The following is an 84,086-nucleotide window of genomic DNA, read 5'->3' as shown; positions in this document are numbered from 1 at the left end:
ACCGGGGATGTCATCACCATCGAAGGCTCGAAGAATGCCGGGGAGTATGCCCGGATCGATACGATTACCGTGACCGATGCGTCGCTCCCGCCACCTCCTCCACCACCTCCACCACCGCCTCCGCCACCGCCGCCACCTCCCCCTGCGGGTGAGATCGCGGTTGGCGACACTGAAGCGGAAGCCCTGACCCTGGGCGGCGACTATCAGATCGAGGACAATGTCAACGCTTCTGGCGGGCAGACCATCAAGTCGACCGGTACCGGCACCGCGGCCGGTGCCTTCACAGGGCCAGATGGCTCCTACGAACTGGCGGTCAATTACTTCAACGAGAATGACGGGGCTTCCGCATACACCGTCTATGTAAACGGCATCGAAGTCGAGACATGGACCGGCACTGGCGGCTCCAGCGGATGGGTCATCGATACACATGCCTTCGAACTCGATCTGAGCACCGGGGATGTCATCACCATCGAAGGCTCGAAGAATGCCGGGGAGTATGCCCGGATCGATACGATTACCGTGACCGACCTGCCGCCGCCGCCTCCGCCGCCTCCGCCTTCAGATATCGGCATTGGCCGCACGGAAGCGGAAGAGCTTCTGACTGAAGGGTTTATCATCGAAGTGCGGTCCACAGCGTCCAATGATATGGTCATCCGGGCCGAAGAAGGCTCGACCTCCAGTGTCGCAGAAGGCCAATTTACCGGCGCTGATGGCGACTATCTGGTCCGCCTGTCCCATCTTGATGAGAGCGACGGCGTCTCCGCCTATCAGATCAAAGTGAATGGCCTAGTCGTGACGAGTTGGTCGGCGGACGCAGACAATGACGTATTCAACATTCATGAAGCGTCTGTCTCGCTCGTAACGGGTGATCAGATTTCGGTGGAAGCAGTTTACGATTCTGCCGAAAAGGCCCGGATCGACTGGATCGAGATCATCGAAGACGACCAGATCAATCCGATATCCCATACCTTAAACCCAGAAGATTTCGACTATATCGCCTTCACTGGGCAGTCGAACGCGGAACGTTATTTCTACCGTCACGCGGATGATGAAAGTCCGGGCGATATCGGTTCGGTCGTGTTTGAGGACGCGATTGAAGCCTATCTCAGCGGAGACACAACACTTATCAATGCCGCCAGGGGCGGCAGTGGATCCAATCCACTCTCCGACGCCAACAGCTATTGGTGGAATCTGGACACAGATTCTCCGGGTCCGGCCTTGCGGAACGCTATTTCCAAAATCGATGCAGCCATGGATGTTGGCGAAGATCTGGATGCGATTGTCTGGGCCCAAGGCGAAGATGATGCTCGCGTGATCGATGGCACCAACAATGCTTCCATTGTTGATGCTCTGATTGAGGCAACCACCAGCGTATTCGAATATCTGTGGGACCGTTACGGCGCCGACATCCCCGTCTTTATCCAGGAGTTGGGAGACTTCCCCGAGCTTGGCCCTTGGTTGGACGGCCCAGAAGGCGCCTTGTCGGCCATCCGCGATGCGCAAGCCTATATCGCCTCATTGTATGACAATGTGTATGTGGGAGCGACCACCACAGACGTATCCGAACATATGGATGACGGAATCCACTTCAATGTGGAAGGATTTGGGCTCATCGCCGAAGAACTCGCTGAGACCGTTACAAACGTATTGACGGCAGAAGTTCTGGCGTAAATCGTGCACACATATATTCGTCTGCCACAGTCGAGAGCACGATATGAGAATACTCATTGCGAGTGCACACCCGTATATCCCGCAGATCGCGGGTGGGGCCCAGTCGAGTACGCATGAACTCGTCCTTGAGCTAAGAGCCCGCGGGCACGATGCTCGTGTCTTCTCTGGCCTGACCGGCGATGGGTGGCTCGGCCTGCGACATCGCACCATGCTGAAGCTGAAGCCCGGCACCGTCGTCAGCGACGATGTTTGCGGATACACGACCTATCGAGCCTGGCATCCGGTCAACTCGACGTCGGAAGTCGTGGATGCCTTCAACCCCGACGTGGTCATTCTTCAATCCGGTTTTCCGGCGAGACTGGCCAAGGGATTCAAGGCTCGGACCGTACCGCTCGTCTTCTATCTCCGGAATGTAGAATTCGAAGATCTCGGCGGCGATCTGGCGGAATTTTCAGATTGCCAGTTTATCGCCAATTCCGAATTCACCGCCCGGAAATTCGCGGATGCGTTCGGCGTGCAATCCGAAATCATCTATCCGCTTATCCGGCCCGAAATGTACCAGACGGACACCCGGCGGGAATCGGTCCTGTTCGTGAACCCCCACAAGCACAAAGGCCTGGATATCGCCCTGAATTGCGCGCGCGCCTGCCCCGAAATACCTTTCACCTTTCAGATGACATGGACCCTGTCCAATGAAGAACTCGAAGAGTTGAACACCGCGCTGTCGACGCTTCCCAATGTCCGGGTTCAGGCGCGGACGCAGGACATGAAACAGGTCTATGCCGAAGCCAAAATCGTTCTTGCACCGAGCCGATGGGAAGAAGCTTTCGGACGCATATCAGCCGAAGCCCACATCAATGGTATTCCGGTCGTTGCGTCGGCACAGGGTGGATTGCCTGAATCCGTTGGTCCTGGCGGCATCCTGATCGATTTGTCGGAACCTGAGGAAACGTGGTCTGACGCGCTCAAGAAGTTGTGGACCGACAAGGCCCATTACGAGGAATTGGTACAGGCGGCCCGAGATTATGCGGCGCGCCCTGCCCTGCAACGCGCTCATCAACTCGATACGCTGGAAACCGTGCTCGAACGCGCGACGGCACCAATCTGCCAATAAGAGGCACTTCCGCACAGGATTTCTCATGAATCTACTATTTGTTACAGCTCATCCGCATACCCCACAAATCGCCGGCGGGTCGCAGTCCAGCACACATGAACTGTCACTGGAGATCATCCAGCGCGGGCACAATGTGTCAGTCCTCTCCGGTCTTTATCACAAGGACCGGCTCGGCTATCTCGTGCGGACCGTGCTCAAGCTCACTCCCATGAAATACACCCGCGACAAGCTGCCCGGCTATCCGGTGTACCGGAAATGGTTTGTCTGGGAAGATGGCAATGCGGTGCTGAAACAAGCAAATCCGGATGTCGTCATTGTGACGGCTGGACAGCCCTTCAAGACAGCCAAGCACTTCGCCCAATTTGGAATTCCGCTCGTGGTCTATGTCCGCGATGTAGAGTTTCACAAATATGAAGCCAGCCCCGCCGATCTTCCGGCATCGACCATCTATGTTGCAAATTCTCAGTTTACGGCCAATGCCTACAAGGAAAAGTACGGGATCGATGCGGTACCGATCCCGCCCATGTTCATGGCTGAACGCTATACATGCGATCATGCCCCGGAAGTCGTGTCCTTTATCAATCCCCACCCTAAAAAGGGGCGCGACATCGCATTCCAGATTGCAGAGCGTTGCCCGGACATCCCCTTTGAATTCATCGAGGGATGGCCCCTGCCTGATGATGTCAGACAACAGAATATTGACTGGGCAAGAAAGTGTGGGAACGTGACACTCAAGCCTCGCACAAACGATATGCGCAAGGTGTATTCACGCACCAAGGCATTGCTCATTCCGAGCCAATGGCAGGAAGCTTGGGGTCGCATCGCCTCAGAAGCCCACTTCTCCGGCATCCCGTGCGTCGCCACAAAGATTGGGGGATTGTCGGAATCGGTCGGCGAGGGCGGCATCCTGATCAGTCCTGACGCCCCTATCGAGGAATGGGTCGCGGCGGTCCGGAAGCTCTGGGACGATCAGGATTTCTATGCCGCCATGCAAAATCGGACGCGCGCCTATTCGAAACGGGATATTCTGAATAAGGACCATCAGATCGACACGCTGCTGGATGCATGCGACCGCGCCCAAGCCGCATTTTCCGCCAGAACTGCATCGACCGAACTCGCCAGCTGATCAGCCGCCTTCAAGCCTAGTTATCTGCAGGCCATGGCCTCATGTTTCAGAAAGTGACTGCGCGATCTTGCGTCGCCCAAGTACCCGCAAGACAAGATTGCGCCCAGCTTTCATGAACGGATAGATTACGCGGGCGCGCCTCGGACTGCGGAAGACCCAACCGTTCAGCTTGTTGAACGTGGTTACCGGACTGCTGATCATCGACAGAATGTGGACGCAGTCATCCCCATAATACCATTCGTCGCTGATCCTGGCTGCCATGCCCTGATCCATATCAAACTTACCGCGCGCGAAACCGGCGATTTCATCAGAAGACCGAGCGTCAATCAGCCGGATCGCCCCCACGGATTCACGAATCCGCAGCATCTTAACATACTGGCTGCAGAACGGGCATTCCCCATCATAGACGATTACGTTTTCAGTCATCTTGACAGCCGTTACTTCACCGGAATGATGTCGGTTTTGGTGCTGACCAAGACATCCCGCTTGAACGCGCCATCCTGCCAATTGAGACAGACTGTTTCAACATTGTAGCGATATCCAGCGATGTCTTCCATATTCAGCGCCTCAAAACCCTTGTATCTTACCGGCATGGAATAATGATGGTGAGGATATAGGTGGTAGGACGGCGTCTTGCCCGATTTATTTTTCTTTTCCAGCATCATCTGGTGGTAAGAACTGACGAAGTTCGAAGCTGCCTCGCCATCATAATCAACAACCGAAACGTCGTTTTCATAAGGCGAGTGATAAGAACATGTCTTCGTGGCAGACATGATCTCATAATTGGCGATCTCATCCGACTGGACCCCAATCCCGATCTGCCCCCATTGTGACGTTGGCACATGGCGTGACGGGGCGCGGTGCTCACGATATCCAAAATTGCGAGTATACATAAGGTAAGAGGATTGCCGGAAGAAGCTGTTCGGCACGCGATACTCTTCGCCCGTCTCGGTGATGGCCGTGAAATAGGAATCCCTCAACTCACGGCTGTCATACCAGCCCAGACGCGCATTATAGAAAACGGTGTGTCCCATGATCGTGACCAGGACGCCAGCGATCATGGCTTCCTTAGGCAGGCGGTCCATCTTCATGGCGACGAAAGCCGAGGCAAGGAGACTGTTCAACAGGATCCACGGAACAAACAATGCGCCGGTCAGGAAGAAAATCGCGATGTGCATCATGTCGAAGAAGAGAGTAAACGCCAGCATCGCTCGAACGCGCAAGAATGCCAGAAAGCACAGGCACTGGGCCGCCAGTGTGATAACATTGAGATAGGGCTCAACGGCGCGAAGTATGCCATAGGCAAAACCGAACAATCCTGGCGCATACGCACCCGGCGCCGCACCCACATTATAACCAGCCAGCATCAGTGAACTCGTGGGATTATCGGTCACCCACGCAAACGCCCCGCCATCAAGATGAATTTTCGCCATGCCGGACATGAAATAATTACCGAGATGAGCTCCGACCGCCATGCAGAGAATGATCAGCGGCAAAGCTTCAATGCCCTGCTGGACCCCAGCGTGAAAGCGCTCCGGAATCTTCTGTTCCCGCTTCAGGATTTCTATTGCCTTGGCAAACAGACCGAGCGCCACGACGGCGCCCGCCGTGAAGACGAGCACTTCCACCAGGGGGGCATAATCATTGCGGCCCAGTTCGCGTGCTCCTGACATGACCCGGGTGAGGTCCTTGTGAATCAACAAGTATAGTGGCGGCAGCAAAGCGAAAGAGGGACGGAAGATTGCAGCGACCGTGGCGGCTAACACGATGAACGGAACAATTGTTATGAAATGCCCAATGCCATTCTGGACATTGTCGTTCACGCTGGAAAATTCTCCGCCCAACCACAGGCTGTAAAAGCCCAGGAAGACGGCGAGTCCCTTGATGATGATGCGAAGGTATTGCGGAACATCATCATATTTGATGATGCCCGCCAGAGTGCAGGCCACCGCTATTGAAAGATATATGAGGAGTGCTCGCTCGGGGTGCCAGGCAGACGAATAGTCAGCAATGAAATTGAAGATTGGCACCAGCAACAAGCTGGCAAATATGATTAGACCGATCGTCCCGAATTTGAAGATCGGGGATAGATTGTCATTGTCGGATAGGTTGGATCTATGCCCAAGTGTTGCCCACCGTAGCCCTGCCATTTTATTATCACCCCACTAGATTTCCGGTGTGTGTTCCTCCACCTGGAAACAAAAATATACATTGTGTCTGCTTAACATGCCGGGAAGTTTATCGGAATGGAAAAGCGACCCTCTCAAACTCTTTTTTATTCTAAACGACGACCCACACCTTCGGGGAAATAAGTAATAGTCCGTATTCACTTCAAATATCTTCGAAATCACGGTACGGGCCCAAGTACGCCTATCAGAATCTACCTGATGCCTTCTTCATGAACGCGTATCCCCGGTCACCCACTATCGATCGAACAAAATTCTTCATTGACTGCTTGTTCGACAAGGGAGTCTTCTGAAGGACGATGCGTCGCGGCAGACCCTTGATAGATTGCTGGATCGTACGCAGGTCGCCGGTTGCAGGCAGATGCATCTGCTGTGTCTCGATGCACAAGGCCGGCTTGCCGGAGAGGCGCGCGATTTCCACCGCCTGATCATGCTCGCTCTCGATGAACATCAGGCTATTCTTGCTTCGATATACTTCTGCCTTGAACGAGCCGTGAGCCTTTGCCTTCTGTCGTGCTTCCTTGTCGGGCAGGTCGAGCATATTGAGCGACTCGTATTGGACACCCCATTTTTCCAGCCACGCTTCAGTTTCCGAACGATACTTCTCCAACCGGCTGGTCACGAGATGACCGAGCGGTTTGGTAGGCCGGTTCAGCGGCGTAGCATTGAGAACAAATTCCCGGTATAGCGCGCCGTCATCATTCTGCTCCGCGGTCGGGTCGAGACACAGGACACCATCAATGTCGATACAGCATTCCTGGAGCAGACCATGATGAAACAAATTCCACTGGAAGATGCGCGGCTGCGGCACGGCGTCCAGCACGATGTCGACATCAGGATGTGAGGCCTTGGGGCCAAAAACGGCGCAATATGTCAGGTTATACCCCTCAAGTTCCGCATCAAGCCGTGCCTTTACGGCGCGTATGGAATTGCCATGAAATACGCTGTCATCGATGACGAGAACATTCTTCATGTCGGCGAAGGTCTTGTTGATAGCGGCACCCCGGCGGGTACGTCCTGAAGCCATGACCCGGCCTTCGAGTAATCCTTCGACGTCGGTGATAGGAAGGTTCAGCAGCAGGCCGAGGAAATTGGCGGGGATCAAGCCGCTTCGCGGCACACCGACGATCAGGTCGATATCATCCGGCAGCCGGCCCAGACCGAGCGTAATGGCATCATACATATCTGCGAGAGATCGATAATTCATTCCTGCATTCCCTTTCGCACCGCCCGAGCCTGCCGTTTGGACACGATTCCAGTCCAGACCATTTCAAGCAGGTCGCGCGCCACCGAAACCTTCTCTTTAAACATGGTAAGGACAGCAAGGTATATGCCATAAGAGAGCACCAGAAGCAGGCAGATTTCCAAAAATCCGATCTGCTGAAATGACTGTCCCGCATAATAGAGTGCGGCGCCTGCGATGCCGAGCGCCACGAGGTGCGGCGTCAAAAGGCGCACAAGGTCGCCAAACCGGACCATCCCGTTTCGGGACGCCATGAACCAGACATAGGGTGTCTTAAAGACGAGATCCCCAATTGCATACGCTGCCGCAACGCCGACGGCGCCCTTGGGCAGGCCCACGACAAAGGATGTGATCGAGATCGCTGCGGTCACGGCGCCGACCATCAAATAGTGCTTGCCCCGACCTTGGCTGACGAAGAGCCATCCCATTGTCGAAGTCATGACCTGCACAAGGCCCGCGATGCCAAGCCACATAAAGACCGGTGCTGCTGGCACCCATTCCTTCCCGAGCAGAACGAGGAAGATTTCGTCTGCGAAGAGGATACCGACCAGAACACCCGGCTGGGCGGCGACAAGGATAATGGTCACGGCGACGAAATAGGCGCGCCTGTAACGCTCCGGCTGGTTCACGTTACGAGACAGGAACGGCACCATGACCCGGGACAGCGGATAAGTGATTTTCTGAAGCGGGAAGAGCAGCAATTTATAGGCACGATCATATAGACCGAGCTCAACAGCATCATGAAACCGCGCGATCAGGATGTTGTCGGCATTCCTTGACGCAAAGTTCAGCAGGTCGAACCCGGCAATACTCGTACCAAACCCGATCATTTCCTTCATGCCATCCGCACGGCCCAGTCTTGTAGGCTTGAATTTGCTCGCCATCCAACTGGCAATCGTGGACACGGCTGCGGTGATGATCGTCCCATAAAAGAGAGACCAGTAGCTACGAGTTATATAGGCCATCCCTACCGCAACGATGAAGCCTGCAAGAAGTGACACGACTTCAATCATTGCAATAGTTTTGAAGGCGAGCTTTCGAGCCAACAGCGCGGCCGGTTGGGATTGCAGCCCCCATACGACAATTGTCGCAGCATATGCGACCGCAAGGGCTTGGACCTCTGGCTCTCCATAGAAGTCTGCCAGAAGGGGTGCACAAGCGGCCATAATCGCGGCCAGCAGTGTGCTCATCAACACACTGAGCCAGAACAGATTGCTGACAACCTGTTGCGAAATCTGCTCACGCTGTACAGTAGCCTGGTTCAGACCAAGTTCCTTGACCATCGCCGCAAAGGCCACGGCCGGCGCCACCATGGCGACGAGGCCAAAGTCAGCTGGCAGCAGCAGGCGCGCAAGAATAATCCCCTGCGCAAAACCGAGCACGACCCGGAATCCCTGCGCCACACCCGTAATGGCAGCTCCCCCAGCCAGACCAGCCGCAGTCGTATTGATATTGTTGAGGTCATCATCCTCGGGGGGCGTGTCGTTTGTGGACATGTTTCGAAATGAACGCTTTCCTGGAGAGTTCTGGAGCTGTTGCAGTGTGACACAGTGCGGGACAGATGAAGGGTAAACGGTACGGGGAGGTCCCTGCCCGATCTCTATCTAGAAATCGATAATTCCACCGGTTGATTTTGGTTAGATAGCGCCACGACGTATGCCAGCTTGTTGTGCATCAATAGTGTCTCCAGTGCGCCAATTCATTGCTTTCGCTCACAACACGGTGTCCCTGCCACGGGTCATCCGTGTTCCGGAAGACGCGCGCGTGTAAAAATGCTAGATATTGAACCTGACTATTTTGGGACGATCCCTTCTAGCATGCGAATTGCAAATATAGCGCCAGATGAATATGGAATACGGGCGCAATCAGGTCTCTCTGCAGACCTGCTCTACATCGTCGCATGAAGGGGGATCCAAGGTGGGGTCATGCTGAAAAATCTGGCACAGCCGGAAACGGTCAATTTGCAGCATTTCGACTATGTCGTGGTCGGCTCCGGTTTTGGTTCGGGTTTCTTCCTGTCGAAATTGTTGGAGACGACGAGCGGCCGAATTCTTGTCATCGAGCGTGGCGACTACAATGCTCACGCTTGGCAGGTCAGCGAAAATCGCAACAGCCCGATCGACCGGTCCACCACCTATCATTCCGACAGTGACAAGCCCTGGAACTTCACCATCGGGTTTGGCGGCGGAACCAATTGCTGGTTCGCGCAATCGCCCCGATTTCTTCCGAATGATTTCCAACTGAAATCGAAATATGGTGTTGGTCAGGACTGGCCCCTCAGCTACGAAGAACTCGAACCCTATTATTGCGACGCAGAAACTATAATGTCGGTTTCCGGCGATCCGGACATGAACACTGTCGCTCCCCGTTCAAAACCTTTCCCACAGCCACCTCATCACCCCTCGACACCAGATCAGACAATGAAGACGGCGCGGCCCGACACACATTTCATCATACCAACCGCTCGGGCACGAATAGCCACAGAAGGCCGCGGTCCCTGCTGCGCCTCCCTGCGCTGCATGATCTGCCCGGCCGATGCGAAGTTCACCGCTCAGAACGGTCTGATGAACGTCTATGATGATGCGCGCGTAACGGTTGTCCTGAACAGCCGGGTTACGGCGTTTGACTCAACCAGCAATACGGTAAAAAGCGCCAGTTTCGACACGGCTGGAAAGACCTACTCGGTAACCGGTGATGTGTTCGTGCTCGGAGCGAATGCGATCCATAGCCCTGCTATCATGCAGGCGTCCGGCATGGCCGATGGCCTGACGGGCGTCGGCTTGAACGAGACATATGGCGCAGACCTGGAAATCCTGCTGAATGGCATGGAGAATTTCAACGGATCTACAATCACGACCGGTCTGGATTACAGTTTCGCAGATGGTGACTTCCGCTCCGATCGCGGCGCCGCGCTAATCTATTTCGAGAACCGTTGGAAATTTGGCCTCAGAACCGAACGCTCGAAATGGCGGCAGACATTGCCCATTTCCATCGTCGTGGAAGAATTGCTGGAAGACGGCAATCGCGTCGAACTGGGTGAAGATGGCGAACCCCTTGTCCACTTCATGGGCGCAACGGAATATGCGAAGAAAGGCTTGCAGGCCGCCATTGACGGTCTCGACGACATTCTGACACCGCTTCCCGTCGAAGAGATCGTATTCCATCGCATCCGGCGGACCGAATCCCACCTGCAGAGCACGATGCGCATGGGCACGGATCCAGCGAGTTCGGTCGTGGATGGAGATCTGATCCACCACAAATATCGCAATCTCCTGGTAGTCGGTTCCTCGGTGTTTCCGACCTGCGGAACCGGTAATCCCAGCCTGACCGTTGCCGCCCTCAGCCTGCGGGCAGCAGACCGACTGAATGCGAAGGTGACGCTATGAACCGGCACGGACTTACACTCTCACGCCGCACCATGATGCTAGGTGGACTTGGTATCGCGGCGGCGGCAGGTGTCGGCACGATCTTGCTGACCACTGATCAAGGTCATATTCGGCGCACGCTGAGGCGCCTTGTGGGCTCGTTCACGATGGACAAGGCCGAATTTGCGAACTTCGTGCGCGACTTCCGGGAAGCCGAAGCGGCGCCGTCCTTCCTCAAGGGCGCAACACTGCGGGGATTTGAACTGATTGGTCTCGGCGCGAACCTTGCTGACAGCGGCATCCCAAAACTCTCCAGCCATCAGATTGAATTTGAACGCGCCCTACTCACAGCCTTTATCGTGCGGACGGACTACACATTGCTCGATAATCCGGCATCGGAGTCGACCACATATTTGGGCTCGATGACGGCTTGTTTCAATCCGTATGCCGAGTTTATCTAGGCCTCGCAACTGCGCGGGACGGCGAAAGCAGGGCCTCGACAACACATTGAAAAGATTTGCGTTATGACATCCCAACCGATCGTTCCAAATCCTTCCACGCCCGAACAAGTGACGTTTTCGGACAGTCTAGCCAGCCTGAGAGGCACAGCAGCGTCCTTCGTTGTGATTTACCACGCCTTTTTGCTTTTCAAAGTGGCCGGCCTGGATACACCTCAACGACATGAGCTGAATTTTTCAGATCCTTTTCATATGTTGGTTCACGGCCTGATCGGATTTTTCAATGGTCCCGCCGCGGTAGTTCTGTTCTTCGTTCTGAGTGGAACGGTGCTCACACTGTCGCTGCGTCGCTCCAAGGGCAAAGGAATACTGCATCTGGCTGGATACTATGTCCGGCGCCTGTTTCGGCTCTACCCCCTGCTGATCGCGGTCACTCTTTTCGCCGCGGCCATGCACTGGTTCTTTTTTACTGACACCCCAACGGCGGCAGCTACGAGTTGGATGAACGGCTATTTCAACCACGATCCTGGCCTGCCGGAAACCGTTCTCAACGCAGTAGGCTATTCGAATAGCCTCAACTCACCGGCCTGGACCATCCGAACAGAGATCATAGCCTCCTTCCTGATGCCCCTGTTCGTGGTGCTGACGCGTCGGCCTGCACTCATCGTCGCTACGCTCGCAGTACTGCTTGCACTGATGTATGCGCCGCTGCACATCGGCCATGTGAACGTCTACCTGATCGCATTCTTTCTCGGCGCCCTGATCCCGGCTTATGGCCGCTCTGTCGCCAATCTGTATTTCCGGTTCCCGAAATGGTTTCGATACCTTCTCATTGCATGTGCCCTGTTCGCTGGTATGTTTGTCCAGAGAATATTCCGTCCCTGGATTCATGTTGACCCGTCATCGGTGCTCGTCGTGTCCCTCGCAGCAAGCTTCCTCGTGACCATCACATATTACGGTCGTAATGAAGGCTGGCTCGCCTCTAAGTGGCTTGTCTTTCTCGGGGACATTTCCTACGGACTGTACCTTCTGCACTTCATAATCCTGTTCGCATTCGCCGATCTGATCGGGCCGTTTCTGGGGGCCAATGCATCCCCCATCTCCGCCTTGGCCATGATGACGCTTATCGCTGCGCTGACCCTTGCGGTGACCATTCCGCTGGCAACGCTGAGTTATCACTATCTTGAGCGTCCGCTACAGGATCTCGGCCGAAAGTACTCCAAGCAGATACAATCTGCTGGAAAGCCTGCCGACCGGCCAGTTTCGTCAACGCAGACGGTTGCCAAAACGTTATGAAACGCGCCTATTCTTCCTTGAAGGAGACGGCCATGAAGTCTGCCAGCGGCTTGGTCAGATAGGACAGCGCGGTGCGCTGGCCGGTCTGGATCATGGCATTGGCCTGCATGCCCGGTGTCAGTTCTGTGCCCACACGCGCCATTTCTGGTTCGCTCAATTCGACCACGGCGCGGTAATAAGGTGCGATTCCATCCTGTTCGACGAGGACGTCGGCTGACACTGTTTTGAGCGTTCCTTTGACTTCGGGCGTACGGGACGCATTGAGTGACGGGAAGCGGATACGGACGGAATCCCCCGTATGCACACGGTCAATCTCGCTAGGCGAAATCCGGACGATCATTACCAATTCCTCGTCACCAGGTACAATAGACAACAAGGGTGCGCCGGCCCCTATCACGCCGTTGATCGCATGGACATTTACGCCGAATACCTGTCCGGCATAGGGTGCGACAATCTCTGTCCGGGACAATTGGTCAGCAGCGTACTGGCGACGTTCCATGATGTCCTCAATGCCCAATTGAGTCTCTTTCAGCTGAGTCAGAACCGACTCGCGATTGTCAGTTTCCAGCCGGGATATCTGCAGGCGACCTTCGGCCATGGCAGTACGAATCTGCGCAATCTCGGCCTTGTGGGAAGCCTGCTGACCGGTGAGGCGCTCCTTCTCTCGTTTGAGAGCAAGCATTCGGCTCTTGGGTGCATGTCCTTTCTCGAACAGCGCCTCCAGTCCGGAAAGTTCGTCTTCCAGGATCAGTATTTGCTGGGCATTCGACTCCATCAGATCCTTGAGGCCTTCAACACGCTCCCCTTGCTGGTCAATCTTGTAAGAGAGCAACTGGACGTCTGTCTCGCGGGCTTGGGTCCGCGTATCGAGAATTGCTTGCTGAGTTGTCATCGCACGCAGGATACGACGCTCCCCGTCCTTGAGAGTTTGGAGGAATTTCAGCGAAGGCGTCAGGTCAACAATTGCACGTCCGTCCCGTTCAGCCAGCAGTCTGGCCTCTTCTCCGGCGAGCGTGAATAATTGTGCTTCAAGACTGGCAAGAGTCGCCGCAACGCCGGACGTATCCAGCCGTATCAAGGGCTGACCGACTTCGACCACATCACCGTCCTCGACAAGGATTTCCTTCACGATGCCGCCTTCGAGATGCTGGACCGTCTTGTTGGCGCCGGACACCTGCACCGAACCGGGCGCCAGTACAGCGCTTTCGAGTGGAACCACAGCTGACCAGATGAACAGGCCACCAAACAGAACGCCAACGACCACAAGCCCTTGCAGCATCAGGCGTCGCAAGCCGAGATCGATCAGCGCCAGGCGATCACGATCTTCAAAGACAATCGGGCCGCTGGTCATGACGTCTTGCCCTTCTCGATCAGCTGGATACTCGCCGCTGACCGCTTTTGCGTCCGGAGGACCTTAGACAGGATTTCATCTCGGGGCCCGAGTGCCTGCACCTTGCCTTCATGCATCAGGACAATCTTGTCGACATGCCGAAGCGTGGTTGGGCGATGACCGACGATCACGACAGCAACCTGTTCCTCCTTGAGCAGTTTAAGTGTGTCATTCAACGCCTCATCGCCTTCATGGTCGAGATTTGCATTGGGCTCGTCCAAGATCACCAGCTTTGGATCAGAAAACAGCGCGCGGGCAAGCCCGATACGTTGGCGTTGACCGGCCGACAGGCGTTCGCCGCCTATGCCCAGTTCAGTATTGTAGCCATCGGCGAAAGACTGAATCATGTCGTGCGCATTCGCCCGCCTGGCGGCAGCGACAATCTTCTCGGAATTTGCATTTGGTTGAAGGCGCGCAATGTTGTCACTGATAGTGCCGGGCAACAGATCGACCGCTTGCGGCAGATAGCCGAGTTGTCGTCCCAGCTGATCCGGCTGGTATTCCTTGATTTCCGCCCCATCGAGTCGAACTGCGCCCAAAGCGTAGGGCCAGACCCCGGTAAGCACACGCGCCAATGTCGTTTTCCCCGATCCGCTGGCACCAATTACGCCGACAATTTCCCCTGGATCGACCGAGAACGAAATGGCCTGCAGGAAAGGCTTTTGCTGACCAGGCAAGGCTGCGAAAACATTTTCGACAGATAGCTTGCCAGTGATTGCAGGCAGCGTCATCGGCGCCGCTTTGTATTCAATATCGTCCGTCAGGGAAACGAGACGTTTGCGCGCCGCTCTTGCCCGGATAATCGAGCGCCACTGGGAGACTATTTGTTCCACCGGCGTGATCGCGCGTGCCCCGATAATGGAACCGGCGATGATAACGCCAGGCGTCGCAACGCCGCCAATGGCGAGTACGGCGCCAGCGCCAAGAAGGGCTGACTGTAAGAACATGCGGAAGGCCCGCGTGGTAGCTGCCGCCGTGTTAATTGTGTCGGATGCCTGAATGGCCGATGCGTCAGCTTCGGTGGTTGCCGTGACCCAGCGGTCCCGCACAACTTTTTGCATACCGAGCGCATGGACGGACTCAGAACTCCGCCAAGCATTCTGAGCAAAAACAGCGCCTGAATTGCTCACTTCGCCGGACGTAAGTAGCGCTGCCTCGCTCGCCTTCTGAGTATAGATGGCCAAGACGAAAATTACTGCTGATCCAAGCAAAGCCAACACGCCGAGCGTCCAGTGCATCAGGAACAGGATTAAGAAATAGAGTGGTGCCAACGGCAGATCGAATGCTGCCTTGACGGTGGGACCGGCGATGAACTGCCGTAATTCTGCCAGGTCCTTCATTGCCCGACCATCCTTTGCGGCAGAATCCCGAAGGGACCGGCGGTGGATGGCATCGAACACAAGAGGCGCCATTTCGCGCTCGATCCGCGCAGCCACATGCACCAACATGGATGACCGGATGGCATCGATCAGGGCATATCCGAAAAATAGTACTGCGATCAGCACGGTCAGGGCGATCAATGTCTGCAAGGACCCGCTAACCAGAACGCGGTCGTAAACCTGAAGCATGTAAAGCGGTCCGGCCAACATTAGCAGGTTGAGGGCAACGCTGAACCCACCGACCATGAAAATGGCCTTACGGGATTTTCGCGCCGTCTCGATCAGCGTCTCTTCGCGACCCGTCTGGTTTGGCCTTTGATGGGGCACCTGTTCACCTCTTCCACACGCCGTATCACGCGGCCTACCTGTCGCAGGCGGACGCTCGCCGCTCTCACAGATATTCCTGTGCCCTTTGGACCTCTCGTATACGTAGGCTCTCGGGAACGTCCTTTACCATACATGATATTTGGTTGAATCTCTATTTACCAAGCCTTTGAAAACAATGGCTTCTCGCAGATAGTGCGGAATTTTCAGGCCTTGGATCGCCGGCGATTGGCGCGCTCGCCCAGTTGTCTGGCCAGATTTCCAATGACATGGAGTGTGGCGGTAGGTGAAACCATCATTGCGCCAAAGGCCTTTACCGGGTTTTTCTCCCGCACGGCTTCGATCATTTTCCACCATGCCAATTCGCGTTCCGAATATTTCAGATGACCGAGGATGGCACGCCTATCCATATGGGTCAGTCCCGGATATTTCAGCATCTCACGGTTGATCCGGACAAGGCGTTGATGGTCTCTACCCGATTGTGAGTGAGAAGCCGACCCTTTTCGGCGCACGAGGTAGTAACCTTTCGCATCAACCAGATCGGCTTTCGCGCCGGACATCAGCAAGCGTGTATAAAGCTCGAAGTCTTCACCGAACCTCAATTCATCCCGGTAAGGCCGCGAAGTATCTCCCAAGCAACGCCGATGGATCAATGGCTTGATGAATCCAAGTTCGGAGCGCTCGATTTTCGTGGCATATGACTGGTTGACGAACAGTTCCGTTGTCAGCCTGACATCGCCTTCCGGCTTGTCGGGCCATAGGACGCGTTCGACCTCTTCTGGCGTATCCTCTGAACTCATCAGAAGATTGTCAGCCACCCAGTCGAGATCCTTCGTGCGAGCTTCCGTCAGAAGATCGGAGATCCGGGACGACGTCATGAAGTCGTCGCTATCGAGCGGTGTAAACCAGGCCGCGTTCGTCTGCTGGACGGCGCAATTGCGGGCTGCCGATGGGCCAGCGTTCTGTGCCTGCCGGATCACCTTCAGATTTGGAAGGGTGGCCGCCATATTTTCTGCGATATCCGGTCCATTGTCAGTCGAGCAATCATCCACAACGATCACTTCCACAGATGTGGAGTCCGGCACCTTCTGTTCGACAGCACTGCGAATGGCGCGCGCGATATTTGGGGCGTCATTATAAAGAGGAATGAGAATTGCGACCTTGTTTTCATCGAACATGTTTCTTGTCTCCAAAACTCAAGACTGAATAATAATCAGAGATCGGATCAGTCGTCATGGCATATTCCGGAGATTGGCAATCGCCAGCTTCCGATCTCCTCTGAACAGCAGGATCAAAGATCGAGTGCCTCGTTTTGCCATTGAAGGAGACGCCATCACAAGACCCCCAACATACAACACAACTCCCAGACCAATGATCGCCACGACCTTGGCAGGGTCGGACCAGTTTAAGGGAAGATGGTCAGAAGCCCACCAAATACCGGCGCCCATGGCGAGCGAGGCAACCAGAACCGAAGAGCCCGCGAGGATCTGGCGTGTGATCGGAAATCTCACGGCCTGATAAACCGCCCAGCTGCTGAGTAGCCAACCCAGGAATTTCTGGAAGGCCAAGGCAATCATGACCGCTTCCAGACTGATCCGGGAGGCAAAGGGCAACATCAGAACAAGCACGAGCAAGGCAAATACGCTTACTTTCAGCAGGAGTCCGGGCTTTCCGACCCCCCGGAGCACTCCGCCATTGAAAGCGGAGGATGGCAAGCGAATGCCCATCAGCATGGATATCTGAATAGCGATAATCGCATCATTCCATTGTGTCCCCAACACGACTGGAACAATCACAGGCGCTGCCGCTGCTGCCCCGATGAATGCCGGATAGGCTATGAAACCCGCGAGCCAGATCGCGGTAGACATTGTTTTATACAGGGTGGGAAGATCATTCTGGGTCTTCGAGGCGACAGGGAATGCCACTGCACCGAATGGAGATACCAAGGCCTGCATGGCCTGGTTCTGGATCCTGATCGCAAGGTTGAACATGCCGAGCGCAGCCGGCCCAAGGTACAGCCCCACGAAAAGACGCGGTATACTGATATCCCCGGCAGCAACCAGTCTGAGTCCGATCGATGCCAGCTTGAAGCGAAGAAGAGATCGGAACTCGTATATATTCGTACGGAAGGAGGGCCACCAATTGGCAAAATACAGGAAAGCCAGCATCCTCACAAAACGACGGGACATTTCCATCGCGACCAGCGCCCACGCATTCTGGAAGATAACCGCACTGCTAACTCCGACAATAGCGCCAACCACGTAACCAATCACGTCAACAATGGTGATCTCACGAAACCGCATATGCCGTTGCAGCAGCGCGGCTGGCACTGCGCTCAGTGCGCCCATGAACAGCACCACCGACATGGCGCGGAGATAGTCACTCAGTGACGGAACATCGAAAAGCGTCGCAATGTAGGGCGCGCCCAGTTGGATGAGACCAAAAAACAGGGTGGCGAAGACGAGGGAGGACAGGAAGACCGAGTTGGAGTGCTCTGCTTTCAGGTCCGTTCGTTGAATCAGCACTTCGTTCAAGCTGTCGCTTGAAAAAACTTCAGGAATGACCAGAACAACCAATAGGAAACCATAGACGCCAAAATCCTCGGGTGTGAGCAAGCGCGCAACTACGATAAGTGAAATCAGGCCACTCAGTAGCCCCAGCCATTTGCTAAACGCCACCCAAATCGCAGCCTTACCGGCAGATTTCATGAGGCCCGGCGATCGGCCCGAAGGAGTTTGATCAGAAGTAATGGCAGATGTTCCCATCCAAGCTTAACGCACTCATAGGCTAGGGTCCGGCTTTCTCCCTTGCAAGGATGGTGCCCTCACGCTGCAAATTCTGCCAATTGCGCTGTGAAGCACCCGCTGTGGAAAAGTCGGGATTTTCTCGTGGCAGATCCAGAACTACCTTAACAGATTCATCTCCCTGGACACATGTTCTCTGGCGCTCGCTGTCTCTGCTCCGGAATATGCTCGCAGTCGGGGCGGTCGGACTCTGCGGAAACGCCGGAACACTGTCCCAAATCAACCACATTGATGCCGGATTCGCCCTCGAAACTGGGTGAATAATTACGGGAGAAATCACCTGTCCGTTTAAGCAGGCTTTAACAGTTGGACGCCACAAACAGAATATGCGCGAAGCAAATTCGTCTCTGGCAAGGAATCCATCGATGATGCATCTGGCTACAGAGCCTACTACAGTCCGGACTTACGAAAGTGACGGCAATGCCGACATCGAGAATTTCGGCAAATGGCCTGTCTGGCTGCGCATTGTGCTGATTGTCGGACTGAGCGCATCCCTGTGGACCGGTATTATCCTGTTCATCACAGCCCTGCTCTGATCAACACTGTCTCTTTCGGGTAGCCACGCTGATCAGGCTTAGGCATATCCTGCATTCGAATTCACATATACCGGCGCCTTGCCAATATAAGTTCTCCGAATGGGCGATAGGGTTGCCAGTGCGCCGAGATAGAGCAGGTTGAGCGGCGTGTTGAAGCTTGCCCAGGCCATTGACTCCGTGAACGTTGAAATGAACACGATCGCGCCAAATATCAGCAGGGCCGACATTTCTAGGGAAGACTCCTGAAAGAACTGGCGGAACAAGCGATAACCGCACCAGGCCCATAGCAGAAAATAGAGGCCAAGCCCGATATAGCCGAGGTGTACGCGCACTTCGAGATAGGCGTTATGGAAGGTCAATTTCGTTCCGTAGGGTTTGAAGTCCATTTCATTGATGGACTGTGCAGCACCGTTAGCGGGGTTCCAGAACCCCTCCAGCCCCAACCCGATGATAGGGTTTTCCTCGGCAGCAAGTCGGCCGGCTGACCAGATATGCGTCCGGCCGGTAAAGGTGGTGTCCTTGCCGAGCGCCCCCAGAAAGTCTGTCAGATATGTCTGGTTGGTCTGATTAAGCACGATCATGGCAACAAGCAGGATCACACTTGCGCCCAGAATGAAGATGATGGACCTCAGGTGGCGCACCTTGCTGACGGATACCCAAACGAATTTGACTGCGAACAGGCCGGCAATACCGACCGCCGCAAAGACCAGGGCCGTCGCCGAGGGCGCCCGCAACATGAAAATCAAGGCGATGGGGAAGATCAAGGCGGCCAACACGCGGGTCCACGGCCAGGACTTCTCGTTCAGCAGGATCATCAAGCTGAGCAACGCCACAAACAACATCTGCTGTGCGAAATAGTTCTTCTGCGGATATGGCCCACCATACGGCATCGTATCGTAGAACGGCACACAGACAATGATGGCCATTACGCCCGCGAAGAACATGCATCTGAGGATTGTCGAAATATCATATCTTGTAATGATGATGACTGCGACCAGAGGAGTCAGCAAATAGAGCGCGCCGCTCCTCACCGCGGCCCCCATATAAGGCGACCAGAGGACGGATATCAGACCAAAAACCGGAAGCAGGAAAAGTGGCCACGCCTTTAATACGATTGGAATGACCTGCTCCTTATGAAGAGCGAAGAGCCAGAGGAACCACAGAACCAGCAAGTAACGCAGCGGCGTCTCAAGCGGCAACGGTACGAAGGAATTCAGGAACCAGAGGGAAATTAGCGCCTGCTCCCAATAGGGAATCTTCCTCGGCTCTTCATAGACCTTTGCCATGACGAGAGAGGAATCGCGATCCGTTGGAATGCGGCTTACTATGTTCATGCCGCAACCTCTTGGCGAAGGCTGCTGGAGATCACGTTTCGCATGAATCCTGCTGGCTGCACGAAGAGGTCTTCCGGCAAGCTGGCAAGGCGCGCGGAAAATGCGGCCACGTCGCGCCGATCCTTCAAAATGCGCCCTATCAGGTCTGGAAGCGATTGCTCCAGAGGTTCAGCAATCACGAAACCGCAGTTGTTTCGCTCAATCCACGCGGCGGTTTCGGTACCAGCAGGCGCAATTGAGGGGGTCACGTAATAGCCGCCCTCATAAATGCGGTTCGGCAACAGCCATACCGAATTATAGCCTGCTTCCATGAAGTCGCCTGCCCAGACCAGATCCAATGACGCATAAATGTCTGCCAGGTCCTCAGGTGACCGGAATTTTCCGAAGAAGGTCATATTGGGACGCCGGTCGATTTCCGGTTCGAAAATGGGAATCTCTGTGCGGGCGGGAATGCCGTGCAGGCGAATTTCCAACGAGCCCGGGAATGCGTCAGCGAGCGCACATAACAGGTTCAGGGAGCGTTGGCACCGCAGCATACCGACCCAGCCCAAGACGAGCTTGCGATCCGCAGGTGCATCTGCCGAATCGGCAGCGTTAGGCCGCGGCCCAAAACCACTGTCCGCACTCAAACGGTTCTCCACCACATAGGCCGTAAAATCGCCTTGGTAGTGTCGCTCGAAATGGTTCTTAAGGAAACCCGGCGAGCTGACGACGAGGGCCCTGGTGCGTTTGAGCAGAGAGCGCTCAAGGCCGCGGAAAATCCGGCCCACAACATCGCCGCGCGTCAGCAGGCGATGCACATCGAGGCTCTCATAGATAACCGGCGTCTTCAGGCTGGTATAACGCTTTGCCAGAAAGGCACACGCCAGCATATCGAGATTCCGCGCATAGATGACATCAGCTTGCTGCAGTAAGTCTCTTTGCGCGGCTGCCTTCCGCGCGCCTGCGAAAATCTGCTTGATCCGCTGGATGAAGGCACCGTCCCGGGTCATGCCGAGATCCACATTTTTCCATTCCGGCGAAACATCGCGACGATGCATCATGAAGCCCACCACATTCATGCCATCGCCGGTGAACGATTTCACCCGCCGGCGCACGGCGGCATCTGCCGCATCGTGTCCGAAGAAAGCAATCGTCGTCATCGCTGGGTCCAATCCGCGGTGGGCAGAAGGGTCATCCCTGACCATTCCGGCTCACGCCTCAGTTAGCGTCAATCTTTTCAGGAGACTCGGTGCTGTGCTCAGCCAGGCTCGGGGGCGTCTGGATCGCCGTCGGGCGGATTTCACCCTTCTTCGGCTTGTTCGAATCCCGGCGCATGAAGCCGAACAGAGAAGGCTTCGTCTCCATCTGGTAATATTTGCGGTAGGCATCATACCCGGCGCCTGGGTCGCTGTAATGACGCCGGCGATTCAAGTTCACCATATTGAGCGTCACCCCCAGCAGATCTGCCTTGAACGAGCGCAAAAGGGCCAACGACTGCCGGGCGGCCGAACGAGTTGTATGACGCCAGCGTACCACAAGGATTGCCTTGTCGGTTTTGCCCGCCACCACGCGCGCCTCTGCCATCAGCAGCAGCGGGCCAGTATCGATCAGGATCAGGTCATACATGGATCGCAGGCGGACAAGGAGATCGTCGAACGCGCGCGTGCCGAATACGTCGTGCGGCGTATGGCCCGTCAGCGACAATGGCAGGATATCCAGCATGCTCTTCGGATCCTTGGAGATCGCGTCGGAGAGCTGACCCGCGCCAAACAGATATTCGATGAAGCCGATTTCCGGTTTCAGCCCGGCCGCATCTGTCAGCTGGCGTCGACGGAAGTCACCATCAATGACCAGCGTGCGTGCGCCGGACATGGCCGACATGCGGCCGAGGGCCAGGGTCAGACTGGTCTTGCCTTCATCTGGCAAGGACGAGGTGATCGCCACCGTCTTGGTTTCGCTGTCGAGATCGGAGAAGGCAATCGCAGCGCGAAGGTAGCGGATACTCTCGGCAAATGCCGACAAAGGATTTTCGATAAGGTAATCTGCGGGATTGGTCTGCGAGAAGCCAAGCGCATTCGTGGTTCGGATCAACGGAACCGTTCCGATCGCGTTCTGGGCAAGCTTCTTCTCGATATCTTCCGAAGATGAAATCTTCATATCGAACATTTCAGCCATGATGGCGAGCGCACCACCCAACAGGCCGCCAAGCACTGCCCCAATAAGCAGGTTCAGCATTGTCCGAGGTGAACTGGGGTATTTTGGAACGGAGGCTTTCGAGAGAATAACGGCGTCGGGCTGGACAAGGCCATCCTGTTCGCGGGTTTCCTTCGACCGGGAGATGAACTCCTCATACAAGACGCGACTGGTTTCAGCGTCACGCTCAAGCTCGCGCAAGCGAACCATGGCAAGACTGTTGCCACGCAGCTTAGAATTCGAATTGCTGATCTGGGACTGGAGCCGGCCCACTTGATCCTGACGAACACGTACCTCGTTCTCCAGATTGGTGGCAATGCGATTCATCTCGTTTTCGATCTGGCGCTCGATGTCTGCCTGCTCTGCCCGCGCGCCGATCAGTTCGGGGTGCTGAGGGCCCAGGCGGGTCTCGAGATCACCAACGCGACCACGAATGGTGGAGAGCTGCTGCTTCAGGTTGGTGATAAGCGGGGATTCAAGAACTTCCGAAATCCCCTCGACCCCGGAGCCGCTGTTGATCTGGCGACGCATGCTGTCATAGCGCGAGCGCACCCGGTTCAATTCGACTTCAGCCTGCGTTTTCTGCGTGGTCAGATAGGCAATATTCTGCTCGGTGAGCGTGTTGCCCATGGCGGTTTCCATGTCATTGTCAGCAATGAACTTGGCAACGCGGTTTTCTTTCTCTTCGACTTCCTCGCGCAAGGCAAAGACCCGATCCGACAGCCATTCCGTGGCCCGCCGCGTTGCATCCAGCTTGGTTTCCAGCTGTTGCACGCGGTATTGGTCTGCGATCGCATTGGCAAGACGGGCTGCCGTCTCAGGAGACGTGCTCGTAACCTCGACATTAATCAAATAGGTCGTGCCAACCCGCGAGACGCCCACGCGTCCCATCAGCGTCCCGACGACGCTATCCAGGATCGCGCTATCGCGCTCATCGACACTCATACCCTCAAACGGATCGACTTGGCGTGTATCCATGCCGAGCAGCGACTTCACTTGGTTCTTCATCTTGCCGAGAGCGCTGGGTTTGCGTTCCCGAAGGGTCCAGTTGAATTCCGGATCCTCCGTGAGCTTCTGCTTGACCGCAACCTTCGTCAGGAGCGATTTCGACTTCATGATCATCACTTCGGTGTCGATCACCGCCGTGCTGACCGCGAGACCGCTGAGAACGCTGCCCAGATCAATCACGTTTTGCTGCTCGGTGTCCAATTGGACAACCGAACTCGATTGGTAGAGAGGCGTCTGGTTGAATGTCGAATAGGCCACCAACGTGAAGACTGCCAGAAAGCTCAGCGCAATCAGCCAGAAACGGCGATATACTGCCCCCAGCAGAGATTTCAGATCTGTCGGCATGTTGTTATCTTCGGTCTCCGCTTCGGCGGGAACCTGGGACGGGAGTTCAAAACTGAATGTCTTGGTCAAGATAATATACCGCTGGTTGGGGTTGGCAGCTTGAAGACGACCGGCATGAAGACCGGTCGCCTACGATCAGGTTACGGATAGATACGGATGGAGACGCCCAGAAGATTGGCTGAGAAGCTCTCATCACCGACGAATGCCTCACCACTCCGGTCACGATCCACGCGACGGGCAAATGCATTCAGGTGAACCCGCTTGTTCATCTTGTAGGTACCGATCACACCGAATTCGGTGATGTCATCATCCCGGTCGGTTTCGTCATACTCATAGCTGGTGAGTTCGCCGTACCCTGACAGGATGATATTCCGGTAGAGTTCATGATCCACGCGGGCGCCCAGAGTTGTCTCGATAGAACTTGCACTGGTCCGGATACCGCTATCTACCGTCCGGCGAGCGCCCTTGAAACTGACTGTGGTCAGGCGGGTCGGGAACCATTCGACATTGGCGTCCAGCGCCAGACCATCGGTGTCCTCATAGAAATCGTCATCCTTCTCTTCGGAAAGAATACCAACAGCCACATCGCCGCGGATCAGCGAGTTCAACTCGAAGTCGACACCACCGTAGACAGTGTAGGAATCCGAATCCCGGGACCGCTCCACTCCGTCGACGAGGAGCGTGTTGTCGTATTCGCGCTGTTGGATCACGCCTTGGCCGAAGACGGCCACGTTCGGCGAGATGGCATAGCTGAGGCGCGAATTGAACAATGTATCGGACCGATCACGGAAATCCTGATCGATTGGTGCGCCTGCAAGGGACACTGCGTCATCATAATCGACTTCCGCGAAAGTTGCAGAGTTCGTCCAGCGAATACGGTCATTGGTATAATTCGCGCTCAGTTCGACGCCGGCACGTGTGAACTCAATCGGTTCGCCCAATCCGGATGTGTTGGATGGGTCGGACCGCTGATCGGTGGACTGCTGGTAGAACACCGATCCGCCAAGGGCGACTTCGCGTGTGACGTCCAGACGGCCCCGCAGTTGTGTGCTGACCTCATTGGCCGACTGGTCGCTGAAATCCTGATATTCATCACGGCTGACCGAGACGGAGGCAGCAACTTCGTGAACGCTCCAATTCGTACGCGCGGCAACGTCTGCGCCGATCCGGGCGATGACATCGGATTCCTCATCCTCACTCGTACCCAGTGCGTTGCTGGTATAGCCAAGACCAGCAAACAGGCTGGAATTTACCGTGAATGCCCCAAGCCGAATGGGCTCCGGATCATATTCAGGCTGCTGGCGGTCCGTGACCGCTTCGTACTTGTCCCGGCTGTAGTAATCACTCGACTGAGCGTAGGCAGCTCCAGACATCGCCGTGATCAGAGCGCCCGTCGCGACTCCAGCAAGGCTCACCCGCTTAGTATACAACATTTCCACCTCTTCCCTGGATTATGTAATCCGGCTGCTCGAACCGGCATGTTTACCAAAGGTCCCAAAGCAAGACCCATACCACTTTTCTAACAAAGAGTGAGGGCTTCATAGGGGAATACGATGTCAGTCAAGTAATCAAAGTCGGGCAAATTGGAGCGAATTGACGGGCAATTTTGCCCGCAGCTCCGTATTGACGTGCGCATACCCAAAATATTCTCCCAATATATCAAGACACAAGAAGAGGCCCGAAACGCTGCAAGTGCGTCTCGGGCCTCGAAGCCGGGCTAAATCCGGCGAATATTAATTATTAAATAGCCCTGGGCGTCAGTATTCAGACTGCCCAGTTACTGGACTCCGGAGCCTATTCCGCTGCTGCCGGAAGATCCATCTCCGTCAAGGCGGTGTACCGCTTCAGGTGATGATCAACATTGCCGAACTCGGAATCGATCATGGTCAGGCGCTTGAAATAATGTCCGACAGCCAGTTCGTCCGTCATGCCCATGCCGCCATGGATCTGGATAGCTTCCTGGCCGACAAAGCGGCCCGCCTGGCCGATACGCACCTTGGCAGCCGAAGCGGCCTTCTTGCGCGTAACCTCGTCCTCGTCGATCTTCAGCGTTGCCATGTAGGTCATGGAGATCGACTGCTCATGCTCCATGAACATGTCGACCATACGGTGCTGCAGCACTTGGAACTTGCCGATCGGCACACCGAACTGCTTGCGCTGGCGCGAATATTCCACGGTCATTGCATGCGCCACCTTCATGGCACCGCAGGCTTCTGCGCAGATGGCGGCAATGGCTTCGTCGGTTACCGTTTCGATCAGCGGCAAACCATTGTCGACTTCGCCAATTACGGATTCCGCACCAACCGACACGTTCTCGAAATACACCTCCGATGCGCGACGGCCGTCGACCGTCGGATAATCGCGGGTGCTGACACCCTGTGTATCCTTGGCGACAACGAAGACCGAGACGCCCTTGCTGTCACGGCGGTCACCCGATGTGCGAGCCGTCACGATAAAATGGGTCGCCCATGGCGCGCCAATGACAACAGCCTTGTGTCCGTTCAGGACAAAGCCGGCGCCGTCTTTCTTGGCTGTGGTCTCGAGGTCAGCCAGATTGTACCGGCCGCGCGGCTCTGCATACGCAAAGGCGAAGATCGTCTCACCCGACATGACGCCGCTGAGATACTCTTCCTTCTGCGCGTCATTGCCGCGCTTCAGGAACCCGCCACCGCACACCACGCTTGGCACGTAAGGCTCAACGACGAGCCCTTTTCCGAACTCTTCCATCACGACCATTGCGTCAATCGGACCACCGCCGAGCCCGCCATCCTCTTCGCTGAACGGCGCCATCAGCAGGCCCAGTTCTGCGAATTGGGCCCACATTTCAGGGCGCCAGCCGGATTCGGACTCAATCACCTTGCGGCGCGTGTCGAAATCATACTGTTCCCGGATCAGCCTGGAGAGGCTGTCGCGGATCATGCCCTGCTCTTCAGTAAAATTGAAGTCCATCTTCTATCCTCCCTGCCTCGTGTGCCTTAAAGGCCGAGGATCATCTTTGAAATAATGTTGCGCTGGATCTCGTTGGACCCACCGTAAATCGATGTCTTGCGCATGTTGAAATACGTTTCAGCCGCGAAGTTCGCATGGTCAGGACCAACGCCAAAGCCTTCATTGCCGGCATTCTCCATGCCGTAGCCATAAGGCGCGCCATAGTTTCCGACGGCTTCAAGTGTGAGCTCGGTCAGGCGCTGCTGGATTTCCGTGCCCTTCACCTTGAGGATCGAGCTTTCAGGCCCCGGCCCCTTGCCAGCGGCTTCGGACGCCAATGTGCGGAGTTCCGTGAACTCGAGCGCGGTCAGGTCGATTTCCAACTGGCTGATCTTGCGCGCAAAGTCCTGGCTCTCGATGAGCGGCTTGCCGTCCACAAGTTCTTCCGACGCGATCGTGCGCAGGCGCTCAACGCCCCGCTTGGAGCGGGCCACGCCAGCAATGCCGGAGCGTTCGTGCGCAAGCAGGAACTTCGCGTAGGTCCAGCCCTCGTTTTCCTTGCCGACGAGGTTTTCGACCGGAACGCGCACGTCCGTCAGCCATGTCTCGTTCACTTCATGCGTGCCATCGATCAGCTTGATCGGCTTAACTTCGATACCTGGTGTCTTCATGTCGACCAGGATGAAGCTGATACCTTCTTGTGGTTTCTTCGCGTTCGGATCCGTGCGGCAGAGGAAGAAGCCCCAATCGGCATGCTGCGCCAGCGTGGTCCAGGTTTTCTGGCCATTGATCACATAATGATCGCCGTCGCGTACAGCCGTCGTCTTCACGCTGGCCAGGTCGGAACCGGCGCCAGGCTCGGAATAGCCCTGACACCACCAGACTTCGCCGGACTGAATACCGGGCAGATGCCGTTGTTTCTGCTCTTCACTGCCGAAGGTGTAGATAACCGGAGCAACCATTGCCACGCCGAACGGCAGCGGCATCAGCGCATCAACGCGAGCATTCTCTTCGGACCAGATGTAGCGCTGGGTGGAAGTCCAGCCAGTGCCGCCATATTTCTCGGGCCATGCCGGTGTGGACCATCCCTTTTTACCAAGCACTTTGTGCCAGGCGAGGAATTGTTCGCGCGTGAGATCCTCACGCGTTCCGATACCTTCCAGTTCCTTGGGATAGTTTTCGCGAATGAATTCGCGAACCTCATTGCGGAAGGCAATTTCTTCCGGCGAAAAATCGAGATTCATGACGGCTCCTCACTGTGCGCTTGATGCGCATCGTACTTATCCCCTCTAATTCCGCCATTTTTGGCTAAAGGCAAGGTGACGTGCGCGTAAACGTCAGGTTCTCGTCGCGTCAGGTCGCCTTTCCCTCTGCAGGCTCAGCAATGAAAGGGGCACACGCGGTCTTGAGTAAGCCAATTGCCGTAGCGGAACCCAGACCTCCACCCGTCTGGAACTCCAATTGGAGGAGCGGCTGAAGACCCAAGCGTTCGACGGCAGCTTCATGCGCTGGCCGCCGCGTTACATGCGAGGCGATGCAATGGCTGATAGCTTTCGGGTCGACCGAATGCACGACCGCGGCGGCAATTGTCGTAGCAAATCCGTCCAGAACAACCGGAATGCCCTGATGGCGCGCTGCGATGATCGCACCGACGCATGCGGCCAGTTCGCGCCCGCCGAGAAACCTGAGGACTTGCAACGGATCGGACAAATGTCCGCGATGCAGCGTCAAGGCACGTGAGACGACATCTACCCGCCGCTCAACGAGGTCAGCCGTGGACTGATTGTCGGGCCGGACCCAATAATCCGGCGCGCCGCCATACAAGGCGCAGGCAATCGCGGCGGCGGCCGTACCGACCCCTGCCCCGGACACCGCCAGCGCGAGCAAGTCCGGCTTTTCCTCCGTCGCCTCGAACCCATAGGCGATTGTCGCCGCACATTCGCGCTCAGTCATTGCGGGACCTTCCGCTATGCTGGGCGTAGGCTGGTCGATGGCAAGATCAAACACCCGAATTGCCGCGCCAGCCTGTGTGGCGATGGCCGATAACGGGGCCTTGCCTTCGCGCAAGGCATCCACATGTGCACGCGTATCCTGCGGACTGGAGAGCGACACCCCTTCCGACTGGAGCCCGTGGGAACTCGCAAATACCGCCAGGACGGGGTTCTCGATGCGCGGCGGAAAGCGATGTTGCCAATTGGCCAGCCATTCTGCCGCCTCACCCAGACGCCCAAAATCGCCCTCACGGCCCATTTCGAGCAATGCGGCCCGCACTTTCTGGCCGGGCGCCGGGTCGAGATCGACGGAACCCCGGATCAGGGAACGTGCGTCTTCCAGTGGAGACATTTCGTGGGCCGGCTCACTCAAGGCAGATTGCTCCTATCCATTTGAAATCGATTTCATCTTATAGCAGAGAATGCGTGTTCTCTGCGACAAGGTTTTGTTACCCTGTTCATGAGACATGTTTGCGAACACTGTAGTGCTGACTAACCTATATTGATGACCACTCAAGCCATAAAATCCCCTTGCATCAAAGTGTGCGCTGTAGACGCCTCTACAGGCCTGTGTCTTGGATGCGGACGTTCGCTTAAGGAAATCGGCGGGTGGATGAAGCTGGGGCCGGAAGGTCGGGACAAGGTCATAGCCGAACTTCCGGAACGTATCGCCCGGCTTGAATTGCTCGGCAAGCGCTAGGAAAATGCCATGTCCGTAGAACGAACCCTTGTATCTGGACTTGGTGCAGCCATCCTGATTTCTGCGACCGTTATCTTTTTTCTTGTGCCTCGGCTGGAACAGCACCAAGCGGAACTGGCCGCAATGCAGCCCGATCCCGCACCCGCGCCGGTCAAAAAGCGTACCTCCGTAAATTATGCCGATGCCGCCGTCATCGACCGTGAGGCCGACGGCCATTACTGGACGCGCGCCGAAGTCCAGGGCACGGCCGTGAAGTTCATGGTCGATACCGGCGCCAGTACGGTTGCCCTGACCTATCGCGACGCACAGCGGATTGGACTCAAGCCAGAGTCGCTGGACTATCGCTGGGAAATCCGCACCGCAGGCGGCATCACCTATGGCGCCGCCGTGACACTGGACAATATCCGGATCGGTCAGGTCGAAGTCGAGCAAGTCAGCGCCATGATCCTGAAGGACGGGTTGGAGCAATCCCTACTAGGCATGACCTATCTGGGCGAACTCTACTCCTATGAGTTCAAGCAGAGCCAGCTGATCATACGCCGGTAATCTTCTCGCCGTTCAGCCCCTTGCCGACGCCCACTTCCCACGCGAACCGCTCAGTGTCGCCGGCCCAGCGGGCATAGGCTACACGCCCATCGAGCCCGGCCGCATCCATCAGGTCACGGTACCAGTAATCTGCCCCGGCATTCAGTCTCTGCGGGTGAACGCCCCAGAGCAGGCAGGCCGTGCGAAGGCGCTGGTCATCGAGTGATCCGTACAGGATCGGGGCTGTGCCGCGCACACGGGCGAACCGCGCAAGCCGGTCAAACGCACCCGTGCGCAAGGCCAGCGCTGTGGCGCCTTCGGCTTCGGCCATGCCTTGGGCGGTCTCGGCCACGACATCAATCGCCGTTTGCGCGGGCGTATCTCCGGAAAATTGCTCCAGCGACCGGCGATAGTCTTCAGCGCCTTCGGTCGCCCGGATGATACGAGACATGATCGATACGGTCGTGGCCGGGTGGCGGCCGACAGCGGTTTCGCCTGACAACATGACCGCATCCGCTCCCTGATAGATAGCTGTGGCCACGTCAGAGGCTTCGGCGCGCGTCGGCGCCGCGTTTTCGATCATTGATTCCAGCATCTGAGTAGCCACGATAACCGGCCGTCCAAGTGCGCGCGCGCACCGGACAATCCGGCGCTGGATCACGGGAACATCTTCAGGCGCGTATTCGACGCCGAGATCCCCCCGCGCCACCATCACAGCGTCGGCTGCGGCAACGATAGGTTCCAGATTCGCAATCGCCGCAGGCTTTTCGAGTTTGGCAATCAGCGGTGCGCGCCCGGCAATGATCCCCTTCACTTCTTCGATATCCTCGACCGTCTGCACGAAAGAGAGCGCGACCAGATCGACTCCGATCTCAAGCGCATAGTCCAGATCGGCGCGATCCTTTTCAGTAAGGGCCCGCACTGGCAGCGCCTTGCCGCGAACCGTGAAGCCCTTCTTGTCTGTCAGCTTGCCCGGCACGTCGGCGCGCACCCTCGGACTATCACCCGCCTGGGTCACCGTGAACATCAGCTTGCCGTCATCAACGAGGATGACATCCCCTACTTCCAGAATTTCGACAATCTCTGCGTGGGGGACGGGAATCGTGTCTTCCGCTTCAGTCGTCTCCGCCGCAACGACGGCATATTCCTTTTGGTAGCGCAGCCGCAACTCGCCGCCGAACAGTGAGCCCACGCGAACCTTGGGCCCTTGCAAGTCTCCCAACGTGGCCAGCGGGCGGCCTGTTTCTTTTTCGGCTGCGCGCACGGCGTCCAACGCATCCTTGTGCGCGCTGTGCTCGCCGTGGCTGAAGTTCAGGCGGAAAACGTCGACTCCTGCATAGGCCAGCGCGAGCACTTCTTTCGGCGAGCGGCTGCCCGGGCCGAGTGTTGCGACAATTTTCGCGTTCTCACCAATTAGTCGATTTCCAGTCATTCCGCCCTCCCTATGACAAGGTTGACATACCCCTATACGAGTCCCGCGGACTATTCCAGCCGAGCAATGCCCGCACCTACCCGATACACGGAAATTTCACGCGCTTGCATCCAATCGGCCGAGTCGGCGCATCCTTTCATGAAAGAGGAGTGTTACGAGATGAAATTTCCCTTCCTGGCCCTGCTTCTGGTGGTGGCCTGTGCAAGTGCTCAAACGGCTCAATCTGAAAAGTCGGAAGACCCGATTCAAATCATGGTGCTCGGCACCCATCATTTCGACAACCCCGGCCTCGACGTGGTGAACATGGAGGCAGATGACGTGTTGGCGACGACGCGTCAGCGCGAATTGGAGGATTTGGCCAGGCGGCTCCTGGAATTTCACCCGACCGCGATCGCAATCGAGAAGCTACGCTATACCGAGAGCGGGCGCGATTCCGCGTTTGCCGACTTCACGCCTGACGACTTGTCCAAAGATCGCAACGAGATTGTCCAGATCGGCTACCGCGTCGCGGACCTTGCGGGAACCGACCGAGTCTATGCGGTGGACGAGCATAAGGGCGAGATTGAGTACTTTCCCTTCGAGCGCGTCCAGGCCTTTGCCGCGCGGACCGGACAAGAAGACATACTTACCAGCATGATTGAGGACATACAGGCTGAGGCGGCAGACATGATGCGCGACCAGGCCACGACGTCCATTCCGGATCTGCTCGCGCGTCAGAATGATCCCGGCACTATCCAGCAGATGCATTCAGATTTCTATTATGGCCTGCTAAGCCTGTCGGATGCGGACGACCATGCGGGCGCAGCGCTCAACTATGGCTGGTTCGCGCGCAATGCCGAAATCTTCGCCAACGTCATTGAGGTTGCGGAGCCAGGCGACCGGATCATCATTGTCTATGGCTCAGGCCACAATTACTGGCTACGCCACTTCGCGTCGGAAACACCCGGCTTTCAACTTGTCGAACCCGTTCCGTATCTAACGGACTAGCTGACCGCAAACGGGTCATAGTTGAGGATTGGCGCGAGCCAGCGTTCGGCCTTGCGGGTATCCCATCCCTTGCGCCGGGCATAGTCCTCGACCTGATCCTTCTCGATCCGTCCGACCGCGAAATAAACGCTGTCAGGATGGGCGAAGTAGAGACCGGAGACACTGGCCGCCGGGGTCATCGCAAAGCTGCTGGTGAGTGACACACCGATCCGCTCCTCCGGCTCAAGAAGACGAAACAGGGTTTCCTTTTCCGTATGCTCCGGCTGGCTTGGATAGCCCGGTGCGGGGCGGATCCCCTGATACTTTTCCTTGATCAGTTCAGCATTGGAGAGATCCTCGTCTGGCGCATAGGCCCAGAGCTCCTTGCGGACACGCTCATGCATGTATTCGGCCATGGCCTCAGCAAACCGGTCGGCCAGCGCCTTAACCATGATCGAGGAATAATCGTCACCCTTCTTGGCGAACGTTTGGGCGATCTCCTCAGCCTGCGGACCAGACGTCACACAGAAGCCGCCGACCCAGTCGTCGCCTTCCGGAGCGACAAAATCAGACATGGCGAAGTTGGCGCGGGAATTGTCCTTGACCATTTGCTGGCGCAGCGTGTGGAACACGTCACCATTGTCGAGACGAATATCATCGCCATCAGAATTAGCCCGCCAGAAGCCCACCACCGCTTTCGGCTTCAGCCACGCTTCGCCGATCAGTTGTTGCAGCATGCCTTGCGTATCATTCCACAGGCCGGTGGCCGCCTCGCCCACAATCTTGTCCTCAAGGATTTTGGGATACTGTCCTGCGAGGTCCCAAGCCGAAAAATAGGGAGTCCAGTCTATGTAGCGTGCGAGCGTAGCAAGGTCGAAATCCTCGAATGTCCGGACACCCTCAAATGTTGGTTGTGGCGGCGTGTAATTTGTCCAATCCAGTTTAAGCCGCGCGTCCCGCGCCTGGGCGATGGGCAGACGCGGCTTGGGAGGACCGCCGGCACGGGCTTCGCGCATCCGCTCATAGCGCGCCTTGGTTTGCGTGACGAAGCTAGGCTTGTCATCTTCACTGAGCAATGTGCTGACCACGCCGACCGCGCGGCTGGCATCCGACACGTGCACGACTGGCGCAGTCCGGATTACCGGATCGATCTTTACTGCCGTGTGGGCCGGGCTGGTCGTGGCGCCGCCAATCAGCAGCGGCTGTTTCATGCCGCGCCGTTCCATTTCCGATGCCACATAGACCATCTCGTCCAGACTAGGCGTGATCAGGCCTGAGAGCCCGATAATATCAACGCCTTCCTTTTCGGCCGTATCAAGAATGGTTTCTGCAGCCACCATGACACCAAGATCGAGGATCTCATAACCGTTGCAGGCGAGCACCACGCCCACAATATTCTTGCCAATGTCATGAACATCGCCCTTCACAGTCGCCATCAAAACCTTACCGTTCGAGACGTCCACCGTGCCGAGGCGCTGTTTTTCCTCTTCCATGTAAGGTTCGAGCCATGCCACGGCCTGCTTCATGACACGCGCAGATTTCACCACTTGCGGCAAGAACATCTTGCCAGATCCGAACAGGTCGCCGACGACATTCATGCCGTCCATCAACGGACCTTCGATGACGTGTAGCGGGCGCTCGAGCGACTGGCGCGCTTCCTCGGTGTCTGCATCAATGTATTCGGTGATGCCGTGCACGAGCGCGTATTCAAGGCGCTTCGCGACGGGTGCTTCGCGCCAGGACAGATCCTTCTCGGTCGTTTTAACCTTCTGACCCTTGAAGCCTTCGGCAATCTCGATCAATCGTTCGGTGCCATCTTCGCGACGGTTCAGGATGACGTCTTCGACCCGCTCACGCAGATCTGGCTTGATATCGTCATAGATGTCGAGCTGTCCGGCATTCACGATCCCCATATCCATTCCGGCTGGAATGGCATGATAGAGGAAGACCGAATGCATGGCCCGGCGGACGGGCTCATTGCCCCGGAAGCTGAAAGAGACATTCGAAAGACCGCCGGATATGTGGCAGCCCGGGCACGTCTCGCGGATTACACGCGTCGCCTCAATAAAGTCCACGGCGTAATTATTGTGTTCCTCAATGCCGGTGGCGACGGCGAACACGTTCGGGTCGAAGATGATGTCTTCTGCCGGGAACCCGACGTCTTCCGTCAGGATGCGGAAGGCGCGCTGACAGATCTCGACCTTGCGCTCCTTGGTGTCGGCCTGGCCAACCTCATCAAACGCCATCACCACAACGGCCGCGCCATAAGCAAGGCAGGCCCGCGCTTGCTTGCGAAATGTCTCTTCGCCTTCCTTCATGGAAATGGAATTGACGATGGCCTTGCCCTGAACGCATTTCAGGCCAGCCACGATCACCTCCCATTTGGAGGAATCGATCATGACCGGGACACGGGCAATGTCCGGCTCGGCTGCAATCAGGTTCAGAAAGGTCCGCATGGCTTCCGCGCCATCCAGCATGCCTTCGTCCATGTTGACGTCGATGACCTGCGCACCATTTTCGACCTGCTGGCGCGCGACCTCAACGGCATCTGCATAGCGGCCTTCGGTGATCATTTTCCGGAAACGTGCGGATCCGGTCACATTGGTCCGCTCACCAACGTTCACAAAGGATTGGGAAGCTGAAACTGTCATTTTCTCGTTTTCCCGGCCTCAAGCGGCCAGTTGCCATCGGCCACAGGCGGATATCCGTCTGCAGGCCGGTTGTACCAATATATCCAGGCGGTTTCGCCCGACTCGGCCCCGGTGTCATCCATCAGGGGAATTTGCTTGCGGAGGTATAGGCTGGTTGCCGGGTCCTCCGTTACGTCCTCGAAGGCGTCCATTGCCGGCATGATAGTCGTGTCGGTGAGTTTCCAGCGGACACCATGGCAAAGTTGGTTACCCTCGACGACCCCGGGGAAGCCCCCAAGGTCGACCATGCGCGCACGGAACCGGCAAGGGGCGCCAAAAGTACCCGCGCTGTCCAGCGGCAGATCTGCCGGTTGCCCGGCCGCGCCCTGTTTCAACAAGCCGTAAAAGATGAAGAGATCACCGACCTCGACGGACTTGCCTGTCACGAAGTCACCTCGAACGGCTCGAGCCCGGACAGACGCATCGTATGCTTGTTTGGCGCAGGATTGCGGGGCTTCACGCCCTCAACCGCTTTTGCGATGGCCGCGATATGCTCCGGCGTCGTGCCACAGCATCCACCGAGAATATTGACGAGGCCATCTCTTGCCCAGCTACCGACAAAGTTGGAGGTCTCATCCGGTTGCTCGTCATACTGACCCATCTCATTCGGCAGGCCCGCATTCGGATAGGCTGCTACCAGCGTGTCAGCCACACGCGACAGAGCCGCAATATGGGGCCGCATCAGGTCTGCGCCGAGCGCGCAATTGAACCCGATCGCAAATGGCTTCGCGTGCCGGACAGAATTCCAGAACGCCTCGACCGTCTGGCCAGACAATGTCCGCCCAGACCGGTCGGTAATTGTACCGGAAATCCAGATTGGCAGCTTGTCCATGCCCTCTTCTTCGAGATCCATGATCGCCTTGATCGCGGCCTTGCAATTCAGCGTGTCCGTGATTGTCTCGATCAGGTAGAGATCGACCCCGCCCTCATTCAGCGCACGGATTTGCTGGCGATAGGCTTCATAGACCTCATCGAAGGTCACAGAGCGCGCGCCCGGATCGTTCACGTCCGATGACATGGACAACATCTTGTTGAGGGGTCCGATGGAGCCAGCCAGAAACCGCGGCTTGTCCGGTGTCTTTGCCGTCCACGCGTCTGCTGCGGCCCGGCCAAGCTTTGCACCTTCAAGGTTGATGTCCCAGACCGATTGCGGGTCCAGCTTATAATCATCCTGCGCGATGACTGTCGCACTGAACGTATTCGTCTCGGAAATATCGGCACCCGCGCCATAATAGGCATCGTGGAGGGCGGTCACGATATCCGGGCGTGTCAGGCAGAGAATGTCATTATTGCCTTTCATCTGCCCTGGATATTCAGCCTCTCTGAATCGGTCTCCGCGATAGTCGGCTTCCTCCAGCCCCCTACGCTGGATCATTACACCCCAAGAGCCGTCCAAGATGAGAATCCGATCTTTCGCGGCCGCCTTCAGGGCTGCGATGCGTTGTTGTCTGGTCATCTATAGCTCCATTGATCCATCGTCCCGCAAGGGCGAGAACGGGTTATGCGCCACCTCCCAGAGGTGATCGTCAGGGTCAGAAAAATATCCAGAATACCCGCCCCAAAACACTTTTTCAGCCGGCTTCACGAGTTTCGCTCCCGCAGCAACCGCCCTGTCTAACGCATCATCGACTTCCTCTGCGCTTGGTTGATTCCACGCGAGCGTAACGGCCCGAAATCCGTCACCGTCTTCCGGCACGCCGACATCCTGCGCCAATGATGCACGCCCAAAAAGTCCGAGGGCCAGTCCCCCCATATCAAAGAACACCACGGATTCCTGGGAGGCCTTCGCACGCTTGAGACCCATACGCTCATAGAACGCGGCAGACTCCTGTACGTCTGCCACGCCGAGGGTCACCAATGTCACATGGATAGGACGGGAACTCATCGCTCAGGCTGCCTCTGCCGGATTGGGTTTCAGGCCGAGTAGGCGACATGTGGACAATGCCAGTCCTGCGCGATTGAGAGTGTAGAAGTGAAAATTGGAAACGCCTTGTTCGGACAATTTTCGACAGAGGTCGGCTGCGACATTGGCAGTCACCAATTCGCGCGTTTCCTGATCGTCATCAAGGCCATTGTAAAGCTCATGCAACCAGTCTGGCAGAGACGCACCACACAGGCTTGAAATACGCTTCAATCCCTTGAAGTTCGGTTGCAGCATGATGCCCGGCACGATTGGCATGGTCACGCCTCCTGCCCGCGCCTTATCGAGAAAGTTCAAATAGATTTCCGGCTCGAAGAAGAATTGCGTGATCGCCCGGTCGGCGCCTGCATCCTGCTTGGCTTTAAGAAATGCGATCTCGGCGTCCCAGCCCCGGCTTTCCGGATGAAGCTCCGGATAGCAGGACACGGAAATCTCGAAACATCTGCCAAGGTCCGGACGATGCTCGCGAATGCCTTCGATCAGATCAATGGAATCGCGGAAACCGCCTGGGTGCTGTTCAAACACTTCCCCCATGCCGGTCGGAGGATCGCCTCGCAGCGCCACGATATGCTTCACGCCCGCCTGCCAGTAATCCTCGGCAACCGACAACACCTCGTCCTTGGTCGCGCCAACACAGGTCAAATGCCCGGCCGGTCGCAGGTGCGTTTGCTGGGCGATACGCCTGACCGTGTCATGGGTTCTTTCCCGGGTCGAGCCCCCGGCGCCGTAGGTAACAGATACGAAGTTTGGCGTCATCGGTTCGAGACGTTCGACCGTCTCCCATAGCCGGGCGGCCATCACCTCGGATTTTGGTGGGAAAAATTCAAAAGAGACAGACGGTGCACCGGCCTGACGGGGGGATGAGAGCGGGCTCATGCGACATTCTCCAGGGGTTTGGCGGGCTTGACCGCCTTCCAGATATTTACGGTGAGGCCATCCTGAGCGCCTTCGGGCGGGGCGAAGGATCTTGGCGCCAAAAGGTCCAGTCCAACGTCGGACGCCCAGGCTTTCATGGCGTCGTGCGACATGCCCAACCGGTGATGACCGTGCTCGGCGCGCAGAAATTCCAAATTGTGCGGCGCGAAATCCACGATGAGGAGCTGGCCGCCTGGCTTCAGAACACGGCTCGCCTCGGCGATCGCCCGGTTCGGAGCATCCATGTAATGAAGGACCTGATGGATAATCACGACATCAGCGCAATCATTGTCGAACGGCACCGCCGTGACATTGCCCTGCCGGACGCGCGCGCCTTGCACGCCTTGCTGCTCAAGATTCGACCGGGCAACCGTCAGCATGTGGTGACTCAGGTCGATTCCCTCGGCCTCAGCCGCCATCGGCGCAAACAGACTCAACATGCGTCCCGTCCCGGTACCGAAATCGAGCACACGGTCAAATGGGCCCGTTCCGGCCAATTCCAAAAGCGCGCTTTCGATCAGATCATTGGGATAATGCAGGGACCGCAGCCGGTCCCAAGTGTCGGCAATATTAGAAAAATAGGCCTCAGCGGATTCGGCCCGCGCCGCACTTACTTCATCCAGGCGCTCAGCATCACGAGCAAAATCCGGCTCAGTGTTGTCTATTTGGGCGAACAGCGAGTCGAGGAACGCTTTATAGGGCTTAGCTGTCGACGCGCGATAAAAGACAAAAGAGCCCTCAGGCAAGCGCTCGACCAAGCCCGCCGAGGTCAGCGCCTTGAGATGGTGTGACAGGCGTGGCTGAGATTGTTCCAAAACCTGAACCAGTTCTCCGACTGACAAATCCCGCTGACGCAACAGGGCCAGCACTCTCAGGCGCGTAGGCTCTCCCGCCGCGCGGAGGCCTTCGATCATGGATGAAAGCTGCAAGGTCATTTAATGATATAAACATCAATTTATATGTTTTTGCAACACAGCTTTACAGAAATATCACCTATGTATGTTTGGGGTAAGATTGAGAGTTGAAGCACTTTCGCTTAACCACCATCTACCGGTCTCCACAACGGGGTTATCAACACATGACACAGCGAATCTTTGCTGCGGTTCTCGCCATGGGGCTAGGAGCCTGTGCATCCACACAGAACGCCGAACCGGGCACGATTCATGACCCCTATGAAGGCTTCAATCGACAGATGTTCGCGTTCAATACGGGCGTGGACAAATATGCCTTAGGACCTGCTGCAAACGTCTATGAGACAGTCACCCCTGAATTCGGACGTGATCGCGTGGGAGATTTTCTTCATAATCTCAAGTCTCCTGTCATTTTCGTGAACGACGTGTTGCAAGGTGAGGGCGACCGCGCTGGCGACACATTCGCTCGCTTCCTCGTCAACACGACAGTCGGCGTCGCTGGCCTGTGGGATGTGGCCGGATACAATGGCATGGAGAAACACGCTGAAGATTTCGGCCAGACCCTCGCCGTTTGGGGTGTGGACAGCGGCCCATTTCTCGTTCTGCCCCTTGTGGGACCTACCACGCCGCGTGACCTGTTCGGAGCCGGCATCGACCGCGCGCTGGATCCGCTAACCTGGACCGAATTCGACAACAATCCGGACCTCGACGATCATATTGCGATCAGCCGCAGCGTTCTGGGAGGACTGAATGCCCGGGTCGCGCTTGATGATGAAATCAAACAGCTGAACGCACAGCCCGAACCATATATTGCCTTGCGCCGGATTTATTCATCCCAGCGTCAGGCCGAAATCCGTAATGGTCGCATAAATGAGGAAGAGGCGTACGACGATCTCCCTGATTTTGACGAATTTGAAGAATAGGTCCGGGGGCGTGACCACCAACAGGAGCGAAAATGTGAAACGCCAATACCGACATTTAGCAATTGCCGGTGCCGCAATGCTGATGATTGCCCCAAGCACCTTCGCAGACGTGAAGACAGAAGCCTATGTTCAGGAAAACGCCAGCGAAGTGCTGGCATCCCTGAATGATCCTTCCTTGGACGCAGAAGAGCGTACCGAAAAATTCAATACTTATATGGACGAGTTCACCGACATGACGGCGGTGTCGAACTTTGCCATCGGCAAATATGCCCGCCGGTTTACGGAAGACGAGCTTGCCCGGTACCGAAAGGTGTTCCGGGAATATGCCCTTGCCGTTTATGAAAACGAACTCGACGCATATCGCGGCGAAGCGGTTATAGTGAAGGATTCGGTCGACCGGTCGGCCACCGATTCCATCGTGAATACGGTCATCAAGCGCCAGGATGGCAAGGACATGGATGTCCGCTGGCGTGTCCTGACCCGCGACGGCAAATACCAGGTTGTGGACGTCGCGCTCAATTTGGATGGAAATCTGATCTGGCTCGCAATTGAGCAACGCGCACAATTTCTGGCCCTGCTTGATCGCTCTAACGGGTCAGCCGAAGCGCTGATCGACAAGATCGAAAGCATGAAGCGGAATCTGGAAGCGGAAAAGCGCTCCTAGGCCGCCCCATATGAAACCAAGCCCTCGTCCATGGAATGGTCGAGGGCTTTTTTTTAAACGAGCCTCACACACTCCAGCCGCAAAACGTTTTTCCGGTAAGTTCGCGGAACCGGACGGCATCCGATTTCAGTTTCTTCGCAAGGACCGAGCGAAGCCTGTCATCGAACTCCGGAACGGGGACTGCCTTGTCGGCCTTAACGGCAGACCGCATGGAATCGATCAGAACCCGAGGGCTACGGGCACGGACATACCGGCCGATAGAAGTATCCCGCATCTGCCCCCACCATCTGGGCATTTTGCGCAGATCTTCCCCGGTATTCGCGATCGGTAAACTGCCAAGGCTGTCGATGGCCGAAGGGGAAAGCCCAATATGCTGACCAATCCTTTCCATTACCGCATATGGCTGATTGAGCAGAATATCGAAATCGACAATCAGAATATCGTCCTTGGACCAATATTCATAATACGGCTCGAGTTGGTAGGCATACTTGCTGACCATAAGGATGTGCTCGCCCTCACTCGTGTCGAATACTTCCGATGGCGCCGGTAATGACCCGGAATGCATATAAGTGTGCTTGTACTGAGATTCCGCGCGCGCGACGGGGTCCCTGGCGATGAATATCAGCTTGGCATGGGGGGCATTTTCGAAGGTTCGCGCCGCTGCACACGGAAACACGTCCCGCTTGGTGTAATTCGGGCAGAAATCGATCCAAGGCAACGTTGAATTGCGAAACTGTCTGCGATACCAGTTCGTCCCGCGCGAATAGTTTGATTGGCTCAGATAGAAATCGGTTTCCTTGCATTCGGGAACAGCTACCAGCACGCTTTTCAGGAAAGCACGATATAGCGCTGTCGTCCCTGCCCGCATCGCACCGATGACAATTGCATCAGGCGAGGACTTCTCCTGAGATATCTGCGAACACGTCATAATCGATCGTCCCCAAAAACGATACGTACTCGTCTTTTATAAAAGCCAAGCAGGCGTCTTAGCCCTCCTTAAAAGGTTAAAAAGTTTATCGATCCTGCCAAAAGCAAATTCAAGTAAGTTGTTTACGAACATTAACAATATTCACGTTTGTCCCATATTTTGTTCAGAAATGTGCTCGATAATCGAGCGACCATCGAGACGAAATGGCCATCGCCGCTGCGAATAGCGCGCTTTGGGAACTCCCTTCCGGGTCATGGGTTAAATATCCAGATGCCCGTCTCTCCGCATTCCCTGTTTAATTTCGCCGCCGTGACATTCCGGGCGGCGATTCTGACGTTTGTTGCGAGCACATATGTGGCCTCCGCCATGCCCCAAAGTCGTGAAGCGTCACCCTCGGCGCCCTCAGACCTGATCGCAGTCACTCCTCCTACGATGTCAGGTGACGAAAGGATCGAGGACCGTATCCAGAATATTTTTGCAGAAGTGGATGAGCTGAAGAACATCAGCGCAAGTGTCCGGAACGGCGTGGTCACGCTGGAGGGATCAACCACAAATGCCGCAACAGCTGATCGTGCCGAGCAGATCGCGCTGCGTATTGAGGGAGTGGTCACCATCCAGAACCGGATCGAGCAGGCAGTCGGCGTAGGAGACAATGTCAGCCCCATACTGGAGACCACTTCCACGCGGGTAAATCAAATCGTTCGTTCAATACCCTTGCTGGCTGTTGCCTTGACGGTCTTTCTGATCATTTCATTCCTTGGGCACCTGCTGGCTACATGGAAGGGTTTCTGGCGGCGGATCATGCCTAACTCCTTTCTGTCAGACCTTGTCGCCGGGGCCAGTCGTATCATCGCGGTGGTGATCGGGCTGATCGTGGCGATGAATGTGATGGGAGCAACCACGCTGCTGGGCACCGTGCTGGGAGGCGCGGGCGTGATCGGTCTGGCCCTTGGTTTTGCCGTTCGGGACACGCTGGAAAACTACATTTCCTCGATCATGCTGAGCATTCGTCAGCCTTTTCGGGCAAACGAACATGTCGTGATCGATGAGCATGAAGGCATCGTGGTGCGACTGACGTCACGGTCCACTGTCCTGATGACGCTCAATGGCAATCATTTGCGCATTCCGAATTCGACGGTCTTCAAGGCCGTCATCCTGAATTATACACGCAATCCGGAACGCCGTTTTGAATTTGACCTGGGCGTCGACGCAAATGACGATCCCGTCGCCGCCATGCAGCTCGGCCTGGATACGTTGAAATCCTTACCCTACGTACTCGAACAGCCCGATCCGGAATCCTACATTCAGACCGTGGGAGATTCGAATATCGTCCTGCGCTTCATGGGATGGGTGGACCAGCGAGACTCTAATTTCGGCAAGGCTCGCGGACTTGCAATCAGCGCCACCAAGGACGTGCTGGAGCAGGAAGGCTTTACCTTGCCGGAACCGATCTACCGCCTGCGGTTCGATACAGGAACCGCACAGCCAGCTGCGACCGGTACAGGCAAGGCAGAAATGGTCCCATCGCGTCCGAAGGAAACGGCAGAACCGCGGGATGCAGCAGATGTGAAACCGGACAGCCATCTCAACCAGATCGTCGCCGAGGAACGCGCTGCGACCGGAGAAGAAGACCTTCTCGACGAAAAACGGCCCGTCGAATAACGGGCCGCCTCTCAAAATTCGCTAGCGCGCGAACTTCTTGAATTTCAGTCGTTTCGGATTGACGGCATCTTCGCCGAGACGGCGCTTCTTGTCTTCGAGGTAGGACGAGAAATCCCCCTCGAACCATTCGACGTGCGAATTCCCTTCGAAGGCGAGAATATGGGTGGCCATGCGGTCAAGGAACCAGCGATCGTGCGAGATGATCACCGCGCACCCCGGAAAATTGTCGAGGCCTTCTTCCAGCGCCTGAAGGGTTTCGACGTCGAGGTCGTTGGTCGGTTCATCGAGCAGCAACAGGTTATGGCTGCCCTTCAACATCTTGGCGAGATGGACGCGATTGCGCTCACCGCCTGACAATAGGCCAACCTTTTTCTGCTGATCGGTGCCTTTGAAGTTGAAGGCACCAACATAGGCGCGCGACATGACCTCCACGCCACCAAGATCGATGACATCCGTCCCGCCCGAAATTTCCTCCCAGACATTCTTGTCGGAATCCAGCTTGTCGCGGCTCTGGTCGACATAGCCGATCTTGACCGTATCGCCGACGCGCAGGGTACCTTCATCCGGTTTTTCCTGCTCCAGGATCATCTTGAACAGGGTCGATTTACCCGCACCGTTCGGACCGATGACGCCGACAATGCCGCCGGGCGGCAGTTTGAAGTCGAGGTCTTCGATCAGAAGGTTGTCGCCGAAAGCTTTGCGTAAGTGCTCTGCCTCCAGGACGACGCCGCCGAGGCGGGGCCCAGGGGGGATGCGTATCTGCGCGGTCATGACCTTTTCCCGCTCTGCCTGCGAGGCCATTTCCTCATAGGCATTGATACGTGCCTTGGATTTCGCCTGACGTGCCTTCTGGCCGGAACGGACCCATTCCAATTCCTTCGCAAGCGTGCGTTTGCGCCCGGTTTCTTCGCGCGCCTCCTGCTCCATCCGTTTGGCCTTCTGTTCGACCCAGCCGGAGTAGTTGCCCTGGAAAGGCACGCCGCGGCCACGGTCGAGTTCGAGAATCCAACTGGTGATGTCATCCAGAAAGTAACGGTCGTGAGTGACGAGAATGACGCACCCGGGAAAATTGATCAGATAATTTTGCAGCCAGGCGACGGTCTCGGCGTCGAGATGGTTGGTCGGTTCATCCATCAGGATCATGTCTGGCTTTGACAGAAGCAGCTGGCAAATTGCGACACGGCGAACTTCACCGCCTGACAACGCGGAGACATCGGCATCATTGTCCGGACAGCCGAGCGCGGTCAGGGCCATATCGATCTTGGAATCAATGTCCCAAGCGTCTGCCGCATCAATCTGCTCCTGCAGCGCAGTCATCTGCTCCATGAGTTCGTCGGAATAGTCTTCGCCCAGCTTTTCCGAGATCGCGTTGAACTGGTCCAGCATCTGCTTCTCAGGGCATTTGGTGGCCACATTTTCAAAAACGGTCAGCGCGGGGTCGAGCTTCGGCTCCTGAGGAAGATAGCCGACTTTCACACCGTCGGCGGCCCAGGCCTCGCCTTGAAAATCCTTGTCTTCGCCAGCCATGATCCGAAGCAGGGTCGACTTACCTGAACCGTTGACGCCGACGACACCAATTTTGGCATCTGGCAGGAAATTCAGGTGGATATTCTCGAACACCTTCTTCCCACCGGGATAGGCCTTGGTCAGGCCTTGCATTTGGAAAACGATTTGGGGACCGGCCATGGCGGGTATTCCTGTATAAACGGGTATGAGACGCGTTGTACTTGCGCGCGCGCCGGGGAAAATCAAGCGGGCAAGCGCAATCAACCGACTGAAGATCGGTCAGGCGACCGGTGGTCAGCCTTCGATCCGCTTGCGCTCATCTTCCGTCAGGACGCTGGCAAGACGCTCGAGTTCCGTCTCGGCACTGCGATTGCCCATGTCCTGAGCACGGCTGAACCAGCGCCAGGCTTCCACGAAATCAGGCTGGTCCTGACCGTGCCCCCCGGCATGGGCGATCCCGAGATTGAACGCGCAACGATTGTCGCCCAGTTCGGCACCCTTGTCCCACCAGGATTGCGCGGTCTCGAATTCCCTCGGTCCCCCTGCCCCGGTCATCATCATGACCCCAAGATAGGTCATTGCGTTGACCTCGCCGAGATGTGCAGCCTGTTCAAAGAGCCGCCGGGCATCGATTTCGTTCTTTTCACCGCCCAGTGCGCGCAATTTCATGAACCCCAGATTGAACATGGCGGGCGCAAGACCGGCCTCGGCTGCTTGGGCATAATAAGCTCTTGCGGCAGTGAAATCCTGATGGACCCCCCGACCATGATGAAGCATCGCACCGAAATTGTTGGCAGCTGCAGCATGTCCGGAATCCGCAGCCCGACGCATCAGCGCCGCAGATTTCATCAAGCTCTCTCCACCCTCGCTATCCAGTAGCAAGGCGACCGCTTGTTCGAACAGAACATCCCCTTCCGCCATGACCGCACGATATGCATAAACCGCTGTCTGCATAGCGTCTTTTGGCAGTTTTTGCCGCACAAAAGTTGAAACGACTGTTTACTTGGGGTGACAGCTCGACCTTGCAGTGTGCGCTGAATCTGCATTCCTGACAGGCAAATACACACCGAAGCGAAAAACTTCAAACGATTGCACTTATTTCCCGAGGACTCCCTTCGCTCCATGACAGAATTGACTCTGGAACGCCTGTTTACGTCGCCCTCCCTGACAGGAGCCGCGCCACTGGGCATCAAATATGCGCCCGATGGCAGGCGCGTGACGTTTTTGAAGGCCAAACCGGAAGATCAGCAACGCCATGATCTCTGGCAATTCGAGGTTGAGACCGGCCTCCCTTCCTTGCTGTTGGACTCCCAGTTGCTCGAGCCGGACGACATCGCCCTGTCAGAAGAGGAAAAAGCGCTGCGCGAACGCAAGCGCACCGCCGGCAAGACCGGCATTCTCGATTATTCCTGGGGAACGGCGGACACGATTCTGGTGCCGCTCGGTGGGAACCTGCATCTGGTTACCCTGACGGCTGACGGTCCCCAGACGCGCCAACTCACCGACAGTGATGCTTTTGACTATGATGCCCGCATCTCTCCCAAAGGCGCCTATGCAAGCTTCATCAGGGATGGTGCGCTCTGGATGATTGATCTGGCGAACGGTGCGGAAAAACGCCTGTCGCCCCAAGCCGATCCCGCCAGTGCCCTCTCATATGGGGTGGCCGAATTCGTCGCCCAGGAAGAGATGAGCCGATATACGGGCTATTGGTGGAGCCCGGACGACAGATATATCGCCTATACGTGCGTGGATGAGAGTCCTGTCGATATCGTACCGCGCTTTGATATTTCTGCCGACGACGTGGCGGTCATAGAGCAACGCTATCCGCGCGCGGGCAGGCCCAACGCCATAATCGATCTCTTCGTCCTGGAGGTCGGCACCGGCATCGTGACCGAGATCCACTGGCGGCGTAATGATTGGGGTCACGCGACCGACCAATATCTGGCGCGCGTGAATTGGACCGAAGACAGTCTGTTCGTGCAACGGGTCAACCGCGCCCAGACCCAGCTGGAGATGGTCCAGTTCATGGTGTTCAATCCCGCCGACAAGGGCTTGCGTCTGTATGAGGCAACAGTCTCCAAACTGGATGAACAGCCCCACTGGATAAACCTGTCTTCGGACTTCGAAAGCATAGGTCCCCTGGGCGTCATCGTCACGGAGGAGTCGAAAGGGTATCGGAGGGTCAGCCACCTACCACCCTCGACCAGTCATCCCAAGCCCCTGATTGGTGGCGACTGGGTCGTCGATGCCATCCAGCATGTGGATGCAGATGCGCCCGCGATCCTTTTTACCGGCTTTCGCGACACTCCGTTGGAACGCCATCTCTATCGCGCCCAAATGGCCTCCCTGACGGCTCCGGAGGATGTCAGGATCGACCGCATTACGACCCTCGGCCAGACCTGGTCCATCAGCATGGCGCCGGATGGGCAATCCTTTGTTGGGACATCCTCCTCTCCGGGCCAACCGCCACAAACAGGCCTCTATTCAATAGACGGGAAGCTGATCGCATGGATTGAGGAGAACGCCCTCAATGAAGACCATCCCTATCACCCGTTCTTGGCCAACCATGTCACACCAGAGTTCGGCACCCTGGCAGCGGATGACGGGCAGGCGCTTCACTACTCGCTCTTGAAACCTCCCGGCTTCGATCCCGCGACCCGCTACCCTGCCATTATCGAAGTCTATGGCGGTCCACACGTCCAGACCGTGACGAATAGCTGGGGAAGCCTGTCGGACCAGTATCTTGCGCGTCAGGGCTATCTCGTATTCCGGCTAGATAATCGCGGCACATGGAATCGCGGCAAGCAATTCGAGGATGTGATCCATCACCGGACCGGCCTGCATGAAGTGAGCGATCAGATGAAAGGCGTGGACTGGCTTAAGGCCCAATCCTTCGTAGACGCGGAAAAGATCGCCATTCAGGGCTGGTCCTATGGCGGGTACATGACTCTCATGACTATTCTGCAGGCGCCCGCCGCCACATTTGCGGCTGCCGTGGCAGGTGCGGCCGTTGCGGACTGGAGTCTCTACGATACATTCTATACGGAACGTTACATGGGCACACCGCAGGCAAATGCAGGCGGCTATGAGGCTGCCAGCGTGTTCCCCTATCTGGAAAACCTCTCGACCCCACTCCTCCTCCTCCACGGCATGGCCGATGATAATGTCACTTTCGACAATGCGACACGGCTGATGGCGAAACTGCAGGAGATGGGCAAGCCGTTCGAGCTGATGACTTATCCCGGCCAGCGCCATGGCATTCGCGGAGAAGCGTTGCAACGCCACCTGATGCTGACGCGTATGTCTTTTCTGAACCGGATTTTGAAAAGACAGACGCCATGATCAAACCCTGGAAAATTCTCGAGAGCCGCCAGACCTTCAAGGACAAGCTCCTCTCGCTCAGAACCGACCGATGCCAGCGAGAGGATGGCCATGTGGTCCCGGCCTATCATGTGCTGGAATTCACCGATTGGGCCACGATCATCCCTATCACGGATGAGGGGAACATCGTTCTGATTCGGGAGTACCGGCATGCCGGCGAAATCGTGTTGCTGGGTATCCCCGGCGGCGTGCTTGACCCCGGCGAAACCGATGCGGAGATGGCGGCCCGCCGCGAATTGCGGGAAGAGACCGGCTATTCGGCCGAGGAAATGATCCCGGTGGGCAGCTGCTATCCCAACCCGGCGATCCAGGACAACCAGATCCACTATTTTCTCGCGACAGGTTGCCAGAAGACCCATGTCCAGTCGCTCGACCCGAATGAAGAAATCGAAGTGGTGGAAATGCGCTACGAAGAGTTCCTCGCTTATGAGTCTCTCGACGCGCAACATGGGCTTCACGCGGCGGCATTGTTTTACACGGAGCGGTATTTCGGGAAACATCCTGAGAAACGACCGTGAGGAGCCGCCCATGCCAGCCTTCCAGCCTACAGCCGACCAGTTCAGAGCATTTCGCGACGATCCTTATGATGGGCCCATCGCGCAGGTGAATTTGCTGAAATTCCGCGTAAAGGCAGAGTATCAGCCGGATGATCCCGAACATGGCGAGAAGATCAGCGGGACAGATGCCTACATTCGCTATTCGGAAGCCTTCACCAAGGCGGCCGCCGAAGTCGGCGGAACCACGACCTTGCTCGCGACCACAGAGCGCTACTTCATTGGCCAGGGCGATTGGGACGGCGTACTCGTCAATCACTTTCCCAGCCGCCAGGCGTTCATCGCCACGCTGAACCATCCGGACTACAAATCCATGTCCCGCCACCGCGAGGCTGGCCTGCTATGTCAGGAATTGATCGTGACCCGGCCCCTCTGGTTGAACGGCGAAAAAGTCTGAGCTGCTACATATCCCGGACCGGGACAGGTTTGCGGTTTCCTTGAAGACCGGTTCGACGCAAAGTCTGCGCGAATCCCATTATGAGGAATCCCAGAGTGACGAAGAAACCGTCTGCCGTTTCAGAACTGCTGCACCATCGCGCCAGGAGCCTGTCCAAAGGCGACCCGATCTCGCTTCCCATCATGGCGAGCACGACCTTCCTGCTGCCGGGTGATCCCGATGGCAGCCATTTCTATGGCCGGAATGGCAACCCCACCGTGGAGACTGTCGAAGCCGAAATCGGGCTGCTGGAAAACGCCGAGACCGTTCTTTTCCCCTCCGGCATGGCAGCAATCGCGGCTGTCTTCCACACCGTCCTGCGTCCGGGCGACAAGGTGCTCGTCCATGCTGACGGGTACTACAATGTGCGGGCTCTGCTGAACGAACATTTCGTGCCCCGGGGAGTCGCAGTCGAAACATGCCCTACCGCCGACATGGCTGAGGCTGACATGTCGGGTTGCCGGCTCGTGATGATCGAGACGCCGTCCAATCCAGGTCTGGATGTGTGTGACATTGCCGCCGTAGCCGACCGGGCCAAATCTGCGGGCGCCTTGCTGGTCGCCGACAACACGACGGCTACCCCGCTCTGCCAGCAGCCCCTGGACCTGGGAGCCGATATTGTCCTTATGGCCGACACCAAGGCAATGGCGGGCCATTCGGACGTCCTATGCGGACATGTCGCAAGTCGGGACACTTCGCTGATGAACCAGGTGCGCGGCTACCGTCGGCTGGGGGGAGCGATTGTTAGTCCATTCGACGCCTACCTGCTCCATCGCGGGCTTGAAACGCTGGAATTGCGCGTTTCGCGGGCAAACCAGAATGCGCTGACTCTGGCAAATCTCCTGTCATCCCACCACTCCGTTCAATCGGTTCGGTACCCTGGCCTCCCGCGCGACGCGAGCCATGCCGTGGCCGCTCGCCAGATGCGGGATTTCGGCCCTATCGTAAGCTTTACACTAAAAGACCAGGAAACCGCGGAAAAGTTCATAAGTAACAATGCCCTAATTGTCCCGGCGACCAGCTTTGGTGGGGTGCATACGTCTGCGGAATGCCGAGTAAGGTGGGGCGATCAGGTCACAGATGGATTCATTCGATTGGCATGTGGAATCGAGCCCAGTGAAGACCTTGTAATGTCTGCGGAAAATGCACTACGGGAGATAGGTCCGGTTTGACCTTGCGAAAGTGACTTTCGCGGACAAGTGGTATAGCGTTTGCTCTCAACGAGCAGGGGTCTCGTTTCATGAAGCGATTGAGCATCGTTCTTTTCTTTGCCCTGCTGGGCCTTGGCGCTTGGGGATGGTTCCGTCTGAACCAGCCCGAGCCGCCTATGATATTGACCGAACCCCTGCGGATCGATCAGGGCGAGATCCAGGGGGGCATCGATCCGGACAATCCTGATATCCAGGTTTTCAACGGCATTCCCTATGCCAGTGCGCGTCGCTGGGCCGCGCCGACCGCGCCGCCACAGTGGGGCGCGATCACGCGCGATGCGCGAGAGTTCGGCGCGCAATGCCTGCAACCGCGCGGGCACATGGACCAGGTGGTTGATCGCATCATCGACGGCAATGGTCTGCCATGGTGGAAACGGTTCGCCGCCAAACAATATCTCGCCGCCCAGCCCGCCCCGCTGGAAGCTGAGGACTGCCTGTTCCTGAACGTCCGCACAGCCAATCGCGGCAAGCCGCGCCTCAAGCCCGTAATGGTCTGGATCCATGGCGGCTCGCACCAGACCGGCGCGGGCTCGCAGGCCTTCTACCAGGCGAATGGGCTTGTCGAGAACGGCGTCGTGCTGGTTACGATCAATTACCGGCTTGGACCGTTCGGCTACCTCGCGCATCCCGCCCTGACCGAAGAAGCCGGGACATCCGGCAATTACGGCCTGCAGGACCAGGTCGCTGCACTGCGTTGGGTACAGATGAATATCGCCCGCTTTGGCGGTGATCCGAATAATGTCACGATCTTCGGCGAAAGCGCCGGCGCGCAATCCGTCAGTGAGCTGATGGCGACACCCCAGGCAGACGACCTTTACGACAAAGCCATCTTGCAGAGCGGCGTTAGCAGCTACAACGCGCTACACCTCTCGCACTCCGCCCTTCCGAACGTCCAGAGTTCCGAGGAAGTCGGCGTTGAATTTCTGTCGACACTTGCTGGTGGGACCGCCACGGCCGACCGGCTGCGCGCTATCCCTTCCGGCGCCATCATCGACCGGGTTCTCGTTCGTCAGGATCTGGTAAAATACTTCCTGCCGACCGTGGACGGCGATGTACTGCCCTTGCCCATCGGCGAGGCCATCCGCGATGGCGGCGCCAATCGCGTGCCGGTCCTCGCCGGATACAATGCAGACGAGGGCACGCTTTTTTATCCTGACAGAAAGTCACCTACAGCCCTGTTACCGAACATTTCCGGCTCACTCGACCAACGCGAAGCCATGCTGGAAGGCGTATTTGGCGTAAATTCCTCAAAAGCCCTGCAGGCACTCTATGGGATGACCTCACTCGAAACCTGGGACCGCGGCGCAGAGAAAATGCTGGGGGACGACTGGTTTGGCGTGCATACGCGCTTTCTTGCCAAGGCCAATGTTGCCGCCGGCGAACCGACCTGGCTCTACCAGTTCAGCCGCACGCCCCCCGGCAAGTCCCAAACGCTCGGCGCGCACCACGGGGCCGAAATCCCGTTCGTCTTTGCTAGCCATAATGGCTTCCTGCCGACCACGAGTGATGACGATACCCTGACTGAGCGCATGGTGTCTTACTGGACCAATTTCGCCAAAACGGGTGATCCGAATGGCAAAGGCTTGCCAGATTGGCCGGCCTACGACCCGGAGGCCGATATCTGGCTCGAGCTTGACCATGAGATCAAACGCATCAGCGGGCTACGGGCTCGAAAGCTCGACATCCTTGAAGACAATCTCAATCTGCGAATCGACGCGATCAAGCACTCGAAGACGCCGTTTGAACTGATCGAAAACACCGCCCTTCTGTCGACGGCTGCAGGCTTAGGCGGTGAGGAGCGTTTCGCAAATAGCGAGTAGGCCCGCCTGATCGACGGCGTCAAACGCGTCCACCTCGGTTGAATCAACATCCAGCACAGCGGCCAGATTCCCGTCACCGTCGAACACCGGGACGACCACTTCCGAATTGCTGGCCGAGTCACAGGCAATATGGCCGGGAAATTCATGCACGTCAGGGACGATAATTGGCTCACGCGTCGCCGCGACATGCCCACAGACACCCTTGCCGAACGGTATGCGCAGGCAACCGAGCGTGCCCTGGTACGGCCCGACCACCAATTCCTGATCCTTCAGCGGATCGACAACATAGAATCCCGTCCAGAAAAACCGTGGCGCAAAGGCCTGTGACAGGATGCAGGAGGCCGTCGCATAACGCGCTGTGACGGACGTCTCTCCTGCAACCACGCTTTCTATCTCCGCTTTGAGTTCCTTGTAGCGTGCCGCCTTGTCCATATTCTGCCTCATCTGCGCCTTGAGCGGGCTATATCGGCTGGATGCAGGCACTTCGCAATAGGCCGTTGAAGCTGGTTGCAACCTCTGAAATAGTCACAGGTGTCAAGGCGGTGGACGGGGCCGCTGCCATGAAGGAGACACTCATTGAGCCTGACGGGACGCCTGAGCGCCGCCTTGCTGATCGCAGCCTGTCTCACAATGTCGGCAGGGGCACAGTCCGATGGCGAATATGGCGAAATCTCGATTGATCCGCCGATCGCTATCCCCGACACGAATGACTGGGACCGCGAGGCCTCCATCGAAACGGATCTGGGTGCCCTCGAGCAGGCCCACCGGGACTATTTGAGGAAATCAAACCTCCAACTTGAGCGGCCGGAAGCCGATCCCATCGAATTCGACCCGCCATCACCACCCCCGAACTGGTTGCGGAGCCTGCTGGAACTCCTGGCGCATTTGGGCCCGCTGCTCAAACTCATTTTCTACGCTGCGATAGTCGCTGTTATCGTGGGCTTTCTGTATTTCCTGTTCGGTGAAGCTCTTCGTATCCGGTTTGGCGACAAAGATAGCAAATCTGACAAGACGGGTGACGACCTCATCCCGGATTTTCGACCCGAGGCATCCGTCGCCCGCACGCTGCTGGAAGAAGCCGACGCGCTCGCCCGCGCCGGCAAGTTCGCCGAGGCAGTTCATCTGCTGCTGTTCCGGTCCATTGAGGACATTCAGACCCGTATCGAGACCGGCGTCCCGCACTCCCTTACCGCGCGAGAAATCGGTAGGCTGGGCTTCCTGCCTGAACGCGCGCGAACCGCTCTCGGCCCGATCATCGCCATTGTCGAACGCAGCTTCTTTGGCGGACGGGATGTGGACCAGACCGGGTGGCAGACTGCCCGGGCGTCTTATGAGGATTTCGCCTTCGGTGGGGAATGGTCATGAGCGAACGGTCGCACACCGACTCTCCCTTCAGCGGAAAGATAGTCGGCATCCTACTGGCGGTCGCCCTGTTCTCGTTTGGCGCAATCATGGTACTTGCAGGCTGGGCGCCGGAATTGCGGGACCGGAATGTGGCCGGCGCGCATCCCTTCTCGACTTCGGCTCTGGGCTACAATGGTTTCGTCCAGTTCCTTGAAGACCAGGGCTATCCCGTTGAGATCTCGCGGCTGGAACGCACGCTTGAAGAGGCCGATTGGGGCGTGCTTGTCGTCACGCTGCCCCCTTGGGGGGCTGCCAAGGCGCTGGAAGACTTTGAATCCGGTCGCACAACCCTGCTCGTCCTGCCCAAATGGACCGGCATGCCCGACCCGCTCAACAAGACACGCCAGAAGGACACGCGCTTCACGAATGCGCGCTCCCTCAATGACCTGCTCGAAGTGTTGGCGCTCAACGCGGAGATCGGCCGCATTGATGTGCCGGAAGCCATGGATACGCCGTTCGGGTCGATGGCCCTCCGGCCAGACGTCAAGATGCAGGTTTTGCGCGGGAGCGGCCTGGAGCCGATTGTCAGTGTCGGAGACGACGCCTTGCTGGCCTGGGCACCCGACGCCGGCATGTACATCCTCTCAGACCCCGACATGATCAATACGTTCGGCCTGTCCCGCATAGAGAATGCTCGATTTGCAGTCCTGATGATGGATTACCTGAGACACAATGAAGATGAACCCATCATCTTTGATGCCACGCTGCACGGCTTTGTCCGCTCGGAAAACCTCTTGCAGATGGTATTCGACATCCCCTTCCTCGGCGCTACGCTGACGGCGCTTGCCGCCGCCTTCTTGCTGGGCTGGGCAGCCTTGATCCGGTTTGGCCCGTCCCTGAAGGAAGGCCGAGCCATTGCATTCGGAAAACAGGCCCTTGCCGACAATTCTGCAGGTCTCATCACCATGGCGCGCCGCGAGACCCGCATGGCGCCCGGTTACCTCCATATGATCCGCCGCCGCGTTTCCCGCGAGATTGGCGCCCCAAAGACATTGAGCGAAGCACAACTGGTCGCGCTATTCGACAGGCTGGGACCAGACGAAGAGTCCGGCAAGCGCTTCACGGATATGGCATCTGGTCTGCGCGGTCCTGCGGCAAACCGCGAAGACCTCATGAACAAGGCGCGCGAACTGTTTCGCTGGCGCAAGGGAATTATCGGGAGATCCATGAATGAACGTAAATGACATCAAGGCGCTGGCGGACCGGATTCGCAATGAAGTGCGCAAGGCGGTCGTCGGACAGGACACAACGGTGGATATCCTGCTGACTGCAATCTTCTCCTCTGGCCATGTCCTCTTGGAAGGCCCACCCGGAACAGCGAAGACCCTGTTGGCGCAATGTTTTGCACGCTCCATCTCACTGGACTTCGGCCGCATCCAGTTCACACCGGACCTGATGCCGGGAGATGTTCTGGGCACGAATTTGTTCAACTTCCAGACTAATCAGTTCGCATTGACCAAAGGCCCCATCTTTACAGACCTGCTGCTCGCGGATGAGATCAACCGGACCCCGCCCAAGACCCAGGCCGCCCTGCTCGAAGCCATGCAGGAGCGAAAGGTCACCATCGATGGCGAGACTTACAGGTTGAATGACCGGTTCACCGTGATCGCCACCCAAAACCCGATCGAACAGCAAGGGACGTATCCCCTGCCAGAGGCCCAGCTCGATCGCTTCCTCTTCAAGCATACGCTTGACTATCCGAGCCGGGAGGAAGAACTCGCAATCGTCTCCCAGCACGGCACACGCACCGGTATGAAGACCGCGGAGGCGTTCGGGATCGAAGCGGTGGTCTCGGCCGAGGAACTCAGCGAGGCGGTCGATTCCGTCGCTGAGGCCCGGCTTCAGGATGATATCATCGCCTACATCGTCGATATCATTCGCGCGACCCGCACGTCCCCTGCGCTGGAAACCGGCGCCTCGCCGCGCGCGGCCGCCGCACTGGCCACCGCCGCCCGTGCCCGTGCCGCCCTCGACGGACGCGACTTTGTCATTCCGGACGATGTGAAGCTGTTGGCCCTGCCGGCACTCCGTCACCGTGTCCTGCTATCGCCTGCGGCCGAGATCGAGGGCAAGACCACGGACGAGACCCTCGCCGCTATTATTGAGCAGACGGCTGCGCCCCGGTGATATCCCCTACCCCCCGCGCCATCTTCCTGATGCTGCTCGGCGTGCCCCTCATGGTGGCGATAGCCTTGCTGCGCCCGGAGCTGTGGATCATATCCGCTGGCTGGATCGGGGGAATCGCCGGGCTGATCCTCGTGGACGCTGTGCTCGCTGCCTCCCTGCGTGCGTATCACGTGGCTGTCGACGCGCCGGCCCTGCTTTATGTGGGTGGGTCTGACCCAGCCGACCTGACATTGCGTTTTGACAACGGCCCGCTGCCCCGGCGCATCGAAATCCTGCTCGAAGTGAACTCATTCCTCGAAGCTATTCCCGCCATCGGCTTGAGAGGCTGGCAGGACCGGACACGTCCTTACTCCCTAAGTCTGACTCCAAAGCGCCGCGGGCTTGGCCGGCTGGTCAAATTATGGAGCCGGTGGCGTGGCCCACTCGGCCTCATCCAGAAGAGGCATGTCCACTCCCTGGATCGCGATATTCCGATCACGCCCAATATCCGCTGGGTGAAGGACGAAGCCATTCGTCTCTACTCCCGCGATGCGGACTTCGGGATAAAGACACAGATCGACCGTGGCGATGGCAGCGAATTTGATGCCCTGCGCGAATTCACTACCGGAATGGACCGCCGCGCCATCGATTGGAAACATTCCGCGCGCCATCGCAATCTTCTCGCCAAGGAATTCCGGACTGAGCGCAACCACAATATTGTCTTTGCCTTCGATACCGGCCGGCTGATGAGCGAGCCACTGGGCGGCGTGCCCAAGATCGACCGCGCGATCAATGCCGGCCTCCTCCTGTCCTTCGTCTCTCTGCGGAGCGGCGACCGGGCCATGATCTATGGCTTTGATGCCAAGCCCGGCCTGATGAGCGGCTTCATGGCTGGCCAGCGCAGCTTCACCAAAGCGCAGGATCTGGCTGCCCAGCTCGATTATTCGTCCGAAGAAGCCAATTTCACGCTGGCGCTCTCCTCGCTCGCCAGCAAACTCGAACGCCGCAGCCTGATCATTATTTTCTCCGACTTTGTAGATACCATCTCGGCCGAATTGATGCTGGAGAACGTCAAACGCCTGACCGACCGACATCTCGTCATCTTCGCGACCTTCGAGGACCAGTCTCTCGCCGAGATGGTGGACGCGCCACCGGAAACCACGGAGGATGTGACTCGCGCAGTGATCGCGGACACCCTGATGGCGGAACGCGACACCGTGCTCCTGCGACTCCAGCGCATGGGGGTTCAGGTGGTAGAGACGCGGCCAGAACAGTTCGGCGCGGAACTGATCTCCCGCTATCTCCAGATCAAGCAGAGGGACATGCTGTGAGCGACCTTCTCAAATCCTATCGGTTCCGCGAGGAACGCGAGAGCGACTGGCGCAAGCTGGACCTGATCCTGACGCGAGCGGAGAATTCCGGCGTGAAGGCTCTAAGCGATGAAGACATGACGGCGTTGCCTCGGCTGTACCGTCAGGCAGTGTCGTCCCTCTCTGTGGCGCGCTCCATCTCGCTCGACCAGAACGTCATCGCCTATCTCGAAAGCCTGTGCACGCGCGCATATTTCTTCGTCTATGGCGCCCGCACATCGATTGGCGAGCGCATGATGGATTTTCTGCGCCGCGACTGGCCGGCCTGTGTCTCGTCAGCAACTGGCCCGACCCTGCTGGCAGCTCTGTTCCTTTTTGGCGGCTGGGCGCTCGCTTTCTTTCTCTGCCTGCAGGACATGGAATGGTTCTGGACCTTTCATGGCCAGAATTTCTGGGATGGGCGCAATCCGGATGCCAGCGTCGATTATCTGCGCTCCACGATCTATACAGACGAAGGCGGCATTGGCGACGGCCAGCTGACTTCGTTTGCCAGCTATCTTTTCAACAACAATGCCCAGATATCCCTGTTTGCCTTCGCGCTGGGATTCGCATTCGGCATCCCGACTGCCTGGTTGCTGCTCTATAATGGCGTCATGATGGGCTCGCTCCATGCCGTCTTCTGGAACAAGGGTCTTGGCTACGAATTCACTGGCTGGCTGATGATCCACGGGACGACGGAGCTGTTCGCCATTGTGCTGGCAGGCGCGGCCGGATTCATCATCGGGGGCGCAGTGGCGTTTCCCGGCCAGATGACAAGACTGAACTCGGCGCGTCATGCCGGGCAGAAAGCGGCCAGCATCGCCATGGGATGCGTCATCATGCTCATTATTGCCGCCCTGCTCGAAGGCTTCGGCCGCCAGCTGATCAACAGCGACGCCATTCGTTACACCGTGGCCCTCAGCATTCTCGGTCTCTGGTGCGCCTATTTCTACCTGCCCAGACGGGCAGGCCCGGTATGAGCTCGACCGTCCCCCCAGCGCCAAGCGCGGTGAATGCTGCGACTGTCGAGGCCGCACGCCGCCGCCGCGCGCGCATGCAGGAAGAGGAACGCCGCTCGAAACTGGCCCGCCAACTGGTGACGCCCGAAGGCGCCGCAATCCGGTTGAAACTCGCAACCGCCGCAGAACGCGCGGGCGCCTTCCTGATCGATGTCGCCATTCAATGGGCCATTGTTATCGCCACAGGCCTGGGCCTCAGATTTGTCATGGGGGCGATGGACCCTGGCAGTGCCAACATCGCGTGGGCGCTGTGGCTCGTTTTCTTTTTCTTCGTCCGGAATTTCTATTACATATTCTTCGAACTGGGTACCAAGGCCGCCACACCCGGCAAGCGCGCGCTGGGCATTCGGGTCACTTCGCGCAATGGCGGACGCCTTACCGCAAATTCCGTTCTCGCCCGCAATTTCATCCGGGAGATCGAAGTCGGCCTGCCCTTTCAGTTCCTGATGATGGGGGGTGATCAGGTAACCGGCTGGATGGCGCTGCTCGGCCTCGTCTGGTCAGGCATCTTCCTGCTCTTCCCCATCTTCAACCGGGACAAGATGCGCGTCGGCGACCTGATTGCCGGCACATGGGTGATCAAGAACCCGAAGACCAAGCTTATGGGCGATATCTCGTCCTCGACCGCGTCGGTGGCTCATGGGCGCTATGCCTTCACCCCCAAGCAGGCCGAGGCCTATGGGATTCACGAATTGCACGTGCTCGAAGATGTGCTTCGCCAATCCACTCAGGAGGTCAAAGCCCAGGTCGCTCTTCGCATCCGGCAAAAGATTGGCTGGCACATGCAACCCGGTGAAATAGATACGGCATTCCTTGAAGCTTATTATGCGACGCTGAGACGACGACTTGAGCAACGCATGATGCTCGGCGACCGGAAAACCGACAAGTTCGACGTCCGCTAGAGTCGCCCCTTGACCCAGTCACGCGTCAGGAAACCGTCGATCAGGTCGCAAACCAGACCGAGTTCAACCAGGGCTGACGCATAGCGACGGGGATCCACCAGAGGCTTGAAAATCGAGCCGGCTTCGAACTGGTTCTCTGCTTCGAGCGCCAGCGTCATGTGGCCGTCTTCAAAGATGCCGCGCAGCTTGCCACCGGAGAAGTGCCGCTCCAGCGCGATCAGACGCTCCATCCGGTCTGGAGACAACAAGGCCCGGGCCTCGACCTGATCTGTCGAGTATACGGTAAACGCCTCCTCAAGTTCACGGGAGATCAGGTCCACTTTCTTGAGGTCAGAAGAATGCTTGCCCCGTTTCCACCAGCGCGAGCGCGCCATCACGGTGCGCCCGAAGAAACGCTCGGGATACTCGACATGCACCAGTATGCCCTGAAACACAGTCGTGCTGTTCTTGCCCCCCGTGTCCAGCTTCGCCTCGACCAGCGCAAATTGTGTTCCGGCGCGCTCCCCGGTAATCAGGTCCTCGAATTTCCGGCGAGAATGCCCCGGAAGCAGTTTGGCAGTTTTCAGAATGTCATAGGCTGGCGTTGGTGCAGGCGCGCCTTCCATGGACCCGACGCTGATTACTCCGAACGGCGTCTTGTGCGTGGAGTTGGGCTTGCCTGCATAGGAAGTACTGATTTCTCCGGCGCGAGCGGCCAGTGACTTCAGGTCCTCAACACCGGAGAAGTCCGGGTGCAGCGTGTCATAAGTGAACCCGAAGGGCTCACACGCCGCGGTGAGGACCAGCTGTTTGGTCTGGGATTTCATCGTGAAAACCTTGACCCAGGCCGTTGCCGACACAATCGCCGCGCAGACAAGGACGATGAAGATAATGGTCGGAAACATGAAATCGACCCGCACCAGGGTCGAGATGGCCAGCAGTGTCGTGATGAAGATCGGGAGACTCGCGCCGATGATGGTTCGGGTAATGGCCTGTCGAATAGCAGCTTTGCGCTCGATCTCGCGCCGGGCCAGTTCCGGCCTCAGCACATCCGACCAGACGCGGGGCGCCTGCGCAAATTCTACCCGGCGCGTGGCGAGAGTGTCGAGGGAGGGTGCCCCCGCCAATGTGTCTGTCAGTTTTTGCGGATTAAAGTCCGGCATGTCGTGTCCCCCTCAGGCATAAGCCTACGGACCCGACAGATTCGTATCAAGCGGCAGCGAGATTGAGTTCCCGAACCGCAGTCACGCAATTGCGTCCCTTGGCCTTGGACTCGTAAAGCGCCGTGTCTGCCAATTCGAGCATGCCGTCGAAGTCTGAATTCGGCGGCAACATGGCAAGACCAAAGCTGGCTGTAACGCTCACCGGCTTGCCATCCACGATGACCACATGGTTCTCGATAGACGAGCGCAGACGATCACAGACGCTCTGCGCTTTTTCGAGGTCGACATTGCTGAGCAGGATGACGAATTCCTCGCCGCCCCAGCGACCGAGACGATCAAACGGCCCCCGAAGTTCGGAATAAGCCACGGCTGCGATTTCACGTAACACGCGGTCACCGGCGGCATGACCATGCTGATCGTTCACCGCCTTGAAGTAATCAATATCGAACAGGGCTACAGCGGACGTCATTTCAGTCCGGCTCATGCGGGCAAGTTCCTCGCAGGCGAACTGCTTGAAGAATTTGCGATTGAGCAGGCCGGTCAGCGCATCGGTAGAGGCCATGTCCTCCAGCGTGCGCTGGTAAATGCGCATCTTGTATTCATGCTGGGCGGCAATGGCAGCTGTCGGAATGGCCACACAGGCTGCAATGAACAGGTTTGCAACAATGAAATTGTGCGGGTTCGTAGGAAAGCCCATGGAGTAGACAATGACAGAAAAGGTAAAGCACAGGCAAAGCGCCGTGATCGCCACAAAGGCGAAGAAGGTCATGGATTCGACCACATCTTCGAATTTACCCTGCACGTGCATCTCCCGGTTTCTGCGTATGTTGTTCCACAGGAAGTATATTTTACCGTCAATCGATTGAGGTACATTGACGTCTGGGCGTTCATCTTTTGGAAACGAGCACACCGCGCGGAGGACCTGACGCCTTGGTGATGGCGCACCAGTCATGCTACCGACGCCCGAAGGACAGTCAGCCTCTTCGAGAGTGTATTTCCGGCGCAGCGCGCTCAATCTGTCGCTTCTGAAGTTACAAATATTTCGCAACGGCGTGGTTGACGCTGTCAGTCACTGCTCTTAACTCCCCACCATCGTTAGCAGTCAGGATGGGTGAGTGCTAAAGCGCCCTGTCATTCGACCCGCTAGCGAGCATTTTTTTCAATTGAACTCGTCAATGAGACAAGAGGGCTATATCCAATGAAACTTCGTCCCCTGCACGACCGTGTCGTCGTGCGCCGCGTCAAGGAAGAAGAGAAAACCAAGGGCGGGATCATTATTCCCGACACCGCAAAGGAAAAGCCGCAGGAAGGCGAAATCGTCGCTGTCGGCGCCGGTGCCATTGGTGACGACAATGAGCGCGTCGCGCTCGACGTCAAAGTCGGCGATCGCGTGCTCTTCGGCAAATGGTCCGGCACGGAAGTGACCGTCGACGGCGAAGAACTGCTTATCATGAAAGAGAGCGACATCATGGGTGTCCTGGAGGGCTAAGCCCCCACCCTTTCGCTTTCCATCAGACAGAATTCTCAACAGAGGTAATCCAAAATGTCAGCCAAACACGTAGTTTTCGGCGCAGAGGCCCGCGAGCGGATGCTGAAAGGCGTCGATACGCTTGCCAACGCCGTTAAAGTCACGCTCGGCCCAAAAGGCCGTAACGTCGTCATCGAAAAATCCTTCGGCGCTCCGCGCACCACGAAGGACGGTGTCACCGTCGCTAAAGAGATCGAGCTTGAAGACAAGCTGGAAAACATGGGCGCACAGATGCTGCGCGAAGTGGCTTCCAAGGCCAATGACGTTGCCGGTGACGGCACCACGACCGCAACGGTTCTCGCCCAAGCCATCGTTCGCGAAGGCCTGAAGCGCGTTGCCGCCGGTATGAACCCAATGGACCTGAAGCGCGGCATCGACAAGGCATCCGCCGAAGTCGTAAAAGACCTCGCTCATCACTCCAAGAAAGTGAAGTCGAACGAAGAGATTGCCCAGGTCGGCACGATCTCCGCAAACGGCGACACTGAAGTTGGCGCGATGATCGCTGAAGCCATGGCGAAAGTCGGCAATGAAGGCGTCATCACGGTTGAAGAAGCCAAGTCGCTCGAAACCGAACTCGATGTTGTCGAAGGCATGCAGTTCGATCGTGGCTACCTGTCGCCATACTTCATCACCAACCCGGACAAGATGATCGCGGAACTCGAAGATCCGTTCATCCTGCTGCACGAAAGCAAGCTGTCTTCCCTGCAGCCAATGCTGCCGATCCTCGAAAACGTTGTTCAGAGCCAGAAGCCGCTCCTGATCATCGCTGAAGATGTCGACGGTGAAGCCCTCGCAACGCTCGTGGTCAACAAGCTGCGCGGCGGCCTGAAGATCGCTGCTGTGAAAGCTCCTGGCTTCGGCGATCGCCGCAAGGCCATGCTGCAGGACATTGCTGTCCTCACCGGCGGCCAGGTCATCTCCGAAGACCTCGGCATCAAGCTCGAAAACGTCTCCATGGACATGCTCGGCACCGCGAAGAAAGTCGCCATCACGAAAGATGACACGACCATCGTGGATGGCGCTGGCGCCAAGAAAGACCTCGAAGCACGCGTGTCCCAGATCCGCAAGCAGATCGAAGACACGTCTTCCGACTATGACAAGGAGAAGCTCCAGGAGCGTCTCGCCAAACTGGCTGGCGGCGTAGCTGTCATCAAGGTTGGTGGCGCCACCGAAGTGGAAGTGAAAGAGCGCAAGGATCGCGTCGATGACGCCCTGAACGCCACGCGTGCCGCTGTTGAAGAAGGCATCGTTCCTGGTGGTGGTACGGCGCTTCTCGCTGCTGCAGGCAATATCGACGTCAAAGGCCTCAATGCAGACGAGCAGGCCGGTATCGACATCGTGCGCAAGGCTCTGGAAGCTCCGGTTCGCCAGATCGCTGAAAACGCCGGCGTCGAAGGCTCGGTCGTTGTCGACCAGATCCGTCGCGGCAAGGGCAAAGGCTTCGGCTTCAATGCCCAGACCGAAGAATATGGTGACCTCGTCGCCATGGGCGTGATCGACCCGGTGAAAGTTGTGCGCTCTGCTCTGCAGAACGCTGCATCGGTCGCTGGCCTGCTGATCACGACGGAAGCGTCCATCGCTGAAGCCCCAAAGAAGGAAGGTGCCGGCGGCGGCATGCCTGACATGGGCGGCGGCATGGGCGGAATGGGCGGCATGGGCTTCTAAGCCCGGCCCTCAAAGCCAGAATGCGAGAGGCAGCACTTCGGTGCTGCCTCTTTTTTTGCGCGAAATGACCCCTCCAACACGTTCGATTCCAGCTTCTCTACCGCAGCGGCAACCGCTTAGGATTGCCGAAAACATACATGGGAGAGAAACAAAGTGGCATCTGCTTCGGAAATGAATTTCGGCGACATGCTCGATGCTGTGGGCGAGATGCTCGGTCCGGACGACCTGGCCCTCGCGCACGGGGAGCGACGCACCTATTGGCCAGACTTCACGGCCCGCTCGAACAGGCTGGCACGGAACCTGCGCGAAATGGGGATCGAGACCGGCGACAAGGCAGGCTTCTACCTGCGCAACCAGCCGGAATACACTGAAGCCCTGGCCGCCTGCTTCAAAGGCCGCTTCACGCATGTGAACGTCAATTACCGCTACCTCGCAGACGAACTCTTCTACATTTTCGATAATTCAGATGCGGCGGTTGTCTTCTATGACGTGCAATTCCTTGACCAGGTCGAGCTTGTGCGTGGCCGCCTGCCGAAGGTGAAAGCCTGGGTGCAGATTGGCGACGGAGACGTACCCGCTTGGGCGGTCGACTATGACCGGCTCGCAACCGACGGTGACCCGTCTCCGCTCGGCATCGAGCGCTCTCAGGACGATCTGTTTTTCCTATATACAGGTGGCACGACGGGCATGCCGAAGGGGGTGATGTGGTCACAGGCTGTCTGGCGGCAAGCTTCCAGGGAAGGCGCGGAAAAAGCGGGTCTGCCTTATCCCTCCACAATGGAAGAATACAAGATGGCCGTCCAATTGATGGGCCGCACCGCACGCCAGTTACCCGCCTGCCCTCTGATGCATGGCACGGGCCTGTTCACGGCGATGGGCGCCCTGCTCGGTGGCGGGGCGATCGTCACGCTGGAACAGAACAGCAGTTTCGATCCGGAAAATTTGTGGGACACGGTGTCTGAGCATGGAGTAACCAGCATGGCCATTGTCGGAGACGCTTTCGGGAAGCCCATACTCAAGGCGCTCGAAGAAAACCCCGGCCGATGGGATGTCAGCTCGGTTCAGACAATTGTCTCATCTGGTGTCATGTGGAGCGCGGAAGTGAAGCAAGGCCTGCTGCGCCACATGCCTCAGGCCGCAATGATGGACAGTTTCGGCTCCTCTGAAGCCGTCGGCTTCGGATCGTCCACAACTACCGCTGAAGGCGGCACCCAGACGTCCAAATTCGAGATCGGCCCCAACTGCAAGGTGTTTTCCGAAGATGATCGCGAGATCGTGCCGGGCAGTGGTGAAGCCGGCATCATCGCACGCGGCGGCGCCGTCCCGCTCGGCTATTACAAGGATGAAGAGAAGACAGCAAAGACGTTCAAGACGATCAATGGCGTCCGCTACGCCATACCGGGCGATTGGTGCACCGTGGAAGAGGACGGCACGATTACCCTGCTCGGTCGCGGATCAAACTGCATCAACACGGCCGGTGAAAAAGTCTATCCGGAAGAAGTTGAGGAAGCGCTCAAGGAGCACGCCTCGGTCAAGGATGCGCTCGTTGTCGGCATACCCGACGAAAAATGGGGCAACGCGGTCACAGCTGTCGTCTCGACGGATTCAGACGTGAGCGAAGACGAATTACGGAGCTTCGTGCAGAGCCGGATCGCACGCTACAAGGCACCCAAATCCATTCTGTTCAAGGATGATCTTGGTCGCGCACCGAATGGCAAGGCCGACTATAAATCGATCAAGGCCTTCGCGCTCGACAAGCTGGGCATCAGCCAATAAGCAGCAGGCCTCTCAACGTGTAGGCGACCACTGCCACGACCAGCATGGACACAAGGGCGATACCGAAGAACCACAGGAGGCGCTTTCCCAGCGGCGCCTCCTCATTGTCGTCTCCCGGCTGAACCGGATCAATGCGCATGGTATCCGTCGCCCGGTTTCACCTTGCCCCAGAACAGGCTGTAGACATAGGCGGTGTACGCCAGGATGATCGGCAGCATGATGACCGCCCCCACCAGCATCAGGACGAGCGCATTGTCCCGGGCGGCAGCCTCTGTAATGGAGATTTCATAGGGCACGATGAACGGATAGAGGCTCACCCCGAGACCGATATAGCCGCTAAGAAAAATCCCCGCTGCGAGCAGGTAGGGACGCCAATCCGGCGCAGTGCCCACCGCGTCCGGTTTCATGGACAGGTCCCGCCAGAGCCAGACGACAAGCGCCATGCCCGCGAGCGGAACGGGCGCGAGGGGCAGGAACCGCGCAGGATTGATCTGGGTCATGGAAAAGCCCCAGCGGTCGCCGATGGATGCGTCGACGGACAGCGTCGCGAAGCTGACCGCGAGGAAGCAGATCGCTACGCCCGCCAGTGCCATGCGCCCCCATTTGCGAGCCTTGTTATGCAGATCATTCTCGGTCTTGAGAACCAGCCAGCACGCCCCCAGCAGGAGGTAGCCGATCACGATGGAAATGCCGGTGAGCAGGGTGAACGGTGTCAGCCAGTCGAAGGCCCCACCGGCGAAAGCGCCGCCCTCGACCCGGATGCCCTGCACCATGCCGCCCAGCATGATGCCCTGCGAAAAGGCGGCCGTGAAAGAGCCCCCATAGAAGGCACCATTCCAGAATAATCTTGTGGGCCGCCGCACCGCCTTGTGCCGGAATTCGAACGCCACACCGCGGAAGATGAGGGCTGCCAGCATTATGAGGACGGGCAGATAGAAGGCCGGCATGATGATCGCGTAGGCCGTCGGGAACGCTGCAAAGAGGCCGCCCCCGCCAATGATCAGCCAGGTCTCGTTCCCGTCCCAGACAGGCTCCACCGTGGCGGTCATCATGTTGCGTTCTTCTTCGGACTCGGCGAACGCCGTGAACATGCCCACGCCAAGATCAAATCCGTCGAGCAGGACATACATCATCACGCCAATGGCGAGGATCAGGGCCCAGATAAAGGGAAGGTCGATAGCCATGAATGCCTCCTATTCCGCCGCAACAATATCGTCTGACGTCTCGGCCTTCTCGTCCACAGCCCCCATGGGTGTGCCCGGAGGACGACGCTCGCGACTCGCCGGATCGGGCGGTGTGTCGTCGAAGCCGCGCGTCGCAATGCGTGCCATGTAGACGACGCCGGCAGTGAAGATGATGGCATAGACGACCATGAAGACGAGCAGTGACGTGGCCACCTGCCCGGCCGATACGGGCGACAGGCTGTCGACTGTTCGAAGGTGTCCATAGACGGTGTAAGGCTGTCGCCCCACCTCAGCGGTGATCCAGCCGGTTACGACGGCGAGGAACCCGAAAGCGCCCGCAGGCACAGCGGCCATATGGAAAAGGCCCGGCTCATCCAGCCTCTTGCGCCACCACAGGAAGCTGCCCCACAGGCCCATGGCCAGCATGCCGAGGCCTGAGGCCACCATGATCCGGAAGGCGTAAAAGACCAGCCACATCGGTGGCCGCTCTGACTCGGGATAGTGATCCATGCCGTGGAGCATTTCACCCTCTTCAAGGTTGGCAAACAGATACTTGCTGGTTCCCGGAACCGTGATGCCGGCATGCCCACATTCGGAATCATCTGGCCAGGCAATCAGAACGGTGCCTTGCAAATCCTTGGTCTCGCACCAGCCTTCCACAACAGCGATCTTGGCCGGCTGGTATTTGTGAGCCACCTCGCCAGACCAGTGGCCGACCATGATCTGGATGGGCAGCAAGATGGCGAGAGTCCCGGAGGCCATACGGATCTGCCATTTTGTCGGTTCGGTGATCCGGCCCTTGAGAACCTGCCACGCGCCTGCGGCCAGGATGACGGCCGCCGTGGTCGTATAGGCCGCCAGCAGCATATGGGAGAGGCGGCTTGGAAGGCTCGGATTGAAGATCGCCTCGATCCAGCTGGTCGCGTAGAAATTTCCGGTCTCGGCATCAATCGCGAATCCGGCCGGCGTCTGCATCCAGCTGTTCGCAGCCAGGATCCAGAAAGCTGAAATCGTGGTCCCGATCGCCACGGCGCAGGTCGCAACAAAGTGGAGCTTGCGGCCAACTTTCTGCCAACCAAATAGCATCACACCGAGGAAAGTCGCTTCGAGGAAGAAGGCCGTCAGCACTTCATAGGCCAGCATGGGCCCCATGACGCTGCCGGTAATCTCGGAGAATAGGCTCCAATTGGTCCCGAACTGGTAACTCATCACAACGCCGGACACGACGCCCATCGCAAATGCGAGCGCGAAGATCTTCACCCAGTGCAGGTAAAGCCGCTTGAAGACTTCCTTGCCGGTCTTCAGCCAGAGCCCCTCGCAAACAGCCAGGAAGGCCGCGAGACCGATGGTGAAGGCTGGAAACAGAATGTGGAACGCGACAACAAAGGCAAATTGTAGTCGCGACAGGATAAGTGCATCAAATTCCATGAGACCCGCTCCGGATTGTATATGCGATTCCCCTAATATAATTCGCATCATCGACAAAGCGGACGCGCTGACGCGCGCTTGTCTGACGCAGGGTCAGCAACTCAGGACTTGCGACGCAAGGTCCTGAATATCGCGTCGGCACGTGCTGCAATGCCCCCATCTTCCTTCACCAGCCTCGCTGTTACGTGAACATGGTCACCGTCAATCAGCGTAACATGCGGATGCGCCTCCAGCCAGCTGCCTTCCCGGACGATGTCCATGAACTCCATGGTGAGCTTCAACGTCACCGACATCTTGCCAGTGGCGCTCCAGACCGCCCAGGCGAGCGCGCTGTCGGAGAACGCACAAGTCATCCCGCCATGCAGGAAGCCCATGCCATTGCAGTGACGGTCCAGCACCCACATGCCGGTGCGCACGTCACCAGACGTGGAGGCCCGGAAAGTCGGACCATTATGCAGAGTGAATTTCCCGCGGGATGGCGTTGGCGCAAATCCCGGCGGAGGTGGTTTCAGCGGCTTGGCCGCCTCACTCACCCAGATTTCCGAAGATGTCGTGATGCACCGTGTCGCCGGGTTCAATGCCGAGTTCGGCGGCGCGCCCTCCTGCCAGTTCCAGCACGGCCTTGACCGGCACGCCCGGATTGATCCGGCGCAGCGATCCCGGAACGGCTTCGCGAGCAATCGCGAGCACTTTGCCATCGGGATCAATGAACAGCATATCCAGCGAGATCAGCGTGTTCTTCATCCACATATTAGCTTCACGCGGCTGGCCGAAATCGAACAGCATGCCTGCATCCGCTGCCAGCTCTTCCCGGTTCATGAGGCCCGTCTGGACTTCTTCCGGATCATTTGCCAATTCAACGGTGAAGCTGTGCTCGGTGTCTCCCGACAGGATCGTGAGAGGGCCGGTTTCCAGCTGGGCGAAAGCCGCAGGCAGAAACAGGGCGAGCGATGCGAAAGCAGAAGCGATGAAACGTATCATGCGGCTTGTTTAGACGGGTGCCCGCAAGGCGGCAAGCTGTCTTGGCTGCTGCTTACCCGCGTTTAATGTGGCTGACATGCTCGCCTTTTGAACCGGTCTCAATGCAGACATCCAGATCCGTACCAGGCTCGATATCTTCATAGCCAGCTTTGCGCAGCACGACCGCATGCACGAAGATATCTGTGTCATCGCCATCGCGCTGGACAAAGCCGTACCCGCGCGTGCGATTGAACCATTTCAGCGTCACCGGCTCATAGTCGCGCTCAAGGCCCTTTTCCTTGGCGAGGGTCGCGCGGGGCCGTTCCATCTCGATGATGTTGGCAGTTTGCCAGCCGCGATCACCCTTCACCGCATCACAAACAATGCGGGCGCCTTCGTCGGCATAGGATTCGCCATACCCGCGCAAACACGTCACATGCAGCATTACATCGCCGGTTAGGCTGGCGTCAGATGTCGACTCAGCCACAATGAATCCATAGCCCTTGGCACTATCGAACCATTTCACATGACCGATGACCCGCACGGCATCTGCCATCTGCGCAGGCTCTGATTCTGGTTTGGCGGCTATTCTCGTCATCAACCCATATTCCCCAATCAGGCAACCTAAAATGTGTTAACGCGCTTGTCACGCGATCATCACATCTAAGAATGTCTTTCTGTTGCCCTGCACAGGCATAGCGCGGCAATGTGGAGAGAAGTTGGCAGTCCCTAGGGGTCTAGCACTCTCTCGCAACCATTACAGAACCCAAAAAACTGGGACTGTGAATAACCTCATAGCAGACCGCGGAACGTTTCGGGAAACTGTCCCAGTTCTGTCGGCCACCCTCTACACGGGAGGGGAGCATGGGTGAGCCGAAACACTTTGCGCTTGTATTGGCGGTGGGGGTGTTCTTCGTGCCCGGCGCGGTGATGCTGATGATCTACTGCTGTAGACTGGTGGTCTTTCTGGGAACTGTGGACCCGGTTGCAGGCGCGGAGGTGCAGGCTCTTGTCTTCACCCTGATTGGGATGGCGGTTCTTTGCGTGTGGCTTGTGGCGACTAGGCGCAAGCCCAATGACTGACCGCGCTCCCCTCCCCGTAGAGACGAGAGTTGAGTTCAGGGCAGCAGTTAAGAGGGCTGTTCGGGAACGTTCAGGCGGGGTGTGCGAGAGCCACCTTATCCCGCGTCACATGTACGGCCTACCAGAGCAGTGCGCCAATGCCGGGGCCGATTTCGATCATATCACACCCTGCGCGGCAGGGGGAGATAATAGCCTCGAAAACGCTGCGCATCTTTGTAAGCCGTGTCACCTGCTGAAATCCCTGGTGGACAACGCAATGGCGAAGAAAGCCAACCGCCGTCAGGGCAAGACCGGCCAGCAGGCTCGGCGCAAGCGGAACGGATCCAAACTCCAGTCCCGCTCTAACTGGCCCCCGAAGGGAAGCCGGAAGATTCAATCAAGACCTATGAGGAGAGAGAAATGAGTAACACGATTAAGTTTCCGGAGAAGCCGTTCCCGTCCCCTGTCGATTACGAATCATGGGGTCGCGGATACACACCGCCATCCGAGCACGCCCTGATTCACGAACTAACATACGAGGGCGCAAAGGTGCGGCTGTCATCGCAAGCTGGTGGGGCGGCGTTTTGGATCGTCACCAAGGGCGAGCCGTTCACTCATGAGGATGACTTGGAAATCATGAGTCTTTACGTCAAGAACGAAAAGCGTCGCCTAGCCAAGCAAAAGTTGGCGGTGACCGGGATCATGTGTCTTGCCGCCCTCTCCCGCACTATACGGGGAGAATAAGATGATCCGTCTATTCCGGTTTTTCCGTCGCAAGAAGGCCAAGCGCCCTGAAAGGGAAATCTCCCGACAGGAATATTACAACCGGCATTTTGCGCCGAGGGAGAAGAAAGGGAAGAAAGAGTGAGGCTGCGGGGGAAAGGTGCTGCGGGCCGGGCGTTACTCCGGCTATCTGGCGGCTCGCTCTTGCGGACTCGTACACCTGTGGGCTCTAGAAACCCAACGAGGCCAGATCGCTAAGTCGTGCGTGTCTACTTTCCACGCCGCCGCAGCCCGCCCAACCTACCACAATCCCCCGCAGATTCAAGGAATTATCTCGCAACAGTAGACGGAATATGATAGGATAGAGAGATGAAAAAAAGCTTAGCCCTCGCGACCCAAACCACCACTCAAATTCAGTTTGAGGGCACAGATTCGTGGTCCCATGATGATGAGATGGTTGTCGTGTGCCTCGACTCTAATGGTTTCGTGTTCTCAATAGCTGAGGAGCAGGCCGTTGATAGCTATAACGACTTACTCAACTGCACAGCCCGCCTTAATCGAGAGGAGGCAGAAAAGCTGCTGTCGTGGCTACAGTCTGCCCTCACCAAGGAGCCCACCAGCTGAGCCGCGCCTATCACGGAATATGATAGAATAGAGAGAGGAGAAAATGATGAGAATCAGCCCACAGAGACGCGCCGAAATGGAAGATGCCGTTCTGAGTGATAGGCGGACTGAAGAAATCCGAGGTGATGTAGCCAAGCTGGAAAAACGCTCAAAACAGGTAGAGATAGGCCCGTTAGGCATGGCCTTGCTCGCCTCGGTGATTTACTTGACTGAGGAGAGAATCCGTCAAAGCCGCATGATATCCGAATTACTCGAAGCCTCCAAGGAACCAGCCAAATGAAAGACCTGTTTGACAGATGGCTTCACTGGCTCGCCGTTTCGTGCGTGTGGGGACCTCGCTGTTCCGAGGTTGAACCTACGTGCGCAACTTGCAAACACTGGGCGGAGCATGACTGGCTGTTCAATGGCGGCATTCCAGCAGATGAAATGAAGCTCTCGGAGCCCACCCAATGACAGGACTGGAAGAGAGAGTGGCGGTTCATGAGACCTTCTGGATTGGCAGTGATGCTCGCCTCTACTCCATCAAGCCCGGTCTGCTCACCAATCGCGGACGTGAGACAATCTGCTGGACGGAGCCGCACTCTTGGTTTGCTCCAAACTTCGGGTGGGATGTGTACTTATCTGACCGCTTTGGCCTCGGCGCCGCAATGCTCAATGCTGTACAGGAGGGGTGAATGGCGGATCAGGAGCTTGCGGAATTGCGCGCATTCATGGCTGAGTGGTCAGCTTCTCGGCCCCCAGACAGGCCAGACTGGCATCTTTGGTTGTTCTGCGCTGTGTCGATGTGTGTGATACTTCCGATACTTTACTTTTTGTTTTCGAGGCTCCCCATTAAGGACCCGATTGATCGGGCCGGTTCGTCTGTTGTAATTGTCGGCACTGTGGTCACGTATTGTTGGATTTTGGACATTCTCCAAAATAAAATTTTCTTTCCCTAAGCCCCCACCTCTCACACCCGACCACCTGCGGGCCACAATCGGGCAGGCCGACATCCCCTAAAGCAGACTGACAGGTTCAGCCGATAGCGTCTCACACCGGAATACCTGGTTGGCGCTTATGCGGTTCAAGATCATGCGCTTGCGGAGGGAGCAGGAGCCGTCGCCACAGATCTCTTCTGCGAGGGTTGGGAGCGTCGGATCAAGGCAGTAATCCGCGCTGATGGCCTGTCGCCTGAGCAGGTAGTCTATCTCCACAGGCACCCGTGACAGGATGACCCCAGCATAGCATCCGAGGAACAGGTACAGCAAGCTTGCCGGCCGATCCAGTACCCGGTCGAACAGCGTCTCTCTCGGATAGCGCGCCTTGGGCCGTTTTGCCTTGATCCGCTTGACGCGCTTTGCGTAGCGGAAATTAGGCTGCTCGTAGGGGATCAGGGTTGTCACGATTCCTCGATTTTGGTAGATTTAGCAAGGATTTGGAGGGACGGAAATGGACATCGACATGGATGCAACTCAGAAGCTTCGCGATCAGGAATGGCGCGACTTCATTGAGCAGCCGACCTATAAGCAGGTCTACGAAATGATGCGCGAACAGCAGGTTCGGATCGCGGGCATTCGAGAAAAGATGGTCGAAGCGGCGCAGCGCGATCAGCGGGAGATATACAACAGACTATCGGAATCTCTCCTTGCGCCGCAGAAGACTCTCGATCAGTTAGCTGCGACTTTGGGTGACGCATTCGCAATGGAGCATCCGAGCCCCATGATAGTGATCAAGACCGCCTAACCACACACCTCCGCCCATGCAGCCACATCCCCTGCCATCTTCATCCGGGCTTCCAGTGGCGATCCATCGAATGCAACCCGGCTGATTTCTCCGGGACGGGTCGCTTCACACAGGGCCTTGGCTTTCAGCCGAACCGCCTGCTCCATTGCCTCAGTCGTCACCGAAGAGGATGGAGGCGTGGTCGTCGCGCAGGCTGGTACTGTCAACGCCATCAGGGACATTGCTGCGAGCCTCACGGGCGCTTTCAATCGTGTCTTCATTGTCTTGCTCCATTTTCTTGAGGGTCTTGTCTGCGGCCTTGCGGGTGGCCTTCTCTGCGCGCTCCTTGGCCCGGCGAGCCCCGCGCGCTTCGTCCGCCTCTTCCTTCCAGCGCATGATGAAATACCCCACCCCGCACAACAGGATGATCTGGGCCACCTTGTTGTTCGAGACGAAGTTGAAGAGGGAAAAGAACGCGCCCTGGATCACAGAAGGTCATCCGTCATGGCAATCAAGAGCGTCATCAGCGGGGCGACGCAGAATAGAAACACCGCCATTGCTCCCCAGAAATAGGGGTCCTTCAAACTATCCCAGAAGCGTGTCAGCATCATCGCGGCCTTTCTGCTCCTGCCATTTGCCATAGAAGTAGTAGATCACGGCAAACACGGTCAGGCCGCCAAACACGATACCGATCGTGCTGTAGGAGTATGCGTTGACGAACTTCATGACTGGCTCCACGGCTCCTACCTGCTCAGCAATCATGCCGCTGACAGCAACGGTGCTGACGGTCTTGGCCACCTCCTGCTTGGCAAACCCCTTACCGCGCTGGGAGTCCTTGACCTTCTTCACCTTCACTTCGGCCTTGGCCTCATCATCCAGGTACTCGATGTGATCCACCGGGATCGGGCTCTTGGCGGTCTTGACGGCAACCTTCGCCTTGGCTTCGCGCACGACAACTGCGCCGGTCTCCCGTGCCTTGTCTTCCAGATCTTCCAGCTGGGCCGTATTGAGGTCTTCGGTGGTGACGGGCTTCGGCTGATCGCCTTCCCAGCCCATTGTATTCATCACCTTGATGACGTCACTGTTCCAGCCGACATTTGCGCCCACGCGCCATTCCAGCTTGAAGAACATCAGCACTTCCATGATCCGGCGGCGCCACAGACCAAGCAAGGGAATGTCGTCATCGTAGAACGTGCCAGTGACCCACTCGATGGCGATATTGCTCCAAGGTTCGCCTGCATTGATCCGGCGCCAGAGACGCCAGCCAGAGACTTCCCCGGCACCGAAATTGAAGATGATCGAGCCAATGGCATCATAGGCTTCTGGCCAGAGCGGAACATGCACCAGGTTCTCGATGACGGGCTCGACTTCCTCACGCACGTAGCGGTGCAGGCGGTCGAGGTCTTCCTGCGGGGTGATCTCGTCCCCGATCTGCAAGGCGCTGCCGTCCGGGCGGGTTGTGTGGCCCGTTCCGTAGGTCAGGCGGCCCTCTACCGGATCGCCGGGCTGAAGTACCCTGTCCGGGTGCCGGTCGTCGTAAGCAACGGGGCGGAACTTGCCGCCCGTCTCAACTAATTGCAGGAAGCTGATCAGTCCCGGTGTCGTCTTCATCGTCATCGGAGTCCCCTTTCGATTTATCGTGGCCATTGGTCATCTGCTCGGGGGCGTAGGCCCCTTCCCGCATGATGAAGTCGAAATCTTCCTGTGAGAGCAGGCCGCGTTTCTTGCGCAGGTGCAGGTGGCCTCTCAGCTCGTGGACGCTGGCAAGGCCGGGGAAATACGAGTTCCACATGCCTTCTGCGGTCGGGGCCTTCAGGCGGGTGTTCAGCGCCTTGCGGATGCGCTCTTCCCAATAGCCTTCGTCTTTGACCATCGGGACAACAGAGTGATCGGGATCGACCGCTTTCTTGCGGGTCTCGTGACCCTTGATTGCGGCGGCCGAGCGCCGGGCCAGTTCCGCGTCACGCAGATGCATCGAGTAAATCCGCTCGGGCAGGAAGATCACAAGGCTTTCAGCGAGCAGCACCCACATGATGATGAACACGATGGCCGCGATGTAGATCTGGTTGTCAGTCGGGTTCCAGGTGCGGTTCGAGAGCTGGGCAAGGCCGACAAACAGCGGGTGCCAAGGCTGGGCAGCGGCTTCCGTCTCAATCGTTTCTGTGCGCGCCTGAGAGCCGTTTACGACCAGTTGCATGATCCGGTCATCAATCGCGCGCTTGTCCGCTGCTGCCTGATCCTGAAGCTCTGTGCGACGATCCCGCATCTGGGCCGTCAGTTCCTCATTCAGCTTGCCGTCATTGTCGAGATTGTAGATTTCGGCATTCAGGGGAATGAGCGCGGTTTCGAGGTCGCTATCGATCTGTTCCTTGCGGTCTTCGAGGAAGGTCCGCTGGTCCGCAATGGACTGCTCTGCAACCCCTGACACGTCGCGCATGGCAGTCGCTTGGTCACGGCGCTCTGACAGGGCCTCAAACCCGAACCCGAAGGCATGCAGGCACACAATCACCGACGCGAACGCGCCAAGCATTCCGAACGTCCAGCCGCCCTTGATGCCCTTGTGGGCGCACCGGGCAGAGGCCATCAGGAAGGACGCCGCAAACAGCCGGTAAGCCCAGCCCATTGCCTGAAACGAAAGCGGCTCGACCGAATCCGGCGCCAGCGACCGGCTGAAGATGCCATCAATGTACAGCAGCACAAAGAAGGCGATCAGGACAACCGCCCACAGGATCAGGTACAGCCATGCCGTGGCGAACCATGACGCGAATTTCTGCGTCATCCATGTGACGCCATCCTTGACCCCGTAGGCATACCATTCGGGATCGCGCCACCCAAGCGGGCGGTATTCCACATTATCTGTCAATGTTCAGCCCCTTACAGCACCAACCGCACGACAGCGGTCGCAAGGTCCGGCCGTAGCAGGACCACCAGTATTCCGACGCCGCCAACCCACATCCAGTTGGCAGCGATCCAGCCCTTGATGGGAGATTCAGGCGGAGGGGGGGCCTTGGCAGCCTCTTCGGCCCGGCGAGCTTCTTCCCGCGCGGCCGCTGCTTCGTCCCGGCGCAAGTGAATGCGCTTTTCCGACTCCGTGATCTTTTCCGCGATGTCGTGACCGAAGACCTTCAGGGCATGCGCCTGATCGTCTGAAGCCTGCTTTTGATGGCGCACAAGCAGAGCCTCGAACCGGTCGAGTAGCTTTTCTTCACGCTCAACAAGAACTTCGCGAGACACAGCCGTTTTCTCCAGCAGCACCAATCTGGTGTTCAGATCGTCCTGTTCAGCCATTAGCCCCTCCCCAGGTTCAGGATAGTGTTTCCGCCATGCGTGGACGGTTCCACTTCAACGCGCTCTCGTAGCGCTCGGCCTTGCGCTCCCAGTAGACCGCATTCCGGCCCTCATAGACGCCGTTGACGCGGGCATATTCCGCAGCGCCCTTGGCCACACGGAACCGGTCCAGAAGCACAGCGGAGATCTTCTCCGGCGTGTCGCTCTGGTACAGGCTCGCTTCGAGCAGCGTCTCGGTAATGCCGTCCGGGACAGGCTCTGGCTCTGGCTTTGCCTCTGGCTCCGCAGGCCGCGCCTGCATCTCGGCGTGGGTCTTTTCCATCTTCACGAGCGCGGCGTAGAATGCCTGCACAGCGCCCGGATCGCGGTCTTCGATTTCCCGGTCGACGGCGGCCATGTAGTTGCGGATCACCTTGGACATTTGCTGGAAGGCCCTGCCCATAGTCTCATATCCGATGGCTTCCGAGCCTTTGACGGCTTCAGCGGCCTTCAGAAGCCTGTCAGCGGTTTCGCCGCACTCGATTTCCATCCCGGCAAGGCGTTTGCGGGTGGCAAGGACATGGTTTGGGATGGTCATTCGTTCCGCTCCGGTTTGCAAACACGGCGATTGGAGGCGAGGGCCTGACACAAGTCTTTCCACTCTCGGCCATGCTCCCTGATCCCCGGACCGTGCTTGCGCCATGCCGCGACGTGGCTGGCTTCATGCTGAAGGTATTCGCTCATTCTTTCAGGGTCGGTTTTGAGAAAGCGCTTGTTCACATAGACCGCCTCTGGCCCACTCTCGAACATGACGGCGCGGGCAATCCGCTTGCTGTTGCCGATCATGCTGTGCGATGGCGGGACTACACGTAATTCCGGGTAGTTTCCCTCAAGCCCGAACCGGTTGAATGCGCCCAATGCAAGCGCGCCAAGGCTGGGCTCTTTCTTGTCTTTTTCATTGTCCTTGGGCACCGCTAGAGTTCTCCGACAACGCTGTATGTGAATGTGTCCAGCGTCACTCCGCTGTCAGAATCATTGATGACCGTGATCCCGCCCGTTTCTTCGCCCACGCCGGCTGCCGCGATCTGCCAATTGAGCGTCTGCCCCGTTACCGCGTCCACCGAAAACGGCCCGGTATATGAGGTGTAGGAGCCGCTATCCAGACTATAGGACAACAGGCTCGTTCCACTATTGACGGCGCTAATCGTAATCGGCTGGTTGCACCCATTGATGGTCTGGTTCGCATTCGCGGCCGGGGAACTGCCTGAGCTTATATTCGCCCAGTCTACTGCATTGGGCGTCAGGTCTGCCGGAGTGCCACTGGCGTACACCTGCTTGTTTCCGCTGGCGGTGCCTACCCATACTTCGGTCACAAGCTTGTTGCCGCCAGACGTGCCGACATAGACTTCCGTCAGCGTCTTGTTGCCGCCAGACGTGCCGATGATGATTTCAGGTGCCGCCATCACGCATACCTCAGATAGAGTTCACCCTCTTGCAGGGTGGCGGGCGCGGATGTGCCCCAGGTGATCAGGCCGGAATTGGCGGTCAGGCCGGAATTGACCCGCACCGCCGTGGCGCCATTGATCCTGACCCCGCCGCCATTCGGGTTGAGCGACAGGGCGTAATTGTCCGACAGGTCGCTGCTCAGGCTGACCTGAACCCATGCGCCGACCAGTCCGCCGGAGTTCTCGATCCCGGCATCCAGAACGAGCGTTGTATCGCCCGCCGCGACCCGGAACGGAGAGCCCGCACGAGACGTGCCGGAGGCGGTCGGCGCGGCGTTGTTGGTGACGGTGAACGTTGCGCCGGTCACGCGCGCATATCCGCTGCCCTCCACACCGTCCAACTGGTCCGCATCGATGTTGGAGCCTGCCCCGTCCACCGATTGCAGCTTGCTGCGCACATCTGCTGCCGTGTAGCTGGACGCTGGAAGCGCGCCGAGATTGGTCAGGGCATCCCCTGCCGTCGATGCGCCCGTGCCGCCATTGGCAATCGCCAGATCGGTGCCCGACCAGTTGCTGTTGTTCACGCTGCCCAGCAGGGCCAGTGCGCCAAGCCCAAGCGAGGTGCGGGCCTGCGCCGGGGTTTTCACCTCCCACGCATCGCCTGCGGCATTGCCTGCAATGAAATTATCCGTTGCGACCGTCAGGCCCGCCAGTGTGGCAAGGTCTCCATCAAGGCTGAGCGTTGTGTCGGTAATGCTGAGGCCGGTGCCGAGCGTGAGGTAATCGAACGCATCCGCGCTGTCATCCCAGAACGCAATTCCATCGGCGTCCGGGTCCGTCAGCAGGGGCTCAAACGGGCCGAAGCCAAGATTGCTGCGGGCGCCGGAAGCGGTTGCCGAGCCTGTTCCGCCTGCAACAATGGGCCGGGCTTCGTTGGCATCTGCCTCCAGATCCCCCGTCAGCGTGTTGAACTTGGTCGAGCTGATCGTTTCGCCGCTAACGGCAGCCGTGCCGGCGGGAAGGCTGTAAACGCCTGAACCGTTTCTGGACACTATTTGCTCCTCTTCTTGATGGCTTCGAGCAAGGGGTCGGCCTTTCCAGCCGGGGCAGATCGGCGGCCCACAACCGGTGCATCCGCACCACCGAGCTGCAAGGTCTTCGGCAACACGCCCGCCGTCTCCAGCAAGCGGAGCTGTGCCGGGCTTGCCTGCGCCGGATTGGCAATCGCGGAGTAGAACCCGATCATCACTTCGTCCGGTGTCTTGTCCGGTGCGTAGACGAGGATTTGCTGGCCCTGGTACTCAAGCGGGACATAGCCGGTCTGCTGGTGAATCTGGGCAGGCTTGGCATTGCCTTCGGTGTACATCTTCTGGGCCTGCTGGAAGGCTTGTTGGCGAACCAGTTGCGGATCACCGACCGCGCGGGCTGCCCCCATGCCGGAAGACTGGTCAAGGCCCTGCTGGATGGTGTTGCCCATGCGGGACGGGCCTGCCTGATTGGGGGTGCCCTTGGGGACGTCCTTGCGGATTTTGGGAAGCTTGCCGCCCCCAATGCCGGCGGTCATAACCGGACTGGCCGCCATATCCGGATCAAAGGCTGCGTTGACAGAGCGGATTTTGGCGGGATCGAAGACGACCGTCACATCTGAGGCCTCAGTCACAGCGTCTACCCCGTCGCGGGCGTTCCTGAGAATGAGGCTGTCATATCCTTCGGCTTTTGCGCGCTCGATCAGCGCTGCCGTATCGACATCATCGACCTGCATTCCGGCTTTGTTGACAATCATTGGGCGTTCGATACTGGCGAACAGCTTCATAACATTCTGGTTCGCGCCGTCCTGCGCATACTCAGTGGCGACAGAGGGCCGGTCAGTCATGAATATGCCCTTCCCTTCAGTCGGGATGCCCCAGCGCGCTTCGGCCCCCAGATCAAAGGCCTGAAAATCCTCACCTGTGCCATGATAGAGCGGCTTCCTTGTATCGAACCCCATCTCCTGTGCGCGCTGCATCCTGCCGGATTGGGACATGTCGAGACCCTTGGCCCGTGCAGCCTCCCAGCCTGCAGAGCCGGGAATCTCCAGCTCAACAGCTTCCTTGACCGTTTTCGGGGCGGCTTGACCCATCTTCGGCAGCATCCGGTCGAGACGGCCGCCCGTAGCGCCGACGCCCGCCCCGATGGCGATGTTCCGGACGCGGTCTTCCATATTGTCTGCCGGGGCCATGCCGCCCACTGCGCCGCCCATTGCCGCGTTTCCGGCATCCGCGCGCAAGCCTGCTGCCCCTCCAAAGCTGGGAAGGCCCATTCCTGAGGTTGTCGTTTCATCGCCACCGACGACACGAAGCCCACCGCCCTGCTTCAGAGCGGCCCGATCTAGCGCGCGCATACTCTCAGCCACGATGTCGTCCGCGTATTCCCGCGAAAAGCCAGCGTTTGTCAGCAAATCAATTGCAACGGCATGGTTCTGTGGATCATCGGCCTTTCTGATTCCCGTTTGCGCCACGGCCTGCTCATATGCGCGCTCATAGGCACTATTGGTGATCGGCCCTCGATTCCCCCTGGCGGGCCGGGGTGCCGCTGTCCGGACGGAACGTGAAACCGACTTATTCAATTCGCGTCTGTATGCGCGCCCCCCCTTCTTGGCAGCCAATACGCCGCCTGCGCCAATCCCGATATTACGCAAGCGCTCCTCGGTGCTGTCGGCAGGCATGGCTCCACCGATCGCTCCACCCACAGCGGCGCTGCCAGCATCCGAGCGCAAGCCAGCAAGGCCGGAGGCTTTCACCGGAGCGAAGGCATTATCTGCCTGTGCGGGGGCTTGCTGCATCTGCCCTTGCTGGGCAAAGACATTGGCAGGGGCGCCCCCTCCTCCGCCATTTGGCAATTGCACACCAAGCCGCTTCAGGCCCTCTGCGGGATTGGACAGGAGCAAGTCGCCCATCGCGTCGATTTCGCGCTGGTTGAAACCCCGGCGCCGCATGAACCGGACCGCATTCGTAATCAGGCTCACCTTGTCACCACGAGCCGCCGCTGCGCCCATCATGATCGCATCATCCATCACGGCAGACGGGCCGCTCTCGGCAACCGTGCCCGTGACGGAGTTCATGCGGGGTGCCCAGCGCGATCCCGTATCTCGCAGTTTGGCCTCGGCTTCCATCTTTTGCAGGAACTGGCCGCCGCCATCCTCTCCAAGGGCCGCCGTCAGTTTCTCCTGGTTGGCCGGGACGCGGGCAAGCCTGTTTGGCGTGGTGTTGTTGTCGATTTTTGCAGAAAGCGCGTCCACGGCCCCTAATTTCAAGGCCCTCGCTTCCTGAGGGGAAGACGCCGCCGTTTGCGCCACATCTGCCCCGCGAATATTCGAGTTCAGGACGCGACCACCCTGAGACTGGGCCGTCCGCAGCCTCGGCCCCATTCCGGCATCTCTAGCTGCCTTGTATTGACTGCCAGTAAGCGCGTCCAGCTCATCAACCAGCGCCTCCCGTATTTGCGAATACCGATTCAGGTCTGTGTGATTTTCATTCTTCTGCGCCGCCCGAATCTTGTCATCCAGCTTACGCTTGACGAGGTCATAGACATCCATACGCGAGACGCTCTTGGGATCGCGCCCCTGTGCAATCGCAAGGTCACGCGCCTCCTGTACTGCTGCGCCGGACAGGGGCTTCAAACCACTGTCAGGGGGCGGGGCAAGCAAGGATTGCGCCCACGCCTCAAGTTGCGGACTCATATCATCGGGCAGGTCCGTAGAGGCGCCCGGCGGCAGGTCTTTCGGTTTTTTCGCGGACACAAGGGGCTTGATGGCAGAAGTCTTGCTCAGGTCATCCAGACGGTCGCTGTTTATGTCTGCAAAGTCCCGGCTCAATTGATTATAAAGAGGCCGCGCAACCTTCTGCTGATCTTCCACAAGCTGGCTGAACTGTTCAGATGCCTGCCCACGCCTTACGCCGGTGGCGCGCTCAAGATCATCCTGAGCTCGGTCCACAAAGCCGCCATAGCGCTCTTCGATGATGGCCTGTGCCTTTTGCGGGGTGGAGCCGGGGCGCCGGGTCAGGGAGGTCAGGGCGTTCACCGCATCCTGCCCGATCACTTCCGCCAGCACAGCAGGCTTGCCTTCATATTCCCGCACGGCATCCAGAATCTGCTGCGGCGTCATCTGCGAGCGTTCCATTGACCGCTTGACGGCCGCAAGGGCGGTTTGCTCGGCAGCGGAAGCTCTTGCCCCGCCCTCCTTGCCGAACAGGCCGAGAAGGCCGTCATAGATGCTTGCGCCGGTATTCTTGATGGATCGGGCCGGAACACGCGCGCCAGCAACACCGATGGGAAGCGCCCCGCCGAGTGCTGCACCAAATGCCGCCCCGGTCTTCGCGGCATCCGTCCGGTCGCCCAGATCGCCTTCAGCGGCATTGAAGCCGTAAATGCCACCCTGTGCGCCGCCGAGTGCCGCCATGCGCGGAACCTGCTTGACCAGAGGCGCGCCGCCTTTCATGGCCCCGCCGGGATAGGCTACGCCGCCTGCGATCTCCGATGCCATTGATGTGACGGGGTATTCTTCACGCGCCTGGTTGATGTCCGCCCGCTTGGCATCGCGGGTCTCGGTGTAGGTGTCCGGCATGTTCGCGCCGGCAGCTTCAGCGCCTATCGCGCCAAGACCCATGCCGATATTGGCGAATGTGCCCATCGGGGTCGCATTGATCGCCTTGTCGGCCCATTTCGGCAGGCCCATTGTGCGCCGTGCGCCTTCGCTTTCGTCGGAGGTTCCCCATTCCAGACCCTCACGGGCCATCAGGGGGATGACCTCGCCGCGCGTCATCGTCTTTGTGCGCTTGGCGTTGCGTTTGGCTTCCCGCTCAGCCTTGTATTGAGCAAAGCCGCCCTCTTGCACCGTTTCAGATTCCTGATCAGAACCTTGACGACGAGACCGGCGTTCTTCACGATACTGGGCAAAGTTGGATTGCGGTTCAGCCATAGGGGGCCTCATGGGATTGGTCGAAAAGCAGCGTTTGAAGCGGATGCGGGAGCGCATCGATAATCCGCACGAATGGGCAGAAGAGATCGAACGGCGCGTAGATCAGCGCCTGCTGTTTCCAGCCTTCGCGGGGTTGTTTTCAATAGCAGCGATTATCGCTTGCATTGTGATGTGGCGAACGATTGAGCGCCAAGACTACCGGATTGAGACAATCGAGGGCTTCCTTACGGAGACGTTCCCGTCAGAGCAGCCATAAGGTCGCGCTTGTCCTCGTCCGAGAAGATCGCGCCATATTCCATGTTGAACTTCCGAACAGCGTCATTGTATTCCTGCTCGCTGCGCGGGTTCACCTCATACATGTAGTTGGAGAGTTCGGAGGCATACTGGTTGCGAGCCCGGTACATGAACAGCAAGGCATCATTGCCTGCGTCCGTGACATTGATGCCCGGCGGAATGCTCATGAGGAACTCACGGTCGGCGTTGGACATTGGGCCGGGCAGGTCCTGCTTGAGCGCAAGGCCCATCTCCTTCGTCAGGGCTGACACGGCCTCTTTCGCGCCAATGTCATCACCTGTCTCGATGCCGAGCGCCTTCAGGACGCGCTGGGACGCCAGAAGCGTATTGCCGCCAAAGCCTGTGTAGTCGATTTCGTCCAGCAGGGATTCCATCATGTCAGCCTTGGCGATGGAATTGTTGGCGACCTTCCCCTCTTCCAGAATGGTGTTCAGATTGTTCGCGGCGTTCTTACCCACCTCAACCGCAAAGGAGCTCTCCCGCTTGTCGTCCGGCATGTTGATCGTTGTCGTGGCCAGCGGGGTCTTCTTGGGAGCCGCCCCGACCAGCATCCTGTTTTCTGGATTGGTTGGATCGATAGCGTAGATTTCTTCCCCGATCTGCTCAAACGAATACTTGGTTGGATCCTGCGCAGGCGCCATCCCCTCGAACTGGCGCGGGTCGCTGCCGTCCTTGCTGAACTGGGCGAAGCCACTGTCGGTCGGCACAGGCGCGTAATATTCAGGCGTCTCCGGAACCGCAAACGCCTGATCTGTGATCGCTTCCTGCGCGCCCGGTGCACCCATGCGGACGAGCGCTTCCTGCTGGGGCGTATATTGACCCGCGCCAAGCAGGGCGTCGATCATGGCCTGACGTCCGGCGTCGGCCTGCCCCGCATAGTCGGCCTCTGCCGTGTCTGCCTTCTTGCGCGCGCGCCGGGCCAGCAGGGCTTCGCCAAGCTGCGCAGCCCCGGAGACGAGATTCGTGCTCTCCCGGTTCATCGCCCGGTCGGTCAGCAGGTCTGCAATTTCGCGGGTGCTGGCCACATTGCCTTGCAGCGCGGCAAGGTCCGGGGACAGGCCCATGCCTTGCGCATAGGCTTCTGCCGGGCCCTTCTTTTTCTTGCCGAGCAGGGCATCCGTAATCCCGCCATAGCCCTGATACCCGGTGTAAGGAGATGTTGCCATATCAGCCTCCGATCAGTGCGGCCGAGCCGAGATTGAACAGGCCTCCGACGGCCTGATTCCACGGCGCCATCTTGTTCTGGTAGTTCGCAATGTCGTTCGCATATCCCTGCTGCATCAGCCCGGCATAATCCGTGGTCGGGATCTGCGAGGGCTGGGTCATGGAGAATTGCGGCGTGGAGACCTGCGAACCCGACAGCAGCGCCGTGATCTCGTTGATGGGCTGGTTGCGCAGCGCAAATTGCTCCTGCATTGCCCGTGAACGCGAATTGTCCTGCCCCTCCGCGATGACCTGCTGCTGGTTGAAATTGGCGTTCTGGTTGGCGTCCTCCCGGCCCGTGAGTGCCATCTGGTCCGAAAAGCTCTGACCCTTCATGGCATCGCCATAACGGCGCTGGTCTTCGCCAAGGCTGTAGAGCGCCATCTGGTTCTGGTTGTTCTGGTTCGTGGCGGTGTTGCCGAACGTCGCCTCATCCCGTGCCAGATTGACCAGCCGGGACTGTTCCTGACCGGCAGCGAGAAGCGCCTGTGTCCGGGCATTGTCATTCGAGCGGTTGAAATCGTCCACG

General features: G+C 57.8%; 82 protein-coding genes (1 of these 82 running past the window's edge). 35 read left to right on the top strand and 47 right to left on the bottom strand.

Annotated elements, in window-relative coordinates; translation table 11 throughout:
- The 3 genes from V7660_RS11035 to V7660_RS11025 form a co-directional block, all read left to right on the top strand.
- Nucleotides 1-1,671: hypothetical protein (locus V7660_RS11035; RefSeq protein WP_335603100.1), on the top strand; the 1,671-nt coding region annotated here is incomplete at its 5' end.
- Between the two features lie 43 nt (nt 1,672-1,714).
- A complete protein-coding gene (locus tag V7660_RS11030; RefSeq protein ID WP_335603099.1) occupies nt 1,715-2,785 on the top strand; it encodes a glycosyltransferase in 1,071 nt (356 codons plus the stop codon).
- Between the two features lie 25 nt (nt 2,786-2,810).
- On the top strand, nt 2,811-3,911 hold the full coding sequence (locus tag V7660_RS11025; protein WP_335603098.1) for a glycosyltransferase: 1,101 nt from the start codon (nt 2,811-2,813) through the stop codon (nt 3,909-3,911).
- A 39-nt stretch (nt 3,912-3,950) separates the two neighbouring features.
- Here the strand turns inward: V7660_RS11025 and V7660_RS11020 are convergent, their stop codons facing one another.
- From V7660_RS11020 to V7660_RS11005, 4 genes are all read right to left on the bottom strand, one after another.
- Entirely contained in the window at nt 3,951-4,337 is a 387-nt protein-coding gene (locus tag V7660_RS11020) for a DCC1-like thiol-disulfide oxidoreductase family protein (protein ID WP_335603097.1), read from the bottom strand.
- Between the two features lie 11 nt (nt 4,338-4,348).
- Nucleotides 4,349-6,061 (bottom strand): hypothetical protein, encoded by a 1,713-nt coding sequence (locus tag V7660_RS11015; protein WP_335603096.1) that lies wholly within the window; start codon nt 6,059-6,061, stop codon nt 4,349-4,351.
- A gap of 223 nt (nt 6,062-6,284) precedes the next feature.
- Nucleotides 6,285-7,304 carry a hypothetical protein gene (locus V7660_RS11010; protein ID WP_335603095.1) on the bottom strand — a complete coding sequence of 340 codons (1,020 nt, stop codon included), beginning with the start codon at nt 7,302-7,304 and terminating at the stop codon, nt 6,285-6,287.
- Complete coding sequence (locus V7660_RS11005; RefSeq protein ID WP_335603094.1) at nt 7,301-8,836, bottom strand: lipopolysaccharide biosynthesis protein; 1,536 nt, start codon at nt 8,834-8,836, stop codon at nt 7,301-7,303. The genes V7660_RS11010 and V7660_RS11005 overlap by 4 nt, the downstream gene beginning before the upstream one ends.
- Before the next feature lie 429 nt (nt 8,837-9,265).
- Here V7660_RS11005 and V7660_RS11000 point away from each other — a divergent pair, with 429 nt between their 5' ends.
- The 3 genes from V7660_RS11000 (at nt 9,266) to V7660_RS10990 (ending at nt 12,459) form a co-directional block, all read left to right on the top strand.
- Nucleotides 9,266-10,726: a GMC family oxidoreductase gene (locus tag V7660_RS11000; RefSeq protein ID WP_335603093.1), complete on the top strand. Its 1,461-nt coding sequence runs from the start codon at nt 9,266-9,268 to the stop codon at nt 10,724-10,726.
- Entirely contained in the window at nt 10,723-11,166 is a 444-nt protein-coding gene (locus V7660_RS10995; protein WP_335603092.1) for a hypothetical protein, read from the top strand. Before V7660_RS11000 ends, V7660_RS10995 begins: the two co-directional genes overlap by 4 nt.
- A 63-nt stretch (nt 11,167-11,229) precedes the next feature.
- Entirely contained in the window at nt 11,230-12,459 is a 1,230-nt protein-coding gene (locus tag V7660_RS10990) for an acyltransferase family protein (protein ID WP_335603091.1), read from the top strand.
- A 7-nt stretch (nt 12,460-12,466) separates the two neighbouring features.
- Here V7660_RS10990 and V7660_RS10985 read toward each other — a convergent pair whose 3' ends face one another.
- From V7660_RS10985 to V7660_RS10970, 4 genes are all read right to left on the bottom strand, one after another.
- Complete coding sequence (locus V7660_RS10985; RefSeq protein WP_335603090.1) at nt 12,467-13,810, bottom strand: HlyD family type I secretion periplasmic adaptor subunit; 1,344 nt, start codon at nt 13,808-13,810, stop codon at nt 12,467-12,469.
- Nucleotides 13,807-15,555, bottom strand: coding sequence for a type I secretion system permease/ATPase (locus tag V7660_RS10980; RefSeq protein WP_335603089.1), 1,749 nt, complete (start codon nt 15,553-15,555; stop codon nt 13,807-13,809). The genes V7660_RS10985 and V7660_RS10980 overlap by 4 nt, the downstream gene beginning before the upstream one ends.
- A 203-nt stretch (nt 15,556-15,758) precedes the next feature.
- Nucleotides 15,759-16,730, bottom strand: coding sequence for a glycosyltransferase family 2 protein (locus tag V7660_RS10975; RefSeq protein ID WP_335603088.1), 972 nt, complete (start codon nt 16,728-16,730; stop codon nt 15,759-15,761).
- 54 nt (nt 16,731-16,784) lie between these two features.
- Nucleotides 16,785-18,260: an oligosaccharide flippase family protein gene (locus V7660_RS10970; RefSeq protein ID WP_335603087.1), complete on the bottom strand. Its 1,476-nt coding sequence runs from the start codon at nt 18,258-18,260 to the stop codon at nt 16,785-16,787.
- Nucleotides 18,261-18,721: 461 nt separating this feature from the next.
- Between V7660_RS10970 and V7660_RS10965 the strand changes: the two genes are divergently transcribed.
- The gene (locus tag V7660_RS10965; protein ID WP_335603086.1) at nt 18,722-18,892 is read left to right on the top strand and encodes a hypothetical protein; all 171 of its coding nucleotides are present in this window, start codon (nt 18,722-18,724) and stop codon (nt 18,890-18,892) included.
- 38 nt (nt 18,893-18,930) lie between these two features.
- Here V7660_RS10965 and V7660_RS10960 read toward each other — a convergent pair whose 3' ends face one another.
- The 7 genes from V7660_RS10960 to V7660_RS10930 form a co-directional block, all read right to left on the bottom strand.
- On the bottom strand, nt 18,931-20,226 hold the full coding sequence (locus V7660_RS10960; protein ID WP_335603085.1) for an O-antigen ligase family protein: 1,296 nt from the start codon (nt 20,224-20,226) through the stop codon (nt 18,931-18,933).
- Complete coding sequence (locus V7660_RS10955) at nt 20,223-21,368, bottom strand: hypothetical protein (protein ID WP_335603084.1); 1,146 nt, start codon at nt 21,366-21,368, stop codon at nt 20,223-20,225. Before V7660_RS10955 ends, V7660_RS10960 begins: the two co-directional genes overlap by 4 nt.
- A gap of 58 nt (nt 21,369-21,426) precedes the next feature.
- On the bottom strand, nt 21,427-23,823 hold the full coding sequence (locus V7660_RS10950; protein WP_335603083.1) for a GumC family protein: 2,397 nt from the start codon (nt 23,821-23,823) through the stop codon (nt 21,427-21,429).
- A 71-nt stretch (nt 23,824-23,894) separates the two neighbouring features.
- Complete coding sequence (locus V7660_RS10945) at nt 23,895-25,187, bottom strand: outer membrane beta-barrel protein (RefSeq protein WP_335603082.1); 1,293 nt, start codon at nt 25,185-25,187, stop codon at nt 23,895-23,897.
- A 361-nt stretch (nt 25,188-25,548) separates the two neighbouring features.
- The gene (locus V7660_RS10940) at nt 25,549-26,703 is read right to left on the bottom strand and encodes an acyl-CoA dehydrogenase family protein (RefSeq protein WP_335603081.1); all 1,155 of its coding nucleotides are present in this window, start codon (nt 26,701-26,703) and stop codon (nt 25,549-25,551) included.
- 26 nt (nt 26,704-26,729) lie between these two features.
- The gene (locus tag V7660_RS10935; protein ID WP_335603080.1) at nt 26,730-27,926 is read right to left on the bottom strand and encodes an acyl-CoA dehydrogenase family protein; all 1,197 of its coding nucleotides are present in this window, start codon (nt 27,924-27,926) and stop codon (nt 26,730-26,732) included.
- Nucleotides 27,927-28,035: 109 nt separating this feature from the next.
- A complete protein-coding gene (locus V7660_RS10930) occupies nt 28,036-29,046 on the bottom strand; it encodes a nicotinate-nucleotide--dimethylbenzimidazole phosphoribosyltransferase (protein WP_335603079.1) in 1,011 nt (336 codons plus the stop codon).
- A gap of 132 nt (nt 29,047-29,178) precedes the next feature.
- Between V7660_RS10930 and V7660_RS10925 the strand changes: the two genes are divergently transcribed.
- Together V7660_RS10925 and V7660_RS10920 are read left to right on the top strand one after the other, a co-directional pair.
- A complete protein-coding gene (locus tag V7660_RS10925; protein WP_335603078.1) occupies nt 29,179-29,373 on the top strand; it encodes a DUF1289 domain-containing protein in 195 nt (64 codons plus the stop codon).
- A 9-nt stretch (nt 29,374-29,382) separates the two neighbouring features.
- On the top strand, nt 29,383-29,919 hold the full coding sequence (locus V7660_RS10920) for a retropepsin-like aspartic protease family protein (protein WP_335603077.1): 537 nt from the start codon (nt 29,383-29,385) through the stop codon (nt 29,917-29,919).
- Here V7660_RS10920 and pyk read toward each other — a convergent pair.
- Nucleotides 29,906-31,330: a pyruvate kinase gene (gene pyk / locus V7660_RS10915; protein ID WP_335603076.1), complete on the bottom strand. Its 1,425-nt coding sequence runs from the start codon at nt 31,328-31,330 to the stop codon at nt 29,906-29,908. The two genes, V7660_RS10920 and pyk, sit on opposite strands and share 14 nt — an antisense overlap.
- Nucleotides 31,331-31,489: 159 nt before the next feature.
- Between pyk and V7660_RS10910 the strand changes: the two genes are divergently transcribed.
- Complete coding sequence (locus tag V7660_RS10910) at nt 31,490-32,317, top strand: DUF5694 domain-containing protein (RefSeq protein WP_335603075.1); 828 nt, start codon at nt 31,490-31,492, stop codon at nt 32,315-32,317.
- Here V7660_RS10910 and metH read toward each other — a convergent pair.
- The 6 genes from metH to V7660_RS10880 are packed head-to-tail and all read right to left on the bottom strand — an operon-like array spanning nt 32,314 to nt 38,736.
- Nucleotides 32,314-34,947, bottom strand: coding sequence for a methionine synthase (metH, locus tag V7660_RS10905; protein ID WP_335603074.1), 2,634 nt, complete (start codon nt 34,945-34,947; stop codon nt 32,314-32,316). The two genes, V7660_RS10910 and metH, sit on opposite strands and share 4 nt — an antisense overlap.
- The gene (locus V7660_RS10900; RefSeq protein ID WP_335603073.1) at nt 34,944-35,372 is read right to left on the bottom strand and encodes a gamma-glutamylcyclotransferase family protein; all 429 of its coding nucleotides are present in this window, start codon (nt 35,370-35,372) and stop codon (nt 34,944-34,946) included. The genes metH and V7660_RS10900 overlap by 4 nt, the downstream gene beginning before the upstream one ends.
- Nucleotides 35,369-36,442, bottom strand: coding sequence for a homocysteine S-methyltransferase family protein (locus V7660_RS10895; RefSeq protein ID WP_335603072.1), 1,074 nt, complete (start codon nt 36,440-36,442; stop codon nt 35,369-35,371). The genes V7660_RS10900 and V7660_RS10895 overlap by 4 nt, the downstream gene beginning before the upstream one ends.
- Entirely contained in the window at nt 36,443-36,871 is a 429-nt protein-coding gene (locus V7660_RS10890; protein WP_335603071.1) for a VOC family protein, read from the bottom strand.
- Nucleotides 36,872-36,874: 3 nt separating this feature from the next.
- Entirely contained in the window at nt 36,875-37,783 is a 909-nt protein-coding gene (gene metF, locus V7660_RS10885) for a methylenetetrahydrofolate reductase [NAD(P)H] (protein ID WP_335603070.1), read from the bottom strand.
- On the bottom strand, nt 37,780-38,736 hold the full coding sequence (locus V7660_RS10880; RefSeq protein ID WP_335603069.1) for an ArsR/SmtB family transcription factor: 957 nt from the start codon (nt 38,734-38,736) through the stop codon (nt 37,780-37,782). Before V7660_RS10880 ends, metF begins: the two co-directional genes overlap by 4 nt.
- Nucleotides 38,737-38,843: 107 nt before the next feature.
- Here V7660_RS10880 and V7660_RS10875 point away from each other — a divergent pair, with 107 nt between their 5' ends.
- Complete coding sequence (locus V7660_RS10875; RefSeq protein WP_335603068.1) at nt 38,844-39,656, top strand: MlaA family lipoprotein; 813 nt, start codon at nt 38,844-38,846, stop codon at nt 39,654-39,656.
- 34 nt (nt 39,657-39,690) lie between these two features.
- Nucleotides 39,691-40,320 (top strand): MlaC/ttg2D family ABC transporter substrate-binding protein, encoded by a 630-nt coding sequence (locus V7660_RS10870; RefSeq protein WP_335603067.1) that lies wholly within the window; start codon nt 39,691-39,693, stop codon nt 40,318-40,320.
- Nucleotides 40,321-40,384: 64 nt separating this feature from the next.
- Here the strand turns inward: V7660_RS10870 and V7660_RS10865 are convergent, their stop codons facing one another.
- On the bottom strand, nt 40,385-41,248 hold the full coding sequence (locus V7660_RS10865) for a sulfotransferase family protein (protein WP_335603066.1): 864 nt from the start codon (nt 41,246-41,248) through the stop codon (nt 40,385-40,387).
- A gap of 432 nt (nt 41,249-41,680) precedes the next feature.
- Between V7660_RS10865 and V7660_RS10860 the strand changes: the two genes are divergently transcribed.
- Nucleotides 41,681-42,910 carry a mechanosensitive ion channel domain-containing protein gene (locus tag V7660_RS10860; RefSeq protein WP_335603065.1) on the top strand — a complete coding sequence of 410 codons (1,230 nt, stop codon included), beginning with the start codon at nt 41,681-41,683 and terminating at the stop codon, nt 42,908-42,910.
- A gap of 21 nt (nt 42,911-42,931) precedes the next feature.
- On the opposite strand, the gene ettA is transcribed toward V7660_RS10860, so the two are convergent.
- Complete coding sequence (ettA, locus tag V7660_RS10855; RefSeq protein ID WP_335603064.1) at nt 42,932-44,596, bottom strand: energy-dependent translational throttle protein EttA; 1,665 nt, start codon at nt 44,594-44,596, stop codon at nt 42,932-42,934.
- 114 nt (nt 44,597-44,710) lie between these two features.
- On the bottom strand, nt 44,711-45,370 hold the full coding sequence (locus V7660_RS10850) for a tetratricopeptide repeat protein (protein WP_335603063.1): 660 nt from the start codon (nt 45,368-45,370) through the stop codon (nt 44,711-44,713).
- A gap of 168 nt (nt 45,371-45,538) precedes the next feature.
- On the opposite strand from V7660_RS10850, the gene V7660_RS10845 reads away from it, so the two are divergent.
- From V7660_RS10845 to V7660_RS10825, 5 genes are all read left to right on the top strand, one after another.
- A complete protein-coding gene (locus tag V7660_RS10845) occupies nt 45,539-47,758 on the top strand; it encodes a S9 family peptidase (RefSeq protein WP_335603062.1) in 2,220 nt (739 codons plus the stop codon).
- The gene (locus V7660_RS10840) at nt 47,755-48,315 is read left to right on the top strand and encodes an NUDIX hydrolase (RefSeq protein WP_335603061.1); all 561 of its coding nucleotides are present in this window, start codon (nt 47,755-47,757) and stop codon (nt 48,313-48,315) included. The genes V7660_RS10845 and V7660_RS10840 overlap by 4 nt, the downstream gene beginning before the upstream one ends.
- A 10-nt stretch (nt 48,316-48,325) precedes the next feature.
- A complete protein-coding gene (locus V7660_RS10835) occupies nt 48,326-48,748 on the top strand; it encodes a DUF1330 domain-containing protein (protein WP_335603060.1) in 423 nt (140 codons plus the stop codon).
- A gap of 95 nt (nt 48,749-48,843) precedes the next feature.
- Nucleotides 48,844-49,959: a cystathionine gamma-lyase gene (locus tag V7660_RS10830; RefSeq protein WP_335603059.1), complete on the top strand. Its 1,116-nt coding sequence runs from the start codon at nt 48,844-48,846 to the stop codon at nt 49,957-49,959.
- Nucleotides 49,960-50,027: 68 nt separating this feature from the next.
- A complete protein-coding gene (locus tag V7660_RS10825; protein ID WP_335603058.1) occupies nt 50,028-51,818 on the top strand; it encodes a carboxylesterase/lipase family protein in 1,791 nt (596 codons plus the stop codon).
- Here V7660_RS10825 and V7660_RS10820 read toward each other — a convergent pair.
- On the bottom strand, nt 51,783-52,250 hold the full coding sequence (locus V7660_RS10820; RefSeq protein WP_335603057.1) for a GAF domain-containing protein: 468 nt from the start codon (nt 52,248-52,250) through the stop codon (nt 51,783-51,785). The two genes, V7660_RS10825 and V7660_RS10820, sit on opposite strands and share 36 nt — an antisense overlap.
- A 144-nt stretch (nt 52,251-52,394) precedes the next feature.
- On the opposite strand from V7660_RS10820, the gene V7660_RS10815 reads away from it, so the two are divergent.
- Genes V7660_RS10815 through V7660_RS10790 form a run of 6 tightly spaced genes read left to right on the top strand, consistent with a single transcriptional unit; the run spans nt 52,395 to nt 58,598 of the window.
- Entirely contained in the window at nt 52,395-53,183 is a 789-nt protein-coding gene (locus V7660_RS10815; RefSeq protein WP_335603056.1) for a hypothetical protein, read from the top strand.
- Nucleotides 53,180-54,406, top strand: a complete 1,227-nt coding sequence (locus V7660_RS10810) for a DUF4350 domain-containing protein (RefSeq protein ID WP_335603055.1) — start codon at nt 53,180-53,182, stop codon at nt 54,404-54,406. The genes V7660_RS10815 and V7660_RS10810 overlap by 4 nt, the downstream gene beginning before the upstream one ends.
- On the top strand, nt 54,393-55,349 hold the full coding sequence (locus V7660_RS10805) for an AAA family ATPase (RefSeq protein WP_335603054.1): 957 nt from the start codon (nt 54,393-54,395) through the stop codon (nt 55,347-55,349). Before V7660_RS10810 ends, V7660_RS10805 begins: the two co-directional genes overlap by 14 nt.
- Nucleotides 55,346-56,659, top strand: a complete 1,314-nt coding sequence (locus V7660_RS10800; protein ID WP_335603053.1) for a DUF58 domain-containing protein — start codon at nt 55,346-55,348, stop codon at nt 56,657-56,659. Before V7660_RS10805 ends, V7660_RS10800 begins: the two co-directional genes overlap by 4 nt.
- On the top strand, nt 56,656-57,657 hold the full coding sequence (locus V7660_RS10795) for a stage II sporulation protein M (protein WP_335603052.1): 1,002 nt from the start codon (nt 56,656-56,658) through the stop codon (nt 57,655-57,657). Before V7660_RS10800 ends, V7660_RS10795 begins: the two co-directional genes overlap by 4 nt.
- Nucleotides 57,654-58,598, top strand: coding sequence for an RDD family protein (locus V7660_RS10790; protein WP_335603051.1), 945 nt, complete (start codon nt 57,654-57,656; stop codon nt 58,596-58,598). The genes V7660_RS10795 and V7660_RS10790 overlap by 4 nt, the downstream gene beginning before the upstream one ends.
- On the opposite strand, the gene V7660_RS10785 is transcribed toward V7660_RS10790, so the two are convergent.
- Nucleotides 58,595-59,740, bottom strand: coding sequence for a DUF3137 domain-containing protein (locus V7660_RS10785; protein WP_335603050.1), 1,146 nt, complete (start codon nt 59,738-59,740; stop codon nt 58,595-58,597). The genes V7660_RS10790 and V7660_RS10785 overlap by 4 nt on opposite strands.
- A gap of 46 nt (nt 59,741-59,786) precedes the next feature.
- On the bottom strand, nt 59,787-60,542 hold the full coding sequence (locus tag V7660_RS10780) for a GGDEF domain-containing protein (protein WP_335603049.1): 756 nt from the start codon (nt 60,540-60,542) through the stop codon (nt 59,787-59,789).
- Nucleotides 60,543-60,938: 396 nt separating this feature from the next.
- On the opposite strand from V7660_RS10780, the gene groES reads away from it, so the two are divergent.
- The 3 genes from groES to V7660_RS10765 all read left to right on the top strand — a co-directional run bounded on the left by groES (nt 60,939) and on the right by V7660_RS10765 (nt 64,709).
- Entirely contained in the window at nt 60,939-61,229 is a 291-nt protein-coding gene (gene groES, locus V7660_RS10775) for a co-chaperone GroES (protein WP_335603048.1), read from the top strand.
- A gap of 54 nt (nt 61,230-61,283) precedes the next feature.
- Nucleotides 61,284-62,933 (top strand): chaperonin GroEL, encoded by a 1,650-nt coding sequence (groL, locus tag V7660_RS10770; RefSeq protein WP_335603047.1) that lies wholly within the window; start codon nt 61,284-61,286, stop codon nt 62,931-62,933.
- Nucleotides 62,934-63,086: 153 nt separating this feature from the next.
- On the top strand, nt 63,087-64,709 hold the full coding sequence (locus tag V7660_RS10765) for an acyl-CoA synthetase (protein ID WP_335603046.1): 1,623 nt from the start codon (nt 63,087-63,089) through the stop codon (nt 64,707-64,709).
- Here V7660_RS10765 and V7660_RS10760 read toward each other — a convergent pair.
- The 6 genes from V7660_RS10760 to V7660_RS10735 form a co-directional block, all read right to left on the bottom strand.
- On the bottom strand, nt 64,699-64,848 hold the full coding sequence (locus tag V7660_RS10760) for a hypothetical protein (protein WP_335603045.1): 150 nt from the start codon (nt 64,846-64,848) through the stop codon (nt 64,699-64,701). The two genes, V7660_RS10765 and V7660_RS10760, sit on opposite strands and share 11 nt — an antisense overlap.
- Complete coding sequence (gene cydB, locus V7660_RS10755) at nt 64,838-65,893, bottom strand: cytochrome d ubiquinol oxidase subunit II (protein WP_335603044.1); 1,056 nt, start codon at nt 65,891-65,893, stop codon at nt 64,838-64,840. The genes V7660_RS10760 and cydB overlap by 11 nt, the downstream gene beginning before the upstream one ends.
- A 9-nt stretch (nt 65,894-65,902) precedes the next feature.
- Nucleotides 65,903-67,321, bottom strand: a complete 1,419-nt coding sequence (locus tag V7660_RS10750) for a cytochrome ubiquinol oxidase subunit I (protein WP_335603043.1) — start codon at nt 67,319-67,321, stop codon at nt 65,903-65,905.
- A gap of 101 nt (nt 67,322-67,422) precedes the next feature.
- Nucleotides 67,423-67,854: a PaaI family thioesterase gene (locus V7660_RS10745; RefSeq protein ID WP_335603042.1), complete on the bottom strand. Its 432-nt coding sequence runs from the start codon at nt 67,852-67,854 to the stop codon at nt 67,423-67,425.
- Nucleotides 67,847-68,302 (bottom strand): DUF192 domain-containing protein, encoded by a 456-nt coding sequence (locus tag V7660_RS10740; protein ID WP_335603041.1) that lies wholly within the window; start codon nt 68,300-68,302, stop codon nt 67,847-67,849. The genes V7660_RS10745 and V7660_RS10740 overlap by 8 nt, the downstream gene beginning before the upstream one ends.
- 52 nt (nt 68,303-68,354) lie before the next feature.
- Entirely contained in the window at nt 68,355-68,879 is a 525-nt protein-coding gene (locus tag V7660_RS10735; RefSeq protein WP_335603040.1) for a cold-shock protein, read from the bottom strand.
- Between the two features lie 266 nt (nt 68,880-69,145).
- Here V7660_RS10735 and V7660_RS10730 point away from each other — a divergent pair, with 266 nt between their 5' ends.
- The 6 genes from V7660_RS10730 (at nt 69,146) to V7660_RS10710 (ending at nt 71,364) form a co-directional block, all read left to right on the top strand.
- The gene (locus tag V7660_RS10730) at nt 69,146-69,364 is read left to right on the top strand and encodes a hypothetical protein (protein ID WP_335603039.1); all 219 of its coding nucleotides are present in this window, start codon (nt 69,146-69,148) and stop codon (nt 69,362-69,364) included.
- Nucleotides 69,357-69,767, top strand: a complete 411-nt coding sequence (locus V7660_RS17280; RefSeq protein ID WP_442910044.1) for an HNH endonuclease — start codon at nt 69,357-69,359, stop codon at nt 69,765-69,767. The genes V7660_RS10730 and V7660_RS17280 overlap by 8 nt, the downstream gene beginning before the upstream one ends.
- Complete coding sequence (locus tag V7660_RS10725) at nt 69,764-70,087, top strand: hypothetical protein (RefSeq protein ID WP_335603038.1); 324 nt, start codon at nt 69,764-69,766, stop codon at nt 70,085-70,087. The genes V7660_RS17280 and V7660_RS10725 overlap by 4 nt, the downstream gene beginning before the upstream one ends.
- Nucleotides 70,088-70,435: 348 nt before the next feature.
- Nucleotides 70,436-70,690, top strand: coding sequence for a hypothetical protein (locus V7660_RS10720; protein ID WP_335603037.1), 255 nt, complete (start codon nt 70,436-70,438; stop codon nt 70,688-70,690).
- Nucleotides 70,691-70,733: 43 nt separating this feature from the next.
- On the top strand, nt 70,734-70,970 hold the full coding sequence (locus V7660_RS10715; RefSeq protein ID WP_335603036.1) for a hypothetical protein: 237 nt from the start codon (nt 70,734-70,736) through the stop codon (nt 70,968-70,970).
- A gap of 169 nt (nt 70,971-71,139) precedes the next feature.
- Complete coding sequence (locus V7660_RS10710) at nt 71,140-71,364, top strand: hypothetical protein (RefSeq protein WP_335603035.1); 225 nt, start codon at nt 71,140-71,142, stop codon at nt 71,362-71,364.
- A 321-nt stretch (nt 71,365-71,685) separates the two neighbouring features.
- Here V7660_RS10710 and V7660_RS10705 read toward each other — a convergent pair whose 3' ends face one another.
- On the bottom strand, nt 71,686-72,072 hold the full coding sequence (locus tag V7660_RS10705; RefSeq protein ID WP_335603034.1) for a hypothetical protein: 387 nt from the start codon (nt 72,070-72,072) through the stop codon (nt 71,686-71,688).
- Nucleotides 72,073-72,118: 46 nt separating this feature from the next.
- Between V7660_RS10705 and V7660_RS10700 the strand changes: the two genes are divergently transcribed.
- A complete protein-coding gene (locus V7660_RS10700; protein ID WP_335603033.1) occupies nt 72,119-72,412 on the top strand; it encodes a hypothetical protein in 294 nt (97 codons plus the stop codon).
- Here V7660_RS10700 and V7660_RS10695 read toward each other — a convergent pair.
- The 10 genes from V7660_RS10695 to V7660_RS10650 all read right to left on the bottom strand — a co-directional run bounded on the left by V7660_RS10695 (nt 72,409) and on the right by V7660_RS10650 (nt 82,060).
- The gene (locus tag V7660_RS10695; RefSeq protein WP_335603032.1) at nt 72,409-72,558 is read right to left on the bottom strand and encodes a hypothetical protein; all 150 of its coding nucleotides are present in this window, start codon (nt 72,556-72,558) and stop codon (nt 72,409-72,411) included. The two genes, V7660_RS10700 and V7660_RS10695, sit on opposite strands and share 4 nt — an antisense overlap.
- Before the next feature lie 4 nt (nt 72,559-72,562).
- Nucleotides 72,563-72,880 (bottom strand): hypothetical protein, encoded by a 318-nt coding sequence (locus V7660_RS10690; protein WP_335603031.1) that lies wholly within the window; start codon nt 72,878-72,880, stop codon nt 72,563-72,565.
- A 96-nt stretch (nt 72,881-72,976) separates the two neighbouring features.
- Nucleotides 72,977-74,008, bottom strand: a complete 1,032-nt coding sequence (locus V7660_RS10685) for a lysozyme (protein ID WP_335603030.1) — start codon at nt 74,006-74,008, stop codon at nt 72,977-72,979.
- Nucleotides 73,959-75,254, bottom strand: coding sequence for a hypothetical protein (locus V7660_RS10680; protein WP_335603029.1), 1,296 nt, complete (start codon nt 75,252-75,254; stop codon nt 73,959-73,961). Before V7660_RS10680 ends, V7660_RS10685 begins: the two co-directional genes overlap by 50 nt.
- An 11-nt stretch (nt 75,255-75,265) precedes the next feature.
- Nucleotides 75,266-75,679: a hypothetical protein gene (locus V7660_RS10675; protein ID WP_335603028.1), complete on the bottom strand. Its 414-nt coding sequence runs from the start codon at nt 75,677-75,679 to the stop codon at nt 75,266-75,268.
- Between the two features lie 16 nt (nt 75,680-75,695).
- Nucleotides 75,696-76,256: a hypothetical protein gene (locus V7660_RS10670; RefSeq protein ID WP_335603027.1), complete on the bottom strand. Its 561-nt coding sequence runs from the start codon at nt 76,254-76,256 to the stop codon at nt 75,696-75,698.
- A complete protein-coding gene (locus tag V7660_RS10665) occupies nt 76,253-76,630 on the bottom strand; it encodes a SprT-like domain-containing protein (protein WP_335603026.1) in 378 nt (125 codons plus the stop codon). The genes V7660_RS10670 and V7660_RS10665 overlap by 4 nt, the downstream gene beginning before the upstream one ends.
- A gap of 2 nt (nt 76,631-76,632) precedes the next feature.
- Nucleotides 76,633-77,121: a hypothetical protein gene (locus tag V7660_RS10660; protein WP_335603025.1), complete on the bottom strand. Its 489-nt coding sequence runs from the start codon at nt 77,119-77,121 to the stop codon at nt 76,633-76,635.
- Nucleotides 77,121-78,155, bottom strand: coding sequence for a hypothetical protein (locus V7660_RS10655; protein WP_335603024.1), 1,035 nt, complete (start codon nt 78,153-78,155; stop codon nt 77,121-77,123). The genes V7660_RS10660 and V7660_RS10655 overlap by 1 nt, the downstream gene beginning before the upstream one ends.
- A complete protein-coding gene (locus V7660_RS10650) occupies nt 78,155-82,060 on the bottom strand; it encodes an ADP-ribosyltransferase-containing protein (protein WP_335603023.1) in 3,906 nt (1,301 codons plus the stop codon). The genes V7660_RS10655 and V7660_RS10650 overlap by 1 nt, the downstream gene beginning before the upstream one ends.
- Nucleotides 82,061-82,070: 10 nt before the next feature.
- Between V7660_RS10650 and V7660_RS10645 the strand changes: the two genes are divergently transcribed.
- Entirely contained in the window at nt 82,071-82,316 is a 246-nt protein-coding gene (locus V7660_RS10645) for a hypothetical protein (protein ID WP_335603022.1), read from the top strand.
- Here the strand turns inward: V7660_RS10645 and V7660_RS10640 are convergent.
- Both V7660_RS10640 and V7660_RS10635 read right to left on the bottom strand, forming a co-directional pair.
- Nucleotides 82,285-83,520, bottom strand: coding sequence for a hypothetical protein (locus tag V7660_RS10640; protein WP_335603021.1), 1,236 nt, complete (start codon nt 83,518-83,520; stop codon nt 82,285-82,287). The two genes, V7660_RS10645 and V7660_RS10640, sit on opposite strands and share 32 nt — an antisense overlap.
- A gap of 1 nt (nt 83,521) precedes the next feature.
- Nucleotides 83,522-84,086: the final stretch of a hypothetical protein gene (locus V7660_RS10635; protein WP_335603020.1), read on the bottom strand. It continues 617 nt past the right edge of the window; only the last 565 of its 1,182 coding nucleotides appear in the window; the start codon falls outside the window, past its right edge; it ends in the stop codon at nt 83,522-83,524.

The organism is Hyphomonas sp. (assembly GCF_036964145.1).
Lineage (GTDB): Bacteria > Pseudomonadota > Alphaproteobacteria > Caulobacterales > Hyphomonadaceae > Hyphomonas.
This window is presented reverse-complemented; position numbering and strand designations above follow the sequence as displayed.

Coding starts and splice junctions, on each gene's coding strand:
- V7660_RS11030 (WP_335603099.1), top strand. CDS start 1,715: ATGAGAATACTCATTGCGAGTGCACACCCGTATATCCCGCAGATCGCG.
- V7660_RS11025 (WP_335603098.1), top strand. CDS start 2,811: ATGAATCTACTATTTGTTACAGCTCATCCGCATACCCCACAAATCGCC.
- V7660_RS11020 (WP_335603097.1), bottom strand. CDS start 4,337: ATGACTGAAAACGTAATCGTCTATGATGGGGAATGCCCGTTCTGCAGC.
- V7660_RS11015 (WP_335603096.1), bottom strand. CDS start 6,061: ATGGCAGGGCTACGGTGGGCAACACTTGGGCATAGATCCAACCTATCC.
- V7660_RS11010 (WP_335603095.1), bottom strand. CDS start 7,304: ATGAATTATCGATCTCTCGCAGATATGTATGATGCCATTACGCTCGGT.
- V7660_RS11005 (WP_335603094.1), bottom strand. CDS start 8,836: ATGTCCACAAACGACACGCCCCCCGAGGATGATGACCTCAACAATATC.
- V7660_RS11000 (WP_335603093.1), top strand. CDS start 9,266: ATGCTGAAAAATCTGGCACAGCCGGAAACGGTCAATTTGCAGCATTTC.
- V7660_RS10995 (WP_335603092.1), top strand. CDS start 10,723: ATGAACCGGCACGGACTTACACTCTCACGCCGCACCATGATGCTAGGT.
- V7660_RS10990 (WP_335603091.1), top strand. CDS start 11,230: ATGACATCCCAACCGATCGTTCCAAATCCTTCCACGCCCGAACAAGTG.
- V7660_RS10985 (WP_335603090.1), bottom strand. CDS start 13,810: ATGACCAGCGGCCCGATTGTCTTTGAAGATCGTGATCGCCTGGCGCTG.
- V7660_RS10975 (WP_335603088.1), bottom strand. CDS start 16,730: ATGTTCGATGAAAACAAGGTCGCAATTCTCATTCCTCTTTATAATGAC.
- V7660_RS10970 (WP_335603087.1), bottom strand. CDS start 18,260: ATGAAATCTGCCGGTAAGGCTGCGATTTGGGTGGCGTTTAGCAAATGG.
- V7660_RS10965 (WP_335603086.1), top strand. CDS start 18,722: ATGATGCATCTGGCTACAGAGCCTACTACAGTCCGGACTTACGAAAGT.
- V7660_RS10960 (WP_335603085.1), bottom strand. CDS start 20,226: ATGAACATAGTAAGCCGCATTCCAACGGATCGCGATTCCTCTCTCGTC.
- V7660_RS10955 (WP_335603084.1), bottom strand. CDS start 21,368: ATGACGACGATTGCTTTCTTCGGACACGATGCGGCAGATGCCGCCGTG.
- V7660_RS10945 (WP_335603082.1), bottom strand. CDS start 25,187: ATGTTGTATACTAAGCGGGTGAGCCTTGCTGGAGTCGCGACGGGCGCT.
- V7660_RS10940 (WP_335603081.1), bottom strand. CDS start 26,703: ATGGACTTCAATTTTACTGAAGAGCAGGGCATGATCCGCGACAGCCTC.
- V7660_RS10935 (WP_335603080.1), bottom strand. CDS start 27,926: ATGAATCTCGATTTTTCGCCGGAAGAAATTGCCTTCCGCAATGAGGTT.
- V7660_RS10925 (WP_335603078.1), top strand. CDS start 29,179: ATGACCACTCAAGCCATAAAATCCCCTTGCATCAAAGTGTGCGCTGTA.
- V7660_RS10920 (WP_335603077.1), top strand. CDS start 29,383: ATGTCCGTAGAACGAACCCTTGTATCTGGACTTGGTGCAGCCATCCTG.
- pyk (WP_335603076.1), bottom strand. CDS start 31,330: ATGACTGGAAATCGACTAATTGGTGAGAACGCGAAAATTGTCGCAACA.
- V7660_RS10910 (WP_335603075.1), top strand. CDS start 31,490: ATGAAATTTCCCTTCCTGGCCCTGCTTCTGGTGGTGGCCTGTGCAAGT.
- metH (WP_335603074.1), bottom strand. CDS start 34,947: ATGACAGTTTCAGCTTCCCAATCCTTTGTGAACGTTGGTGAGCGGACC.
- V7660_RS10895 (WP_335603072.1), bottom strand. CDS start 36,442: ATGACCAGACAACAACGCATCGCAGCCCTGAAGGCGGCCGCGAAAGAT.
- V7660_RS10890 (WP_335603071.1), bottom strand. CDS start 36,871: ATGAGTTCCCGTCCTATCCATGTGACATTGGTGACCCTCGGCGTGGCA.
- metF (WP_335603070.1), bottom strand. CDS start 37,783: ATGAGCCCGCTCTCATCCCCCCGTCAGGCCGGTGCACCGTCTGTCTCT.
- V7660_RS10880 (WP_335603069.1), bottom strand. CDS start 38,736: ATGATCGAAGGCCTCCGCGCGGCGGGAGAGCCTACGCGCCTGAGAGTG.
- V7660_RS10865 (WP_335603066.1), bottom strand. CDS start 41,248: ATGACGTGTTCGCAGATATCTCAGGAGAAGTCCTCGCCTGATGCAATT.
- V7660_RS10860 (WP_335603065.1), top strand. CDS start 41,681: ATGTCAGGTGACGAAAGGATCGAGGACCGTATCCAGAATATTTTTGCA.
- ettA (WP_335603064.1), bottom strand. CDS start 44,596: ATGGCCGGTCCCCAAATCGTTTTCCAAATGCAAGGCCTGACCAAGGCC.
- V7660_RS10850 (WP_335603063.1), bottom strand. CDS start 45,370: ATGCAGACAGCGGTTTATGCATATCGTGCGGTCATGGCGGAAGGGGAT.
- V7660_RS10845 (WP_335603062.1), top strand. CDS start 45,539: ATGACAGAATTGACTCTGGAACGCCTGTTTACGTCGCCCTCCCTGACA.
- V7660_RS10840 (WP_335603061.1), top strand. CDS start 47,755: ATGATCAAACCCTGGAAAATTCTCGAGAGCCGCCAGACCTTCAAGGAC.
- V7660_RS10835 (WP_335603060.1), top strand. CDS start 48,326: ATGCCAGCCTTCCAGCCTACAGCCGACCAGTTCAGAGCATTTCGCGAC.
- V7660_RS10825 (WP_335603058.1), top strand. CDS start 50,028: ATGAAGCGATTGAGCATCGTTCTTTTCTTTGCCCTGCTGGGCCTTGGC.
- V7660_RS10820 (WP_335603057.1), bottom strand. CDS start 52,250: ATGGACAAGGCGGCACGCTACAAGGAACTCAAAGCGGAGATAGAAAGC.
- V7660_RS10810 (WP_335603055.1), top strand. CDS start 53,180: ATGAGCGAACGGTCGCACACCGACTCTCCCTTCAGCGGAAAGATAGTC.
- V7660_RS10805 (WP_335603054.1), top strand. CDS start 54,393: ATGAACGTAAATGACATCAAGGCGCTGGCGGACCGGATTCGCAATGAA.
- V7660_RS10790 (WP_335603051.1), top strand. CDS start 57,654: ATGAGCTCGACCGTCCCCCCAGCGCCAAGCGCGGTGAATGCTGCGACT.
- V7660_RS10785 (WP_335603050.1), bottom strand. CDS start 59,740: ATGCCGGACTTTAATCCGCAAAAACTGACAGACACATTGGCGGGGGCA.
- groES (WP_335603048.1), top strand. CDS start 60,939: ATGAAACTTCGTCCCCTGCACGACCGTGTCGTCGTGCGCCGCGTCAAG.
- groL (WP_335603047.1), top strand. CDS start 61,284: ATGTCAGCCAAACACGTAGTTTTCGGCGCAGAGGCCCGCGAGCGGATG.
- V7660_RS10760 (WP_335603045.1), bottom strand. CDS start 64,848: ATGCGCATTGATCCGGTTCAGCCGGGAGACGACAATGAGGAGGCGCCG.
- cydB (WP_335603044.1), bottom strand. CDS start 65,893: ATGGCTATCGACCTTCCCTTTATCTGGGCCCTGATCCTCGCCATTGGC.
- V7660_RS10750 (WP_335603043.1), bottom strand. CDS start 67,321: ATGGAATTTGATGCACTTATCCTGTCGCGACTACAATTTGCCTTTGTT.
- V7660_RS10740 (WP_335603041.1), bottom strand. CDS start 68,302: ATGATACGTTTCATCGCTTCTGCTTTCGCATCGCTCGCCCTGTTTCTG.
- V7660_RS10735 (WP_335603040.1), bottom strand. CDS start 68,879: ATGACGAGAATAGCCGCCAAACCAGAATCAGAGCCTGCGCAGATGGCA.
- V7660_RS10730 (WP_335603039.1), top strand. CDS start 69,146: ATGGGTGAGCCGAAACACTTTGCGCTTGTATTGGCGGTGGGGGTGTTC.
- V7660_RS17280 (WP_442910044.1), top strand. CDS start 69,357: ATGACTGACCGCGCTCCCCTCCCCGTAGAGACGAGAGTTGAGTTCAGG.
- V7660_RS10725 (WP_335603038.1), top strand. CDS start 69,764: ATGAGTAACACGATTAAGTTTCCGGAGAAGCCGTTCCCGTCCCCTGTC.
- V7660_RS10720 (WP_335603037.1), top strand. CDS start 70,436: ATGAAAAAAAGCTTAGCCCTCGCGACCCAAACCACCACTCAAATTCAG.
- V7660_RS10715 (WP_335603036.1), top strand. CDS start 70,734: ATGATGAGAATCAGCCCACAGAGACGCGCCGAAATGGAAGATGCCGTT.
- V7660_RS10710 (WP_335603035.1), top strand. CDS start 71,140: ATGACAGGACTGGAAGAGAGAGTGGCGGTTCATGAGACCTTCTGGATT.
- V7660_RS10700 (WP_335603033.1), top strand. CDS start 72,119: ATGGACATCGACATGGATGCAACTCAGAAGCTTCGCGATCAGGAATGG.
- V7660_RS10695 (WP_335603032.1), bottom strand. CDS start 72,558: ATGGAGCAGGCGGTTCGGCTGAAAGCCAAGGCCCTGTGTGAAGCGACC.
- V7660_RS10685 (WP_335603030.1), bottom strand. CDS start 74,008: ATGACGATGAAGACGACACCGGGACTGATCAGCTTCCTGCAATTAGTT.
- V7660_RS10675 (WP_335603028.1), bottom strand. CDS start 75,679: ATGGCTGAACAGGACGATCTGAACACCAGATTGGTGCTGCTGGAGAAA.
- V7660_RS10670 (WP_335603027.1), bottom strand. CDS start 76,256: ATGACCATCCCAAACCATGTCCTTGCCACCCGCAAACGCCTTGCCGGG.
- V7660_RS10660 (WP_335603025.1), bottom strand. CDS start 77,121: ATGGCGGCACCTGAAATCATCATCGGCACGTCTGGCGGCAACAAGACG.
- V7660_RS10650 (WP_335603023.1), bottom strand. CDS start 82,060: ATGGCTGAACCGCAATCCAACTTTGCCCAGTATCGTGAAGAACGCCGG.
- V7660_RS10645 (WP_335603022.1), top strand. CDS start 82,071: ATGGGATTGGTCGAAAAGCAGCGTTTGAAGCGGATGCGGGAGCGCATC.
- V7660_RS10640 (WP_335603021.1), bottom strand. CDS start 83,520: ATGGCAACATCTCCTTACACCGGGTATCAGGGCTATGGCGGGATTACG.